The 91714-nt window shown below is 52.4% G+C and carries 86 protein-coding genes, 1 tRNA gene and 30 pseudogenes; 72 read left to right on the plus strand and 45 right to left on the minus strand.

Annotated features, from left to right (window positions below):
- Positions 1-2416: tetratricopeptide repeat protein (locus JCM10550_RS08715; RefSeq protein ID WP_062398520.1), on the plus strand; the 2416-nt coding region annotated here is incomplete at its 5' end.
- A 194-nt stretch (positions 2417-2610) separates the two neighbouring features.
- Here the strand turns inward: JCM10550_RS08715 and JCM10550_RS08720 are convergent.
- From JCM10550_RS08720 to JCM10550_RS08750, 6 genes and pseudogenes are all read right to left on the minus strand, one after another.
- The gene (locus JCM10550_RS08720) at positions 2611-3801 is read right to left on the minus strand and encodes an RNA-guided endonuclease TnpB family protein (RefSeq protein ID WP_062398643.1); all 1191 of its coding nucleotides are present in this window, start codon (positions 3799-3801) and stop codon (positions 2611-2613) included.
- Between the two features lie 354 nt (positions 3802-4155).
- The gene (locus JCM10550_RS08725; RefSeq protein ID WP_062398522.1) at positions 4156-4620 is read right to left on the minus strand and encodes a hypothetical protein; all 465 of its coding nucleotides are present in this window, start codon (positions 4618-4620) and stop codon (positions 4156-4158) included.
- 938 nt (positions 4621-5558) lie between these two features.
- Positions 5559-6745, minus strand: a pseudogene (locus tag JCM10550_RS08735) (aconitase X catalytic domain-containing protein).
- 6 nt (positions 6746-6751) lie between these two features.
- A pseudogene (locus JCM10550_RS08740) lies at positions 6752-8007 on the minus strand (UbiD family decarboxylase).
- Positions 8007-8562, minus strand: a pseudogene (locus JCM10550_RS08745) (UbiX family flavin prenyltransferase). The pseudogenes JCM10550_RS08740 and JCM10550_RS08745 overlap by 1 nt, the downstream one beginning before the upstream one ends.
- Before the next feature lie 16 nt (positions 8563-8578).
- A pseudogene (locus tag JCM10550_RS08750) lies at positions 8579-9804 on the minus strand (HD domain-containing protein).
- A 54-nt stretch (positions 9805-9858) separates the two neighbouring features.
- Here JCM10550_RS08750 and cofD point away from each other — a divergent pair.
- From cofD to JCM10550_RS08780, 6 genes are all read left to right on the plus strand, one after another.
- Positions 9859-10797, plus strand: coding sequence for a 2-phospho-L-lactate transferase (gene cofD / locus JCM10550_RS08755; protein WP_062398527.1), 939 nt, complete (start codon positions 9859-9861; stop codon positions 10795-10797).
- Entirely contained in the window at positions 10794-11000 is a 207-nt protein-coding gene (locus tag JCM10550_RS08760; RefSeq protein WP_062398529.1) for a hypothetical protein, read from the plus strand. The genes cofD and JCM10550_RS08760 overlap by 4 nt, the downstream gene beginning before the upstream one ends.
- Positions 10997-11236, plus strand: a complete 240-nt coding sequence (locus JCM10550_RS08765) for a hypothetical protein (protein ID WP_062398532.1) — start codon at positions 10997-10999, stop codon at positions 11234-11236. The genes JCM10550_RS08760 and JCM10550_RS08765 overlap by 4 nt, the downstream gene beginning before the upstream one ends.
- A gap of 29 nt (positions 11237-11265) precedes the next feature.
- Positions 11266-11400 (plus strand): hypothetical protein, encoded by a 135-nt coding sequence (locus JCM10550_RS24825; RefSeq protein WP_281175340.1) that lies wholly within the window; start codon positions 11266-11268, stop codon positions 11398-11400.
- A 28-nt stretch (positions 11401-11428) separates the two neighbouring features.
- The gene (locus tag JCM10550_RS08770; RefSeq protein WP_062398534.1) at positions 11429-11620 is read left to right on the plus strand and encodes a hypothetical protein; all 192 of its coding nucleotides are present in this window, start codon (positions 11429-11431) and stop codon (positions 11618-11620) included.
- 449 nt (positions 11621-12069) lie between these two features.
- Positions 12070-12705, plus strand: coding sequence for a 2-phospho-L-lactate transferase CofD family protein (locus tag JCM10550_RS08780; protein ID WP_062398539.1), 636 nt, complete (start codon positions 12070-12072; stop codon positions 12703-12705).
- A 34-nt stretch (positions 12706-12739) separates the two neighbouring features.
- Here JCM10550_RS08780 and JCM10550_RS08785 read toward each other — a convergent pair whose 3' ends face one another.
- From JCM10550_RS08785 to JCM10550_RS08810, 5 genes are all read right to left on the minus strand, one after another.
- A complete protein-coding gene (locus tag JCM10550_RS08785) occupies positions 12740-13942 on the minus strand; it encodes a hypothetical protein (RefSeq protein ID WP_062398541.1) in 1203 nt (400 codons plus the stop codon).
- Between the two features lie 21 nt (positions 13943-13963).
- The gene (locus JCM10550_RS08790) at positions 13964-16051 is read right to left on the minus strand and encodes a HEAT repeat domain-containing protein (RefSeq protein ID WP_157200111.1); all 2088 of its coding nucleotides are present in this window, start codon (positions 16049-16051) and stop codon (positions 13964-13966) included.
- Positions 16048-16365, minus strand: coding sequence for a HEAT repeat domain-containing protein (locus tag JCM10550_RS18685; RefSeq protein ID WP_062398547.1), 318 nt, complete (start codon positions 16363-16365; stop codon positions 16048-16050). The genes JCM10550_RS08790 and JCM10550_RS18685 overlap by 4 nt, the downstream gene beginning before the upstream one ends.
- Entirely contained in the window at positions 16329-16586 is a 258-nt protein-coding gene (locus JCM10550_RS08805; RefSeq protein WP_157200112.1) for a hypothetical protein, read from the minus strand. Before JCM10550_RS08805 ends, JCM10550_RS18685 begins: the two co-directional genes overlap by 37 nt.
- A gap of 90 nt (positions 16587-16676) precedes the next feature.
- Positions 16677-17153, minus strand: coding sequence for a universal stress protein (locus JCM10550_RS08810; RefSeq protein WP_062398551.1), 477 nt, complete (start codon positions 17151-17153; stop codon positions 16677-16679).
- 124 nt (positions 17154-17277) lie between these two features.
- On the opposite strand from JCM10550_RS08810, the pseudogene aspS reads away from it, so the two are divergent.
- Together aspS and JCM10550_RS08820 are read left to right on the plus strand one after the other, a co-directional pair.
- A pseudogene (aspS, locus tag JCM10550_RS08815) lies at positions 17278-18587 on the plus strand (aspartate--tRNA(Asn) ligase).
- On the plus strand, positions 18587-19483 hold the full coding sequence (locus JCM10550_RS08820; protein WP_083475411.1) for a methionine synthase: 897 nt from the start codon (positions 18587-18589) through the stop codon (positions 19481-19483). The pseudogene aspS and the gene JCM10550_RS08820 overlap by 1 nt, the downstream one beginning before the upstream one ends.
- Before the next feature lie 11 nt (positions 19484-19494).
- Here JCM10550_RS08820 and JCM10550_RS08825 read toward each other — a convergent pair whose 3' ends face one another.
- The 5 genes and pseudogenes from JCM10550_RS08825 to JCM10550_RS08845 form a co-directional block, all read right to left on the minus strand.
- Positions 19495-19875, minus strand: a complete 381-nt coding sequence (locus JCM10550_RS08825) for an ATPase domain-containing protein (RefSeq protein WP_172673825.1) — start codon at positions 19873-19875, stop codon at positions 19495-19497.
- A 338-nt stretch (positions 19876-20213) separates the two neighbouring features.
- A pseudogene (locus JCM10550_RS08830) lies at positions 20214-21754 on the minus strand (class I adenylate-forming enzyme family protein).
- A 73-nt stretch (positions 21755-21827) separates the two neighbouring features.
- Positions 21828-22445: a hypothetical protein gene (locus JCM10550_RS22665; RefSeq protein WP_062398557.1), complete on the minus strand. Its 618-nt coding sequence runs from the start codon at positions 22443-22445 to the stop codon at positions 21828-21830.
- Positions 22445-23275 carry an AAA family ATPase gene (locus JCM10550_RS22670; protein ID WP_062398559.1) on the minus strand — a complete coding sequence of 277 codons (831 nt, stop codon included), beginning with the start codon at positions 23273-23275 and terminating at the stop codon, positions 22445-22447. The genes JCM10550_RS22665 and JCM10550_RS22670 overlap by 1 nt, the downstream gene beginning before the upstream one ends.
- A 7-nt stretch (positions 23276-23282) precedes the next feature.
- A complete protein-coding gene (locus JCM10550_RS08845; protein ID WP_083475406.1) occupies positions 23283-24395 on the minus strand; it encodes an AAA family ATPase in 1113 nt (370 codons plus the stop codon).
- A 182-nt stretch (positions 24396-24577) separates the two neighbouring features.
- Here JCM10550_RS08845 and JCM10550_RS24830 point away from each other — a divergent pair, with 182 nt between their 5' ends.
- The 4 genes and pseudogenes from JCM10550_RS24830 (at position 24578) to radB (ending at position 26330) form a co-directional block, all read left to right on the plus strand.
- Complete coding sequence (locus tag JCM10550_RS24830) at positions 24578-24895, plus strand: nickel insertion protein (RefSeq protein WP_281175341.1); 318 nt, start codon at positions 24578-24580, stop codon at positions 24893-24895.
- On the plus strand, positions 24814-25257 hold the full coding sequence (locus tag JCM10550_RS24835) for a nickel insertion protein (protein ID WP_281175353.1): 444 nt from the start codon (positions 24814-24816) through the stop codon (positions 25255-25257). Before JCM10550_RS24830 ends, JCM10550_RS24835 begins: the two co-directional genes overlap by 82 nt.
- Positions 25140-25535 (plus strand): annotated as a pseudogene (locus JCM10550_RS24840) (DUF111 family protein); the annotation flags it as partial. The gene JCM10550_RS24835 and the pseudogene JCM10550_RS24840, both read left to right, overlap by 118 nt.
- 114 nt (positions 25536-25649) lie before the next feature.
- Positions 25650-26330 (plus strand): DNA repair and recombination protein RadB, encoded by a 681-nt coding sequence (gene radB, locus JCM10550_RS08855; RefSeq protein ID WP_157200124.1) that lies wholly within the window; start codon positions 25650-25652, stop codon positions 26328-26330.
- Here radB and dapF read toward each other — a convergent pair.
- The 3 genes and pseudogenes from dapF to JCM10550_RS08870 all read right to left on the minus strand — a co-directional run bounded on the left by dapF (position 26317) and on the right by JCM10550_RS08870 (position 29485).
- On the minus strand, positions 26317-27141 hold the full coding sequence (gene dapF, locus JCM10550_RS08860) for a diaminopimelate epimerase (protein WP_062398563.1): 825 nt from the start codon (positions 27139-27141) through the stop codon (positions 26317-26319). The two genes, radB and dapF, sit on opposite strands and share 14 nt — an antisense overlap.
- Positions 27142-27252: 111 nt before the next feature.
- Positions 27253-28509 (minus strand): RuBisCO large subunit C-terminal-like domain-containing protein, encoded by a 1257-nt coding sequence (locus JCM10550_RS08865; protein ID WP_062398647.1) that lies wholly within the window; start codon positions 28507-28509, stop codon positions 27253-27255.
- 5 nt (positions 28510-28514) lie between these two features.
- Positions 28515-29485: pseudogene (locus tag JCM10550_RS08870) on the minus strand (ribose 1,5-bisphosphate isomerase).
- A gap of 62 nt (positions 29486-29547) precedes the next feature.
- Here JCM10550_RS08870 and JCM10550_RS08875 point away from each other — a divergent pair.
- The 12 genes and pseudogenes from JCM10550_RS08875 (at position 29548) to JCM10550_RS08920 (ending at position 37868) form a co-directional block, all read left to right on the plus strand.
- The gene (locus JCM10550_RS08875) at positions 29548-30366 is read left to right on the plus strand and encodes an HAD family hydrolase (protein ID WP_062398565.1); all 819 of its coding nucleotides are present in this window, start codon (positions 29548-29550) and stop codon (positions 30364-30366) included.
- A gap of 74 nt (positions 30367-30440) precedes the next feature.
- A complete protein-coding gene (atwA, locus tag JCM10550_RS08880; RefSeq protein WP_062398567.1) occupies positions 30441-32057 on the plus strand; it encodes a methyl coenzyme M reductase system, component A2 in 1617 nt (538 codons plus the stop codon).
- Between the two features lie 16 nt (positions 32058-32073).
- A complete protein-coding gene (locus JCM10550_RS08885) occupies positions 32074-33144 on the plus strand; it encodes a hypothetical protein (RefSeq protein ID WP_062398569.1) in 1071 nt (356 codons plus the stop codon).
- Positions 33110-33547 carry a hypothetical protein gene (locus JCM10550_RS22675; protein ID WP_062398571.1) on the plus strand — a complete coding sequence of 146 codons (438 nt, stop codon included), beginning with the start codon at positions 33110-33112 and terminating at the stop codon, positions 33545-33547. The genes JCM10550_RS08885 and JCM10550_RS22675 overlap by 35 nt, the downstream gene beginning before the upstream one ends.
- A 90-nt stretch (positions 33548-33637) precedes the next feature.
- A complete protein-coding gene (locus JCM10550_RS08895) occupies positions 33638-34111 on the plus strand; it encodes a methanogenesis marker 6 protein (protein WP_062398573.1) in 474 nt (157 codons plus the stop codon).
- Between the two features lie 4 nt (positions 34112-34115).
- Positions 34116-34574 carry a methanogenesis marker 5 protein gene (locus tag JCM10550_RS08900; protein WP_062398575.1) on the plus strand — a complete coding sequence of 153 codons (459 nt, stop codon included), beginning with the start codon at positions 34116-34118 and terminating at the stop codon, positions 34572-34574.
- A pseudogene (locus tag JCM10550_RS08905) lies at positions 34567-35814 on the plus strand (methanogenesis marker 15 protein). Before JCM10550_RS08900 ends, JCM10550_RS08905 begins: the two are co-directional and overlap by 8 nt.
- A 7-nt stretch (positions 35815-35821) precedes the next feature.
- Positions 35822-35992, plus strand: coding sequence for a DUF2113 family protein (locus JCM10550_RS24845; RefSeq protein ID WP_281175342.1), 171 nt, complete (start codon positions 35822-35824; stop codon positions 35990-35992).
- A gap of 52 nt (positions 35993-36044) precedes the next feature.
- Positions 36045-36407: a methanogenesis marker 17 protein gene (locus JCM10550_RS24850; RefSeq protein ID WP_281175343.1), complete on the plus strand. Its 363-nt coding sequence runs from the start codon at positions 36045-36047 to the stop codon at positions 36405-36407.
- Complete coding sequence (locus tag JCM10550_RS24855) at positions 36404-36511, plus strand: methyl-coenzyme M reductase family protein (protein ID WP_281175344.1); 108 nt, start codon at positions 36404-36406, stop codon at positions 36509-36511. The genes JCM10550_RS24850 and JCM10550_RS24855 overlap by 4 nt, the downstream gene beginning before the upstream one ends.
- Positions 36508-37314 (plus strand): annotated as a pseudogene (locus JCM10550_RS08915) (methyl-coenzyme M reductase family protein). Before JCM10550_RS24855 ends, JCM10550_RS08915 begins: the two are co-directional and overlap by 4 nt.
- A gap of 89 nt (positions 37315-37403) precedes the next feature.
- The gene (locus JCM10550_RS08920; protein WP_245618952.1) at positions 37404-37868 is read left to right on the plus strand and encodes a carboxymuconolactone decarboxylase family protein; all 465 of its coding nucleotides are present in this window, start codon (positions 37404-37406) and stop codon (positions 37866-37868) included.
- Positions 37869-37884: 16 nt separating this feature from the next.
- On the opposite strand, the gene JCM10550_RS08925 is transcribed toward JCM10550_RS08920, so the two are convergent.
- A complete protein-coding gene (locus JCM10550_RS08925; RefSeq protein WP_157200113.1) occupies positions 37885-38307 on the minus strand; it encodes a hypothetical protein in 423 nt (140 codons plus the stop codon).
- Positions 38308-38690: 383 nt separating this feature from the next.
- On the opposite strand from JCM10550_RS08925, the gene JCM10550_RS08930 reads away from it, so the two are divergent.
- Both JCM10550_RS08930 and JCM10550_RS08935 read left to right on the plus strand, forming a co-directional pair.
- The gene (locus JCM10550_RS08930) at positions 38691-39260 is read left to right on the plus strand and encodes a flavodoxin domain-containing protein (RefSeq protein WP_062398580.1); all 570 of its coding nucleotides are present in this window, start codon (positions 38691-38693) and stop codon (positions 39258-39260) included.
- Between the two features lie 44 nt (positions 39261-39304).
- Positions 39305-39817 (plus strand): flavodoxin domain-containing protein, encoded by a 513-nt coding sequence (locus tag JCM10550_RS08935; protein ID WP_062398582.1) that lies wholly within the window; start codon positions 39305-39307, stop codon positions 39815-39817.
- Between the two features lie 527 nt (positions 39818-40344).
- Here the strand turns inward: JCM10550_RS08935 and JCM10550_RS08940 are convergent.
- Together JCM10550_RS08940 and JCM10550_RS08945 are read right to left on the minus strand one after the other, a co-directional pair.
- Positions 40345-42763, minus strand: a pseudogene (locus JCM10550_RS08940) (DNA-directed DNA polymerase).
- Positions 42756-43634: a malate dehydrogenase gene (locus JCM10550_RS08945; protein ID WP_062398584.1), complete on the minus strand. Its 879-nt coding sequence runs from the start codon at positions 43632-43634 to the stop codon at positions 42756-42758. Before JCM10550_RS08945 ends, JCM10550_RS08940 begins: the two are co-directional and overlap by 8 nt.
- 49 nt (positions 43635-43683) lie before the next feature.
- Between JCM10550_RS08945 and JCM10550_RS08950 the strand changes: the two are divergent.
- From JCM10550_RS08950 to JCM10550_RS08960, 3 genes and pseudogenes are all read left to right on the plus strand, one after another.
- Positions 43684-44594: pseudogene (locus JCM10550_RS08950) on the plus strand (dihydroorotate dehydrogenase).
- Positions 44587-45360, plus strand: a complete 774-nt coding sequence (locus JCM10550_RS08955; protein WP_245618954.1) for a dihydroorotate dehydrogenase electron transfer subunit — start codon at positions 44587-44589, stop codon at positions 45358-45360. The pseudogene JCM10550_RS08950 and the gene JCM10550_RS08955 overlap by 8 nt, the downstream one beginning before the upstream one ends.
- A 68-nt stretch (positions 45361-45428) precedes the next feature.
- Entirely contained in the window at positions 45429-45713 is a 285-nt protein-coding gene (locus tag JCM10550_RS08960; protein ID WP_062398586.1) for a 2TM domain-containing protein, read from the plus strand.
- 8 nt (positions 45714-45721) lie between these two features.
- Here the strand turns inward: JCM10550_RS08960 and JCM10550_RS08965 are convergent, their stop codons facing one another.
- The 5 genes and pseudogenes from JCM10550_RS08965 to JCM10550_RS08980 form a co-directional block, all read right to left on the minus strand.
- Positions 45722-46117, minus strand: a complete 396-nt coding sequence (locus JCM10550_RS08965; RefSeq protein ID WP_245618956.1) for a 23S rRNA (pseudouridine(1915)-N(3))-methyltransferase RlmH — start codon at positions 46115-46117, stop codon at positions 45722-45724.
- The gene (locus tag JCM10550_RS24860) at positions 46083-46208 is read right to left on the minus strand and encodes a hypothetical protein (protein ID WP_281175345.1); all 126 of its coding nucleotides are present in this window, start codon (positions 46206-46208) and stop codon (positions 46083-46085) included. The genes JCM10550_RS08965 and JCM10550_RS24860 overlap by 35 nt, the downstream gene beginning before the upstream one ends.
- Before the next feature lie 5 nt (positions 46209-46213).
- Positions 46214-46819, minus strand: a complete 606-nt coding sequence (locus JCM10550_RS08970) for a molybdenum cofactor guanylyltransferase (RefSeq protein WP_062398588.1) — start codon at positions 46817-46819, stop codon at positions 46214-46216.
- 39 nt (positions 46820-46858) lie between these two features.
- The gene (locus JCM10550_RS08975) at positions 46859-47755 is read right to left on the minus strand and encodes a ketopantoate reductase family protein (RefSeq protein WP_245618958.1); all 897 of its coding nucleotides are present in this window, start codon (positions 47753-47755) and stop codon (positions 46859-46861) included.
- Between the two features lie 363 nt (positions 47756-48118).
- Positions 48119-50137 (minus strand): annotated as a pseudogene (locus JCM10550_RS08980) (ATP-dependent DNA helicase).
- 114 nt (positions 50138-50251) lie between these two features.
- Here JCM10550_RS08980 and JCM10550_RS08985 point away from each other — a divergent pair.
- The 4 genes and pseudogenes from JCM10550_RS08985 to JCM10550_RS24865 all read left to right on the plus strand — a co-directional run.
- Positions 50252-50488, plus strand: coding sequence for a PspC domain-containing protein (locus JCM10550_RS08985; protein WP_062398590.1), 237 nt, complete (start codon positions 50252-50254; stop codon positions 50486-50488).
- Between the two features lie 68 nt (positions 50489-50556).
- A complete protein-coding gene (gene purB / locus JCM10550_RS08990) occupies positions 50557-51912 on the plus strand; it encodes an adenylosuccinate lyase (RefSeq protein ID WP_062398592.1) in 1356 nt (451 codons plus the stop codon).
- A gap of 119 nt (positions 51913-52031) precedes the next feature.
- Positions 52032-52277, plus strand: coding sequence for a hypothetical protein (locus JCM10550_RS22680; RefSeq protein WP_245618960.1), 246 nt, complete (start codon positions 52032-52034; stop codon positions 52275-52277).
- Positions 52274-52321, plus strand: a pseudogene (locus JCM10550_RS24865) (hypothetical protein); the annotation flags it as partial. The gene JCM10550_RS22680 and the pseudogene JCM10550_RS24865, both read left to right, overlap by 4 nt.
- Before the next feature lie 55 nt (positions 52322-52376).
- On the opposite strand, the gene JCM10550_RS24870 reads toward JCM10550_RS24865, so the two are convergent.
- Positions 52377-52502, minus strand: coding sequence for a hypothetical protein (locus JCM10550_RS24870; protein ID WP_281175356.1), 126 nt, complete (start codon positions 52500-52502; stop codon positions 52377-52379).
- Here JCM10550_RS24870 and JCM10550_RS24875 point away from each other — a divergent pair.
- The 10 genes and pseudogenes from JCM10550_RS24875 to JCM10550_RS09040 all read left to right on the plus strand — a co-directional run bounded on the left by JCM10550_RS24875 (position 52453) and on the right by JCM10550_RS09040 (position 63837).
- The gene (locus tag JCM10550_RS24875) at positions 52453-52773 is read left to right on the plus strand and encodes a VUT family protein (protein WP_281175354.1); all 321 of its coding nucleotides are present in this window, start codon (positions 52453-52455) and stop codon (positions 52771-52773) included. The genes JCM10550_RS24870 and JCM10550_RS24875 overlap by 50 nt on opposite strands.
- Before the next feature lie 90 nt (positions 52774-52863).
- Positions 52864-53867 (plus strand): annotated as a pseudogene (locus JCM10550_RS09000) (asparagine synthase C-terminal domain-containing protein).
- A 14-nt stretch (positions 53868-53881) separates the two neighbouring features.
- Positions 53882-54151, plus strand: coding sequence for an Asp-tRNA(Asn)/Glu-tRNA(Gln) amidotransferase subunit GatC (gene gatC, locus JCM10550_RS09005; RefSeq protein WP_062398594.1), 270 nt, complete (start codon positions 53882-53884; stop codon positions 54149-54151).
- Between the two features lie 71 nt (positions 54152-54222).
- A pseudogene (gene gatA / locus JCM10550_RS09010) lies at positions 54223-55471 on the plus strand (Asp-tRNA(Asn)/Glu-tRNA(Gln) amidotransferase subunit GatA).
- Positions 55472-56931: pseudogene (gene gatB, locus JCM10550_RS09015) on the plus strand (Asp-tRNA(Asn)/Glu-tRNA(Gln) amidotransferase subunit GatB). It abuts the pseudogene before it with no gap.
- Positions 56932-56937: 6 nt separating this feature from the next.
- Positions 56938-59809: pseudogene (locus JCM10550_RS09020) on the plus strand (DNA topoisomerase I).
- A 6-nt stretch (positions 59810-59815) separates the two neighbouring features.
- Positions 59816-60503: pseudogene (locus JCM10550_RS09025) on the plus strand (phosphoglycerol geranylgeranyltransferase).
- 21 nt (positions 60504-60524) lie between these two features.
- Positions 60525-61269: pseudogene (locus tag JCM10550_RS09030) on the plus strand (RNA methyltransferase).
- A gap of 85 nt (positions 61270-61354) precedes the next feature.
- Positions 61355-61913 (plus strand): annotated as a pseudogene (gene dcd, locus JCM10550_RS09035) (dCTP deaminase).
- An 84-nt stretch (positions 61914-61997) separates the two neighbouring features.
- Positions 61998-63837 (plus strand): annotated as a pseudogene (locus JCM10550_RS09040) (threonine--tRNA ligase).
- Positions 63838-64046: 209 nt separating this feature from the next.
- Here the strand turns inward: JCM10550_RS09040 and JCM10550_RS09045 are convergent.
- From JCM10550_RS09045 to JCM10550_RS09065, 5 genes and pseudogenes are all read right to left on the minus strand, one after another.
- Entirely contained in the window at positions 64047-64754 is a 708-nt protein-coding gene (locus tag JCM10550_RS09045) for a sensor histidine kinase KdpD (RefSeq protein WP_062398596.1), read from the minus strand.
- Positions 64738-65013, minus strand: coding sequence for a hypothetical protein (locus JCM10550_RS18690; protein ID WP_062398598.1), 276 nt, complete (start codon positions 65011-65013; stop codon positions 64738-64740). Before JCM10550_RS18690 ends, JCM10550_RS09045 begins: the two co-directional genes overlap by 17 nt.
- Before the next feature lie 19 nt (positions 65014-65032).
- Complete coding sequence (locus tag JCM10550_RS19670; RefSeq protein ID WP_062398600.1) at positions 65033-65284, minus strand: hypothetical protein; 252 nt, start codon at positions 65282-65284, stop codon at positions 65033-65035.
- Positions 65285-65315: 31 nt separating this feature from the next.
- Positions 65316-65990, minus strand: a complete 675-nt coding sequence (locus tag JCM10550_RS09060; protein ID WP_157200115.1) for a hypothetical protein — start codon at positions 65988-65990, stop codon at positions 65316-65318.
- 346 nt (positions 65991-66336) lie between these two features.
- Positions 66337-67255: pseudogene (locus JCM10550_RS09065) on the minus strand (radical SAM protein).
- A gap of 105 nt (positions 67256-67360) precedes the next feature.
- Between JCM10550_RS09065 and JCM10550_RS09070 the strand changes: the two are divergent.
- A complete protein-coding gene (locus JCM10550_RS09070) occupies positions 67361-67900 on the plus strand; it encodes a hypothetical protein (protein ID WP_062398604.1) in 540 nt (179 codons plus the stop codon).
- Here JCM10550_RS09070 and JCM10550_RS09075 read toward each other — a convergent pair.
- Positions 67864-68829: a hypothetical protein gene (locus JCM10550_RS09075; protein ID WP_157200116.1), complete on the minus strand. Its 966-nt coding sequence runs from the start codon at positions 68827-68829 to the stop codon at positions 67864-67866. The two genes, JCM10550_RS09070 and JCM10550_RS09075, sit on opposite strands and share 37 nt — an antisense overlap.
- Before the next feature lie 336 nt (positions 68830-69165).
- Entirely contained in the window at positions 69166-69339 is a 174-nt protein-coding gene (locus JCM10550_RS18695) for a hypothetical protein (protein WP_172673827.1), read from the minus strand.
- Between the two features lie 84 nt (positions 69340-69423).
- Here JCM10550_RS18695 and JCM10550_RS24880 point away from each other — a divergent pair, with 84 nt between their 5' ends.
- From JCM10550_RS24880 to JCM10550_RS09110, 9 genes and pseudogenes are all read left to right on the plus strand, one after another.
- Positions 69424-69549, plus strand: a complete 126-nt coding sequence (locus tag JCM10550_RS24880; protein ID WP_281175346.1) for a hypothetical protein — start codon at positions 69424-69426, stop codon at positions 69547-69549.
- A gap of 19 nt (positions 69550-69568) precedes the next feature.
- A complete protein-coding gene (locus tag JCM10550_RS09080) occupies positions 69569-69868 on the plus strand; it encodes a hypothetical protein (protein ID WP_062398608.1) in 300 nt (99 codons plus the stop codon).
- 8 nt (positions 69869-69876) lie between these two features.
- A complete protein-coding gene (locus JCM10550_RS09085; RefSeq protein WP_157200118.1) occupies positions 69877-70305 on the plus strand; it encodes a CARDB domain-containing protein in 429 nt (142 codons plus the stop codon).
- Positions 70306-70371: 66 nt separating this feature from the next.
- Positions 70372-70653, plus strand: coding sequence for a hypothetical protein (locus JCM10550_RS09090; protein ID WP_062398612.1), 282 nt, complete (start codon positions 70372-70374; stop codon positions 70651-70653).
- Positions 70654-70804: 151 nt separating this feature from the next.
- Positions 70805-71398 (plus strand): hypothetical protein, encoded by a 594-nt coding sequence (locus JCM10550_RS22690; protein WP_062398614.1) that lies wholly within the window; start codon positions 70805-70807, stop codon positions 71396-71398.
- Entirely contained in the window at positions 71301-71930 is a 630-nt protein-coding gene (locus JCM10550_RS22695; protein WP_245618962.1) for an ABC transporter permease, read from the plus strand. The genes JCM10550_RS22690 and JCM10550_RS22695 overlap by 98 nt, the downstream gene beginning before the upstream one ends.
- A gap of 59 nt (positions 71931-71989) precedes the next feature.
- Positions 71990-72172: pseudogene (locus tag JCM10550_RS24885) on the plus strand (ATP-binding cassette domain-containing protein); the annotation flags it as partial.
- A 284-nt stretch (positions 72173-72456) separates the two neighbouring features.
- Entirely contained in the window at positions 72457-72594 is a 138-nt protein-coding gene (locus JCM10550_RS22705) for a hypothetical protein (RefSeq protein ID WP_245618967.1), read from the plus strand.
- Between the two features lie 67 nt (positions 72595-72661).
- On the plus strand, positions 72662-73084 hold the full coding sequence (locus JCM10550_RS09110; protein WP_083475408.1) for an HNH endonuclease: 423 nt from the start codon (positions 72662-72664) through the stop codon (positions 73082-73084).
- On the opposite strand, the gene JCM10550_RS09115 is transcribed toward JCM10550_RS09110, so the two are convergent.
- Complete coding sequence (locus JCM10550_RS09115; protein WP_157200120.1) at positions 73063-73737, minus strand: hypothetical protein; 675 nt, start codon at positions 73735-73737, stop codon at positions 73063-73065. The two genes, JCM10550_RS09110 and JCM10550_RS09115, sit on opposite strands and share 22 nt — an antisense overlap.
- Positions 73738-73979: 242 nt before the next feature.
- Here JCM10550_RS09115 and JCM10550_RS24890 point away from each other — a divergent pair, with 242 nt between their 5' ends.
- The 5 genes from JCM10550_RS24890 to JCM10550_RS09130 all read left to right on the plus strand — a co-directional run bounded on the left by JCM10550_RS24890 (position 73980) and on the right by JCM10550_RS09130 (position 76384).
- A complete protein-coding gene (locus tag JCM10550_RS24890; RefSeq protein WP_281175347.1) occupies positions 73980-74111 on the plus strand; it encodes a hypothetical protein in 132 nt (43 codons plus the stop codon).
- Between the two features lie 112 nt (positions 74112-74223).
- Positions 74224-75012: a protease inhibitor I42 family protein gene (locus tag JCM10550_RS09120; protein ID WP_083475409.1), complete on the plus strand. Its 789-nt coding sequence runs from the start codon at positions 74224-74226 to the stop codon at positions 75010-75012.
- Between the two features lie 158 nt (positions 75013-75170).
- Complete coding sequence (locus tag JCM10550_RS18700; protein WP_157200121.1) at positions 75171-75329, plus strand: hypothetical protein; 159 nt, start codon at positions 75171-75173, stop codon at positions 75327-75329.
- On the plus strand, positions 75316-75858 hold the full coding sequence (locus JCM10550_RS09125) for a protease inhibitor I42 family protein (protein WP_062398622.1): 543 nt from the start codon (positions 75316-75318) through the stop codon (positions 75856-75858). The genes JCM10550_RS18700 and JCM10550_RS09125 overlap by 14 nt, the downstream gene beginning before the upstream one ends.
- Before the next feature lie 100 nt (positions 75859-75958).
- Positions 75959-76384: a GyrI-like domain-containing protein gene (locus tag JCM10550_RS09130; RefSeq protein ID WP_062398623.1), complete on the plus strand. Its 426-nt coding sequence runs from the start codon at positions 75959-75961 to the stop codon at positions 76382-76384.
- Positions 76385-76490: 106 nt separating this feature from the next.
- On the opposite strand, the gene JCM10550_RS09135 is transcribed toward JCM10550_RS09130, so the two are convergent.
- From JCM10550_RS09135 to JCM10550_RS09150, 4 genes are all read right to left on the minus strand, one after another.
- On the minus strand, positions 76491-77240 hold the full coding sequence (locus tag JCM10550_RS09135; protein WP_062398626.1) for an Ig-like domain-containing protein: 750 nt from the start codon (positions 77238-77240) through the stop codon (positions 76491-76493).
- A gap of 215 nt (positions 77241-77455) precedes the next feature.
- Entirely contained in the window at positions 77456-78223 is a 768-nt protein-coding gene (locus JCM10550_RS09140; RefSeq protein ID WP_062398627.1) for an Ig-like domain-containing protein, read from the minus strand.
- A gap of 770 nt (positions 78224-78993) precedes the next feature.
- Positions 78994-79067: transfer RNA gene (locus JCM10550_RS09145), tRNA-Val, on the minus strand.
- A 41-nt stretch (positions 79068-79108) separates the two neighbouring features.
- Positions 79109-79345, minus strand: coding sequence for a hypothetical protein (locus JCM10550_RS09150; RefSeq protein ID WP_062398629.1), 237 nt, complete (start codon positions 79343-79345; stop codon positions 79109-79111).
- On the opposite strand from JCM10550_RS09150, the gene JCM10550_RS09155 reads away from it, so the two are divergent.
- The gene (locus JCM10550_RS09155; RefSeq protein ID WP_062398631.1) at positions 79344-79622 is read left to right on the plus strand and encodes a DUF1294 domain-containing protein; all 279 of its coding nucleotides are present in this window, start codon (positions 79344-79346) and stop codon (positions 79620-79622) included. The genes JCM10550_RS09150 and JCM10550_RS09155 overlap by 2 nt on opposite strands.
- A 508-nt stretch (positions 79623-80130) precedes the next feature.
- On the opposite strand, the pseudogene mch reads toward JCM10550_RS09155, so the two are convergent.
- From mch to JCM10550_RS09190, 5 genes and pseudogenes are all read right to left on the minus strand, one after another.
- Positions 80131-81083, minus strand: a pseudogene (mch, locus tag JCM10550_RS09165) (methenyltetrahydromethanopterin cyclohydrolase).
- A gap of 64 nt (positions 81084-81147) precedes the next feature.
- Positions 81148-82290 (minus strand): annotated as a pseudogene (locus JCM10550_RS09170) (ORC1-type DNA replication protein).
- Positions 82291-82355: 65 nt separating this feature from the next.
- A complete protein-coding gene (locus JCM10550_RS09175; RefSeq protein WP_157200123.1) occupies positions 82356-82835 on the minus strand; it encodes a hypothetical protein in 480 nt (159 codons plus the stop codon).
- A 271-nt stretch (positions 82836-83106) separates the two neighbouring features.
- A pseudogene (locus JCM10550_RS09185) lies at positions 83107-84289 on the minus strand (cofactor-independent phosphoglycerate mutase).
- Positions 84290-84364: 75 nt separating this feature from the next.
- Positions 84365-85312, minus strand: a pseudogene (locus tag JCM10550_RS09190) (NAD-dependent epimerase/dehydratase family protein).
- 158 nt (positions 85313-85470) lie between these two features.
- Here JCM10550_RS09190 and JCM10550_RS24895 point away from each other — a divergent pair.
- The 12 genes and pseudogenes from JCM10550_RS24895 (at position 85471) to JCM10550_RS09225 (ending at position 91524) form a co-directional block, all read left to right on the plus strand.
- Positions 85471-85833, plus strand: coding sequence for an undecaprenyl phosphate translocase family protein (locus JCM10550_RS24895; protein ID WP_281175348.1), 363 nt, complete (start codon positions 85471-85473; stop codon positions 85831-85833).
- A gap of 11 nt (positions 85834-85844) precedes the next feature.
- Complete coding sequence (locus tag JCM10550_RS24900; RefSeq protein ID WP_281175349.1) at positions 85845-86264, plus strand: undecaprenyl phosphate translocase family protein; 420 nt, start codon at positions 85845-85847, stop codon at positions 86262-86264.
- A gap of 177 nt (positions 86265-86441) precedes the next feature.
- Positions 86442-86624: pseudogene (locus tag JCM10550_RS24905) on the plus strand (solute carrier family 23 protein); the annotation flags it as partial.
- A gap of 46 nt (positions 86625-86670) precedes the next feature.
- Positions 86671-87318 (plus strand): solute carrier family 23 protein, encoded by a 648-nt coding sequence (locus tag JCM10550_RS24910; protein WP_281175350.1) that lies wholly within the window; start codon positions 86671-86673, stop codon positions 87316-87318.
- A 14-nt stretch (positions 87319-87332) separates the two neighbouring features.
- Positions 87333-87713 carry a solute carrier family 23 protein gene (locus JCM10550_RS24915; RefSeq protein ID WP_281175355.1) on the plus strand — a complete coding sequence of 127 codons (381 nt, stop codon included), beginning with the start codon at positions 87333-87335 and terminating at the stop codon, positions 87711-87713.
- Between the two features lies 1 nt (position 87714).
- Positions 87715-87864: a uracil phosphoribosyltransferase gene (locus tag JCM10550_RS24920; RefSeq protein WP_281175351.1), complete on the plus strand. Its 150-nt coding sequence runs from the start codon at positions 87715-87717 to the stop codon at positions 87862-87864.
- An 11-nt stretch (positions 87865-87875) separates the two neighbouring features.
- On the plus strand, positions 87876-88352 hold the full coding sequence (gene upp / locus JCM10550_RS09205; protein WP_281175352.1) for a uracil phosphoribosyltransferase: 477 nt from the start codon (positions 87876-87878) through the stop codon (positions 88350-88352).
- A 529-nt stretch (positions 88353-88881) separates the two neighbouring features.
- Positions 88882-89454: a PAS domain-containing protein gene (locus JCM10550_RS24925; protein WP_172673829.1), complete on the plus strand. Its 573-nt coding sequence runs from the start codon at positions 88882-88884 to the stop codon at positions 89452-89454.
- On the plus strand, positions 89451-89894 hold the full coding sequence (locus tag JCM10550_RS24930) for a PAS domain S-box protein (RefSeq protein ID WP_062398641.1): 444 nt from the start codon (positions 89451-89453) through the stop codon (positions 89892-89894). The genes JCM10550_RS24925 and JCM10550_RS24930 overlap by 4 nt, the downstream gene beginning before the upstream one ends.
- Before the next feature lie 160 nt (positions 89895-90054).
- Positions 90055-90276, plus strand: a complete 222-nt coding sequence (locus JCM10550_RS22715; protein ID WP_245618964.1) for a hypothetical protein — start codon at positions 90055-90057, stop codon at positions 90274-90276.
- 4 nt (positions 90277-90280) lie between these two features.
- Positions 90281-90457 carry a hypothetical protein gene (locus JCM10550_RS22720; RefSeq protein WP_245618966.1) on the plus strand — a complete coding sequence of 59 codons (177 nt, stop codon included), beginning with the start codon at positions 90281-90283 and terminating at the stop codon, positions 90455-90457.
- A gap of 171 nt (positions 90458-90628) precedes the next feature.
- Positions 90629-91524, plus strand: a pseudogene (locus tag JCM10550_RS09225) (methanogenesis marker 12 protein).
- The last annotated feature ends 190 nt before the right edge of the window (positions 91525-91714 follow it).

Consider the following 91714-nt stretch of genomic DNA (forward strand, 5'->3'; position numbering starts at 1 on the left):
ATCTCTTTTCGATGACGAATTGGATGTATCGGAATCTGCTTTCAAAGATGCTGAATCTGTAGAATCCGGTGTTCTGAACTTTTCTGCCCTGGATTCTTCGCTTGAGGATGATCTCTCCCTTTTCGATGAAGAATTGGATGTATCGAAATCTGCTTTGGAGGATGCCGAATCTGTAGAATCCGGTGTCCCCGACTTTTCTGCCCTGGATTCTTCGCTTGAGGACGAGCTCTCTGTTTTCGATGACGAATTGGATGTATCGGAACCTGCTCTGGAGGATGCCGAATCTGTAGAATCCGGAGTCCCCCCCGACCTTTCTGTCCTGGATTCTTCGCTTGAGGATGAGCTATCTCTTTTCGATGAAGAATCATACCAATCTGAAATCGGGCCTGAAGGCAATATCTCCTCTGAAATTGTAACCGTTACCTCTCCAGAAACCGAAGTATCCGGTCTGGTTCCCGGTCCGGGAGAATTATATCCGGGTGAAGACGAAAAGGATTCCGGCAACGAATATCTGTTACTGAAAAAGGCCGAAGAACTCTATTCGGAAGGTAACTCTATCGAGGCTTTTGAGGTTTATGATCAGGTTCTTGAGATAAATCCCGGAAATAATGATGCATTATTAATGTGTGCAACTATTCTTTGCGACACAGGCAGATTTGGTGAGGCTCTGCCCGTATTTGAATATGCAGACAGCATGGTCGAACTAAAACCTGAGCATCTGTTCAGGCTTGCAGATGCACAGAAAGCTTCTGACAGAAACAGTGATGCCCTTGTAACCTATGAGAGAATACTTTCGCTTTCTCCGGATGATAGTAAAGCCCTTCTCCAGAAGTTCAGTCTCCAAAAAGATCTTGGAAGAACGGATGAGGCCTTATTAATCCTTGAAAGACTGATACATACAAATCCGTCCGAATACAGTTTGTGGTATGAAAAAGCCCTCTTTGATGAGGAGTCAGGCAAAACTGAAGAGGCGCTTTCTGATTATGACCGTCTTCTCTTATTAAACAATGATTTCGTCGAGGGCTGGGTCAGAAAAGCGATTCTTCTGGTAAAACTGGATCGTCATTCCGAGGCACTTGTATGTTATGAGCATCTTGTTGCTAAAAAACCCAAGAACGCAGGACTCTGGTATTCCAAAGGTCTTGTTCAGAGAGCTATCGGCCAATATAATGAAGCACTTCAGGCATTTGAGGTAGCTCTTGCCTTATCTCCCGATGATATGGAAACACTGCATGAAAAAGCCAGTGTTCTCGCCGATTTGAACAGAAATGATGAGGCCCTGGAGGAATACCGACGTATTCTTGAAACAGAAGCAGAGAATCCAATTCTTTACTGTGAAATGGCCACTATTCTGCAAAAAGAAGGTCGTTATGATGACGCAGTCCTGAATTATGAATTGGTTCTTTCATACAATCCCAAAGATTTAAAGCTCCTTTCAGAGAAGGCGAGATGTGAAAAGAGTGCCGGAAGAACAGATGAAGCGATAGCAGACTATAGAAGGCTGGTAAGAACTGAACCCAACAATGAAGATGCGTGGTGCTCTCTCGGAGACCTTTATGAGATGACGAACCGCCCAGATGATGCACTCTCTGCATATAATGCAGTTCTGGAAATCAATCCTGACTCAGAGGATGTAGTAAGGGGGGGAAAACTCAGAATACTGGTGGAAATGCGCCGTTACGGGGGGGAGGCGCTGCCGCTTTATGATCTGCTGATTGTCAGAAACCCGAATGACGCAGAGATCATTGCAGGCAAAGGTTTTGTCCTTGCAAAATTGGATCGTTTCGACGAGGCAGTTGTAGTATACCGTACTGCAGTCAGAATTGATCCTGAAAATGCCACGATCATTCAGGATCTGATTTCAGTATTATCCGATCTCGGTCTTTATTCTGAGACCATTCCCTATTATGACACACTTATTTCTCTTCTTCCCGGTGATTCTCATACATTCATAACGTTAAAGGGAATGGCACATTATCATGCGGGCCAGTATGGGGGGGCTGCCGTTTCGATATTTAAGGGACTTTCCGAGATGCGGCCTGATGATCCGGATCTGATACTAAAAACAGGTCTTTCATTAATTAAACTGGGAAAATCCAAAGATGCACTGATGTGCTATCTGAAATCCCTGGATATTGATCCGGAATACAGTAATGTATGGCTTAAAAATGGAATCAACGCAACATCGTTTGTTGAATGGGAGTCCGTTGTCCCTGCTGGAGTGAGGGCCCACACCAAACCAAATAATTCACCCATTAAAGAACCTGTACGGACATTTGATGCAGATTACCACATTCAAAAGTCGAATAAGAAGATGCCACGGCAGAGATCGAGAGATTATCAGCTGAACAGTCCGGAACATCTCTACAAAAAGGGATATCACTTACGAAGCACGGATATTATGATGCCGCAATAAAATGCTTTGAGAGGGCATGTATTCTCGACCCTGAAAATACTGCCTACCTATTCCCCCCCAGGGCGTTGTGTATGGAAAAGTCGGCAACTACTACAAGGCTATAGAGTGCTTCGACAAAGTCCTTGAGATTGAACCCGGACATGAGGGTGCAATAAAAGGGAAAAATATGGCTTTAAATAATCTATCTGAGTGAACTACCACGCCCTAAAGGGCGTAGCTTCCTGCTTCATTGACAACACTTGCATCACAGAAACGTGATGTAGGGGCATTGTCTCCACAGGCTCAAAGGGCTGTTCCATCCCGATGCGGTGAATATTCACCGCCGCATTGTAATCCCGATCAGCAACAAATCCGCAATCGGGGCATTCGTGGACTCTGACAGATAGTGTCTTTTTAACGATTTTTCCACAATTCGAGCACATTTGGGATGTATTTCGGGGGTTGACTGTAACAAGTTTCGTACCAGCACTTTCAGCCTTGTACGAGAGATAAGAAAAAAATTTTCCCCATGAAACACTGTGGATACTCCTGTGCAGTCCCTTGTGGTTGCCTTTCTCTTTCAGACCCTTGATATCCAGATGTTCAACACAAACCGCAGCGTATGTATTGACATACTGACGGGAAAGTTTGTGCAGAAAATCATTCTTCTGGTTAAAGATATGTTCATATGCCTTATTCAGCCTGCTCTTTGCTTTCTTCCAGTTTTTTGAGAATCGTTTTTTCCTTGACACACTTTGTTGTAATTTTTTGATCCTGTCCAGAGAATGTTCATAGAATCGGGGGGGATTCTCAATCACCCTGCCGTCGCTATCGGTGACAAACGAGTTCAGCCCGACATCAAGGCCAACAGACCTGCCACATATCTTCGGCTCAGAAACTTCATGTTCAGCCTGTATGGTCACATACCATTTGTCACCCAAACGGGTGATCAGGATACCTTTCACCTTTCCGATATATGGCCGGTGCATCCTGACCCGGACTGCACCAATCTTCGAGAACGAGATGGTGTTATGTTCTCTGTCGATTTTGAATCCTGACTGGTTGTAGTTAAGAGTCCGGTATCGGAATGCACTTTTGAACCGGAGTTTTCCGATCTTCAGTCCATTCTTCTTTGACTGTGACAGGGCAGTAATGTTGCTCCAGAGAGTATAGTTGACCATCTGGAGCACTTTAGAATAGACATCTTTCAGTGCAGGATTCTCATCCTTCAGAGAGACGATTCGTGCCTGTGTTTCCTGATTCTTCAGAGAGGTGCCACAGGCCCGGGCCTCATTGCATTCTTCCAGAAGTTTGTTGTAGAGCCACCTGCAAGTATCGAGTGCGGTATTCAGTCGCGTCTCTGCAACCGAACCTGGATATGCCCGATACTTGTAGGAAACGATCATCCATTTCTCCATTTGAGAATCAACGCAACCTTTCAGAACATCAGGACTAACCTGCCAGGATGTTGTAAGGAAATAGGAGGGAGACCATGACCCATCTCCCCCCCACAACAGCGTTTGGTTGCAGATACTCCTGACGCAATTTGCGTGACGACACACAATATAATTATCGCAGCGAGGAAGGGCCTCTGCTTTCATTCCCGGCCTGAAGACCGGGGGGGACTTCCCGCTCCACCCCCCCTTTACCCCCCCGCGAGTTAAAAATACGCACCATTATCTTTTTTGAAAGGAGTTGTCGACATAATTATTTCAAAATCAGGGCAATTGGTCGATTTAAACGAAAGGGGGGGAATATATTTACTTCCAGAACATCCATCTGGGCTTCCGGATCATATTAACATCATTATCATCGCCATCGGGTGTTGATTCCGTTTTGCCATTCTCACTCTCAAGTGCAGGATTCAATGACGACTGGAGTACCCTGCTGTGGGCTGCCGCCTGTGCCTGAAGGTGCTCTATCATATGACTCAGGTCATCTATTCTGTCATCCTTGGAAGAGGCGATCTGGTCTGTTGTGGTAATACTCATCGCTTCAATTCTTGAAATGCTTTCTTTCATATCGTCAATGCGCTGATCCTTTTCAGATATCAGTTTGCTGTATGCATCCTGAAGCCCTTTTTGCGCCTCAACCTCTTTTTTCAACTGTAATATTTCTTTATTCCGGGCTTCGATAATCTCGGTATTTTTGTTGTCAAAGGAATCCGTTTCGGTCTCTTTTGCACATCCCCCCCCGACTCCGATGTACTGAGATACTCTGTGCATGCTATCTTGACCCATTCTGACCTTTTAATATCAAGTTTTTCAGCAGCAGCTTCTATCCTTGCGCCGAATTCATCATCAACATAAACTGAAATTCTCATTTATCTCTCCTCGACTCTGTTGATTTCGGTTTGCTCCATTCCATATGAAATATTTCTGTTGATCTTAATTCCGGGATTACCGGGATTTAAATCAAGAGCTTTTTGGAAGCATTCTTCTGCATCACCAAACCGTCTCAAAACAGAAAGGCTACGCCCTTATTGTTTAAGGCTGCAGCATTATCCGGATTTATCCGAAGCGAATGGTCAAAGCTCGAGACCGCCTCATGCAGTCTATTTATATGAAAAAGGGTAATCCCCTGCCTGAACCAGATAAGGTCATTATCTTTTTCCATCGAAAGGGCCTTGTCAAAGCAGTACAGGGCTTTCTCATGCATATTGGCATTGCTGAGAGCAACCCCCTTTGTTGTACCAGTAACTGACACTCACTTTCATACTATTTCCACCCGCACGGTCTCATGACTCAGGATATATTATTTTATAATGTGTTAATCCTGATATAAACATCCATTCTTTAATACAGCCTCGGTTTGCCGGTTTGAGCCAATTCGCCTGAGGATCATGGCATTTATAGTGATCCGTGTTTTCTATGTTTTGTCAGAAAAATTTATAAATGGATTTGTACATTGCCATCCCCCCCAGACTCACAAGAATTCCCGGTTTAATCGAAACGTCCCCCCCCTGAGTATGGTAGCGAAATAAGAGTTGGTGTGGTTTTTGATCTTTCAATTTCATATTTCCCTATCAAATTCCTTCGGGATGATACTCTCCCTATTTTGCCGTCGCAGTATCTGCTGTTCATCACGCACATTCAGCCTCTCTGCAGCCTAATCTGATAAATCATCCCGAACAGGTCACAGAGTAAAAAATAGTGGAACTGGGTTATTCACCCAGAGCAGCGGCAATGCATTCCTCGGTAGAACCGAGAACTGCCTGCGCGCCACACATATTCGGTACATAGGCAAACGCCTTGCCTGAATTGACCATAATGGTGCCGAAGTGATCCATTCCGGGCGAGACAACAATACAGGTGTCCTCCCATACTCGTGCCCCCTGACTGCTCAATGGTCCCCACAAGATTGGGATGCGCCTGCGCCACACCCCGTGCAGCAAAGATGTAGAGTGGTTTTGTCACCTGTTTTCCTTTCAGGAGACCGGCAATCTCCTCCAGTTCCTCTTCTGAGCAGTGCGGACATCCGATTGCCACCGCATCGACGGTCCTTTCCTCAAAGATTGCCTCAATCTCCTCCCCGGTGATGGTAATTGTTTCAAGGGCGGAAATATCTGTTCCGCGTTCCTGCAACACACGGGAATCGGGAGTGATACCATCGACATGATACAGCGCCACCGCACCGCTGGCAGCCATTGCAGCGCCAAGTGCCTTCAGCTGGTCGCGGTTCGGCCGCAATCCATAAAAGAACGGTACACGGTTTCCTGCCTCCTTTCCGGCGAGATACCCAATGGCACCGTAATGACCGGCATGAAGGGTCTCATCCGCTTCAACCCGGAATGCCACCTGCGGCATCCGGTTCTCCCAGAGGTGCAGACCATAGTAGGGGGTCTTCCCGACAATCGCAGCGGCAAGGGCAGACGGCCCTCCCTCACGGTTTGTGCGGGCACCAATGACAGAGTTCGCATAACAGACGGCAGAGGACTCTGACCATGCGATGTGTTCTCCATAGGATGTCCGGTTGATGTAATACGGCGTGCAGGTGCACTCCAGTTTAACTCCCAGCCGGTGGTATGCCTCCAGGACAGCGTTCTGTTTCTCCGCAAAATCCGGGGGTGATGCCGCCCATCTCCTGCCAGCGTTCACGCGGCATCCCAATGGGGGGGTTGAGGACAGCGGGCACTGCCACCCGTGCATCAAGGCTCCTCAGCCATTCGAGTCCCCCCCATTTACCTATTGTCTTGTATGATGCACCGGCCACCTGTGCACTGGTGATCGGCACAAATTTCTCTGCCCCCCCGAATACCTTTCCAAGGGCAACGAGAATCTCCATCATCTTCCTGCGGGTTTCGCCGTATTCTCCCGCAAGAACCTTTTCATCATCTGAATCAAGGTACATTATATATCAGTCCCATTCTGCTCTGATAAACTTCTCTTCTTCGCCCATGACCATTGTTGCGTCAATCCCCCCCATCTTCACATTGGTACCGTCACCAATACGACAGGGGTCAAGGGAGGAGCCACGAACGCCTTCGATGATCATCACATCCCGGTCGGCACGCACACGGGTTGCAATGGCATACTCCACATCCTCCATCCGGAACGTTGATATCCTCATCAACCACGACCACATGCTTCAGGGACGTATGGGCAGCGAAGGCGGCCATAATCGCATTCTTGGCATCACCCTGCGTGCTCTTTTTGATCTGAACAATACCATGCAGATACCCGCATCCCCCGGTTGTCAAAACCACGTTTTTCACCCGGGTCACTCCTGCAACCGCCTGGAAGATCTTTGGTTCATAGGGCATGCCCATCAGAATTTTATGTTCATTACCGGCCGGAAGAATCCCGTGATAGATGGCATCCGGCTTCATCTGCATCCCGGTAATCTCAATCACCGGGCCCTGCCGTATCGGGTCATAGGTGCCGGTGATATCCACGAACGGGCCTTCTGCTGTGGTCTCACTGCCGATGTAGCTTCCAGCACAATCTCCGCGTCCGGCACACGCACCCCCCCGTTGGAACAGGTGTTCAGTTCAATCTCACCGCCCAGGAGTTCCGCAGCATACTGCATCTCTTTTCCCTGCGGCACGCGGTGCATGAAGCAAAGGTCACTGCCGGATGAGTCCCGATGGTGATTGCAACCGGCAGACGTTCCCCCCCATCGGCCAGGGCATCCTGAAGCAGGGAATGCGTATGCCTCCCTTCTACCAACCGGGCCGCGAGTCGTCTCTCATCCACGACCTGCATACGGTGAATGGATGCATTTTCAACACCGCCGTACTGTGAGAAGACAACCGCTGACGTCAGATATCTTCCTGCATCAAGGGGGGGAAAGTGTTTCATCACCGGAAGCAGACCGAGATCCGGCGCGCCCATACTCAGACGGGCCCCTTCCGTAGTCACACCGTTCTGTCCGGTTGCCGCCAGACGGGGGGGCACAATGTCATGTTCCGGAATTCCCAGTGCACAGGAAAGGGACGCACGCGATGCCGTCACGTTCATCACACCCTTCCTGTCACCATCCAGGTTATGGAAGAATATCAGATCATCGGTCTTACTGGCCAGTTTCGGGGGGGCTTCAAAGACAGTTGAACAGGGTGTTTCAATATCAATGACACGGCCTTCCTCCCGCATTTTTTCAATAAATGTTCGCATTAGTATTCACCACTCCATCGTGTACTGAGCGTATGGTCGACATGCATATGATCAAGGACGCGGGCCACCACCATATCGATTAGATCCTCAATGGTCTGCGGCCGCGTGTAAAATGCCGGGCTGATAACCATGATGGTAGCACCTGCCTCATCAAGGGAGAGCATATTCTTCAGGTGAATCCGGGAGAGGGGGGGCATCTCACGCGGCATCAGAATACATTTTCGTCCCTCTTTCAGGCAGACATCCGCGGTTCGGGTAATGAGATTATCCGAAAATCCGGATGCAATGGCGGCAAGCGTCTTCATGCTGCATGGAATGATCACCATCCCGTCATACCGGAATGACCCGCTTGCAAGATCGGCGAACATATTCCCGTTATCCGCATAGACCACGTCAAACCCGGAGAAATCCACCCCCTTCATACGCTGCAATTTCGTGTGCAATATCTGAGATGATAAGATGCACTTCTGCTTTGTCCTGGAGCACCTCCAGAAGGCGTCGTGCATACACCATCCCGCTTGCACCGGTCACTGCCACAACAAATCGTTTCTTCATATCGACAACTGCCTGCCTATAGTATTAGTTTGTCCTGCTTAGTTGGCTTTTTGATTGATAATACCCTGCCTGCTGCATCCGCAACGGCATCCTGCTGGCCGGGTGTGGTATATATTCCCAGACGCCACTGTCCTCTCCGGGCTTTATTCAGGGCGGTCAGGAGGGGGGGAGATATCTCTTCAAGGGATTTCAGGTCATAATGGTCCTCAACCCTGACACCCATCCGCATCTCGGAGGGAAAGGCAGGAATGTCCACAAGCACCGTGATTGAATCAACCCCCCCTGCCTCTGCAGCAATATCTTCTGCAATCTCCCGTGACCGGATCACTGTGATTCCCTCTCGATACCCCCCCTCTGCATTGACCTGATCCTGACCAACGTAGACGGCACGTTTGTAGAGGCGACGGTCAAGAATGCGCTGTGTCAGGCTGACCGCCTCCTCTGAAGGGGGGGATGAAAGAAGGGCGGCAATAAAGGCGAAATCATTCATCCGCACCATATCAGGGTACGGGTTCCCTCCCATTGCAGTGGCATGTGCCAGACTTGCCAACAGTATCATTGATTCTGCAATCCGTGACACATGATGGTAGTAGACAGAGGGACGCATGAGTGTTCGTGCAAGAAGCAGGGATTCTGCGGAATGGATCCCGTTCTCCCGAAGATACAGGCCGTATTCATCATGTATTGCACTGCTGTGAATCAGCCGGTCAGGATCCACTGTCCCGTAGGGCACTCCGGTGTAATGCGCATCACGCATCAGGTAGTCCATGCGGTCAACGTCAAGATCCCCCCCGTGAATGATTCCTGCATACCGGTGGCTGCCGTTCACCATCGCCGCAATCTCATCCGGGTCAACTCCCGCCCCGGAGAGGACAGGGGGGGCCATTTCCTCAATCAGCAGGGGGCGCAATGTCGTCATGCCCCCTGTTGCAGAATTCGGTAAGGAGCGGTTCTGTTGCATGCGAAAACGGCCCATGCCCGATATCATGCAGAAGACCTGCCGCTTCTGTAAGCAGACATGCATCCGCATCCAGACCCAGTTCGCGGGCCATGCTGCCCGCCAGATGCATCGTCCCGACAGAGTGTTCAAACCGGGAATGATTTGCACCGGGGTATACCAGATGGGAAAATCCAAGCTGGCGTACATACCGGAGGCGCTGCACATGGGGGAGCATCAAGAAGAGGGAGGAGGTCATCGGATACACGGACATGGCCATGTACAGGGTCTTTTATTGTCTTCATATCTGCCTTCAGTTAAGAATCAACATATATTTAGTGATAAAACTATTGTGTCACATGATAACGTTCCTTTCCGGCGGAACCGGTACCCCCCCGAAACTGATGCGGGGGGGATTCCGGACGCTCATGGAAGACCATGAGATGACGGTCATTGTAAACACCGCAGAAGATATGTGGTTCTCCGGCAGTCACCTCTCACCAGACCTTGATACCGTGATGTACCTCTTTGCAGACCTCCTTGACACAGAGAGATGGTGGGGGGGCATTGAGGATGACACCACCATCACCAGTACATTTCTGGAAAAGATTGGGTATCCTGAACCGCTTACTCTCGGGGGGGACAAAGACCGTGCCATCAACATTGCACGTGCAGAGCTGCTTCGCGCGGGAATGTCCCTCACCGAGGCAACGAAACATCTCTCATCCCGTCTCCAGTGTGATGCGACCATTCTCCCGATGTGTGACACGGAAGTTACCACCTGCATCCAGAGCAGTGGTAGTGAGATGCACTTTCAGGAATACTGGGTCAAACACCGGGGACAGGTGCCTGTCGACGCCATCATCCGGAGATGCAGTGAATCACCTGTGGCAACAGAACAGGTCTTAATAGCAATCCATGATGCCGATGCAGTGATCATCGGTCCGTCAAATCCGGTCACCAGTATATCCCCCCCAATTCTGGAATGCGAGGGGGTAAAAGAGGCGCTCAGAGATCAGTTTGTAATCGTGATCAGCCCGTTTATTGGTGATGCACCGGTGAGCGGACCTGCAGCAGAACTGATGATGGCCTGGGATATGGCACCCAACGGGCAGGCAACCTATGATCTCTACCGGGATTTCACCGATGTATTTGTACAGGATATCCGTGACCCTGTCGCAATAGAAGGGGCCGTTCGTCTGGACACCCTCATGACAGACAAAGAAGTGACACTGGCACTGGCAGAAAGCATTCAGCGAATCATTGACACTGCAGCAGACCCCCCCAGGAATGCATGACACAGGAACACTACGCATTTCGTGAAATTGACCGTGCGGTGGCGATGACGAAATCCATTCTGATTCCGTTTGATATTGGAATCTGGCTTCGTCTGGCACTCATCGCCCTCTTTGCAGGAGGTGCGGCAGGGGGGGCATGCAGTTTTCATCAGGCTCCCTCTCTTTCGATGATATCGGAGACGGGGAATTCCTCGGCTCGGTGATTCCCCCCCAGAACCCTGATGCTCTTGTTTCAGCCATGCTGCTCTTCGCAGGCATTCTGCTCTGCATCGGTCTTGTCTATCTCCTGTTAAACGGGATATTCCAGTTTATCTTTATCAAGCACTCGGAGCAGGGAATATCCGGATACGGACATACTTCCGCGAAAGTACCGGGCCCGGCATCCGATACTTTGCATTCCTCTTCCTGCTCTCGTCCCTCTTCTTTGGTATCTGCCTGATACTTGCGTATCTGCTGTTTGCTCCTCTTGTGGCTACCGCCCCCCCTGTCGGCCCGGAGGTTGCAGGAGGTATCCTGACATTTGTCATACTGATGTTCATCCTCCTTGTTCCCTATCTCATCATCCTGATGCTGACAACGGATTTTGTTGTCCCCCCATCATGAACATCGACCGGTGCGGTATCATTGCAGGATGGCGCCGGTGCTGCATCTGTTCAGCAGGGAAAAAACGGAAGCGGCCCTCTATACAATCATGAAACTCGTTCTCTCAGTCTGTGTCAGTATCATCCTCTCCCTTGTAGTGGTTGTTGCAGGGATTGGAGCCGGTATCCCCCCTGATGGGCATTTTGATTGCCGCAGGGGGGGCCGCAAAACGTATCTCTGACTTTTATGGGTCTTCTTTTTGCAGCATATTTTGCCGTGGTTACCTTCTGCGGACTGATCGCAAGTGTACCATTTATGACATTTTTACGCACGTATTCCCTCTATGTTGTCGGGGATTTCGATGACATATATGCGCTTCTGCCAGACCTGTCATCATCTGACGCAGGGGAGGCGTCGAAAGCAGTATGATCACCTTCATATCAGCCGGAAGAAAATCTGCCCGTCTCATTGCAGGATTTCGTTCGTTCATGGATGATTCGGCGATTACGGTCATCACATCAACTGCAGATGCGGAGGTATCACCATGTGGGTGTTCCCTTTCCGATCTTGATACTCTGACATTTCTCTTTGCAGGCGTCCTCAACAGCAAAACATGGCGGGGGGGTATCCAGGGAGACACCTGTACAACACACCGTGCCCTCAGGCGCTTGGCACAGAAGAACCCGGCCGGTGGGAGATCAGGAACGTGCCCTGCACATATCGCGGGCACAGAGACTGGAGGAAGAGTGCCTTACCGATGTGACCGTTGCTATCAACCGCACCTACGGAATCATGGCACACATTCTCCCGGCCACCGACACTATCGGAGGATGGTCTGTCACCACCCCCCCGGACGGACGGATGTCCCTTGCCCGTTACCGGACTGCCTATGGTGATGACACCCATGCCTGTGCGGTACATGCTCCGCCGGACGGTATCCCTCATGCAACCGCAGAGTCTGTTGAAGCAATCAAAAACAGTGACGTCGTGATCATCGGACCCGGGAGACCGGTCACCGGTGTCATGCCGGCACTGATGTGCACCGGCATCCCTGAAGCGCTCAGGGAGGTGCCCGTCATATCATTTGTTCCGTTTACCAGCGAGCGGGGTATGGCACCTGAGAAATGGGGGGGATATATTCCGGATACTACGGCTGAATGCCCGGCCTATGATCGGTTCACCGATCTCTATCTGATGGATATACGTGATCCTCTCGTTTTTGAAGGTGCCCTCCCCCCCGTTGACACGCGGATGGGTTCACGCAGCAGACGGGAGTCACTTGCATGGGACATTCTGGCACTCGCAGAGGGTCTGAAAAAAGAGTGAAATCATTGGTTTCCGATGTCAGAAAATGCAACGGTTACATGTTGGATGAAATCAGCCATACCCCCCCGGAACCCATCAATAATGACCTGAATAAATGTGAGGGTTCCTTCGAGATCAATCCCCCCCTCATTCCCCCCCTCGGCTCCGGAGTATGTGAAGTCCGGCAGTGATAATAACTGGGAGATGGGGTGACAGCATTCTCCGAAGAAGGCTGAGGGTGTCCGGTTGCCCCCTGGGTATAATCCCTCATTGCCAGTCCTGCCTTGGTATACATGCCTGCAAGATATTCCATTGCATCTGTGGCTTTTTCATATGCATCCTCTGCATACTGCCGGGCACCAGTATCATCTCCGGCAGAATTTCTGTCATGTGCCAGAACAAGAAGTGTATCCGCATTGTCCTGATATGAAAGGACAACAAGGATGCCTTGTTCATCAGCACCGTCGGCATCTCGGTATTCTGCTATCGCAGGGTCAATCGCCGCGACCATCTCCTCAGCGTTCTGAAAATGATCCCGTGTAACAGAGCTATTCAGGGATGTGAATGATGTATGAAGAATGGAGTCCGCTTCAGAAAGTGCCGTATGGGCATCCGATATGTTCATCCGGCGGGATGCTTCGATACGGTCACGCACATCAGCCGCAGCCCCCCCTTCTGCTGCGGATGTGTCGGTTCCGGTATGGTATGCAGTATTGATTCCTTCTTCAAAACGCATGAGGCCACTCACTGTTTCTGTCCGCATCGTATTCACTGCCGCAAGATCAATGATGGGAATCTTTGCAGATACCGAATCCAGAATCGTTGAACCATCTCCTGCAATGTGTTCGAGAGAGAGCACTTCTGCTTCACGGGAACCCGCAAGATATTCGGGCACAATTCCTTCAAGGTGAACCTGCAGTTTTGTAACTGACGCGCCGGGATTATACAGCTCAAAACCAGTCACCGTCAGATACCGGCCGCTCCTGCTGCCAAGAGGCATTTCACGACCATCAACAATGATGGTGGCATCCCACGACACAGACGCGAGATCCGTATAGGCCGTAATGAACTCGTTCATTGACGAAACATCGTATATCATTTCAGTATCGACCTTCACTGTCTCTCCCAGTACCGCCTGTTCATCCGGTACAAGAGAAGGACCTGCGGTCACCGTGAACCCGGCTGCAGGTAGCATGCACAGACAGACTGCAATCAGAAACAGACCTGCACGTGTAACTCCTGAGGAGGAGGCGTGCATTTCTCCCCCCTTTTTCTCATATTATCTCCCTTTTTCCATTTTCCGGATAATCTTTTTCAGAGACCACTTGCCGGTATCCTCGTGTGATACAGCATTTTCGGAAGTGAGGGAGGCGGCGGCATCATTATCCGGATCTGCAGATACATCCGAAAACAGATCCGATTCCCCCCCGGATTCAGTCTGATCCGGATCAGAAGTTCCCTTCCTGCCGCCGCTGCCAGAAAACACATCCACAATCAGATTCTGCACAGGAGATGGCATCGTGTGTACCATTGCAGAAATTACCCGTGTTCTGCTGTCTTCTTCCGTTTTCAGGTCTGTTGAATTCTTTGTTGCAAGCAGATACAGTTTTTCTTCCACTGTATTCTCAGGCGACCAGCCAATCTTTGAAAGGAGTGTGCCGGCATGCATCGCAAATTCCCGATCTTTACCCCCCCGCATTGCAGACATGAGATCAGCTTTCAGACTGCTTTGATCGTTATATAAGTCATCACGAAGAGCGGAGGAGAGAGACTCATCTCCTTCCTCAATACGAAGCACCAGTTCTTCACAGGTGCGGGAATCCAGACGGGTAGTCCCCAGAGAGACTTTATCAGATATTCCATCGGATACCGGAGTCTGTTCCGGAATTCTGCTATCTGCCGATTCTGACGTATCCTTCACAGACGACGGAGAACTGTTTGCGGTAATATCGGAATTTTTTCGTAAAACAGCTTCGTCGATGTCTCCTGCAGTCTCCGGACTGATCTCGTGTAACGCAAGAAGTGCAGCACTCTTTGCAACACCTTCAGTCTGTGCAATGAACACCTGCAGTGGTTCAATGGCCCGGTAATCATGCTGCACAATTGCTGCCCGTATTGCCTCCCTCACCCCCCCGCAATCGGGAGCCTCAAGATGAGGCAGAAGGTACGGCAGTGACCGGACATCGCAGATCTCCCCCCCCAGTGCCATTGCCGCAGCAATCCGGATATCCGGATTCTGCACATGCAGCGACCGGATAAGAACAGGAAGTGCGGATTGCCCATACGTTGCAGATGCATGTGCGGCAGCATCACGAACCATTGCATCTTCGTCAGAGAAGAAGTGTATGATGTGGGGGAATGCCCGCTTGTTATCCATCATCTGAAAGCTCCTGACTACGGCAAGACGCACATCAACGGATGAATCCTTTGAAAGAAGCGAGAGCACCTTCATCATCGATGGCTGTCCGATAGACCCGATGGCATCTGCAACCGCTGTCCGTACAATCTGACTGGTATCGTAGGCAGCTTTTACGATATATGGATAGGCACGTTCACCTTTCATGGAGAGCACATCAATTGCAGCAGCCCGAATTGCTTCGTCCTTCGATGAAAGGGCTGCAACCGACATCTCAAAGGAGATATTGTGTGCCTCCACTCCCTCGTTTATGGCTGCATAGATCTGCTCAGTTGACATCTTCTGCAGTCTCAGACACTTTAACCCTTCAAGCACCTGTTTCTGGTTTTCCCGGATGTCAGAATCGGATGGCCCGTTGATCTCTTCTGCCTCTGAAATTTTCTTTTTCTTATCTTCCTGCTTCTTTGCCTCTATTTTATGCCCGTTTTGAATATTTTCCTGTCTTATTTGATGTTTTACTACTGATTTCCTGAAGAAACCGGAAATTTCTTTTTGCTGTGGCTCCGGAAGTGACGGCAAAATCGTCTCCAGTTCCTGTGCTGCATCAGGACCCAGACCCGCCAGAGCATATACTGCGCCGGACCATCCATTATCACCGGAACGGACAATTTGGATAAGATCCGGAATGACCTTTTTACCAAGCCGCATAACTGCATCCCAGTTTCCGCAGGCGATGGTATAACGAACTTGTTCATCCTGTGTCCCAGGGGTCCATCCTTTTCGTTTCAGTGCATGTGCTGCATCAATACGGATCTGTGAATCAGCATGGCCCAGAGCATGCACCAGACACCGCTCGGTTTCAGGGGGTATCGTAGCGCATGAGTGCAGAGACTGCTGCAATACGGACTTCGGGGTCATCGTCATCCACATGCGGCAGAATGACAGACACGAACCGGCTATCGCCGATATCTCCCAGCGCCTGGATGGCATGCCTTCTGAGATCCGGATCATCTCCTTTCACCAGGGTGAAGAGAAGGGGGGAATGCACGTTCTTTGATCCGGACAAGTTCTTTCCAGTCGTCACATAAAAAGAAAAAATATGGTTTTTCCTCGGGATCTTCCGGCACCCATTCAAGACGCTGCAGGCAAATGGCCGCACTACGCTGTTCCTCCCCCCCTTCTGCGCGATATAAGATATCTTTCAGTGCCGGGATGCCTGATTTTCCGATAAAACCGAGCAGACGGATGGCCCCCTGTCGTACATCCGGGTCTTCATCGCCGGTACTTGCTACAAGAGCATCGAATGCCTCCTCATCAGCATGCATGACGGCATGACCAAGAGCGCAGCCCAGTTTGGTTCCGGCATATCCGGCCAGTGTGAGAACAGCCGGATGGTCTGATCCCCCCCAGACTGAACAATACCCTGTGCCACATCCCTCATATCCTGGACATCCAGACTGCCAAGTACATCAGCAACGGGTTGTGGATCATCTTTGCCAAAGATCAGAAGAGCACCAACGGCCGTTGTAGCATCATCACCACCCACATCTTCCAGATAAAAACGAATAACACACGGGTAATCATGTCTCTCAATGCATTGTTCCAGCGTGGGCCCGGACCGCCTGAAAAAACCCATTTATATTATTCCATCCTGTTTGCCCGTATAATCATCGTATTTGTGCGGGCGTGGGTCACGACTGCAGAACTGACACTGCCCAGCAGGAGTGCTTCGATACCGGTCTTCCCGGTTGATCCCATGACAATACAGTCTGCACCAATCTCTTCTGCACAGCGGAGTATCTCGTCTCTGGGGGTCTCCCCCCCACGCGGGGGGGTGTGGCGTTACAGAAACCCCCCCTATCCGTTCGGCCTCTTTTTCTGCATTTTCAAGTGCTTTCTTTGCCTCTTCTGCCAGAAATTCGGTGATCAGTTCATAATTTATATCAATGACATCTGCCTGCTGACCTGCAAACATCGACTGCACTGCTCCCGGGTTTGTGACACAGATCGTATGGAGATCCGCATGATGTCGAAGTGCCTCCTCTGCTGCGGCACGCACGGCTTCTAACGATTCGGGTGAACCATCTGTTGCAACGAGAATTGTGGAAAACATCTCTTTAATCAATGATTTTCTTTCATAGAGGGCTGATTAATCTTTGTATTGTTGAATATCATAGGCTCCCGCCGGGAGAAAAATAACTTACCCTTTAAGCACAGATAGTACACCAGATTTTCCCATGAGAATACCTATAAAGGACGTAACACCGGAAACTGAACAAGCAGTTGTTATCGGATGGATTAATGAAGTCCGTGACCTCGGAGGACTTGCATTCTATATCCTTCGTGACAGAACAGGATTCCTTCAGGTCACTATCGTCAAGAAGAAGGCTCCGGAAGCAGTTCTTGCTGCTGCCAAAGGGGGGGCATCACGTGAGTCGGTTGTCCGCGTAACCGGTAGCGTAAAAGCAACGGAAAAAGCACCGGGCGGTCGTGAACTGATTCCCGAAACCTTTGAGGTCATCTCACACGCAGAGAGTCCTCTGCCACTGGATGTTTCAGAAAAGGTTCCGGCAGAAATCGACACGCGTCTCGACAACCGTTACTTGGACGCACGGCGCCCTCGTGTTGCTGCAATATTCCAGATCAGGAGCACCGTCACCCATGCAATCAATAACCTTCTCTATGAAGAAGAGTTCACAAACATTACCACTTCCAAGATCGTTGCAGCGGCAACAGAAGGGGGGGGTACAGAACTCTTCCCGCTTGCATACTTCGAGAAAGAGGCATTTTTTAAACCAGAGTCCACAGCTCTATAAGCAGATGATGATGGCCGCAGGGTTTGAAAAAGTATATGAAATTGCCCCCGATATTCCGGGCTGAGGAACACAACACAACCAGGCATCTCAATGAGGCTACATCCATTGATGTGGAAGTCTCCTTTGCAGACCACAATGACATGATGGACCTGCTGGAACGGGTCGTTGTGCGGGCATATACGTCGGTCACCGAGTCATGCGGTCCCGCGCTGGAGGCTTTAGGTATTGAGCTTGTCGTCCCGAACACTCCCTTCCCCCCCCGCATCACCTATGCTGAGGCCATTGACATTGCTTCACTTGCCATTGAAGAGGATATCAGCTACGGCGATGATCTCTCAACCGCTGCCGAACGGGCTATCGGAGAAGAGATGGGAGAACACTACTTCATCACCGACTGGCCCACAGAAATAAAGCCGTACTATGCCATGCCCTATGAGGACAATCCCAGTGTCTGCAAGGCATTTGATCTGATGCACCCGAGAATGGAACTCTCCAGCGGGGGGGCACAGCGTATCCATGAACATGACCTGCTGACCACCCAGATTGCAGCAAAAGGTCTTTCTCCAGATAGCTTTTCATTCTATCTCCAGCCATTCAGATATGGCATGCCTCCGCATGCAGGCTGGGGGGGTCTTGGCATGGACCGGCTCATCATGACCATGCTTGGTCTGCAAAACATCCGGGAAGCTGTCCTCTTCCCCCCCCGTGACCGTCATCGCGTAACTCCATGATGCCCGAACAGATACTCCCGACCACGGTTGTCGGGAGTTATCCTGCGGTCGGGTCAGGCGGCCTCGGGGGGGCCCTGCTTGACCCGCTCAAACCTGCCCGTAAGACTGCAGTATCCGATCAGATTACCGCAGGGATTGATATCATCTCTGACGGTCAGGTCGGCAGGGATATGATTGCGCTGATTGCCGATTTTCTGCCGGGGGTAAAGGGGCAGGATGTCACCGGACAGATTCATCCGGCAGGAAAACCGATCACTCTTCCCGGCGTGAAATATGCCCTTTCCCGGCATCCGGCGGTGAAGGGGATCCTCACCGGACCCACAACCCTTGCCCACGGACTTGCTCTGAAGACACCGGTATATCGGGACAGGAACGAACTGATTCCCGACCTGGCACGTGCACTGGCGCAGGAAGCACGATATCTGGCAGATGCGGGGGGGGTTACCATTCTCCAGCTGGACGAACCGATTCTTTCCACCGGAGCTGCGGACCTGTCCGTTGCACGCGAAGCGGTGAGTATCATCACCAAAAATGTGAACGTTCCGTCCTGTATGCATGTCTGCGGAAATATCAGAGGGTGTATCGATGAAATTCTTCAGTTCCCTGTTGATATCCTTGACTTTGAATTCGCGAACAACCCGGACAACTTAGACGTTCTGTCCCGTTCTGACCTGAAAGGAAAGAAGATTGGATTTGGATGTGTGGATTCAGCGGACCGGGAAGTTGAGAGTGTAACAGAGATCAAAGACCGCATCACAAAAGGAATTGATATCTTTGGTGCCGAAACGATGCTTCTGGACCCGGACTGTGGTCTGCGGATGCATTCCCGCGAAGGCGCATATAATAAACTGGAACATCTGGTTCTTGCTGCACACCAGTGCAGAAAAGAACTCTGATATTTTTTCATTCAGACAACACGCGCCGTTGTTGAAAGGTCGATTCCCTCATCAGTAATGTTATAGGGAAAAAGCCGACTTGGCACATTGGCATTTTTTATTTTTGCAATCTCCATTTTTCGTTCAATCTCATTTCCGTGACGCTCGTCAATGAGGTGGATATAGACATCCGCATACCGGATAACTGCAATCTCATCTTCCGGTGGATGCACATTATCATACATCAAAAACAGGATGGCCCCCCCGTCCTGTGTGATCATCCCACCATGATTTTTAATCAGTGAAATTGCCGCATCAACACCTTCCTTGCGTATAACACTGGAGAGCGAGTCAATCACGTAGCGTTTCCCGGGCATCTCCGAGAGGGCATCACCCATTTCATCCGGTGTCACCGGCGTCATGCCGACAGACGGACTGCTGTCTGAAATCAGATACCAGCTGTCATCACTCCCGTCCCTCTCAACATCTGCTTTCCAGAACTGTTCGGCAATTTTTTCAATTCCCGAAACCGGGGGGGATCCCTGAATAAGGATAATGGAACCCTCAGGAAACCCGCCCCCCCCAATTGATAATCCAGACCAATGATACCTGTTGATATCTTTTTATGATCAATGATTTCAACCTCTTCAATATCCACAGGCATTTGCAAAAATGTTGAGGGGGGCAGCATTATTTAAACTATGCCATATCCCCCCCGCATATTATTTATTTCACGATAAAATGATGGCTGTCATTGTGGGCCGTATCTCTCACGAAGTTCCCGGCGCAGCAGTTTCCATCCTCCAACCCGGGGAAGTTCATCGACAATAATCATCTTTCGCGGCACTTTGTAGCCCGCCAGACGCTCACGGGCATATTCCTGCAGACCGGACAGAGAGAGCGATGCACCGGGTAACAGTGTCACTGCTGCATAGGGAATTTCCCCCCCCGGTGAATGTCCGGCACTCCAAAGACGGCCACATCCTCAACCGAGGGATGCTCAATCAGCACCTTCTCGACTTCCGTCGGATATATTTTCCAGCCCGACATCACGATCATGTCCTTTTTCCGATCTGTTATCGCGAGCATACCGTCTTCTGAGAGATACCCGATATCACCCGTTAAGAACCATCCTTCCGGAAGGAAGACTGCTCGTGTCTCTTCTTCCATCCCCCAGTATCCGGATGCAACCGCAGGCCCTCTCAGGGCAATCTCACCAATCTCTCCGGTGTTGCACTCGGTAGCCGAATCCTCGGTGTCAACGATCTTTACTTCGGTAAACCCAATCGGCATACCCACACTTCTGAACTCATCTGCATATTCATAGTCTTCCGGGCGGATGGCAGTCCCTGTGCCCACTACGATCGTCTCAGAAAGACCATATGCATTGACAACCGGAATTTCAAACCGTGAGAAAAATTCTTTCCATATACTGGGGGGGTGGAGGGGGGGCCGCCACCACTGATCATTTCTCGCGCTGACTGCATCCGCTGTTCTGTTCCCGGCGGAGTTCGCAGAAGGGAATGGATGACCGGCGGCATGCCTGCAATAACCGTGGCCTGATATGTTTCCGTGAGACGGATATATTCATCAAGGGAGAAACGACCCATAATCACCCAGGTGGCACCGGCACGCAGTGCTGAAATACCCCAGGAGACACCGACATGAGCCATGGGATAAATACCCAGGTATACATCATCTTCACGATACCCAAGTACTTCCCGTTCATTATCCATCGCTGCCATCCAGTTTCCGTGGGTGAGCATGGCCCCCCTTCTGTTTTCCCGTGGTGCCGGATGTATACTGAAGCTGACAGAGATCATCAGGTCTGCAGTTACGGGCACGGGAAATAAACGGAACCGAGCGACATTCCTCCTCAAATGACGGGGGGGTGTCCGTTATTACCACATCAGCGGTAATCCGACCGGTAGAGACATATGTTTCAATCTCTGCATTTCCTGATGAATCGGTTACAATGCAGGCAGCGCCGGAATCTTCCAGCAGCATGGCAACTTCGTCTGCCCGGAGGACATTATTGAATGGAACTGCTACAGCGCCCATCCGCCAGATTGCAAAGTACCATATAAGATACTCGGGTGAAGGGGGGGACAGGTAAATTCCTACCCGGTCACCAGCAGCAATTCCATGGGCGATAAGACATGATGAGAGTCTGCATACCCGTTTCAGGAGAGCACAAAAGCTGTATTCAGTCCCTGATTCGGGGGGGTGAATAAGGGCAGGTTTGTCTCCCAGACGGGCATTGACGTCAAGAAATGTGGTACAGTTCGGCATTCACAAAAACCTCGGATGATCTACAGTGTATTATTGTATACATCAGAGGATAATTATTCTGTTTTGAAAAAAATTACTGGTATTCAGGCAGATGTACCTGCATCTGCTGGGGGGGAAGCCCGCCCTTGAAATAGTTCTGGATACGCTCGTACTGTTCACGCACGCGCTCATTCATCATCGGACGAACCTTCAAAAGTGCCTTCTCAAAGTGTTGCATACCTACTGTTGTGGTACCATCCCGCATCGCAAACATCGCAGCCTCACGGCAGAGCAGGTCCAGGTCAGAACCCACATAGTTTTCTGCCTTATTGGCAATTTCCCGGAGTAGTGAGTCCCGTTCCGGATCCTCAAGCTGAATATTGTACTCCTCTGTCAGGCGGGCCACTGCACGCCGTCTTCTTCCGGGTGAAAGGATTTCGTTACTGACATTGACATCAGTAATTTCGGTTTCCAGGATCTCGTCTGCAGTCATTACCACCATTTCGTCCTTCTCCTTCCGGTACGCTTCAGCGGCGGTGCCAAAGAGCACCTCAATGCCTCCTTCATCATAGGCTGCGGTTCCGGTGATCAGGGTCTCCAGTGCGGAGTTTTCAATCGGGATGCCACGGGAATGTATGGAAAGAATCTGGAGACGGCCTTTTGCATCCGGTTCATGCACTGCAACAAGACGATCAAACCTGCCGGCACGCATCAGGCCGGATCGATGATATCAGGCCGGTTCGTCGCCCCCCCCATCACCACAACTCCTGTCATATCCTCCAGACCATCAAATTCTGTCAGGATCTGGTTGACGACACTCTCAATCACATGGTTGTCCTGACCAGACCGTGCAGGTGCAATGGCATCCAGTTCATCAAAAAAGATGATGGAAGGCGCCACCTGACGTGCCCTTCGGAAGATCTCGCGAACCGCACGCTCACTCTCACCGACCCACTTTGAAAGCAGCTGTGGACCGCGAACCGGAATGAAATTCGCTCCGCTTTCATGTGCCACTGCCTTTGCAATAAGGGTCTTTCCCGTGCCCGGCGGGCCATACAGAAGCACCCCGTTTGGAGGGTCAATGCCCAGGTTCAGGAACCTGTTGGGATTCGTGAGTGGATATTCAACTGCTTCACGCACCTCTTCAATCTCCCGTTTTGCTCCCCCCCCGATGTCATGCCAGGTTACATGGGGGGGTACTTCTACAAGCACCTCACGCATTGCGCTGGGACTCACTTCCCGGAGTGCATTGGCAAAGTCACGTGACGTCACTTCCATCTTCTTCAGAAGTTCCGGAGATATTTCATCATTTTCCAGGTCGATTTCAGGCAGATAACGCCTGAGTGCACGCATTGCCGCCTCTCTTGCAAGCGACTGCACATCAGCACCGACAAATCCGTGGGTCCGGGAAGCGAGATCCTGCATCAGGCGTTCCCGCTGATTTTCAATCTCTTCAACCGCAAGTTTATACCGGTTTTCCGCTTCTTCACGGGATTCATCTGAAACGGTAGCGAGGACCTCCTCCATATCGATTCTGCGCACTTCTCCTTCAAGGGGGCATGCCGCATGTGTGAATCTTCAGGATCTCAAGGCGCCCGGTCTCATCGGGAACGCCAATCTCAATCTCCCGGTCAAATCTTCCCGGTCGCCGGAGTGCCGGGTCAATGGCATCAAGACGGTTTGTTGCTCCGATCACAAGCACCTGTCCCCCCCGTTCCTCCAGACCGTCCATCATGGTGAGAAGCTGAGCCACCATACGGCGTTCGACTTCACCGGTCACATCCTCACGGCGCGGAGCGATGGAATCCAGTTCATCGATGAAGATGACGGACGGTGCATTGGAATCCGCCTCTTCAAAGATCTCCCGGAGACGCTGTTCGGTCTCACCATAATATTTGGAGAGCACTTCAGGACCGGCAATTGATATGAAATGAGCACCACTTTCATTTGCCACCGCCTTTGCAATGAGTGTCTTGCCTGTGCCGGGAGGCCCGTAGAGGAGCACCCCCCCCTTCGGCGGTTCAATGCCCAGTTTTCGGAAGAGTTCCGGGTGACGCATGGGCAGTTCAATGGTCTCCCGAACATTCTTCAGCTCATTTTTCAGACCTCCGACATCCTCATAACTGATATCGCCGAATCCATCGATTCCCGAAGCAGGTTTCTCTGAGAACTCAATGATGGTATCCTTGGTGATGATAACGGCATCTTCCGGTTCAACTGTCACCAGTTTGAAGGGGATGAGCTGCTGCTGCATAAAGGGAAGACCGGCAAGTACAGGGATCGTATCCCCTTTTGTCACCGGATAGCCAAGCAGACGCAGCATCGCCTGGTTAAAATTAATGGGAGGCTGATTTGACAGGTCTTCCGGCGGTGCAAGAATGACACGGGACGCATCGGTTTCGGTCTCCACCTTCACCACCTCAATTTTATCTCCGCTGCTTACACCGGCATTTGCACGGGTGAAATTATCTATTTTTACATTACCCTGATCCCAGTCATCAGCAAGCATCCGCCAGACTTTTGCCACTGTCATGCGTGACCCGGTGAGCCATACAAGATCTCCCGGAACAAGTCTCAGGGTGTTCATCGTTGCAGGATCCAGTCTGCATCTCCCAAGGCCCCCCCGGTCCTCAGGATATGCACTCTCAACATTCAGTAACATGGCCAATGGTCACCTACCTTCATATACCCTCTCGGGGTATAAGTACTGTATCTATGAAAGTGCTCTGTTTTGACCCATTTTCCGGCGCAGCGGTGATATGGTGACAGGTGCGCTGCTTGAATGCGGCGCCGACAAGGATGCAGTCACCCATGCAATGGCATCGGTCGTCGCCCCCCCCTTCATTGACATCGGTTGACAGATGCGGCATCCGGGCACTGAAAATTGAGACCCATGCCGGACCTGCATCACGTTCATTCCATGAAGTCTGTGACATTGTTTCAGGTGCCGATGCCTCCTGCACAGCAAAGGATATGGCTGTGAGGGTGTTTACCCGCATCAAAGATGCGGAAGAAGGGATACACGGTGCTCATACCCATTTCCACGAAGTGGGGGGGCTGACGACGCCATCGCGGATGTCATCGGTGCGTGCACGGCATTTCTCTCTCTTTCCGTCGACGCGGTCAGGACTACCGCGGTCGCCCTTGGGACAGGAACAATAAAGAGTGCCCATGGTATCTACCCGCTCCCGGCCCCCCCGGCCACTCTTGCCATCCTCAGAAACGGACAAATCCCTGTCCGGTATACGAATGAAGAACGCGAACTCTGCACCCCCCCGACCGGGGCGGCACTTCTTGCTGAATTCATGGCAACCGGCAGGGATGAAATACCCCCCCTGACATGGGGTATGTCACCGCCGTGGGGTATGGGGCGGGCACCCGCAACCCGTCACACATGCCCAATGTATTCCGGGCATCTGTCTGTGAATCCGGAACCAAAAAAGAAGCGGACACCATTGATATTCTTGAGACAAATGTGGATGACACGACCGGAGAGGTCATTGCCTACACCATCGGGCGTCTGATGGATGCCGGTGCACGGGACGCATCTGCGATACCTTTGATCATGAAGAAAGGACGCCCCCGGCATTTTGATCCGGGTCATCTGCACTCATGCACTGTCAGGAGATCTCATCCGTATTCTGGCAGAGGAACTGGGTACCCTTGCGTCCGGTGCATCCCGTCTGTCCACCGGAGTGTTATCACCCGGTCCGTGGAACCGGTTGAAATTACTCTTGGATCAAAAACCATTTCTATACCCGTAAAGACCGGCTGGATGGGAACAGAACCCATTTCATGCAAGGCCGAGTATGAAGTGGCCAGACAGGCAGCAGAAGCCGCGGATGTGCCACTGTGCGAAGTGACGCGCCGTGCTGAAGAGATCCGCTGGAGAGAACTCAGGGTGAGGACTGACAACATGGTGAAACTGATACAGAAGAGTACTGGCATCCCCCCCTGTCTGGACGGTCTGATCGGAGGTGGTCTTGAGACCCGGATTATTATTCAGTTTTATGGCGAACCTGCCTCAGGAAAGAGCACGGCTGCAATGGCGTCGGCCATTGCTACTCTGCGCAGGGGAGAGGATGTCATCTACATCGATACCGAGGGGTTCTCCATCGACCGGTTCTGCCAGCTTGCCGGAGTTGATGAGGCCGAGTCACTTGCCGAACGCCTCATCCTGTATGAACCCGCAGACTTTACCGGACAGGACCATGCGGTTGCAGAATGCGCACGTCTGCTTGCTGACAGGCCGGGGATTGGCCTTATTGTTCTGGATTCTGCGACTGCACTCTACCGAACCGAGCATGGTGCCTCAGGAGAACCGCAGAAACGACTGGCACGTGAACTCATCATGCTCCTTGGGTATGCGAGACGATATGATATCCCGGTAATTGTCACCAATCAGGTATTCACCGATATAAACTCTGACAATCTCCGCGGTCTCGGTGGTACCAGCATGCATCACATGTCCAAGGTGATTGTACGCTTTGAACGCAACGATACGACTCGGTGCGCAGTACTTGAAAAACACCGGTCACGGCCCGAAGGAACAAAAATAACATTCAAAATTGAAGAAAAAGGATTCAGAGAGGAATAACTCCCCCGAATACGGTGACTGCTGGCCCTTCCATCGTCACCGTTTCATTTATTTTAATTGTCAGTGGTCCACCCCGTGTCTGCACGTGAACGGTGGAAGGCATCTTACCGATATGGTGTGCCACGGCTGCGGCCGCCGTTGAACCGGTGCCGCACGAATATGTCTCATCCTCCACGCCCCGTTCAAACGTGCGTATAGTGATACTGTCCAAACTGTCACACTGGACAAAGTTTACATTCGCGCCCTCCGGAAATACCGGGTGCGAACGGATGCCGGGTGCCACTGCATTGATATCGACTGCTGCCACATCATCAACAAAGACAACCGCGTGCGGAACACCGGTATTTGCGGCATAGACGGTGAACCCATTGTAGTCCATGCTGAATTCACCCTCTCCTGTCGCAGGTATTTCGGCTGAAATAAATTTTGCAGGACCCATGTCAATTGTTGCCGTACATTCACCCATGTCACGGTAGGCCACCGTCACTGCCATTTCCCCCCCTGCCTGCGTCTCGACCGTGCCCTCTTCTGTTGTGTAATCAGAATCGTATGCATATTTTGCAAGGCAGCGGATACCGTTCCCGCACATCTCCGCTTCACTCTCATCTGGCTGGAAGAGGCGCATCCGTACGTCACAGGAATCAGAGGGCGACAGAAAAAGAACTCCGTCCGCACCGATACCAAAGCGCCTGTCACAATATAATCGGGCAAATTCTCCCTTCATTTCATCGGGAATTACCGGCCCGTTCATCTCATCGATAAGCACAAAATCATTACCATTACCCTGTAATTTGACAAACGGAATTTCCATACTATTTTTCTCCTGATATTCTCATCTCTGTCCCGGTAGCGCAGAACCCCCCCTATCGGAGGAGTTCGGCCCTATCATGGCCAAAGAGAGACGTACATATCATTCTGTATGTCACCGGGGGGGGTAAAATTCCCATCGATCAAAAAAGATAAAAAAAGGATTACGATGTGCCCAGAGTTTCAGGGCACGCTCAAGTTCGACGTGATCGGTTGCATATTCTGTGGCCGAGACCCCTTCAAGGAAGGCATCCACTGCCTGGCGCATTGCGCGGGCGCCCGCGGCGGTACCGTCCGGGTGGCCGTGAATACCTCCGCCTGCCTGTAACACAATCTCTGTGCCAAGGGTCTCCAGTTCTGCATGCACTTTTCCGGGATGCAGCCCTCCGCTTGCCACTGGGAAGACCGGCCGGAACCCGAACCACGGGTCGGTCAGTACACGGTTGTCCAGCACAAGTTCTTCCGCGTTATGTCCCATCTTTCCGCTCACGGTTCCGGTGTGCAGCTGATCTCCACCCATCATTCTCACCAGTCGTGCGATCGGACGCATCGCGATGCCATGTTCAGGATTTCGTGTCATCGCCGCGTGCATGGTCCGGTGCACGTGAATGGGAACGGAAATTCCCGGTTCCTCTGCAAGAACTTCCAGTGCTGCATAGCCACAGGTGATGACATCAACCATGAGGGTGTTTGCCCCCCCTCTCTCCAGTGCTTCCTCTGCCCGTTCAACGATACGGTCTGCACGATCGGAGATGTTGACTGCATAGAGAACCTGCCGCCCGGTCTCATCCTTTGCCTCATCAAGGCGTGCCATCACTGCCTCAACGCGTTCTGTCATTGGACAGAATGCCTGATTGGTGAGTGTCTCGTCGTCCTTGATAAAATCAACCCCCCCGCCGGATGCCGCTTCATAGGCAACAAGGGCGGTATCAGCAGGGGGGGTAAGGCCCACCTTTGGCTTGATGATGGTGCCCACATGCGGCCGGTTACGGGTTCCCAGCAGGTGCCTGACACCCTCAATCCCAAACTTCGGACCATGAAATTGGACAAGGGATTCCGGAAATTCAATGTCCGTCAGGCGTACGGCCTCAAGTCTTCCCAGTCCAAAGAGATTGCCCGCCACAACAGACAGATACTGGGGCACATTGCCGGGTTCAAATATTTCGGCCGGATACCGGATGGCAGTGAGATACCCGCGGCCTGACTCTTCCACGCTCTCCACAATACCGTCAAGCCGTCTCACATATTCCTGCCGGGTGGTAATGGCAGTCCAGGTACCGGTGGTCTCTTCCTCCGCAATTGCCTGTGCAGCCTCCTGCGGAGTCGTCCTTGTGTCAGGACGGAAATAATAATGCGCAATGACGTCTTCCATCTCTTTCATTCTCCATAATGGTGAGTAAATGCATAGTCCTTTTGGAATTCAATGATATCCCACCCCCCCAGATGATCACGGATGACAACCGGGGCATACGATGGGGGGGCAAATGCACCAATCTCTGTTACGATGAGATCCACATAAGCTGGTGGGGGGGTTACATCAAATGCGGGATTTTTCACCGTGACTGTGGGGGGGGAGCTGCTTCTCACTTCCAATCACCTCTTCAGGCGGACGCCATTCAATGGGTATACGTTCGCCAAGAATCGTGCGTGGCGCAAATTTGTAGGTCTCGGCAGCAACGATAAACGGTTTTCTTGCTTCATGCGCACAGAGTGCAATCTGTGCCGTCCCGATCTTATTCACCACCGCACCGTTTGCCGTGACGGCATCGGTGCCGGTTATCACCAGATCAACCTTTGGCATAAACATCCGCGCGGCAGAATCAACGATAAAGTTCACCGGAATGCCTGCATCAGAGAGCATCTGTATGGTAATATATCCCTGATTGCGCGGGCGCACTTCCGTTGCATATACCTCACGCACCTTGCCCTGTTCATGCGCACGGATAATGCAGGCAATGGCCGCTTCAGAGTTACAGTGCGTCATAATAACCGCGTCGTTTGGAATCTGCCGTGCAGCGATCTCCGCAATCTTTTCCACGGCAGCCAAAGAATCATGGATAAATGCTGTAGCACGGTCATGGAGTGCATGCTGTGCCTCTTCCAGTGTGGCTGCTTTTTGCACGCCCTGCATTACGTAGCGGACGGCATTCGGCAGAGAGACCGCGGTTGGACGTGTCCCGCAGAGCAGATCTGCTGCTTCTTCCATTTCATGGGTAAATGCTGCAAGTGTTTCAGAATCAAGTGATGCCCCGTGCTCCTGAAGGGCAGCGGCAGCCGTGCGGGCAATGCGCCCGGCTCCCCCGTATCCGCATGGAGGAGATATCTTCAGCAGTCTTTGTGAGAACCATCGTATTCATTTACTTCAATTACACCAATCAGTATTAATGCGACTGGTTGCTGGTGAACAGAGATGACAACAGCGGTTGTCTTTGACAGTGCAGGCACTCTCCTGCGTACGTATCGTGTGCTGAAAGATGTCATCAATGACACGGTCCAGAATAACGTGGAGACGATTACGCTTACCGCCTCCTGTAAGGAACGTGCCCTCATTCTGCTCTATGTTCATTCCCGTGACATTATCGATGAAGACCCTTCACGCCTGCTTTCCGGCTACCTGCAGGAGAACAACATCGATTTTGGCATATCATGCACCTGCAAGGCAGTCACTGCCGATTATATCCGTGATCTCCTCTACAATGATTCCCGTGCAACAATTGGTGATCTGCAGGGATGTATCCGGACTGTCTGGGGGGGTGCATGCAAAAAAGAGACTGTGGTCGCACTGAACTCAGGGGGGGTGATGCTCAATGGCAATCACGGCGGCATAGAGTTTGTTGTAACCGCGGGAGGTCGGCCCTTTTCCCGTGCGCGTGAGACTATCCAGAACCTGCAGACGATGGGTGTCGGGACATACATCGCTTCCGGGGGGGACCGGACGAAAAAACTGATGAAGATGGCAGATTATCTCGGCGTGCCGCAGGACAATACCCATGGTGTTGCCACGCCTGCCATCAAAGAACAGGTGGTCGAGGATTTGAAACGCCAGTATGACATGGTTGTGATGGTTGGTGACGGTATTAATGATTTACGAGCCATGAAAAAGGCAGATTTTGCCATTCTTTCCCTTCAGCAGAACACGGATAAACCGGAACCACTGCTGAAGGCTGCAGATTTTACCATCAATTCTGTGCACGAAGTGGTGGATATTGTTGACCGGCTCCGTAATTAATTACTCCTATGCGCAATATTATGATAGAATAATAACGTTTAAACCACCAAAAAATGATACTGTGAACGGAAATTATGGTGCCTCTACTAACAGTTGAAGACCTTTCCATGAAATTCGATGGGAATGTCGTCCTCAACAATATCAATTTTCAATTAGCAGAGGGTGAGATACTCGGCATCATCGGGCGAAGCGGTGCCGGGAAGACGGTGCTGATGCATCTCATCCGTGGCGTGGATACGCCACCAACAACGGGCAGAATTATCTACCATATATCAACCTGCAGCACATGTGGATATGTTGACCTCAGAAGTAAAGAGGGCAGCGCATGCGCAAAGTGCGGTGGAAAGATGGTCGCCGAGGATGTCGATTTATGGGCAGATGAAAACGAGCAGAAGAAACGCAGCGTTATGGTCAGGACTGCTATCATGTTCCAGCGGACGTTTGCTCTGTATGGTGATGACCGCGTCATTGAGAACGTTCTTCATGCACTCGCAGATATTGGATATCCGGGTGAAAAGGCAGTCAACCGTGCTGCGGATCTGTTGGATGAAGTGCGTTTGTCCCACCGGATGATGCACATCGCGCGTGATCTCTCCGGTGGAGAGAAGCAGCGTGTTGTACTTGCCCGTCAGCTGGCCAAGAATCCCTTTCTCCTCTGTGCCGATGAACCGACAGGAACCCTTGACCCCCGTATTGCATCCATTGTCCATGACATGCTGCACAATTCCGCCATAAACAATAATATGGCAATGATTGTTTCCTCTCACTTCCCTGAAGTCATTGTTGATACCTGCAACCGGGCAATGCTTTTGGAAGAAGGAGAGATCAAAGTCATTGGCGAACCCGCCCATGTTATCGATACCTTCATGGAAAATGCTCATGAAGATGGTGGATACCGGGCAACGGAACTGGGAGAACAGGTGCTCCGGGCACGGGATGTATCCAAACGATATATCTCTGTTGACAGGGGGGGTATGATCCGGGCTGTTGACGGGGGGGTCTCGTTTGGTGTCTCTGAACGGGAAATTTTTGGCATTATCGGAACATCCGGTGCCGGGAAGACAACCCTTTCAAAGATGATTGCAGGCATTATTGAGCCGACAGGCGGCGAGATGGCCATCCGTATCGGTGATGAATACGTCGACATGACCAAGCCCGGCATTCATCAGCGTGGCCGGGCAAAAAAATACATCGGCCTTCTCCACCAGGAATACGATCTCTATCCCCCCCACCGGAATATTCTGGACAACCTGACCGATTCCATCGGTCTCGAATTCCCCCCCAAGGAACTTGCTATGCGCAAGGCAATCATCACTCTGAAGATGGCCGGGTTCACCGAAGAAAAGGCAAAAGGGATTCTTAACCGCCGTCCGGATCAGCTTTCCGAAGGAGAAAAACACCGTGTTGCCCTTGCCCAGGTACTCATCAAGGAACCAAGAATCGTCATTCTGGATGAGCCGACCGGAACCATGGACCCGATCACGAAGATTGATGTCAAGCACTCGATTGTGACGGCCCGTGAAGAAACAGATGAAACATTTATTGTAGTATCCCACGACATGGATTTTGTACGCGACATCTGTGACAGATGCATTCTCATGAGAGGCGGGAAGATCGTAAAGATCGGACCGACCGCTGAGGTGCTTCAGGAACTCTCAGATAAGGAGCGGCAAATTATGACAACCGTCTAAGTGGAGTAGTATACAAATGACAGAGATCCGCCTCGATGGCGAGAGGCTGGAGGTAGCAAAAGGAGCGGTGCTCGGGGGGGATATTATTCCCGGACATCCTCTGGAATGCAGTGTGGCAGTGATCCGTCCGGCGGACACAAAAACTGCGGCCACACGCAATATTCGTGTCACAACAACCGCAGGAGAGGTGATCATCGAACTGAACGATGTGCTGCCTTCTGTTTTACAGGACAAAATTTCCTCCGGTGCCTCTGATACCGTTACCCATCCAGATATACTAGTATTAAAATGGGCTGACCGACAGGCAGCATCATTTGGCCTGTTTCTCACCGATATTGTTCCGGAACGATCCCCCCCCTATCGCTATGCCCGTGGTGATGTGATCCTCGGTTGTGGCGGATATGATCCGGGACAGTCATTCCTCATCTTCTCAAAGGCACCCCCCCACATCGCCGATCACGGTGCGGCAACAGGGGGGGGCATTATTGGCAGAGTTGTTTCGGGCATGTCGGTTCTGGAGGACTGGAAAGCAACAGATGCGATCACGGTAATGGAACGCATCGTCCAGAGTGCGGATGCATCAAGTGCCTTTGCCACCACAGGTCGGGATCTCTTGCTTGAAGAAGGGATGAGTATCATCACCTATGTCCGGGCACGTGCTGCAGGATACCGGGAAGAAGACATAGACACCACACGGGCACAGAGTGTTGAACACCTGCTCCTGACCTACCGAAGCGGACGATACCATGTTTCACTGGACGCAAGTACCCACATTCGCGATGATCGTATGCGCGAAAGTGAAGTCTTCTACGAGGGTGAACCGCACTCCCGGTTTGAAGGCACGGTAACCGTCCGGGTCAGTGGAAGAAACCGGGGTTCGGCATATATCTATACCGATGATATTCCCGGAAGCCCGAACCATACCGCGGTAGGCAGTGTGGAACATGGCATTGAACTGGCACATATTGCAGGCGCCGGTGAGACATTTCTTTTCCGTGTGGAACCGGCACAGTTTGATATCCGTGGGATGGCGCTCTCTGATGCGAAAGTCTTTGCAGAAAACCGGGGGTATCATTCTGAATGTTGATGATGATACCGGGGATCGGGTTATTATTTCGCAGACACCGGAAACCACTCTGGAAATCTTAGCGGAAAAGCAGGTTTCTGTTACGACAATACCGGTCACACAGGTCATCTCTGTTGAACTCTTTGATGCCGAGGCACCACGGAGCACATACATATTCCGTTCCATAACCGGTCTCAGGTGGCATGAGATTGGTGAGATGCCGCTGCTTATCCATTTTGAGGGTGTGTCATTATTCCAGCCGGAAATAAAAAAAGGCACGAATATCAATAAAGAAAATACTCCGGAGGGAAGGGTGCCTGCGAATATGCTGGCCATCACCAATGACTCCCGAAAGAGTGCGGGCCTCATTGGATGCAGAACCACGGAAAATACGGAATTCGGCCCCCACATCAGAACCCTTTGAAGGCACGAATATCATCGGGCGTGTCTGTGAACCGGAGAAACTGCCTGCCCTGAAAGAAGGAAGTATTGTCTATATCCGGGAGATGACACGATGAAAGAGCGTGAGTATGTCCCCCCCACGTATGTGGGCACGGTAACCAAATATGTCTTCATTGACTCACCCAACACCACACCGCAGACCCTGTTGATACGGGCGTATGAGATATCAGATGGACTGATGATCAAAGAGACCTGTTTCGGACTGCAGGTGACCGGTGCTCCGGAGAAAGTTAAACAACTCATCAAAGAACTGCGCACGGTTGACCCGGCCCATATTTTTGTCAAAGACCGCGGGTTTCCTCCCGGAGATCCACGCCGGTGCCGGGCAAATCTGGGTGGTGCACGACCCGGCTATTATGGCCATGAATTTGAGAGCGGGCTTTTTCGCTACATCTCTCACGGTCTTGAAGAACTGGAACGGAACACCGCACCAGCGGTCACGCGGTTGGGGGGGAAGAAAAGACTGGATGAAGGGAAATTACCCCTGAACAGATTACTTGAAATCATCAAAAACGAGGAGGCATAACAGAATGGCAAAAGTGTTTATTTTCCCTGCCACAAGTCTCATTCTCTCAGATATGGTGGAGAGATGGGGCCATGAGGCACTGGGGGCAGCGACCGGTATCCGGGAACGAATCCAGACCGCAAGTCTTGACTCACCGCCTCTCCAGATGACGCCGGAAGATCCGAAGAAGGGTCTGAAATATGCCGCTGTTGAGGTACCCTGCGGGGTCAGGGGACGAATGGCCCTCTACGGGCCAATGATTGAAGAAGCCGATGCGGCGATTATCATCAATGATGCTGACCTCTCCTTTGGGTGTATGGGATGTGCCCGCACGAATGAACTGGTGATGTTCATGATACGCCAGCAGCAGGGGGGGCTGCCGGTACTCGATATTAAATATCCGGAAACGGATGATGAAGGGTTCGCATTTGTAAGCCAGATAAAAGAGTTCCTTACCGGACTTGAAGGTGATAGCGATGACTGATCAGCCGGTCCGTATTGCCCAGCTTTCCTGTGGTCCTGAGCACAGTGGTGTTCAAAAGGAGATCTATGATGCCGCTGCAGCAGTCAATGCCGAGATGTTCTTTCCGGATGTGACGCTCACCGATATCCGCCGTTCATATGACAAATTCGGTCTTGAAGCACGTTCGGGCGATCTGAAACTTGCCATTGCCCGTGCGATGGCCCTGGTTGAAGGAAAAGTCGAGGCTGACGCGGTCTTTATTGCCACTTGCTTTCGCTGTGCGGAGGCGGCCATTGTCCGCAATGAGCTGCGTCGCTATATCCACGATCACTCTGACCTCCCGGTGGTGAGCTACTCCTTTACGGAACGCACCACCTCGGGAACGCTCCTCACCCGGATGGAGGCCCTCACCACCATCGCCCGGAGACGGGCGCTTCTCGCCCGTGAGGAACAGAAAGGCACGACGATGGCATTGACTCCGGGTCTGCAACAACAAAAGCCGTCATTATGCGGGATAATGAGATCATCGGCACCGGCTGGCTGCCCACCACTGAAGTGATGGATAGTGCCCATGGGGTCATTGACGCCGCTCTGAAGGAAGCAGGTCTTGAAATGGCAGACATTGAGGCGGTTGGCACCACAGGATATGCAGGTACCTGATTGGTGAACAGCTGGGAGCGGATCTGATTCAGGAAGAACTGACGGTCAATTCCAAAGGTGCGGTATATCTGGCTGACCGGCAGCACGGGGAAGCAACGGTAATTGACATCGGCGGAATGGATAATAAGGCGATTTCCGTTCAGGACGGTATCCCCGGCACGTTCACCATGGGGGGGGCATCTGTGCCGGTGCGTCCGGGAGGTTCCTTGAGATGACGGCCAAACGAATCGGGGGGGTGGACATCACTGAACTCGGTCCGATTGCGATGAAAGGGATATCAAAGACTGTGCCCATGAACAGTTACTGCATCGTCTTTGGTACCCAGAGTCTTGTCAATGCACTGGCAGAAGGGAGTTCGAAAGAAGACGTGGCCGCAGCGGCGTGTCGGAGTGTGGCAGAACAGGTATTTGAGCAGCAACTGCAGGAAGTTGATATTAAAGAACCGGTGATCATGGTTGGGGGGGGTACATCCCTCATCGAAGGACTGGTTCATGAGATGGGGGCACTGCTCCAGACCGAGATTCTTGTACCGCACCACTCACAGTATATCGGAGCTGTCGGCTCTGCTCTTCTTGCATCCGGATTTATTGAGGAGAAGTGAGGCTGCCATGAAAGGCATGGAGTATTTTGAGGTGGAATGTGCGGAACCGGTGGGCGCAGAGACATACACCCAGATTGCGGATGATATCCTCTCGGATCTCAACCTGAACCAGTCCATCGGGAGGCTGCACATCTACATTGATCCGGAAACCCCCCCCTCTTTCTCGCAGTCGGTGTGATCAAAAAGATGCCGGGACTGGTGTATATCCGTGACTTTGCGAGTGCCTCGGGATGGAGGAAGGAGTGGTGCTGGACATTGGAACGGAGACCTATCTTTCACCGATGCTCTCCATTCTCTGGGATACCTACGGCAGGGATCTGATCACCCAGCCTGACCGGTTTACCGTAAAGATTCTGGTGCCCGGCCTGGACCCGCGGGAGATTGAGGATGTGATGGTGGTTGACCCGAGTGAAGGGATGTTCCATGATATCATCTATGCACTGCAGTGGATTGCGCCGGAAGGGTTCAAAGTCCGGCGTGAAACAATCGGTGAAGGGTTTTTCAGTTATGTGGCGAGTGAAAACACCCTTGATGAAAAAGAAATTGACTCCCTTCTGAAAGAAAAGTTTGCCTGCGTCGGGGTGACCGTATGACCGTTCTTGTCCCTATTACCTACAAAGGAGGAGTCTACCGCCATGATATCATCATCGACCTGATCGATGATCTCGGGGGGGATATATTGTCCAGAAACATATGATCGCCCAGGAAGTGGTGCTTCAGTCCTTAGTTCCGAAGGATGATATCGAACTGATACGAAAGATAAGTCGCCCTCTTGCAGGTGTTGTCTATGAAGCCCCGCTTGTTGGGACAGAGATTGCCGTTGTCAGTCCCAGTCTTGAAATTCACCACCTGCCCCCCCATACCTCATGTGATGTGGCAGAGTATCTCAGAAGTGCCGGGGCGAAGACCAATATGATCGGCCTTGCACGTGGATTTGGCAAGCGCATTGCCAACCTCAGTATCGAGGAACGGGACATCATCAATGAACACGACTGTGCGGTGTTTATGCTTGGCAACTTTGAATCCTGTATCGAGTATAAATTGCCCGCTCTGCGCAGGGGGGATTACGGTGCCCATCATTCTCACCGGACGGCCCTCCACAGAAGCCCTGCAGCGCATCATTGATCCCCCCCTGTTGACGGATATGTCGGAGGTATCGGGAGAATCGGTCACCGGATGAAACGGCAGGAAGGCGAAATTGACCATCTGGATTCCCTGGTTGAGGAGGTTTCAGCAGTACTTTCCCGGAAACGGGAAGAAGTGGCAAAAGATACTCTTTCGGTAAATCCTGCACGTCTGATGGCAGTTCTAGATGATGCAATGGATATCACCAAACGTTCGACCCATCCCACACCAATTGTTGTTCAGGTACGCGCACTTCGTGTCAAACTGCCGTATGATACCTATGCAGATGCAATTGCAGCAATTGAGATTGAAAACGGAGTCAAAATCGGTGATATAACGCACATCCTCCCTTCCCGTATGCGGATTATATCCTGATTCGTATCAGACCGTTTTCAGAAACAAAAATCATGGTCTGAATACGAAATTATATCCCTTTTTTCTGACAAATCTCTGTTGATTCATTAATGGCGCATACCGTGGATTTTGAGGACACGCTTCAGGAAATTCTGAAACGCGGAACAGAGACAGCATCAAAAGACTGGCTTGAGGGAATTGAGGAGGAATATGGGAGTGTTCCCCCCCTGATTTACCAGAAGATGTCCAAAAAACCCGAAGTGCTTCTCTCGCACCTGATGTTTAAGGATGCCATTTTTGAGACATCATCTATTGATCCAAAGATGATAGAGCTTATTAGTATCGCTGTTGGTGCGGCACTGAAATGCAACCACTGCGTAAAATACCATATGAGTGCTGCCCTCAGAAAGGGTGCAACAAAGGATGAAATCCTAGAAGTGGTCCTCATTGCGGGTTCCATTGCACAGGCGGCCGTTCTCGCAGATGCCTACCGGGTCATTGATGTGGGAACAAACGGATGCGGCGCTTCCTGTGAAGTCAATGCTGTCAAACTGAAAAAGAACGGGGGGGACTAAAAAGATCCCGATAGTATCATTTATTTTTCTTCCCGCCTACACAAAGCAGGAAACATGCTGCAATACCTGCGGCGTATACCCACGGATATGTGAACAGCCCCCCCGCAGTCGTGGGCAGAGGCGGTGCATCCTCTGATACATCCTGTGTCACTTCGGGTTCATCAGAGGTAGTGTTCAATCCGTTCTTATCTCCGAAAGGTTTCTCTCCTGAAATCGGAGTGCTCGTTCCGGTTGTCTCTGCAGCGTTCTCTTCGGTGCCGCCCGTCCCGTCCGTCCCGAAAATTTCTGCTACCAGCACCGGGTTTGTCAACAGGACACTTTTCGTTGCGTATGATGTATCGCCCAGATCATAACGATTCAGGGGGGGCTGAGGCACTACCCAGATGAGATAGTGCCGGGTCCAGTGTTCCCCCCCCGGTTCTGCCAGTGTCCCATTCATATTCCCACTCCCCCCCGCTCCTGACAGGAACACGGGTGAAAGAAGCGGCGTTGCCAGATACAACCGGGCTTGTGATACTATCCAGTCTGACACCACCGGATGCGAGATTGGGGGGGCCAGTTAAAAAGAGATACATCTCATCATATCCTCCCCCTTTCCAGAGAGATGAACGGTTTCTCCAATCACGGTAGATGACACCGCAGATACTGGCATTACTGACCAACAGAGAAGACAGGTGCAGATGAAAGCAACAGAGATACAGCCATTTACTGTCATGGTATTTCCTCACGATTCTGACACTTCTTTCAATCGTTTTCCTTTAAGAAGTTTCTCCGGTTCTTTTCAATAATGATTAATGCACGAGAATTCATACATGGAAGAATATGACAGGGCCACGTGTACTCATTGCATATGCGACAAAATACGGGACAACAAAGAATATAGCAGAAGAAATTCAGGACGTTCTGACAGAGAATGGCATTGAGAGCGACCTCATTAATGTGATGGAGAGAGAATCCATTGATTCTTATGATGCAGTGATTCTCGGAAGTCCGGTATATATGGGTAAAATGCTTGCTGAAGCACGGGAATTTTGCGGACATTACCGGCCGGATCTCGCAGGCAAATGGCTGGCCATATTTGTTGACGGCGTTTCATGCTGCTCCGGGGGGAACAGGGATACATCCTCGTTGATTGCCGCAATCGATGAAATGTATGAATATGTACGGCCAGTGATGAAAATTGGATTTGCAGGTGCATTTAATCCTGCCGGTCTCTCGGATACCGATGCCCAGATTGCCAACATGGTACACCCCCCCCTGCTGGAGACTTCCGGGATCACGAGGCAATCCGGGGGGGCTGGGCACGAGAAGTTGCATCAGCGATTCACGAACATAAAGAAAGCATATTATAAACCATGTATCTTAAAAAGAAATGATATACTTTTTATTTAACACATAAGAGAACAATCGAGACAGCCACCGGAAGAGAAAATATCATGAATAATCGGATACTTGTCATATACGCCACCAGATACGGTGCAACAGAGGGGGGGATTGCCACGGCAATCGCGGAAGGTCTTCAGAAGCAGAATCATGACGTTGATGTACGAAACGTGAAGGACGTTTTTGACATTGCAGGATATAGCGCTGTTATCATCGGGAGCCCGATCTATTATGGCAAAGTACTTCCTGAACTGGTGGCATTTGTCAGCCTTCACAAGAATATGCTGCATGAAATACCTGTGGTAGGTTTTCTCTCAGGGTATTCTCTGCTCGACATTTCGCCGGAAAAAAAGCAGGCTGCATCTGCTGCCTTTGATCAGGTAAGAGAACATATTGAAATCAGGGATATTGGATATTTTGCGGGTAAGATATCAGAAGAACAGCTTTCATTCAAAGACAAGGCGGTAATGAAGCTCACTGGTACAAAACCGGGGGATTACCGCAACAGGGAAGCAGCCATTATCTGGGCACAGGGTCTCATTGATCTCTGCCTGCTTCAACTCTGAATCTGTTTTCCGGGATACTGGCACTCCGTATCTTTTATGATGGTCAAACTATTTTGAAAAAGAGATCTGCCACTACCTGAATTGTTATATGGTTTCTCTGGGACTGTAATGTATCGTACAGGAGGTGAGATCCGAATTAAAGCAGATAGAAAAGACATCCTTCATGCAGTCATGCCAGATACCTTCACTCTCAGCAGGTCACAGCACAAACACATCTGTCATAAACACGGCACCTTGAACATATTTGTCTGGCATACATACAGAGACTAACTGATAACGGACCTGTTGCATATACATTATCTTAAAAAAATAGTAAAATCAAAAAAACACAATAATCCATTTATTTTGCTCATACTCTTTCCTTTCCTGCATTCCTGGAGAGATTTTAATAATTTTAGCCGGGAATAATTTCCGGAAACAGATCCATTATGCACGGGAATAAAAGAGCAGGTTCCGGCCGGAGATTACCGTGACCTGGATCAAATCAGGGGGTGGACAGAAGAGTTGATTTCACAAAACTCCGGAACTCAGAAGAAGTCCGCGAGAGTCGTGTGTGACGGGTCCATCTCCTGCCATGTCCAGCCCACTGCTTCAATGATACGTGATATCGGTTGTTCAACCGAGCGGTTCAGCATTTTTTCCAGATCGATTTCAAATTCCGGGGGGATCTGGTCTGCGTATTCAAAGCATATGACATCCGTCTTTGGATATTTTCCGGTCACATTTCTGATGTAGACACGTTTGGGTTTACTCCCGGAGAGAAAATTCGTTCCCAGATATTTGTTGGAATATTCCGCCCCCCCTCTGATGTGTGCATCCTTGTTCTTGTAGCTGTCCAGCGATTTGTTAATCCCGCCGGGAGTCCCGATTTCATCAAGAGAATAGGTGCCTTTCCGGTATTTTCGGATCACATCCCCCCCAAGATATGCTTTAACCGCAGCTTTGCCCGCGCCCCGGAGGATCTGCTCCATCACATGCTGCTGGACCTCTTTTGTCACCTGGGATGAATCCGACCGTTTCATCTCAAAGCCGACGATATCGATCTTATCTACCTCTTTTCCCTCTTTCCAGACCAGGTGTCCTGCATACCGTTTCTTCTTCCCTGCCTGGAAGAACCGCCGGTAAATCTTCTCGAATTTAATGGAAAAGTAATGCGTTTCGGCCCCCCCAAGCACGTCACGGGCAAAGTCCCCCCCGTAGCTCGTGTTGAGGCGTGCCTCAATCGCCCGTGCCATTGCAATGGTCTCTTCGGTCTCTGCGACAGGGAGCTCTATCATACAGGAATCCGTGTCCCCGTAGAGAACGGTGTATCCCATGCCGGTGATCACGTCACGTGTGTGGGCAATGATCGCCCGTCCCACCGAGGTGACCGCTGATCCAATCTCCCGGTCATACAACCGGAACCGGGCATAGCCGGAGACACCATAATAGGTGTTCATGATCACCTTGAGCACGTTCTGCTGTATGTCATACAGCAGGTAATCGGGTGAGCCGTATTCAAAGGTGTCCCTGAGTGCTTTCTTCTCGTCACGTTCGCTGAGGAGGTCTGAAATGATACTCCGCGTCAGCCCGTCCGGTGATTTTCTGAACCGGATGCCATTGGGTGCATGGAGTTCTCCTTCCGGATCCTTTGTCTCCATTGATGCATTGATGGTCATCATGCACATCGGGTACAGGGACTTCAGGTCAAGCACCACCACATTCTCCTTTATGCCCCGTGAAGTCAAAGACCGTTGCCCCCCTCAAATTCATCGCCTGCCGCAAATCCCTTTGAAGGGAGTACATATCTGCCAAATGCCTTGCGGAGCACGAAGATGTCGATCACGTTCGAGGAGTTGAGCGTCCGGTCCAGCGGACAGCCTACATACCGGGCAATTTCCCGGTAAAACCCGATGATGCTGTTTTTCGCATCAATGCCCACGCAGAGTTCCACATCGCGGAGATTGTAGGCCACCAGATCCTGCGGATTATCCCGCCAGAGTGCGCACAGGGTACCGGTGTAGCGGATCTTGCCTTCCCCCCCCAGTTCCTCTTCCCCCCCGATGGCGTCCAGACGGTATGACTCCTTGCGTGAACTCTGCATCTTCCGGTATCCCATCAGAAGGTCAAAGAGGGCCCTTCCCCCCCGAAGGGGGGGGTTTCTGGCACCGGCACCGGGAATCCGGGAGAGTGAATCGGGTTCAAGACCGATGGCATCCATGCGCTTTGTGATATAGCTGATATCAAAATCGACAAAGTTCCACCCGGAAAGGATATCGGGATCTTTCTCACGGATATATGCGGCAAGACCCTTCAGGAGGTCACGTTCCGAGGTATAGGTGAAGATTTCATGGTTCGTACGGACCGGGACGGGCACCGCACTCTCCGCACGTCCCGGGGGGGGATGCCGGTAGAGGGTCACATAGGCATCATCGAATGAATCATGGCAGGTGATGCAGACGATCGCGTCACGGTTTGGTTCCGGGAATCCACGTTCATCCTCGCACTCAATATCCATCATACAGACGCGGGCCGGTGCATCCACCTCTGCAGGCGTGATGTCGCGGTAGTCTGCCGGTGTGCCGGGGGGGACGATGGCTCCGCCGGTCAGGCCCCGGTCAATCAGGTAGCGGGTGGCAAAGGGGGGGATGTCGGCTTCATAATGCGGTTCGTAATAATCACGTACTTCGCGGACATCACCCGGTGAACGGGTGTAGACTCTGCGGAGCGTCTCCCCGCGTATGGAGGTATAGGTCGCCGTAGTATCAACCTCGGTCCTTGGATGGGGAGGGAGTGTATCCGCCTTTTCAAGAGGCGCGTAGAAGTATGGCTGAAACCCGGTCACGTCTATCCGGTGGGCGGTGCCGGTGGGGGTCGCGTCCGAAGATATAGACCACCGGCCCGTCAGGGGGTGTTTGCATACTCAACCTGGTTAATGGCAAGGCTGAGTTCACCGTTGTTACTCATCTGCCCTCCTGCAGAGTGCAGAGGATGCAACCGCTGCCTCCCTGAACCGCGCCTCTTCCCAGGTGTCAAGGTTCCATTCAATGATCTCTTCAATACCGCTCCGCCCGATGCGTGCGGGCACCCCCCCGAGAGAACAGCCGGTAACACCGTATTCACCGTTCAGGACACAGGAAACCGGCAGTACGGCATGGGAATCTTCAGCCACATTACGGATCAGGTTTACGATATGCCATGCCGGTCCGAATACAGTTCCTCCCTTTCCCCCCCGGATAACTTCCATACTCGACCGGCGCATCTTTCCCAGAATCTCATTGCGTACACTTTCCGGCACATCCTCTGGCAGGGATGAGAAGAGGGGCACTTGGTGTTCCCCATGCTCACCCAGCACCCATGCGTCACCCGGTATGCCCGATTCTTTCAGGTACCCGCCAAAGCGGGCCGCGTCAAGCTGACCCCCCCCGAATCCGACACACCGCTCACGGGGAATGTGGCAGCGGCGATGCAGGAAATAATTATTTGCATCCATCGGATTTGTTATGGTGATCAGCACACCGGCATACCCTTCCAGAAAGCCGGCACACTCATCGACTGCAGGAAGGTTTACTGAAAGCAGGTCTGCACGGGTTTTGATATCAGGCGTCCGTGCTCTGCCTGCTGAAAATACTGCAATATCAGCTCTGCTGATATCGCCCGGGTCGGTTGAGACGGAGAGGTCAATACCGGTATGGAGAATGTCAAGCGCCTGCGCACGGGAGAGTGTAGCATCGATGTCATAGAGACAGATGTCATCTGCGATCCCCCCCAGCACCGAAGCGAGGTACGCCACCTCACCACCAATCTTTCCGACACCCATCACCGAGAGGCTGGTCATGGATCAGTTATGGGTATGCTAATAATAAATAACTACAATTTCTAACCAGATGGTCACGTTAATTCCGGGAGATATAACCGTAGGCGGCGTCAGGCTGCATAATCACTGCATGCTTGCAGCAGGCGTGCTGGGAACAACCGGTGCATCCCTTGCACGGATGCTCAAATCCGGAGCAGGTGGCGTTGTAACCAAGTCAATCGGACCTGAACCGAAAGAAGGGCATAAAGGCCCCCCCTGTGTCGCCGTCTATGACGGTGCCGTGATGAACGCGATGGGTCTCCCCAATCCTTCCCGCGAGTTTATCAGGGAACTGGACGGGCTCGTGGGAGCACCGGTCATCGCCTCCATCTTCGGCGGTACCCCCCCTGAAGAGTTCGGGGAAGTGGCGGACTGGTTTGCAGGCAAGGTGCAGGCACTTGAACTCAACCTCTCCTGTCCTCATGCGGAAGGCTACGGCGCGGCAGTGGGGGGGGCAGACCCGGACAGGGTCGAACAGTGCACACGCATGGCAAAAGAGTCCGGACTTCCGGTATGGGTGAAACTCACCCGAATGTGACCGATATAACGGAGATCGGCCTTGCCGCAGAACGCGGCGGGGGGGCAGATGCCATTGTGGCGGTGAATACTGTGAAGGCGATGCGGATATCGACAGATTTCAGGCGCCCGGCGCTGGGGGGGAACGGCATGGGCGGTCTCTCCGGCCCTGCCATCTTCCCGGTGGCGGTCCGGTGTGTATGGGAACTCTATGAATCCTGTGAAATCCCTATCATCGGGTGCGGCGGCATCTCGAGCGCAGACAATGTGGTGGAGATGATGATGGCCGGTGCCTCAGCGGTGGAAATCGGCAGTGCTGTTATTGAAGATGCCAGTATATTCCGGCAGATCACCGAGAACCTGTATCGCCGTGACGGCGGGGGGGAATGCCCCGAAGACATTGTGGGGGGGTGTGCCCATGCATAAGATTCCCTCTGTCCCGGTGGTAATCACCGAGATCATTGAAGAGTCCCCGTCCCTCAGGACATTTGTCTTCTCCCGCCGGTTTCCGGCAGAACCGGGCCAGTTCTGTATGGTCTGGGTGCCCGGCACCGATGAGATACCGATGGCGTTTTCCGCACAGAATGCGATCACCGTCCAGAAGGTGGGAGAGGCGACAGAAGCACTCTTTGCACTCAGTCCAGGGGGACGAGATAGGTATCAAAGGACCGCTCGGAAACGGATTTACCCCCCCTCCGGCAGAACCCTTGCCGTTGCAGGCGGTGTCGGGGCAGCACCCCCCCTGCGCCTTCTTGCCACATCCGGTGCGGCAGATGACTTCATACTGGGTGCACGCACGGCAGACGAACTGCTCTTCCCCCCCGGAGAACTCTCCGGCTGCACCAATCTCCAGTGCGCCACGGACGACGGGACGTCCGGGCACCACGGGTTTGTCACCGACCTGTTGCGTGCAGCAGATCCCTCATCCTATGACACCATCTGTGTATGTGGCCCTGAGGTAATGATGAATGCGGTCCTTTCCATTCTCTGCGAGGCAGGATGTCCGGAAAAAGGGCAGTTCAGTCTGCACCGCTACATGAAATGCGGTGTTGGCATCTGCGGCTCATGCTGTATCGACCCCACGGGACTCAGAGTCTGCCGTGATGGTCCGGTATTTACCGGAGATGTCATTATAGACAGTGAATTCGGGTCCTACGCACGGGATGCGTCAGGACGCCGGAAATCTGTCTGACCACATTTTTCTCCGGCAGTGGAACAGAGACCCAATCTTTTTACCCTCCGCCTGCCATTCTGGACAGCATGGAAGATGAAGCATACCGCAGGGCAAAGGCGCATGTACAGGAAGTCAGGGGGGGATTTTATACTCATTTTGCCACGTATATATTTATCAATCTCCTCCTCTTCGCGGTCAATGCCGTCACCTCCTGGGGGGGCAACTGGTGGTTTTACTGGGTCACACTCTTCTGGGGGGGAATTGGCATTGTGATACATGCGGCATCGGTCTGGGGGGGCAGCAGACATTTCCTGGGAAAAGAATGGGAAGAGAAAAAAATACAGACAATACTTGAAAAAGAGAATAGGTAACCGATCTTTTAGCGGTGATACTGCCGGCCGGCATTGATCATCGCAGCACGGTATATCTGCTCGGCAAGAATCAGCCGGGCCATCTGGTGTGGAAAGGTCATCGGTCCAAACGAGAGCCGTAGGTCAGCCCGTGACCGTACCTCCGGGGGGGCAATGCCCAGACTCCCGCCGATGACGAGGGTGATTCTGTTTTTCCCTTCCAGTATCGCATCATTCAGGTAGCGGGCGAATGCCTCGGAGGCCATCGTCCGTCCTCCGACATCAAGGACAATACACAGGTCCTGTGAACGAACATGGGAGAGGATGCGGGATCCTTCTTTTGCAAGAATGCGTGTTTTTTCCGCAGTACCGGCATTGTCTGGCAGGCGCTCATCCGCCACCTCTGTTACGGTAAATTCCGCCATACCGGTCAGTCGCCGGGAGTACTCTGCAACCCCCGTCCCGGTAGAACGGCTCCTTTGCCTTTCCCACGGCAATGACCTGAAATCTGACCATCCGTCTCAGACCTCCGGAAAGACCGCACGAAGATGGGCATAATCTTCTTCATTATTGATATTGGTGAAGGTCAGAAGATCGGGATCATACCTGCGGAGGAGGTTGCAGTCCACATAGTTTACGGAAAGGCCGCCCATGAGATCCCGCATCGAGCGGGCCTCATCAGCACCCTCAAACCGTTCAACCAGTGCCTGCCGCCGGTATACGGCATGAAGGGGGGGTTCTGTCATCCCGTTCTCCCAGCGTGGAATCGCAGCGTCAAAGCCCTCTGTGACATGGAAAAGATATTCAATGACGGATCCGCTGACACAGGGCATATCACAGGCAACAGCAAAGAGGAGATCTCCTTCTGCTTCACATACACCGGCATGAATGCCACCGACAGGACCGCGGCCCTGACGACGGTCCGGGACAACCCTGACACCGGTGAACCCGGAAAAACGCCGGCACTGGTCATTGTCACGGGCAACAATGATGACTTCATCAACAATTTCGTTCAGGGTGGAGATCAGACGTGAGATGAAGGTCTCGCCGCAATGATTAAAGAAATATTTTTCCTTTCCTCCCGCTCTGCGAGCTTCTCCACCTGCAAGAATGATGCCCGAACGCATGAAATGATCACGAATCTCCCAGAGTTTCCCGGAACCGGATCAGACGGGTGATAAACATATTTGCCGGGGGGTCGGAATCCCGTGTGATGCCCCCTTTGTCACCAATGCACCGTTCATAACGTCAATTTCGGTTCGTTTCCCGGCTGAAAGTGCCTGATACATGGACGAATGATGCTGGTATGTTGCAGGAATCTGTTTGTCGTGCAGGTAGTTGAGATACGCATCCGCAGTCGGATATTTTAGGGTGATTCCTTCCGCATCTGCAACGGCATAGGCTTCTTCTACAATGTCGGTGATCACCTCCCAGGCATATGGGTTCAGAAGAGCACCGTAGGCTACACCCATCACTGCACCAAGCGGATTTAACGCTGCATTGTAGATGGTTTTCCCCCCCCATATCGCAGAACGTATTGCATCCGTTGCGGTGGCGACAATCCCTGCCTTTTCAAACAGTCTGACAAGAGTTGCAACCCGTTCGTCACAACCGTCCGGAAAGAGACCAAACTGTGCCTCCCCTCCGATAACCGAGATATGGATGTCAGCATCTCCCCCCCGCCATTCAAATCCGGTGATGATCATGCCGCCAATAATATTGTCGGTATATTCGCTGATGATCTCCTCGTTTCCAATCCCGTTCTGAATGGATACCACGGCAGCATCCCCCCCGAATCGGTCATGAAATTGCTCACAGATCTCCCGTGTCTGTGTCGCCTTGGACGTAATGAGGATATAATCATATTCAGCGTCCGGAAGGTCTGTGGTGCAGGGAAAGAAATAGGTCCCGTCACCCCCCCAGAGACCGGTAAGGCGCAGGCCAAGACGTGTGACGGCATCTGCATGCCGTGGTCGTGATACTGCATGGATATCCGCCAGTGATGAGAGGCGGGCGGCTATGGAAAGTCCGACCGCACCTGCCCCGAGTACTGCTATCTTCATGGTCTCCCTGTAGGTGATAGATATGCCCTCCGTACATTTAAATGATCATCATTCAGATCCAGAGGGATAATGAATCATAGTAGCTCCGATCTGAAATTTACTTATCAAAAACCAGAATTCAGATCTTTTTATTTTTTTGTTTCGGAGGGAATCCCCGAATAAAAACGGTAGCTCTTCTGTTTGGAACAGGTCAGGGCATTCTCTGGACTCATCCATTCTGTTCCATTGTAAGAAGGGCGGATTTTATTGATACATCCTGATTAAACCCGCTGGGCCCGATCTTTGCAAACGATATGCGATGGATGTTGGTTTTTGATCCGTTTACATGCACCCATCAGAGGCCAAACCGGCAGGCGACGGACGTCAGCGCCAGCCTTTTGCCTCATCGGCAAACGAGGCGAGCGTACAGGGTATCATCTCTTCCTGCATCCAGGGGGGGGCAGACCTCCATGTACTTCTGTCTCAAGAAACCGACTCTCTCCGATCAAAAGAACACCGTGGTCCTCAGGCGTGCGCAGCACACGGCCCAGTGCCTGCAGGACACGATTGATGGCAGGCATGGTGTATGAAATGAATTCACCCTCTTTCCCGAACTTGTTTTTGAAATACTGATTCGTCATCCGCCGCACTTCGGTGAACGGCGCAAGTGGCAAACCGAATACCAATGCCCCGGATAGGAGTTCTCCCCCCCGGTAATCCAGTCCTTCACTCCATTTGCCGCCGCAGACACCAAAGAGAATGCCGTATTCCCCCCCCGTGACGGAGGGACATAAACTCCCGGAGGTCGTTTGCCGCATCCGAGGACGACGACGATTCAACAAAGACCTGCTTGCGGTTCAGGCGTGACGGGAGCCCTGCCGTGAACCGCTCCAGCAGTTCATAGGACGGGAAGTACACCGCAAGGCTTCCGTGGAGTGTTGCAAAACTGCGGATATATCCTTCAATTCGCTCGGTGTTTCCGGCGTCCCGCCGCATCCGGTAGATGGATGTGACGTCCTGTGCGCAGAAGAGGGCACGGTTTTCCTCCGGAAATGCATTCGGAAGACTGAGGGTATGTACCGGGAGATCTTCAAAGTAGAGGCGCCGATAACTTTCCACCGGAGAGAGTGTGCCGCTGATAAATACCGCGCAGGCATGATAGGAGGCGATGTCCTTCATGGTCGCTGACGGGTCGATATTGCGTACCTGAAGGGAGATTTCATCTCCTTTCTTCCGGTAGAGGGTGAGAAAGGCAGGGTCGTCAAGCGCCCGCATAATCCGGTAAAAAAAGGCAGTCAGGCGTTCCACCGCACTCTCTTTAAAGTCGCCCGCCTGTTTCTGTGCCTCACGATAGGTCTCTTCTGCCCGGAGGAGGTCGTCAACGATTTCATCGATACGCTGGTAGAGACTGCGACGAGCACAAACCGGACAAACGTCGCGGGGTCAAACCAGTCCTCTTCCTTGAATGACCGTTTCAGGGAGTCCATGAACTGCCCGACGCGGGGGGGCAGCATATTCAGCAGGGCATCGGCTCCTGCGACACGGCCCCGCATTCTCCCAAGCTCGATCATCCCCCCCTGATCAAGGGAGGTCTGAAGAAGGGTGACCGACTGGATACTCTCAACCGTATCCCCCCCGCAGTTATGCGCTTCGTCAACAAGCAGGAGTGCGTTCTCGGCTTCAATGCCCAGGGACTGATAGAGCTGGTCACGGATGTCTGTGTTAAAGAGATGGTGGAAATTCAGGAGAATGACATCCGCATCCCGTGCGGCCTGCAGGGTCACCTCATATGGACAGAGACCTTTGCAGAATTCATGGAGACGGTCCGGTGCGACGCGAGTTCGTGCCACCTGATCGCCGCGGGTCTTGAGGGTGCCCGAGGGTACCATCCGCAGGCCGTCCGCCCCCTCGACAAAGACCCGGCTCCGGATAAAATACGGGCAGAGAAGAGGATGTTCTGCATCCTGAAGCCGAACCTGATCTGCAATCACTTTGTCATTGGCCGGTACATGCGCACCTTTCCGCGCACGTTCACGCATCAATGATGAGGAGAATGCCTTTAGTCCCTCACATATACGGTAGGTGTCTCCTCCCCCCCCTCCCATCGCACATCTGGCGTTTCCCGACAAGGTACGAGTATCGCAGATTCGGATGCTTTTTTCGTACGAGTTCCAGTTCCCGCACAAATGTATTGAGCTGGCTGACCGTCCGGACTGCGACAATGACCTTTCTGCCATTCGCCTCATCAAGGAGGGCTGAAACGACACTTGATTTCCCACTGCCTGTCGGGGCATCAATCATCCCGATGCCGCCTTCCCGCGCACAGGCCGCCGCCATATCCAGCATATCTTCCTGGTGGGGGCGGTATGACCCGTACGGAAAATACTCTCCTCTGACACCCATTATCACCCATGTTTGTCTGTGGGGGGGTATCATCTACTCTTGGGTATGCGCTGGCGGAGGTCATCACCAAACACCGACTAAAAAATATATCCGGAAGGCAGAGATACATACCATATGGAATCATCACGCCGTTTCGGCCGGTCTGCTGACAACCGGATGCTGGGAGGTGTCTGCGGGGGTATTGCCGGATACCTGCATATCAGTCCCACGCTGGTAAGGATTATCTGGGTGGTGATTGCGATATTCACGTATATTCTGCCCATGATACTTCTCTACATCGTCCTCTGGGCGCTGCTGCCGGAAGAGAGTGATCCGATGATCATCGATGCGGATTACCGCATCAGGGAATAATATCTGCCCGTGCCCCCCCTATTTTCTGCAAACTATTTTTGCGCATCCTGCCGCATGTATAGACTACTATGGCAATCCACCCCCCCATCGACTTCCGTTATGGCACTCCGGAGATGCGAGCTGTCTGGGATGAAGAGAATCGGTTTCGCTGCGTTGTATCAGCTGAAGTAGGTCTCGCGGTCGCAGAAGCAAAGGCAGGAGTTATTCCGCAGGCTGCTGCTGATGAAATCGAGGCACACGCACCTGAGGCATCCCTTGCACGCGCAAAGGTAATTGAAGAAGAGATTAACCACGACATGATGGCCATCGTGAAGGCCCTCTCTGAAGTCAGCGGCGAATCTGCACGGTGGGTTCACTACGGGGGGGCCACATCAAACGATATTCTCGACACGGCAACCGGTCTGCAGGTAAAGGATAGTCTTGATATCATCGAGCAGAAACTCCGGACACTTCTCGGCGTGCTCTTACAACGCAGTCTTGAGACAAAGACGCTGGTATGCGCCGGACGTACCCACGGGCAGATCGGTGTCCCCCCCACCACCTACGGTCTGCGGTTTGCCATCTGGGCATCCGAGGTGTCCCGCCACATTGAACGGCTGGAACAGCTTCGCCCGCGGGCGGCGGTCGGGCAGATGACAGGCGCAGTGGGCACACAGGCATCACTCGGGAGTGCCGGCACTGCGGTTATGGCACATATGATGGAGTATCTCGGACTGACCCCCCCGGTGGACGTATCCAGTCAGGTCATTCAGCGTGACCGGTTTGCAGAGTATATCATGTTCCTTGCAAATGTGGCCACCACGCTGGACAAAATTGCTCTTGAAGTTCGGATGATGCAGCGCTCTGAAATCGGGGGGGAGCTGGAAGAAGCATTTGGGAAAAATCAGGTGGGTTCTTCCACGATGCCGCACAAGCGCAACCCGATCAAGTCAGAACAGGTTTCAGGCCTGTCGCGTATCGTCCGCGCCATGATTGAACCGGCTCTTGCAAACAATGTCCTCTGGGATGAACGTGACCTCACAAACTCTTCCTGCGAACGGGTAACCTTCCCGGAAGCCAGCATTCTCTGTGACCACATCCTCACTGTCATGACAAAGGTGCTCACCGGACTGCGCATCCGTGAGGATAATATCCGGAGAAACCTCGACCTGCTCCATGGCGTGAACATGGCGGAATCCGTGATGATTGAACTGACGAAGCGCGGGATGGACAGGCAGGACGCCCATGAACATGTGCGTGTCGCATGCATGGTTGCCCTGGAGGAGAAGCGTCCGGTTGCAACGGTATTTTCAGAGGAAGAGAGCGTTGCCGCTCTGATCACCTATGATGAGATCGTCGCGCTCCTGAACCCGGACAATTACATCGGAACCGCGGTGTCCCAGGTTGAGGGCCTTGCCGAAAAACTGGGGCCGCTTTCCCTATAACCGGGAATAATTTTGATCTGTACCATCCATTTTTTTGGAAAATATGCGTTCTCAGATTGATAACAGCGTATACTACGTATGGCCACGATACGGCTGAAAATACCAAGTAAAGTGAAATAATGACATTTCCCGTTGTCTGGATATACTGGGCAGTAAGCCTCACCATCGTTACGTATGCGGCTGCGTGGATGCTGAACAATAAACGCGAATACGGGTATGCCGCACTTGTCGCTATCTATGCAGTCTATCTCGCCGATCCCAGATCCTCGCTGCACGGGTGGTGGAGTTTGATATCGGCATTTATGTATTTCTCGCACCGGCGGCGGTGTTCATCTACCCGTTCATATCTCAGGCCATTGATATGATTAATGAGGTCTATGGGATAAGGCGGGCCCAGATTGCCATATTCATTGCATTCGTAACCCAGGTGCTGCTGGTCATCTTCTTTGTCATGACAAATTCCCTCACCCCCCCGGCCCCCCCTTCTTTGCCCATGAAGAGGCATGGCAGGAGATCTTCACCTTTGGCATCCGTCTGACCATCGCGTCATGGGTCTCGTTTCTCATCACCCAGACCATTGATACCCGCATATTCGCCAGCCTCAAGAAGCGCTATGAGAACCGGATTGTCCTGCGGTCTGTGGCAAGTGATGCCGTCGGCCTGACCCTTGATTCCGTCATCTTTGTCACCATCGCCTTTGCCGGAGTGGCCCCCCCCTGTTGCCGCTCATCATCGGACAAATTGTCGCCAAAAATATCATTGGGTTTCTTGACACCCCCCCGTGGTTTGTCTGGTACAAGAAGATGCTCGAACATAAACCGGCAGCACCAGAAGGACAGGCTGAATAAGACCATCCCGTAGCGGCATCCCCATGCTGCATAATTCACATTCTTTTTTAGTCAGTGAAGAGATGGTACCTGAATAGCCGGATATACCGGAAACGGAACTGAGATGGCAGCAGAGATAAGCCTGAAAGGCTGGATAGAAACGGACGGCATTGTACTGACTCCTGAAGAGATCGCCGGCCGCCTCTCCCATGGGACAGAATGGCTCACTTCATGCGGAGGGGGGGAGTTCTTCCTTGCCTGGGAGGGTGGCTGTGCCCGTGATCAGATGGGGGGGATTGTTCCTGGCAGATGCGATGCAGGAGTTGTGATGGAAAAGGGAGTGGTGACTGGTTATGTGAAACCAGATCCCCCCCTCTTCTGCCGCTTGCAGATGCAATTGAGACTGCAGTACAACTCAGAAATGCTGAAGGGGGTCGTGTCATTCTCCGGCGGTGTTGATTCCGCTCTTATTGCAGCAGTTGCAGGACTGCCCTGCGTGAGCGTGGGAACAGAAGGCTCGCACGATCTGTGCCATGCAACAGAGGTGGCGGGTGAAATTGGTCTGGACCTGATCTGTGTCACCGTCACTCCCGATGAGATTGAAGATGCCCTGAAGGCGGTGATGCAGGTCATCCCCCCCCGTGTCACCCCCCGGTCGATGCATCGATTGCGGCAACCCTCTATTTTGTCGCACGATGGGCAGGCGAGCATGGATATTCCCGTATTCTTGCAGGCCAGGGAGCAGACGAACTCTTTGGAGGATATGCACGGTATTGTGATACTACAGATATCGAGCGTCTCTTCCAGGAGGACTTTGCGGGCCTTGCCCTGCAGAGTGCACGCGACCAGGCGGTGGCAAACCTTTTTGGATGCCTGTTTTCCTGTCCGTTTCTCGATGTACGTGTTGTGCGCGCTGCAGAAGCAATTCCTGCGCATGAAAAGGTATTCGGGGGGGGAGTACGGAAATATCCCCTCAGAAAGGTCGCATGCAGGTATATGCCGCGGGAAACCGCCTGTTATGATAAGAAGGCGATGCAGTATGGCAGCGGTATCTGGAAGGTCATCCAGCGGGCCGCACGCAAAAACGGTTATAAAAACTCAGTACAAGGGTACATGAATCAACTCTGAAGGGCGCGATACGTATGGTTTTGGAAAACGATGTTGAAGGAATTGCAAAACTTGCAGATATCCATATACAAAAAGAAGAACTGGCAGAATTCACCTCCCGGTTCAATCATATACTTGAATATTTTGATATCCTGGATACTGTCAGTGAAGGTGAAGAAGGCGAGGCTGATCTGGTAAATGTACTGCGTGAAGATGAGGTTACTCCCTCACTAACACAGGAAGCAGCATGTGCCAACGCCCATGAGACAGAAGACGGACATATCAGGGCACCACGGGTGATGTGAGAATGGTAAAAGAGTACTTCTTTGAAGAAACAGACCGGACAAATGCATTCATCACCCGTCTGGACCTGGCGATGTACGAGGAGACCGGCGGCCCGCTTGAAGGGAAAGGGATTGCTGTTAAAGACAATATATCGACAGCAGGTATTCCCACCACCTGTGCCTCCCGTATCCTTGCCGGATATGTCCCGCCCTATGACGCACATGTAGTAACTTGCCTCAGGGAAGCAGGTGCTGCTATCGTGGGCAAGACCAATATGGATGAATTCGGGATGGGGGGGTCTACCACGGAAAACAGTGCGTACGGCCCTACCACCAATCCACACGACGCATCACGCGTCCCCGGAGGCTCATCCGGTGGCAGTGCCGCAGCGGTCGGTGCAGGCATGGTTGACATGGCACTCGGCAGTGATACCGGCGGGTCAATCCGCTGTCCTGCCGCATTCTGTGGCATTGTCGGCCTCAAACCGACCTACGGCCGTGTCTCACGCTATGGTCTCATTGCCTTCTCCAACTCTCTGGAGCAGATCGGTCCTCTGGGCAAAACCGTTGCCGATGTCAATACGCTGATGTCTGTTATCGCAGGCCCTGACCCCCGTGACACCACGGCCTATGACCGTCCCTATACTCACACCCCGTCCAACGATATCGCGGGCATGAAAATTGCTGTCCCCCGACGAATTCTTCGGAGAAGGTGTGGACCCTGCTGTTGCAGAGCGTGTGCGCACTGCTATCGGAAGACTGGAAGATGCCGGTGCCGAGACGCTGACCTGTTCCATTCCCTCCATGGCCTATGCCCTTGCTGCATACTATGTGACCTGTATGAGTGAAGCATCCTCAAACCTCTCCCGCTTTGACGGGGGGGTACGCTTCGGACCTTCCGTTGAGACAAAACGTTCCTGGCACGATGAATTCCGTGACCACCGGGGGGGCGCACTCTTTGGAAAAGAAGTGCAGAGCCGTATCATGCTGGGGGGGACGTTTGCCCTTTCCGCCGGATACTACGGGAAATACTATGCAAAGGCACAGGTCGCACGAGAGAATGTCCGCAAAGACTTCCTGAGAATATTCAGGGATGCTGATATCATTGCAGGCCCGACCATGCCGCAGATTGCATTCAAACTCGGCGAGAAGAGCGATCCGCTCTCCATGTATCTTGCCGATATCCTGACGGTGCCCGCAAACCTCGCGGGTGTGCCCGCCATATCGGTTCCCTGCGGAACCGTCGAGAAGATGCCTGTCGGCCTGCAGTTAATCGGCCGTCACTTTGAGGATGAACGTGTCGTGGATGCGGCATTTGCCTACGAGACGGAGGTGGCCTGAATGACTGACAAAACCGTCATCATCGGTCTGGAAATTCACTGCCAGCTCAATACGAAGACCAAACTCTTCTGCGGCTGTTCCACGGATTTCCAGGGAGAGGAACCAAACACCCATGTCTGCCCCATCTGTCTCGGACTCCCGGGTGCGATGCCCCCGCCTGAACAAACAGGCAGTGCTCTATGCCCTGAAGGTCGCAAAGGCCCTGAACCTGACCGTCCCGGAAGTCTCAGAGTTTTCCCGTAAGAATTACTTCTACCCTGATCTCCCCAAGGGTTACCAGATCTCCCAGTATGACAAGCCCATCGCAGAGAAGGGGGGGATCATGGAGGTGGATGACGACGAAGGGCACCCCAAAAATATTCGTATCACCCGTATTCATCTGGAAGAAGACCCCCCCGGGCGTCTGGTTCACAAGACCTCACGGGATCGTGCAGGCTACTCCCTTGTGGACTACAACCGGAGCTCCATACCCCCCCTGATTGAAATCGTGACCGAACCGGATCTCCGGTCCCCCCCGAAGGAGGCACGCCGCTTCCTGAACAAACTCCGCTCGACACTGGAATATCTAGAGGTCTTTGACGGTGAACGTGAGGGTTCAATCCGGGTGGATGCCAATATCTCCATCAAGGGGGGCACAACCGGGTAGAGTGCAAGAACATCTCCTCATATAAGGGAGTAGAGAAGGCACTCAACTTTGAGATCACCCGCCAGCGCAACCTCATCCGGAAGGGGGGGCAGAGGATTGAGCAGGAGACACGTCATTTTCAGGAAGGACGGGGGGGCATCACCACCTCTTCACGCAGTAAAGAGGACGAAAACGACTACCGGTATTTCCCGGAGCCGGATCTCCGTCCCCCCCTTAGGGTATCAGGATGGGTGGACGACATTGTCCTTCCAGAACTTCCGGATGCACGGCGTGAACGGTTTATGGCACAGTATGGCATCTCAGAAAATCATGCCCGCACCCTCACCGGCGACCTGAAGGTTGCCAATTTCTATGAATCCGTTGCGGATGCGGACCCTGCTATTGCAGCCACATGGGTGGCAGACATTCTCCTTGGTGAACTCAACTACCGTTCCATGCGCATTGATGATGTGCCCGTAATGAACATCGCAGACCTTATTGCCCTCATCCGCGATGGCACCATCACCGACAAATCCGGTGTCGAGGTGCTCAGGACAATGCTTGACCAGTGTGTTGGAGAGGATGAGGAAGCCTGCGAGATGCCTGCTGACATTGTGACCCGTCTGGGCCTGACCAAGCTGCCGGAGATGATTTCACTGCGGTAATAGGAGAAGTCATTGCCACAAACCCCGATGCCGTTGCGGATTACCAGGCCGGGAAGAAGGGAGCAATAAACTTCCTGGTAGGTCAGGTCATGAAAGCAACACGCGGACGGGCCGACCCCAAAGAACTCAATATTGCGATGGCCGCTGCTCTGAAAGATGTAGAGGAGTGAGCTCCGATGCGTCTCATCATTGCGGAAAAGAATATTGCAGCCCGGCGTATCGCTGATATTCTTTCCGGTTCAGAGAAACCGGGCAAAGGAACACCGGTTCGCACGGGAAAGGAGAACGGTGTCAATACCTACCGGTTTGAGGACACGGTCACCCTTGGGCTGCGGGGGGGCCATGTGGTGGAGATTGATTTTGAACCGGGATACAGCAACTGGCGTTCGGAGGTAAACACCCCCCCGAACTTATCGATGCGGGAACCATTAAAAAACCGACCGAGAAAAATATCGTTTCCCTGATAAAAAAACTCTCCAAAAAGGCGACGCTCGTCACCATTGCCACAGATTTTGACCGGGAAGGAGAACTCATCGGTAAGGAGGCCTTTGAGATCGTACGTGCCGCAAATAAAGACGTGCCGGTCCAGCGGGCACGCTTCTCCGCCATCACTCCCCATGAGATCTCCACCGCCTTTCAGGACCCCCCCGCTGAGATTGATTTTGATCTCGCCGCAGCAGGTGAGGCACGTCAAATAATTGACCTCATATGGGGGTGCATCCCTCACCCGGTTCATATCAATTGCCGCAAAACGCGGCGGGAAGAGTATTCTTTCCGTCGGCAGGGTACAGAGCCCGACCCTCGCGATGATTGTCGACCGGGAGAAGGAGATAGAGGCGTTTGTGCCGAAACCCTACTGGATGCTCTCGGTGGATACCGAGAAAGACGGTACGCCGGTCACCGCACGCCATACCACCGACCGGTTCCATACCAAAAGTGAGGCGGTGAAGGCGGAGCAGAACACCTCTGCACCGCTCGTTGTCACCAGCGTCAAAGAAGGGACACGGGTCGACCGGGCACCGGCACCCTTCGACACCACATCGTTCATTGTTGCCGCAGGCCGTCTGCATTTCTCCGCGGCAAACGCGATGCGCATCGCAGAAGATCTCTATATGAACGGATACGTCTCTTATCCCCCCCGTACGGACAATACGATATACCCGAAATCACTGGATGTCGAGGATATTTTACAGCAACTGAGGAAGAGTCCTCTCTCTCGTGCGGTGGAATGGACACAGGCGCACCGCAGGAAGGAACCGACCCGCGGAAAAAAATCCAGCACGGACCATCCACCGATTCATCCGGCGGGGGGGCTGCGAAAAAAGAGACCCTCACCGATGACCAGTGGAAAATATATGAACTCATTGTCCGGCGGTTTCTTGCCACACTCTCCCCCCCGGACGCACGCTGGACAACCCTGAAATACCTCTTTGACGCGGGGGGGCCGAGACCTATACTGCCACGGGGGGGTCACGCCTTGCAGAGGCGGGCTACCGGGAGGTTTATACCTACAGTGAGGCGAAAGAGACCATCCTTCCGGTGATGAACGAGGGGGGGACCGTCTCCCGATCCTCGCGGTGAACAATGAAGAGAAATTCACCACCCCCGCCGCCCCCGCTATTCCCAGTCCAAACTGATTCAGCGGATGGAGGAACTGGGTCTGGGCACCAAGTCCACCCGGCACGAAGTGATCGGCAAACTGATCTCGCGCCGGTATGTGGAGGGCACCCCCCCGGTCCGCCCCCCCACCCTTGTCGGGAGGGGCGTGGTGGAGGCGATGGAGAACCACGGTGTGCCTATCACAAACCCGGAGATGACGAGCACCATTGAACAGCACATGGAGGAGATCAAGGAGGCAAATCTCTCCCGTGATGAGGTGATCTCCGAATCAAAGACAATGCTGCGCCGCGTCTTTGATGCACTGGAGGCAAACGAGGAACAGATCGGCCGGGAGATCATGGACCGGAACGATGAGGAAAGGATCATCGGGAAGTGTCCGGTCTGTGAGCATGACCTCATGATACGCCAGACGAGGGGGGTATGTCTCAGTTCATCGGATGCACGGGCTACCCCGAGTGTACATTTAACATCGGCCTTCCCAGTGCCGCATGGGGTACGGCCATTCGTGAAGATAAGACCTGTGAATCACACGGTCTGAACTTCGTCCGTCTGATCCGAAAAGGGGGGGCACGGCCATGGGAGATCGGATGTCCCCCCCTCTGTAACCACATCAACTCCAACAGTGAGGCGTTCAGGATGATGCCCTCTGCAGACGAGAAGATGGTGGCACGCCTGCATGCCGCCCATATCTACAGCGTGTATGAAGTGGCAAACGTTGAACCGGAACGGCTGACAACGGCGCTCGCCACCGATGTGGCAACCGTGTCCCGTCTCCGCGAAGAAGCCAATGCTGTCCTCGAAATTCTCCGGAAACGCTCCGAACTGAAAAAATTCGTCCGCAAACATGTGGTGCCCCGCCGGGGGGGCCGGTCCCCCGCCAAAGTGGCTGCAGCCCTGGTGGAGGCAGGTGTCAGTGACCTCGAAGGGCTCGCCGCGATGACACCGGATGCACTCACAAAGATGCACCTCTCCGCAGCAGAGGCAGAGACGCTGCTGAATGAGACACGGGCGGTATACAACCGTGCGAAACTCCGTGAATACGGGGGGGTGCCTGCGGTGAGCCTGAAGAAATACTTTGAGGCAGGCATTACGACACCGGCAGACTTCTGTAGTCTTCACCCGGCATATCTCAGCGTTGTCACCGGCATAAAACCGGAGACTGTCTGGAAACATGCCACATCGGTCTGCACCGGTATGGGCGTTGCACCACCGGAAAAGGTGACTGCAAGGATGGTGGAGGCAGGGCGCAACGACCTTCTGCAGATCCCCGGTCTGGGTGAGATGATGCTGGAACGGCTCTACCGGGCAGGGGGGGTTATTGACATGGCAGGGCTGAAGGACGCAGATGCCGGACACCTTGCAGAAGTGACCGGAGTAACGTTAGAGAAGATTCGTGCATTTCAGGATGCATGCAGAGAAAACAAATAGATAGCAATGGATGACAGCTGGAAAGACTGGGTTCATATCACAAAACTGGACCCGGACAAAGTAATCGGCAACGATGCCGTCGCAGATATTGCGACAAGTGGAACGGACGCTGATGCTCTCGGGGGGGACACTGAATGTAACTCAGGAGAATATGCGTGAGCTGATCGCACAGGTAAAGGAGTATGATCTCCCCATCGTTGTTGAACCCGCAGGGCCGGAAGCAGTGGTTCTGGATGAAGTGGACGGCCTCTTTGTGCCCAGTGTCCTCAATACCCCGGACATGCGCTGGATGGTCGGGAAACACCAGTACTGGGCAAAACATAACTGCGTTGACTGGACGAACGTTGTTCCCGAGGCCTATATCGTCCTGAATCCGGCATCATCGGTGGCAAGGGTCACGGGTGCAGTCTGCGACATATCTGCAACGGATGTCGCGGCCTATGCTGAGGTGGCAGACCAGTATTTCTCATTCCCCGTGGTATATATCGAGTATTCCGGTACCTATGGCGATCCTGCCGTAGTGGCAGCGGCAGCAGACGCGGTCTCTGACGCCCGTCTCTTCTATGGCGGCGGTATCAATAATGCACAGAAGGCTGCGGAAATGGGCAGGTATGCCGACGCCATTGTCGTCGGCAATGCCGTCTACGACGACGGTGTCTCTGCACTCAAAGAGACCGTGAAGGCAGTCCACTGAGAAGACGAGGAGATATACCACATGCCAGAGGTTGAAATTGTCCTTGTTGAACCCCCCCTGTATGAAGGGAATATCGGATTTGCCGCACGGGTGATGAAGAACTTCGGGTTTACCCGGCTTGTACTCATCAACCACCTGAGATGGGAATTGAGGCAATATCCCGTTCATCCCATGCAAAGGACGTGCTGGAATCAGCCGTCATTGCAGAGTCGCTGGACGAGGTGATTGCCGGGTCCAACATGCTTGTTGCGACAACCGGGGAACTCTCAAAGACGATATCCCATGCGATGCGCATGCCCTATTATACCCCCCCGGTGAGCTGCGAGATATTGTTGCGCCTGTTGACGGCAGAATCTCCATTCTTTTCGGTAGGGAAAACTGGGGGGGTCTGTCCAATGAAGAGGTGCGGCAGTGTGATGTCATATGCACCATCCCGACATCACCGGAGTATCCGATCGTCAATATCTCCCATGCGGTTGGAATCGTCTGCTATGAGCTTGCCCACCTCCCGCGTGGGGATTACATCACCGCTTCCCGGCGCGAGATGGATGCCCTCTACGATCATATTGACGAGTTTCTGGACCTTGTCGATCACCATGAATACAAGCGGGCAAATACTCTGACCATGATGCGGCGGATCTTCGGGCGCACTCTTCTTACCGGCCGGGAGGTGTCCACCCTCCATGGGCTCATACGGCGTGCCGAGTGGCACATCAATGAGGGGAAAGAGAGCGAACGTGATGATTCAGCCACCGGTCTGGAGTGAGGTGAGTCCCGGTTGGCCGTGCCACTGGGAACATTCCGGCAAGATAAATAAATAACCGCTCACAACCCATTTTCTATCAGATATTATGATTCTCGTTGACTGGCAGATACAGGACCGCATTGAGCGGGGGGGTTTTATAAAAATCGACCCGTTCGATCCGAAGTTTATTCAGCCAATTCGATTGACATCCGGCTGGGTGACCATTTTGTGTGGTATGAAGAGTCTGATGATGTTATTGACCCCCTACGAACAGGATTCCGTTGTGTCCCACGTGAACGAAGAGCATGCAGAGTATATCGATATTCCCCCCCCGGCATGTTCCTTTTGGCAGAGACCCATGAGTGTATCACACTGCCGGACAACATCGTTGCGACCATCGAAGGAAAATCCAGCATTGCGCGTCTGGGCATTGCCCTGCACCAGACGGGAGGATGGATTGATGCAGGATTTTGCGGAACCATCACCCTTGAGATATCAAATGCAAATCGCCGTCCGGTCCGCCTCTATGCAGGAATGCCAATCGGTCAGCTGGTTTTTTATACAACCGAACGTGCAGAGAAACCATATGGTTCAAAGGGGGGGATGCAAAATATCTCAACCAGCGGCAGGCAACCCTCTCACGCTACCATAAAAATATCCGGTAAACCGGTTTGTACCGGGAATCCATACCCTAATTATGGAACAGATCAAAACGATATCTGCGATAAATATACCGAGGAGTATCCACCATGCGAATTTTGCTGATTCATTCCGACCAGATAACATATGAGGCCCAGAAGAAGACACCGGTAGCAGAAGAGAACATTGTGCCGGCCGACGGACTTGAAGAGGCACTGACAGCATTCTGTGCTGTGGAAGCGCCGGACGAAGAGAATATCGCGGGTGTTGCGGCAAAGACCGCAGCAGAGATCCTTGAGGCGGCTGAGAAACTGGGGACAACAAATATCATGGTCTACCCGTATGCTCATCTCTCCAGTGACCTCTCCAACCCGAGGCGGCGGTTGAGGCACTGACCGCAATCGAGGAGATCTGTTCCCGAAAAGAAGGGATGACGGTCAAGCGTGCACCGTTTGGATGGTACAAGTCCTTCACCCTCTCCTGTAAGGGCCACCCCCTCTCCGAACTCTCCCGGACAATTACTCCGGAAGACACGAAAGAGAAGGCAGAGAAAAAGCAGGTCACCCACACCTTCTTTGTTCTCACCCCCGGAAGGTGCACGGGAAGATGCCACGAAGTATGCGGATGACACTCCGTTCGGGCAACTGGTCAAAAAAGAGACCGGAATCGCTGCAGAAGCAACCGGTGACTCGGTGCACTGCGAACTGATGCGGGCAAAGGAACTCGTTGATTACGAACCTCTCTCTGATGTCGGGAACCACCGCTGGATGCCCCCCCGTGGCAAGATCGTACGCGATCTGCTTTCGGATTATGTCCTCGGGCTGGTGCTCGACTATGGCGGTATGCCGGTTGAGACACCGGTCATGTATGACCTTGACAACCCGGCCATCAATGAACACGCCGGTAAATTCGGTGAACGCCAGTACCGGTTCAAGTCAGGCAACCGGAACATGATGCTCCGGTTTGCCGCCTGCTTCGGGATGTTCTCTATCATGCACGATATGCACATCTCACCCAACACGCTCCCGATGAAGATGTACGAACTCTCCACCTACTCCTTCCGTCACGAGCAGAAGGGTGAGTGCATCGGCCTGAAGCGTCTGCGTGCCTTTACGATGCCGGACATGCACTCCCTCTGCCTTGACATGGACCAGACGCTCTCCTGCTTTGAAGAGCAGATGATGATCGGCTGGCAGACCGGCCGGGATCTTGAGACCCCCCCGCTTGCCGGTATCTTCCGGTGCACAGAGGCGTTCTATGAAGAGCACGAAGAATGGGTCAAAGGTCTCGTAAAGACATCCGGTGTACCAATGCTCATTGAAGTGCTCTCCGACCGGGTGCATTACTGGGTGGCAAAAGTGGATCTTGCGGCAATCGACGGGCAGGGTCGCCCGATTGAGAACCCGACCGTCCAGATCGATGTGGAATCATCAGAGCGCTTCGATATCAAATATTTCACCGACGAGGGAGAAGTCCATCCCCCCAATTATTCACTGTTCCCCAACCGGGTCCATTGAGCGGGTCATCTGCGCCCTCTTAGAGAAGACCGCAACGCAGGATGTCCCGATGCTCCCGGTATGGCTCTCTCCGACACAGGCACGGGTTGTGCCGGTGGCCGAGCGTCACATTGCCTACGCAAAAGAGGTCTGTGACCTCCTGACAAAGGCAGGCATCCGCTGTGACGTTGATGATCGTGAAGAGTCGGTTGGCAAGAAGGTCCGGGAAGCAGGCATGGACTGGGTGCCATACGTGGCAGTCGTCGGTGACTCTGAGGCTGAGTCCGGAAAACTCACCGTGACCATCCGCAAGGATTCACAGCCAAAGAAACCCTGCAAGGAAGAGATGACACCGGAAGCACTGGCAGAGAAAATTTCCGCCGTGACCGCAGGCATGCCTGCACGGAAACTCTACACCCCAAAGATGCTCTCCATGAAACCGCGTTTTATCTGAATTTTTCCGACATTATTTTCCTTTTTTTGACAGAATCCTGCTGGGGGGGATGCAGCAGAGAATCGTCTATCAGGCAGTTCGTGTACACCGTCAATTGGAATCCCGCACCCGTTCACTGGCGGATGACTGCTGTGCGATATTACGACATGGAGGAGAGATATCCCAGCACAACCCTAGACATATGAATGGACGGGGGGGAGAAGTGTGCGTCACTTGGGAGAAGAGGAGTTCCGGCAGGCACCCGGGGGGGGAATCGTGAGCGAGAAGGTCGCTCCCCTGCCCGCCGTGCCGGTCTCTTCAATGGTGATACCGGTAAGTCCCAGCATTTCTCGAATGAGATAGAGGCCATACCCCGTGTTTGACCCAAAACCTTTCTCAAATATCCGTTTTTTTATCTTATCCGGCACCCCGACACCGTCATCCGCAAACGTGAGCATGCCGCCGCCATCTGTGTCCGGTACCCAGGAGATCTCCACGGAAGATGCATTAAATCCGTGCCTGAGAGTATTTTCCATCAGATTGAAGACGACTTTCTCAAAGAGATGGTCTGCATAGATTTCAAGGTCACCCGTATCGCACGAAACATGAATTGCAGAAAGTTCGGTGTATTGCGACACCTTTGTAACGACAGAATGGATATGCTGCCATGTGGGCTTTTCCATCCCGATAGATTCATAATCCCGGGTGAAGAGGAGCTGCCGTTCAATGGTTTCTACACTCTCTAATATGGCTGATACGTACTTTGCATCGACAGGTTCTCCCGCTGCAATGGTATCTGCGAGCAGCTCTTTGAAGAGCAGCATCTTCGTCACCTGGTTCAGGATATCATGCCGGGTGACAGAGGAGAGGAGGGAGAGTTTCAGGTTCGTTTTCCGCAGGGCCTCTTCTGCCATCGCCTGTTCACTGATATCGATCACTGCGCCATGTACCCAAAAACTCCCCCCCCTCACGGCTGATGGGACTGCTGTAGACCAGTGCAGGGAATGTGGTTCCGTCCATGCAGCGAATGGAAAACTGCTGGCCCTGTATCCGGCCACCTGACGCAACCTCAGCAATAGCTGATTCAACACGGCTGACATCTTCAGGGACAACTAAATGTGTGAGAGAAATGCCCGAATCCAGTATTTTGGGATTGCCTTTCATGACGGCATATGCAGTCTGGTTTGCAAATGTCACTTCTCCTGTTTCATCACATTCATAAAGAATAATGGGGGATGAAATCAGCCAGTTCCCTAAACCGCCGTTCACTGTTTCGCAGCTGTTCAAGCATCTCTTTTTTCTGATCGGTAATGTCGACGGCAAAGAATGCGACAGCGTTCGCCTCACCGGTGCTGCTAATTACCGGGGTCAGGCGTATCTCAAATACCTGACTAAACATTTCCATTTCAATGATCTCAGGCTCTCTCTCTTCAAGAACACGGGTGAATCCCTCACTCAGACCCTTCATTACAGCTGAGCGCAAACCATGAGTACCTAGGCTATATGTCCCGCCCCCGGAGAAAGGCATGTACCCGGAAGAAGGCGGCGTTGGCAACAATATAAGACAAGTTCCTTCCAATTAGTCCCGCAGGTTCTGAAATACTGTCAATAAATGACTGCAGTGCGTTTTTTGAATCCTGCAGGTGTTTTTCTGCAAGGGTCCGTTCACGCACTTCATCGATCAGCGCCTGATGGGAAAGACAGCCCCGGACAGATATCGCAAATTTTTGTATCACATCGTGTAGCTGTGCCAGTTCTTCTGAACTGAACGCTTCATCCCTGTTCCGGACATAAATCTTCAGGACACCAAAATCTCCCAGAGGATACAGTGCATACGCCCCTCCCAAAATTTGTTTTTCCGCTATAAGCAACTGAAATTCGGCATCATGTGCAGAGTATGAGACCGGCTTCCCGTCGGTAAGCGACGTGAAGAGTGGGTGGTCAACAGGCAGAATTGTATGGTCTGCCATCTCCAGAGGGCAGGCGTAGACACATGTTGCATCTCCTGTGTCCTCTCCTTTTTTCAGCACATCATTCCTGAGCCAGAGCGACACAAATGAATAGTTTTTCCGGGTCAGTAAACGTGTGCAGAATGCGTCACAGTTCTCCTGCAGATCAAGGGAATTGCCGATGGAAAAGACCAGCTCATTGATGATTGACAGATCTTTTGACATATCGGGCACCTGATTCATCATCATAAAATCGCCTGTGTATGTCCCCTGCGCAACTCTTCAGTATCCGGAACATCCGTATCTCCAAAGAACGGAGTACCAATATCATCCGGACCTCTGGAGAGACCCGGTGCAGAAGCGAGAACGTCACTGATAGCTGATGATTTGATAACCATGTAACCGGATCCTCCACATAATGCCCAATATTTTCCCGCATTTATGCGGGTATGGATATTTGCTCCGAATCGCGTTCAAATTGAAATGATACGGGTAGTATAATATTCAGATATTATCCCGGATGTCCGGAAACAAAACACGGGATAGAATCAGAAAAAGTATGGGAGAGCTATTACTGTGACCCGCAGTTCCGGTATATCTCATCCTGCACATCTTTTCCGAGCTTTCCGATGGCGTCAGAGCGGCAGCGTGCACAGTGCCTCATCTGGCGGACAAACGGGGGGGCACATGCATCATGCATTTCCTTCTTGTCCGCGAGCGTGGGCGGAGTTATATGGGCAAACTTATACTGGGGGGGGATGACCGGGATGATATTGAAGGTATAGACACCCATCTCCCCCCCCATTTTCTTTGCGATATCAACGACATGGTGGTCATTGACACCCGGGATGAGCACCGTGTTCACCTTGACAAGCATCTTACGTTCTACGGCCATTTCAATACCTTTCAACTGCTGTGCAAGAAGGCGCTCTGCTGCCTCGCGTCCATGCAGTTTCTTCCCTTCCCACTCGACAAAGGAGTATATTTTCTCGCCGATTTCCGGGTCAATCGCATTGCAGGTCACCGTAATGTTTCCTACATCATACTCATCAAGGAGATCAACATACTCAGGAAGCATCAGTCCATTTGTGGACAGACACTTGATGGGAACGGGAAATTCTTCCTTTAACATACGTAGTGCTTCGAAGGTCTCGTCGTTTGCAAGGGGGGGGTCGCCCGGCCCTGCAATGCCTATGACCTTGATGTAGGAGAACTTCGCCATCACTTCACGGACCAGCACGAGTGCTTCTTCCGGGGGAGAGCACCTTACTGCATACGCCGGGGCGGCTTTCGTTAACGCAGTCAAAGTCCCGGATACAGTAGTTACACTGGATATTGCATTTGGGTGCAATCGGGAGGTGCATTCTCCCAAACTTGTGACATGCGTTTTCGCTATAGCACGGATGTTCCTGTATCTTCCTGAGGACGTCTGGGTCGTACGGGATCTCTTCTCCGTTAACCGTTGCAGTAGGATATTCGCCTGATGCCATTCAATAGCCAATTTTGTAACAGACCAATAATAAACGTATGGAAACAACGCAACGAATCCCGGGAAGACCAACATGGTTTATATCAGGGGGGGGAAATCTTTTAGTATGAAGCGGAATGGACCAATCACCCTTGTCATCATCACACTGTTTCTCGCGGTAATGGCCTGTGGATGTGCTACGACGGACGAATCTGCTGAATCCACACCGGTAATCACCCCCCCCGTCCCGACTGAAGAAGAGGCGTGGGCCGTTACTGATCCTATCTTTATCAAATCAGCAAATGTGCCGGATTACAAAACAACCATCCGGGCAGAACCGATTGAACATGTCTTTGGCGTATATGTCAGCGTTGATATTGATGCCACCGTAACGGGGGGCAATATGGCAAGTGAGGGGGACAATCTCTTCATCGTCGGATTTGCCTACAATTACGCAGAAGTATCAAAAGATTTCACGATTACATCCTATACCGATGTCATCTCCTCAGGTATCCCCCCCTACCGATCAAAAACGGATCGCATCTTCCCCCCCATGAACACGAAGACTCATACTCTCAACGTTGTGGGATTAAAAGACGGGATGCAGATCAATCCCTCTGAACCCTATAATTACGGTGTCATCATCATGCTCAGGGATGAAGTGTAAAAAGAATCCTCAGGGATTCTCTTTTTTGGTGCCCGTGTTATCATCACGTCAAGGTTGGGGGGGACGATCATCCACACCGGGAAATATCCGGCAAACGCCTGATCATCTACCTTGAACATATGTAGCCGTTTATACGCTTTATTGATGCTTTCGAGTTCTGTTTCTGTGTCTTCATCAGGAATCTCCGGAAGTGCCTGGAGAGAACCGAGCATGGTATCCTGCAGAAGCCCGTGATTGTATTCAGAGAGGTCAAGAACCAGTTTTCTGCTGTATATTCCCTGAAAATACCGCACAACCAGAAGTTGTGAAAGAAATACCAGGAGAAGGGGGGGAATGGCATTCGGGCCGAGGGCAACAAAGCCTTCAATTCTCATTACACTGGAGAGTGTCTGCCCAGGAAGGAGCATGACACCCAGTATCAGCACTCCTGAGATGGCTGCGAGGAAGGCCAGGACAAGGATGAATTTCATCCCGTTTGCAATTCCCTGATTCATGCGGCGTGAGATGTCGGTGCGGATTCCCATAACTCCTGAGAAAAAACCGGGGGGGGAATACGGTTTGATTTTCATTATACCTAAGTAAAAACCAATAATCGCAAGAGACTGGACAAGGAGTATTACCGCTGACCGAAGTTCAAAGAACCCGGTGACAAGTCCGACAACAGCCAGGATGATGCTTATGGAAAAGAGCAGAATAAAGCCCGGTGCTATTGGCTGGCAGTTAATAAAGAAGAGATTCCAGAGTGACTCTGCATAGAGCTTGCGTTCACGCATAACCGCCGTGCCAGCACTCGCTGCCGCATCACGCAGGAGACCGGTAAAGCTTCCCATCTCTTCTCCTTTGCCTGAGGGAAATGCAAGGTCTGCTTTTTCGGTGGGGGGGAGCATCAGAATAATCGGATTAAACATTAAGAGAAGGAAGGATGACACCACCCAGAATAAGCTGTAATTTGGCAGTTCTATAAAAAAATGACATTCATAATGAATGCAACAAATATCAGAACATGTGCATATTTTCCCGCCCCCCCGTGGGTTTTTTTGTATTCCAGGATTTTCTGATCCGTATCGATAATCTCTGCCTGCATCTCATCAATGAGATGCCGGCGCTTTGCTGAATAACTGTCATTCATTCCTTAAACTCCCTGATATACCCACCAGACTTTATGTCCGGCTATTTCCACATGTTGGTATGTCCTCCCCCGTATTGAAATTATTTCGGGAACGGGTATGCAGAAGAGATTTCTGAAGAAAAATTATGATCTTCTTTTAAATCTGTATCGATTCATCCTGTCCTGTGGCTGCATCCCATTTCAGTTCCATATTGTGTGCATAAAATGCGGTTGTATCCGCAGTGATGCCCTGATGATCTTTGTGCCGGTAATGTTTGCCTGGCACTACTCCGGGCTTGTTCAGAAGGGAGGACGTCACATCCGTGATCATCGTTCTTTTTAATTGCCCAAGGTCACATTAGCTATATTACCCGGCGGGGGGGCGAGGCTATGCATACCAAAAGGAGACTCGCAGATGATACGATATGTGTGTGTGCTCTGTATCTGTGCAGCAGCACTGACAGGAATTGCGGCAGGGGGGGGACTGTATGAACCGACCGTCACGGCAACAGAGAGTACGGTTACCCCCCCGCGGTACTGATGCCGGGGGGGATACGGGCATGATCACCGTGACCCTGAAGAATACGGCACAGAGTTCGACGGCGACGATGTCTGATACGCAGATCACCACGCAGACGGATGTAAACCCGACGATTACGAGTGTCTTTCTGGACGGCAGAAATGAGATCGATGTCCTCGGCGGGAATTCTCAGTTCACCGGCGACCTTGGGCCGGGACAGGAGGTCACCCTCTCCTTTCTGATCCGGGCCCCCCCGGAAAAGGCGGGCATCTACTTCCCGGTGCTGCGTGTGAGGGTCCGGGGGGGTGCAGAGGGGGGCTCACCTATCCGGTGCCGGTGAATGTGAATATGCCTATTGCCACCCTCAGCACTGCCACGCTCGTTCTGACACAGGAGGAAAACGGATACGTGGTTCCGGGTGAGACTGTCCGCCGCAATGTCACCGTCACCAACAGTGGCAGGAGTGCCGCTGACGACATCCGCATCCGGATTGCAGACGACAATCCCTTTTTTGGCCCTCTTGAGACCGGAACCTTCTACCTGAAGTCGCTGGCACCCGGACAGTCGGAGGTGATCCTGGTCAGTCTGGTGACCAGCCGGTCGCTGGAGAACAGCGTACAGGAAATTCCGCTGGACATATCCTACGCCGTCGTGGACGGTGTGCCGGTGACGCAGAGAGACTCCCTCACTCTTGACGTCCATGGGCACGCGGAACTCTCCATCGCATCGGTGCGCACGATCCTGCCAGAATTGCCGGGGGAGAATCCTTTGAGATGACTATCCGGCTGGAGAACACCGGCACCGATGAGGCCATATCAACCACAGCAAATATTGACCTGCCCTTTGAGGGGGACAAAGGAGGCGTTTATCGGCAAGATTAAACCGAACAATGATGCTCCCGCAGTATTCTCTCTTGACGGCGGAACTGGCGGAGATTATCCCTATACCCTGACGGTCATCTGGGAGGATGACTGGGGCGTGCATACGGAATCATTTGACCTCACCCTTTCGGTGAAAACGAATGACTCAACCGTAGCAATCGCTGGATTTCTGATCATCCTGATTCTTGCAGCCGGTGGTGCCTATTACTTCCTGGTATACCGGAAGAAGGCAGGGCAGGCATAGGCGATGTTTAATGATCTGAGAGTCTCTGCCTTTCTTGCGGCCCGGTCCATCCAGCGGGGGGGCGGCAAAGGCAGGAATGCGATGAATATCATCATCATGCTCTTGTCCTCACCAATATGATCTTTCTCCCGTCGGTGATTATGGGGGGGCAATGAATGTCTACTATGAGCAGACCGTCGATTACATCTCATCGGATGTGATCATTAAACCGCCTGAGGATATCCGCTACATTGATGATGTAGAGACACTGCTTGCAACGGTCAACCGGGTGCCGGGTGTGGTGCGGGCCTCCGCACGCTACCCCATGGCGGGGGGGTCAATCGACTTTGAGGATAAGACGGTTGCAATGGAGATCGATGCCTTTGACCCGCGGGATGAGACCGAAGTCACCCTCTTTCACAAACACATGAAAGAGGGGGATTTTCTGGGCAGCGGAGACCGGGACCAGATCATCGTCGGAAGCCTTGTGGCAGGCTCAAAGGATGATACCGGAGAATTCTATGCCTCCCTCGGGGGTGCCACGGTCGGGGACTCGGTCATCGTCCGGTATGCAAACGGTGTCGTGAGGGAATACCGTATCAAGGGCATATTCAACACCAAGTCCTATCAGGCGGATTACATGGCCTTTGTGACAAAAGACGAGATGGATGTGGTCACCGGGCTCGGCGGGGGCACAGGCAACAGAAGTGCTGGTGAAGACCATCTCAGCCGAAGATGCACAGCTCGTCAAGAAACGGATTCTTGAATTTGGTGTCGGAGAGGATGTCGAGACATGGGAAGAGGCACTGCCGGATGTCGTGAGTGAATCGGTTGAGTCCTTTGCCATCATCAACATGATCAGTGTCCTCGGCAGTCTCGTCATCGCCGTGGTGCTCATCTTTATCATGACCACGATTAAGACCTTCAACAACCGCAAACAGATCGGCATCCTCAAGGCAATCGGCCTGAAAAAAAGCATCATCATCAACTCCTATGTGATGCAGGTGATCTTCATCTGCCTGATCGGTGCCATCCTCGGATCCCTGCTCATCGGGACGATGGTGCTCACCTTCACCACCTATCCGATTGAGTTTCCGGACGGGGATGTGACCCCCCATTGTGACGTGGGCGATGATCATCGAGAATACGACACTCCTCTTCATCTCGTCTGCCGTTGCGGGGGGGTTCATCCCGGCCTGGCGGGTGGTAAACGAAGGGATTCTGGAGGCGATACGGGGGGGTGGATGAATATATCCGGGCGGAGGATCTCAGGAAAGTCTATGTCATGGGCACCGTAGAGGTTCGGGCAATTGACGGTGTCTCCTTCTCGGTCGGAAAGGGTCAGTTCATGGGCATCATGGGTTCATCCGGGTCGGGAAAATCCACTCTCCTCCATATGCTCGGTCTGCTGGACCCCCCGACTGAAGGGACACTCATTATCGCCGGCAGTGATATCAGCTCTCTTTCCGAGGCGGAGATGGGGGGGATGTTCCGTCTCTCCCGGTTCGGTTTTATCTTTCAGGATTATGCACTGGTGCCCGAACTGACGGCAGAGGAGAATGTCTCCCTTGTCGCGATGGCGCAGGGGGGGGAAGAAACAGAGGCATATACGCCGCAGCAGGCACCTTCTCAGTCAGGTCGGCCTGGGGGACCGGACGGCGCATCTCCCGTCCGAACTCTCCGGGGGGGGAACAGCAGCGGGTGGCAATCGCACGGGCACTCATCAACACCCCGGAGATCCTTTTTGCAGACGAACCCTGTGCCAATCTGGACAGCACCAATTCGCGGGCGGTGCTCGATCTCTTCCGGGAGATTAACCAGCGGATGAACCTGACCATCATCATGGTCTCGCATGAAAACTGGCATCGGGAATACTTTGACCGGGTGATTTGTCTCCGTGACGGGAAAATCGAGGAGGATTACCGGCCGGAGAGACCGGATGCCCCCCCATCCTCTCCATAGGTTTTTACTTTCACCCTGCACGGATCGTGTTTTAATGGATTCTCTCGCTACCCGATCCCTACCAGATATGGCCCGGACAAAACAGGCAATTGAGTTGCAGCGCAGTCTTTCCTCATTTCAGCACGGAGGTATCCCGCCCTGCAGGGACATGCCCGGACTGAACGCCTACCGGCGTCTCTGCTACTCCTGTCCGTATGCAAAGCGCAACGACGACGCCCTCTTCTGCCGTCGCCACGATATCGTGGTCACGGTGCGGGACAAATACGGCCTGAAGGAATGGAAAGAGCTCAGAAAAGACATTCTGGCACGGGACGAACACCGGTGCAGGCTCTGCGGCGCTGAGGAGTATCTCCACGTCCACCACCGGGACAGTGACCGGACGAACGATGCGCCCCCCCAAAATCTCATCACCCTCTGCGAGCGCTGCCATTCCCGTGTCCATGCACACCGGAGCAGCCAGGGGGAATCTCAGGAGAGACGGACTGTATAGGATGGAGATTCGGTCACCATCTGCTCCCCACTCGCTGCAGTGACACGGACGTTAACAGAAACCGTGGAGATGCCCAGTGCCTTCGCCTGCCGGGCAACGCCAGTGACCCACTCATACCCCTCCGGTGGATTCTCCGGGTCAAGTGGCAGGGACCAGACAACCGGGGGGGGATACGGAGGGGGGGAGATTGTGCCCAGATCATATGAACCACTCCATAGGGTGACAACCGGCAGGACCGGAGATGGCACGACAATATCCAGTCGCAGGGAAACAGATGCGGAAAAACCATCTTCCGGAATCACCCGGACCTGCATCGCAAGGATCTCATCCTCTTCTGCTACATATCCATCAGGAGGTGTGTAGGTAAGAGAAAACGAGCCGGGAGAGCTATAATTCATTGGGTTGCCGGTAGCTGTGGCATCCTGATTATCTGCATTTTCTGGCATCATTTCCCGGGTGTAAATAGTCTCCGGAGGTACAGTATCGACAGGGGGGGACGGGGGGGATGGCCTGGAAGGAGTTTCAACTGACACAACAGAGTCATCATCCTCTGAATCCGGTGTCATGTTCCAAAATAGATCGAGCATCCACCGGACACCACAGACAGCACCAACAGTAGCAGCAGCCAACCGGAACTGCAGGGATGAGTGCATCTCTCCGGATTTTACGCCATACGGAATAAACCTGAAATTTTCTCACCTCTACTCACTTTATCCTTCCCTGATGTTCCTGATACCAGTAAAACCCATCGGCCAGCATATGGGTGGCAGTACCTGTGTTCCACACAAACCAAAAAAAATACCAGATAAATCAATGTCCCGTCATTCACAGATCCCTTCCCTGTGGTGGTTCCGGACGTCTTGGACGGAGACATCTCCAGACGCTCCGTATGAACGTGACGGAACCCAGCCAATTTGCCCTGATGGCCGGGGGGGCAGAAGAAGAAACACCATACTATTACATATTCCTCGGAGAGATTGTCGCCCTCGGCGTGCTACTGCTTCTGATGCTGTGGCGGAAGCGGTAACAGCAGAAAGAGGAAAATACCTCTTTTTTGCAGAGGCTGTACATGAGTGCAAAGGAGTTCGTAATTATCGCTTGGTTTATCAATCTGCCCGCCCATATTCCACTGAGCGCCTATGAAACCAGTATATGGAATTTTGATGGCAGTCGCCCTTGTCGGCATTCTCTGTGTGGCAGGGTGCACCACGACTGATACGGCAGGGACACCGACACCTACTCAGACCCACGCACCCACCCCCCCGGAGATGGTCAGCCTTGTCTCTGTTGGCGAGGAAAACAACCGCGACATCGTCCCGGTGAGTATGGAGACCGTGACCCAGGTGATTCTGCCGGAAAACCCCCCCACCACCGGTTACTCCTGGAATGTGACTACAGTTGACGGTCTGACCGTCACGGATGACACATTCGTTCCGCCCGAAAAGCAGATCCCCCCCGGAGCAGGTGGCGTGCATGTCTGGACACTTGCGCCAAACGCGACCGGCATCGCAACGTTCAGCGCTGTATACGTCCGTCCGTGGGAAGAGATTCAGCCGGATGACGAGAGATACACCGTTACCTTCTACGTGACACCCAAGGGCACGCCCGTGGTGGACGTGACCAGTGCTGACAACGGAACTACCGTTTCGGTACCAAACGGCGGTGCTGTGCTTGTTGCACTGAACGAAAACCCGACGACCGGATACCTGTGGAATGCATCGGTTGCGGGCAGTGCAAAGATTGCCACTGACTCGTTTGTCCCCCCCCATTTAGAGAAGCCCCCCCTTGTCGGTGCAGGCGGTGTTCACAAGTGGCTGGTGACCTTCACCGGTGCACCGTCCGGCAGCTTTGACGCGGCATACGCCCGTCCGTGGGAAGAGACGACCGTGGATGCAGAGTCCTTCACCGTCAGCTTTACCGGGGTTTAATTTTCCCGTTTCATTTCCATTTTTACATTGTCCCTCCGGGACAGAACCATTTGAAACAATTGGAATATGGGGGGGTGGCCTTTGCAACCCCTTCTCGGTTCTATAGTGCCTAGCCTATAATTAAATAAGTAATCCTGCCATTACCCGAGCGAACAGCCATGGTAAATATTATCGTTACGAAATGTGCGCCACAGAATATTTCTGTTGGTGAGGAAAACAACCAGGACATTGTCCCGGTGGCTATGCAGGAAGAAATTAAGATAAGCCTCCCTGAAAACCCCCTCGACAGGATATGCCTGGAACGTGACTGCGGTTGACGGGATGACTATCGCCGGTGATGCATTTGTCCCGTCTGAACAGACCATTGTTGGGGGGGTGGGTGGTATGCGTGTCTGGAGTCTCAAACCAAACGCGGCGGGTATTGCGATATTCAGTGCCGAGTATGTCCGCCCACAGCAGGGGGGGATCAGGAAAGAGGAGCAGACCTACTCTATTCAGTTCTACGTGGCACCGGTGGGTACCTCGGTGGCGGACGTGAGCATTGCTGACAACGGGACCACCATCCCGGTGTCAAAAGGGGGGGATGCGGTGCTTGTCGCACTGGATGAAAATCCGACGACCGGATTCCGGTGGGCTGCCGCTGTTTTGGGCAGTGCAAATATTGCAGCAGATTCGTTCGTCCCGCCCACAGAACAGATGCCTGGCAAAGGGGGGGGCGTTCGTAAGTGGCTGGTGGATTTTTCCGGCAACCCGTTCGGCAGCTTTGACGCAGGATATAGCCGTCCGATGGAAGAGATAGTATCGGATGAAAATTCATTCTCCATCAGCTTTGCCGGGGGGGTTTAATCTTCCTGGTTTATTCTTTTTTGTTCGTCTCCCGTATCACTTTCACCCTGCCGGGCCAACTAATAAATAGGCAATTCCGCCAACCTTCGCGTGAACGATTATGACAGATGTTACCCTCACCGATATCGCACCGCAGACAGTCCTTGGCATGCGCCGCCGCGGTTTCTATCAGGAAGAGATTCCTGCGATGCTCCGGGAACTTTTTACCTACATGGAAGAGAAGAAGATTGGATTCGGCGGGATGCCGGTCTTTGTCTGCCACGAGACTTCCTCTGAAGAAGCAATGCGGGCAGCGGAGACAGGCAACGCGGATATTGAGGTTGCCGTCCCGGTGGCGGCACCGGTTTCCCTCACGACAGCAGGTCCGGCGGGCATCACCTGCTACAAACTGCCCGGCGGGACGATGGTGAAGGCCATCCACAAGGGGGGGCCGTATGGGGCGGTGGAGCAACCTATGCCGATATCTTCACATGGATGGCCGAGAACGGCAGGGAGGTCACCGGCCCGATTCGGGAGGTGTACGTAAACGACCCCCCCCGGGAAGTGGTTGAGGAGGATATTCTGACCGAGATTTACGTGCCGGTGGGGTGAAAGGAACTTATTTTTTGGTGAAAAAGAGTGATGAGAGAATTCTATCGATGAATTCTTATCCTCGTTGCAATGAACGCTGTTCCAAGTATGATGCCACCAATCACCACAAACATGCCGGGAAATTCCGGTACCGGTGTTCCGGGTTTATGCACGGTGATTGTTACCGGGGTGTAGTCGCTGAAATGGATATATTCAGCTACATACAGAAACCCATCTGTGCCAACAAATCCGGCATCAGGAATATACGTGAATGAACCGTCTATGTTGAGACTCAGATACCCATGTTCCGGGCCTTGGATAAGAAATGCACATATGTCTTCATATGGATACCAATCGTTACCGAGAATTCCCGGGGCAGGCACGTCCAGTGTGGTATCAGCAGAAATAGTATATGCATCCTCTCTTGTGTCTGGTGCCCCCCCTTGATTACGGCTAATTATTATTGTCACGCAAGCTGGTTCTGAATATTCATATCCATTGTAAGCCCGGTATGTGAAGGTGTCCTCGCCAAGGAAGTGCGGATGTGGATGATACCAAAATCCGCCATCTGGCAGAAAGTTCATTCCCCCCCCATGGGTTGGGCCACTCACCAGTTCAGCCGTCAAGGGAAGGCCATTGGGATCATAGTCGTTTTGTAAAACACCTATGTCTGAGTTAATCATGGGTTCAGCCATGTCCCAACATCGACCATAGCGATCATCCACCGCCACCGGTGCTTCACCATTGGCACTCACCACCTGAATGCCGCCAAACACTGCAATCAGCAGCAGTGCAAAGACAATTTTTTTCATTTTTCGCTCCTTTTCTTTTTTTCCTGTATCACCGGTTTCGGGACCGGTACCGAAGCGGTGGTCCGATCATCGTTTTAAGAGATAATTCTGTGCCAAGCACTCACGAGAACAATGAACCGTTCACACCGTTTGTGAGAGGAAAAAATGCTGTGATTAAGGCTGTAGTCCTGGTGGAGTGATGGAGATTATTTTTTGAAAAATCGTGATAGGTGGTGTCACCGGTGGATTCGCATTCTTGCAGCGATGAACGCCGTTCCAAGTATGATGCCACCAATCACCACAAACATGCCGGGAAATTCCGGTACCGGTGTTACGGGTTCATGCACGGTGATTGTAACCGGGGGGGTGTAGTAGCTAAACCAGAAAGAGTACCATTCATTTTCAGCTACATACAGGAAATTGTCTGTACCAACGAACCCTGCATCAGGAGTGTAGCTGAATGAACCATCTGAATTGAGACAAAGAATTCCATGTTCAGGACTTTGAATGAGAACTGCCGACATGCCTGCATCCTGAAAATCATAATAATCATTTCCGAGAATTCCGGGAGCAGATACGGCAAGTGTCGTATCAGCAGAGATCATGTATGCATCCTCTGTGGTATCTGGAATATAGCCACCGGCTGGACCCATGATTATTTTCACGCATGCTGGTTCTGAATATTCATATCCATTGTAAACCCGGTATGTGAAGGTGTCCTCGCCAAGAAAGTACCAGTCCGGAAGATACCAGAATCCACCATATGGATTGAAATATCTAAGCCGTCCGTGCTTTGGACCACTCACTAGTTCGGCCGTCAGGGGGGGAAGATCATTGGGATCATAGTCGTTTTGTAAAACGGGAGGATGAACCTCTGGTCCAGCCATGTCCCACCATAAACTGTAGCAATCATCCACCGCCACCGGTGCTTCCCCATTGGCACTCACCACCTGAATACCACCAAACACTGCAATAAGCAGCAGTACAAAAACAATTTTTTTCATTGTAACCTCCGTTCCTTTCTTTGTTCCTGTATCACCGGTTTCGGGAACGGTATCTGGTAGCCGTCCGTTGACCGGTACCGAAGCGGTGGTCCGATCATCGTTTCAAAAGATAATTCTGTGCCAAGCATTCACGGAGACAAGGAACCGTTCACACTGATTGTGAGAGAAAATAACAGTACCATTCCCATGAAAAACAGACTCTGTGGAAATGCTGCGAATCGAAAGAAGACGTGCGTAGATGTGCAAACCTGTGGGGGGGTGCATGACGGTACCGGGGGGGCCCAATCCCCTCCTCTTTTTTGTCACCCCTTGTCACCCCCCCTTTTTGCCCCCCCCATATGGGGGGGAATTGGGAGGTGAAACGGACGTATTTTTTGCATGTTGTTACTGTCAAAAAATACGGATATTGTGCTTTTTATTCGCTCAAATGATAGTTTATTGCAGACTATTGTGGGGTCGCTATTGCCGGTGATTTAGGGAGGATATATGGATTGTCTCCGGTTGAGAACAGCCCTCTCCAAGCTTCTGTGTGGATGCGATTTTATCGCTTTTGGTCCATTTTATGGGTTATTTATGCGTTTCTTAACCCGATGCCTTGATATTGTCCTTGGTAATGTGAGTCGTATCACAGCAGACAAAAAGCGGAATCACTGTTCTGTTGGGTAGAGAAGGTGACGTCCTGTATCGTTCATGGGTTTTCCTTTTGCGGTTGCCGCGATCTCAGAACATTTCTCGATGACCGATTTATCAGAATGGATACAAAAATCGAATGGGCCTGCCCGGATTCGAACCGGGGATCTTCGCCGTGTAAAGGCGATGTCATAACCAACTAGACCACAAGCCCTGTGTGCATGTTGTGCCTTAAATTCATTTTTTTCAAAGTTATTAAGCCTTGCCATTCATCCGGCCGGTGATGACAAACAGGCATCGGGATGTTTCTTTTGCCCTTTTTTTCTCTCCCCCCCGTTTCCCCCCTTCATCCTCCACGATTCTTCTGCGAGACTCCTTTCTGCGGGATATATATGAGACGCCGTCGTACATCTTCCAAAAGAGAAGATCCCGGAACGGTGCCTCGTCCGCTTCCCCTTCCTCCTTCTCCCGACACAACGGAATACCCCCCATGCAGAATATCATCATCGCTGCGGCTCTCTACGCCGTGGTAAATATCATCGCATTTCTTGCCTACGGACGGGACAAGCGCAAGGCGGAAAACGGTGCGTGGCGCACATCCGAAAAGCTCCTTATCCTCATGGCATTCTTCGGGCCGTTTGGGGCATATGCAGGCATGCGCCAATTCCGGCACAAGACACAGAAACTGAAGTTCAAACTGGTCCCGTTCTTTCTCGTTCTGCACTGCGGTGCGATCATCTGGTTTGGCTATCTCATCTTCATCATGTGAGACGGGGGTGAGACTACGAACCGAATCTGAAACAAAGAGAACAGTACCCCCCCTCTGCAAAACATACATTCGCACAATCAGACCGTTTCAAAAAAAGATGCGGGGGTAAAATCACCAGAAGTACCAGGAAAAAGAGGGACCCACGATCATGACAATGAACAGAATTGCCACGATCTTATACCAGCAGGATGTGCAGACACCAAGAGAACCCATACATTCATCGCAGCAGCCGGTTTTACAGATTGCACAGGAAGCGGTTGCCGGGACATCCGGGTGTTTTTTACAGGGGGGGTGTGTGCCATTATTCCTGAATTCGGGCGCACACTAAAAAAGATAACGAAATCGTTTTCATAATTCTCTCTTTTCAGCAGTATCTCTCACGTCAGGGCACATACCGAACGGACAGCACCTCACCTCCCGTATGCAGAAATGCGGAGGGCGTGCACAGCCGGTCCTAAGAACGAAGGAAAAAACCCGAGACGCCGGAACCTAAAAAAAGAGAAAATATTCAGAGGTAGCCGAAGGACTGGAGCGTCACTTCGGGGGGGTTTACCGCACCGCAGCGGTAGACCTTGCCTTCCGATATCTCGTTGATGGTAACTTCGGCCGGTGCAAAGAGGCCCTGGTCGATCTTAAAGAAGTCAAAGTTTGCCTCCTTGAACGTGTCGTAGAACGGCTTGCCATAGGAAGAGGAGGTGCTGGACGGAATCTTATCGACATAGTCTGCGATATCCGCACCGTCGATGGTCAGGTTAATCTTTCCGCAGTAGATGGTGGCGTCATTGGTGCAGCCCATTGCCTTGGTGGAGTCTGCCTTCACCGGAGCAATCGGGGGGGCTGAACCGCATGCACAGATGACCTTCTTCGGGTCGTAGTGGAGCTGTTCGAGGCGGTAGATAGCGGTTTCGACACAGCGACCGGCGACTGAATGGAACCGACCACGGATGCGGTCGGTGCGACAACCGCACAGACGTTTGCGACATCGACATTGCATGCATCTGCGATCTTCTGCATCACTGCCTCGTTGGGAAGGGTATCGGACTCCAGACAGATGACGGCGTAGTCGCACTCGTCCTCGTATCCAATGAGCTCGTAGCACTCCTTTGGGTTGAGCGAGAGGGCACGGGCCGGGCCGCTGCCCATTGCGAAGTACTTCTCGTGGGTGATTCTCCAGCCTGCTTCCTGTGCGCCGAGGCATGCCAGTGCCGGGAAGTCGGTGTTGACCTCGATGAAGGGCATCGGGACGTGGTTAATCTGGCCTATCCGGAAAGAGACCTCCGCAAGACCGCCCATGCAAATCTCGGTGAAGCGTTTTCCTGCTGCGTAGCCGCCTTTTGCCTGAACACCGCAGTCAACGACGCGTGCTCCGTTGTCGAGCTGGTGGAAGACTGCGTTGAAGTCTTCAGGATATTCTGCTAGCTCTTCAAAGAGCTCAAGTGCAAGTTCATTAATGCTGATCATGAGAGTAATCTCCTACCGCATACATTGTTTAAACAAAATAGATAAGGATTGTTAATTGGTGGAGTCAGCACTGATCGATCTCTTCGATAACCCGGTCCGGATCATACCTGAGTGTGATGAGACGGGACCTCCCCCCCTCCCTTCCCGGTAGTGCAGGTTAATCAACCGCATCGCATCGAACTTTCGGATCATCTCATAATACCGGGTATAGCCCAGTTTCATTGAAGTGGCCTTCACCGCCTCATGCACCTTTCCTGCGGCCATCTCTGTGTCTTCCCGCGAACGTTCGGCAATCAGGCGCAGAAGGGCACGTTCCTCAGGCCGGAGGGCACGGATGGTCGCCGTGAGATGCAGGTATTTCGACACCTCATAGGCAAGGCAGACATCATCACGTTCCACACTCCGGCGGGCGTTCTTCTCCGCATTGAGCCCGGCCCGTTTCAGCAGATCGATACCCACCCTGAGATCCCCCCCGCTCTTCAGCGTATGTTCGGTGATGAGTGCCAGCATTGCATCACTTATCACCCCGGGTAGAATCCCTCCTTCACACGCTGGCGGAGGATCTCGGTGATCTCATCCTCGTCGTAGGGGGGGGAAGTAGATGTCCGTCGGCTGAAAAATGGAGGTAACCCGTGCGTCCAGCGTCTGCATCAGGTCAACCGACATATCGGAGATCACCGTGATCACCCGATTTTTGTGCCGGGATAGGATTCATGGGCCGCAGCAGGGTGTAGAGTACTTTGTTGATCTCGTCTCCATACATAAGGTAGTTTGCATCGTCAAGACATACCAGAAGGATAATGTCCTCCTTGGTCAGCAGGCGGCATACCCCGTCAAAGACCTGTTTAAACGATGTCCCCCCCGAACCCGGAGGGAGATGCCCGGAGAGGCACCGGAATATCTGGGAGAATATGGCAAATTTGGTATTGTCGATCTGGCAGTTGATATGCACCGGCACAATCTTTTGGGTGTGCTCTTCAATCTCGGTGAAAAGTTTCCGGATACTGGTTGTCTTCCCGGTGCCCGGCAGACCACGGCAGATGGTATTCAGGGGGCGCCCACCGCGGAGAGCCGGCTGTACCTGGAAGGCAAGCTCCTGCTCCTGGGTGTCACGAAAATCGAACTGCCCGGGGGGGACAAAGTCAAACTCAAAGACTTCCATGTCCTGAAAGATTGACTCATCCCACATCAGCAGGCTCTTCTTCATACCAGAGAATCTTACGGCGGGATATATAAGAATAAGTGTTTGTTATTTTCCGTCTACGCACACGGTCAGTGCTGTGCCTTCTGTATGGCATCCAGACAGTGCTTGCAGAGGGGGGGCCGGTCCATAAAGATATGGCCCAGTTTGTCTTCCTGTTTGGAGATTAAAGCACCACAGTCTGCACAGTGAATACTGGTTTCAGCCTGTGCAAAAACCCCGGATTCCGTCACCCCATTGGTCTGGGCGGCTGACTGCACATTCCCCTGCACATCTGGTTCTGCATCGCTCTGTTCCTGTTCAGAGTGAGCCGCGTCATCCGCCGCATCGCCCCTCCCCGGCAGAACCCGGAACCGGTAGTTTGCAATCTGTTTCTCGGTCTCCTGATCATTTTTGCCGAACCCCCCCGCCAGGACATCGTCAAGATACCGGGCAAGCATCTCTGCGTCCTCCAGGGTATCGACATCCCCCCCCTCCACTGCCACACGGAGATTTTCGTACCGCTCAAGGTTCACGGTCACACCAATTGTCAGTCGTTTTCCCGGTGTCATACTGCTGTCGGGTATAGGATATGTCTGCCCCCCCGTAGTTATCTCTTCCCCGCGGAGGGTGCGAGTATTTATCGCCTGATGGACAGAAGTAATACTGCAAACGCAGGTGCCGTGCCGGGCAGATGATGACAGTTACCCCCACTGACAACCGGATGATGAAGCTGGGGGGGTCTGATGCCCATATTCCATGGCACCCGCCGTATGATGCGAACGGTTTTTCCAAAAATGATTTGGGATATTTTTATTCTGTTTTCGATGACGTTATTTCGGATTATTCGTGCTTTTTTGTCAGCATCAGGATAAAGTCCAGCGCATCCATCAGTCCGAATGAACTTCTCTGCCGCAGTTTCTGAGTAAGAGTCCACCTCATCCGTACCGAGTCCCATTACCGCAAACGGCACGGGATCGCTCGTATGCGTCTTCAGGCAACCGGTGTCGGGTGGTCGGGCAGGAGGGCAATGACCCCCCCTTCCACATGCTCAAGAATATACCCCCCCACCGCCTCGTCCAGCCGTTCGATGGCCCGCACCTTCTCCTCCACACTGCCGAGATGGCCCGCTTCGTCGGGCGCTTCCACATGCATATAGACAAAATCAGTTGTCTCCAGGGCTGCAACTGCATAGCGTGCCTTTGCCATATAATCCGTGTCCAGATAGCCTGTTGCACCGGGGGGGACGGTGACAACATCCATGCCCGCACACCGGGCGATGCCGTTCAACAGGTCCACCGCAGAGATCATCGCACCACGAACGCCATACCGCTCTTCAAACGACGGAAGTTGGGGGGGTTTTTTCCCGCCTGACCACGGCCAGATCTGGGTCGCGGGCACCTTCCCGTCTGCAATGCGCTGCCGGTTCACCGGGTGGTCGGCAAAGATATCTCTGCTCACCCGCACACACTCTGCAAGCAGGGCGGCATCTCCACCGGTGGGCAGGTGTCCGGCAATCTCTCCGTCCACAATATCATGCGGGGGGTGTCGTCTCCGCCCCCCCCGCCCCCCCGTCGGGCACCACCAGCAGGTGGCGGTAGGAGACACCGGAAAAGAGTGATACGTCCGGCAGTGCGGCATCAAGGGATGTCAGCAGCGCAGCTCCCTCCGCCGATGAAATATGTCCCGCCGAGAAGTCATGCATCATTCCGTCTGTCACCGTCACCAGATTGCAGCGGTAGGCGATGTCGTCCGGTGCGAGGTCAACACCCATTGATACCGCCTCAAGGGCTCCCCCCCTTCCGGTATAGTAGAGGGCGGGGTCATAGCCCAGCACAGAGAGATTTGCAATATCACTGCCCGGTTCAAACCCGTCTTTTACCGTTTTCAGCATGCCGGACCGGCCCGTGCGGGCGATACGGTCCATGTGGGGGGGGATATCTGCGTATGCGAGTGGCGTCTGATTGTCCAGCACCTCACAGGGCCAGTCCGCCATCCCGTCGCCGAGAATTATCAAGTATTTCATATCGGTATTCCTCTGGTAGTTCTGTTATGGTTTTTCTCAAAAATCTCTTTTACTACCGGCAAAAGAAATGGCGGACTATGCCATCTCCTGTAACAGGGCACGCACCGCAATGCGCACGGACTCCGCAGATGTGATCGGCGGCACCCAGCCGAGTGCCTGCATTTTTGCAACGCCCAATTGCATCTTCGGGACGTCCCCCCCGACCCAGCCACGGTCGCCGCCGGTAAACCGGTAGGTGACATCTTCAAGGCCCATCTCCTCAACGATGATATCTGCGATATCGGTCACACTGATCCAGTCCTCTGATCCGACATTATAGAAATTGAAGGTATCATCCGAGTGTTCTGTCGCATACAGGATACCCTCCACACAGGCAGTGACCTCAAGGTATGACTTGGTCTGTTTGCCGTCTCCGAGGATCTCAAGTTCACGGGGATTGTCCTTCAGCTTGTGCATGAAGTCCCAGATTACTCCGTGATTGCTCCGTTCGCCGATGATGTTTGCGAACCGGAATACCCATGCCTTCATGTTGTATGTGGCGGCGTAGGCAGAGATCATCGCCTCGTCAGCCAGTTTGGTGGCGGCATAGATGGAGATGGGGGATCATCGGTGCATACTCCTCCGGTGTCGGGATGACCGTTGCCTCCCCCCCATACACGGTCGAGGTCGAGGTAAAGACCAGTTCCGGCACCTCATGCACCCGCATCGCCTCCAGGACCCGCATCGTAGCTTCGGTATTCTGCCGGTATACCTCATACGCCGCTCCTGCGCTGGCCCGCACATCCGGGTCTGCTGCGACATGATACACCCGCTGTGCACCGGCAAATGCATCCTGCCAGCCATCCTCCAGGAGGTCATCGGTCAGAAGCAGCAGGGAATCCGATGCAATGTGTCCGGCAAGATGGGCAGCAGTTCCGGTTGCAAGGTTGTCGATGACAATGACCTCGTCCCCCCCCGGGCGACCAGTGCATCTGCCAGATGGGACCCGATAAATCCGGCACCGCCGGTGATGATCGATTTCATAGCTGACGAAATATCGTCTGCTATACCATTAAAAACTCTCTTTTCACATAGAATAGTGTGACACCAGACCGCATCAGCCGCGAATATATCCTTGTATTCCTCAAAGGAATGGTTATGGGTGCCTCAGACATTATTCCCGGCGTCTCCGGGGGGGAACGATGGCACTGATCACTGGCATCTACGAACGGCTCATCAATGCCATTGGCAATATCCATCTGCATACTCTGCAGCACCTTGTCCAAAGAGACAAGAAGGCGCTGCGGGACGATCTGCTTGCGGTTGACCCCCTCTTTATGGGCGCACTTATTGCAGGCATCGGTGTGGCAGCGCTCATCATGTCCCAGATCATCCTCTTTCTTCTGAACGGCTACGCGGTCGAGACCTATGCGCTCTTCTTCGGTATCATCCTTGCGTCATCGGTGCTCATATTTGCAGAGATCAATCGCCGGGGGGGAGCAGACATCATAGCGTTTCTCATCGGGGGGGGTTGTTCATTGGATATGTCATTGCGGGGGGGTTAAACCCTGTTTCCATGGGCCATTCCCTCCCTGTGCTCTTTTTCACCGGTGCCGTCGCGCTCTGCGCCATGATCCTCCCCGGCATCTCAGGGGCCTACATCACGCTCCTCTTCAACCAGTATGAATACCTTTTGAATGCCATTCACACCCTTGCCCTCCCGGAGATCATCACCTATATGACAGGCGGGGTCATCGGACTTTTGCTCTTCTCCCGGACACTGCAGTATCTCCTCCGCACCCATCACGCAGTGATGCTGGCGTTTCTCACCGGACTGATGCTCGGGTCTACGCGAATGCTTATGGGAATCATCACAGAAGAAGGCGGATTCGGAGTATCTGCCATCGTCTTCACCATTGCAGGTATCACCCTTATTGTACTCATGGAGTATGCAAAACGCCGGGTGGCGGGTTCTGTTAATTCTGTTAACCAATAAAGATGATTGGCAGTCAAATTATTCCCCCCCTATCTCAATTATTTTCTGTATAAATGGTTCAAATGCATTTGCCCTGACATATCAGGCATACCAGAACAGATCAGCTCTAATATTATTGGCATCAAATTTCTTACGACATCATAGTTCATTGATGATTGATTTTCAGGGATTGAAATAATGGATATTGGAATAGGTGAATTTGGAATTAAGGAGGTCTTTGGCGGCCTCCAGATTATTTTTGTGGCATTCGGCTCACTGGTGCTGGTGCCACTTTTAACCGGGCTTGACCCCCCCGGTGTTGCGCTCTTCACCGCTGGTGTGGGCACACTTATCTTCCAGGTGATAACGCGGTTTAAAGTGCCAATCTTTCTGGCATCGTCCTTTGCCTTTATACCGGCGATCACATTTGGAATTGCAACATGGGGGTATTCCCTCAACGCTCTGTGGTCTTGCCTGTGCAGGTCTTTTTTATGTCCTTCTCAGTTTCTGTGTGCGTTACTTCGGTGTGGGAATCATCACACGGGTTTTCCCGCCCATTGTGGTCGGCCCCCCCGTCATCGCGGTCATCGGTCTCTCTCTTGCACCGGTCGCCGTCTCCATGGCAGTCGGCCTTGCCGGTGACACTCAGGTCGTCCCGGTGAATACCGCACTCATCATATCAGGCATCTCGCTTCTGACCACGATGGTCATCTTCCTCTTTGCAAAGGGATGGCTCAAACTTATTCCGATCCTCTGTGGAATTGCCGTCGGGTATGTGGTCTCGGTTGCTCTTGGTGTGGTCAACTTCGCACCCATCGCAAAAGCCACATGGCTGGCAGTCCCGCAGTTTGTCTTCCCCCCCGAGTGGAACCTCGCAGCAGTTCTCTTCATCCTCCCGGTTGCCATTGCACCGGCAATCGAGCACTTCGGTGATATCCTCACCATCAGTTCGGTGACCGGCAAAGACTACCTCAAGGACCCGGGCGTTCACCGCACTCTTCTGGGAGACGGTGTCGCAACCTTTGTAGCAGCACTTGCAGGCGGTCCCCCCCCAACACGACCTACTCTGAAGTAACGGGTGCGGTCAAACTGACCGGCCACTTCAACCCGCTCCTGATGACCTTTGGTGCAATCTTTGCGATATGCTTTGCTTTTATCGGCAAGGTCGGCGCATTCCTCAGCACCATCCCCCCCGGCCCGGTGATGGGCGGTGTGCTGATTCTGCTCTTCGGTCTGATTGCAAGTCTGGGTATTGAACAGATGGTGAAAAACCAGGTTGACCTTACGGTTCCGAAGAACCTCGCCATTCTTGCAGTGGTGCTCGTCTCCGGAATCGGCGGGCTCTTCATTCCAATCGGTGATTTCCAGCTTGCCGGCATCGGTCTTGCTGCCATCATCGGTGTGGTCCTGAACCTGATCATCCCTGAACCAAAGAAGGGAGAAGAACCAGTTGTCGAGGTGGATTTCTGATATGGCAGTCTATCCGGTAACCCACCCCCCCTTAATCCGTCACAAGGTGACGATGCTCCGGGATCCTGCAACCAACTCCAAGGATTTCCGGGCGATTGTAACGGAACTCTCCACCTTCCTTGCATATGAAGCAACGAAGGATCTGCCCTGACAACCACCACCATGACCGGCTGGCAGGGCACCCCGATTGAAGTTCAGATTGTAAAAGAGAAAGATCCCTCTATTGTCCCCCCCGTCTTCCGTGCGGGAATTGGCATGCAGGAGGGTTTCCTGACCGTTATCCCGACCGCACGTATCAGCTACATCGGATACTACCGGGACGAAACCACCCTTCAGCCAAAGAAATATTATGCCAAACTGGCAGAGGATGTGCAGGAACGGCGCAACTACATTCTTGACCCGATGCTCGCAACAGGTGGTACGACATCTGCTGTCTGCACGCTCTTAAAGGAAGCTGGCGTGAAGGACATCAAGGTGCTCTGCATTCTTGCAGCTCCCGAGGGTATCCGCCGGGTGGCAGAGGATCACCCGGACGTCGACATCATTCCTGCGGTGATTGACAGTCACCTGAACGAACAGGGATATATCATCCCCCCCGGTCTCGGTGATGCAGGTGACCGACTCTTTGGCACCCGGTAATCACCAGACATTATATTCTTTTTTTGCCATCCTCTTTGAACCCCCCCTGTGCAGGGGAATTAAAGGGCAGAACAGACGTATTTTCTGATAATTTTCACGATCGGAAAAATACGGCATTTTTGCGGTTTATTTGTTCAGAATACGATGAATTGCAGACTATTGAGCGGCCGTTATTGGGAGATTTTTTTGGAGGATGTATCGGTTGTCTCCGATTGAGATCGGGCCACTCCGGCCGTCTGTGTGGACGCGTTTTTCCGGGTGGTGGGCCATTTCAGGGACTATTTATGCATTGCTTAACCGGATGCCAGGATTTTTTACCTCAAATAATGTGAATTGTAGGCGGCGATACCGGAGCAGGGAAACAGCAGATGCAGTGGTATTTTATTGAGATCCATGATCCGACCTGCATATTGTCATACAATAAGTATATATGTTGGCCACGCTGTTTTCCCATGAGGCCAATCTGATGCAAAAACGAGATCAGCATTCAAATGATAATCCCGGTGAATTTTCTATTGAAAAAGTATCATTGACCACAGGATTTTTTGAAACCCTGCTGATGAATGCAAATGTATGGATTACGTTTCTTGACCCGAAAGGCAACATCGTTGTCTGGAATACCGCGGCTGAAGAGATCAGCGGGTATACCGCGGGGGGGGAAGTCAGAGGAAGCAATGACATATGGAAAAAGCTGTATCCTGATCGGGAATATCGGAAAGGGGGGGTTACCGAAAAGATCAATGATGCCATTCTCAACCGGCAAAAACTGGAACACTTTGAAACCATCATCCTCTCAAAAGAAAAGGTTCAGAAACAGATCTCATGGAATACGAGAGAAGTTCTTGATCAAAACAATGAAACTCTGGGGGGGTATATCGCAATGGGGGGGCGGGATATTACCGAAATCGTATCCCTTGGTGCAAAATTCCGAACCCTGCTGATGAACGCAAACGTATGGATCACATTTCTTGACCCGCAGTCCCGTATTGAGGTGTGGAACAATGCGGCGGAGGAGATCAGCGGCTACTCGGCAGATGAGGTGAAAGGGGGAATGCCGTCTGGAAAAAGCTCTATCCCGACCCGGAATATCGGAAATCCGTGACCGAGAATATACTCGGTATCATTGCCAACAAAAAAGATATCGATAATTTTGAGAGCAAAATCATCAGTAAAGATGGATCCCAAAAGATCATATCCTGGAATACCCGGGAGCTTACAAACGGCGATGGAATCACGCTGGGATATATCATGATCGGGCGCGATATTACGACAGAAAAGAAACTGCATGCCGAGATAATTGAGTACATCGGCGAATCCGCGATGCGGCTGAAAAACCCTGTCGAAGTGATAAAAAACAATATGGATGAACTGATCCTACGGCTGGAGAAAGGCGAATGCACGACAGAGGATCTGATCCTGCAGATAAAAATCCAGACGAAAAATGCTGAACAAATTGTTGAAAACCTTCATGAACTGAACAAAGCGGTGAGTCTGGCTTTTGATGATATGCCTGCCGAACTAAAGAGATTTTTATCAGAGTAGATGATCGTATGGATTTGCCGTTTAATGAGGAAAATGAGGGGGATGATATATCTGGTCCTCTCGGAACCACAGGATATCAGGAAAAAAAATATTGAGATAATAAAGGAGATTACGGATAAAGGTTTTACCGCGATTGTCATCAGCACGAACGATCCGTATAATGTGCTCCGGAAGGATTACCGGAAGGGGGGGCATAAACCTCGATCACGTCTATTTCATCGATGCCATAACGAAGTATGCAATCGGAAAAGAGTCGAAAGGCGCGGAAAACTGTACATTTGTTAACAATCCCTCCAACCTGACAGACATGGGTATCGCCGTCACCGAGTTGCTGAAACATATTGAGGGGGGAAAACGTGTGGGTGATTCTGGATTCGGTTAACAGTATGCTCATATATGTCTCATCGGTAAATCTGACGAAATTCATCCATTTTATCACCAGCAAACTCCGGATACTCGATATGTCCGGAGTACTTCTCGCCGTGGAAAACGGCATCGACCCCCCCTCCACTCTGTCACAGCTTGAGGGCTTTGTGGACGGGATTATTAAAAGTGAGGGATGATGACCATTGTCCCATTAATTTTCATTGATAGCTGACACCTGATCTGACGCTTCCATGCGATTTCTCTCATGCAGGCGACGCAGGAGAGATCAAATTCCCGCACAGAGTCCCTTGTGACAAGTAATAAACCGTATAATGCCCCCCCACTGCCGATACTAATACAGATTTGATATGTATATTGGCATCGACCACGGCACAACAGCACTGCGGTTTGCATCGGATACCGCAGAATTCAGGATACCCCGTGAGAAGGCGACCGAATTCACAACTGCAGCACTCGAACGTATCTGCCCGGTAGAGGAGATTGAAGGCATCGCGGTCTGTTATTCAATGGGAGATGCCCTCACTGCCATCACCGACATCCGGAAGGTGAAAAACCGCGGCATCATCACCCGCGAGGGTGCGGGCAAACACACCGGCGGCGGGACACGGTCTATGACGAGATTGCCGCGTCCGGCATTCCCACGGTGGTCATCCCCGGCATCCACCGCGGGTCCCCCCCCACGGATCCCCCCCGGTTCAAGGCATATTCGCACCAGACCAGCCCGGAGAAACTGGGTATCGCCTATGAAGTGCGGCAGACACTGGGGGGGGAGACGTTCATCGTTGCAGACGTGAGTTCCAACACGGTGAGCCTGCTGGTCAAAGACGGGGGGGCCGTCACGGGTGCCTTCGATGCCTGCGTCTTTGCACCGGGCACCACCCACGGTGCCTTGATGTGGATGCGATCCGCCGGATTGACCGGGGGGGAGAGGAGACGGCAAACGAGGCCTTCCTTCACGCAGCGTCCGCCACACCACCCTGACGATCTGCAGGCAGCAACGCTCGCCCTCTGGGCGGCAATGGAGATTGCATCCCTGCGCCTGCTCGCACCGGAGGCACCGGTCGCTCTCGCCGGGTCACAGGCACCCGGCATTGCTGCGGAAGTCTCCCGCCTGATCACAACGCCGGTCATCGTCTGTGATGACTGGGTCGCGGCCCGTGGCTGTGCACGGATTGCACGGGATGTATTTGTTGGCGGGGGGGTGACGTCGGTGCTGGGGGGGCTTGGGGGGGTTGACCGGTGAGGGTGAGATATTTCCCGAATACTCTTAGGACCCATTCCTCCTATTTTTGATTTAGGACTTACGCGGTAGCATTTCAACCGCAAAGGCAATGTACATTCACGTTGTACTTTTTGTGGAATTCGTAATGCTGAAAAATGACTCCTGCAAAATGTTCTGATCTGGATTATATTCATTTTCTGATGTCTGCACA

Source organism: Methanogenium cariaci JCM 10550 (assembly GCF_001315945.1).
In the GTDB taxonomy this organism is placed as follows: Archaea; Halobacteriota; Methanomicrobia; order Methanomicrobiales; family Methanomicrobiaceae; genus Methanogenium; species Methanogenium cariaci.

Excerpts from the sequence above, each read along its gene's own strand:
- JCM10550_RS08720 (WP_062398643.1), bottom strand. The coding sequence starts at position 3,801 with ATGATCGTTTCCTACAAGTATCGGGCATATCCAGGTTCGGTTGCAGAG.
- JCM10550_RS08725 (WP_062398522.1), bottom strand. The coding sequence starts at position 4,620 with ATGCACAGAGTATCTCAGTACATCGGAGTCGGGGGGGGATGTGCAAAA.
- cofD (WP_062398527.1), top strand. The coding sequence starts at position 9,859 with ATGATAACGTTCCTTTCCGGCGGAACCGGTACCCCCCCGAAACTGATG.
- JCM10550_RS08760 (WP_062398529.1), top strand. The coding sequence starts at position 10,794 with ATGACACAGGAACACTACGCATTTCGTGAAATTGACCGTGCGGTGGCG.
- JCM10550_RS08770 (WP_062398534.1), top strand. The coding sequence starts at position 11,429 with ATGGCGCCGGTGCTGCATCTGTTCAGCAGGGAAAAAACGGAAGCGGCC.
- JCM10550_RS08785 (WP_062398541.1), bottom strand. The coding sequence starts at position 13,942 with ATGCACGCCTCCTCCTCAGGAGTTACACGTGCAGGTCTGTTTCTGATT.
- JCM10550_RS08790 (WP_157200111.1), bottom strand. The coding sequence starts at position 16,051 with ATGATCCGGATCTCAGAAGGCATGCCATCCAGGCGCTGGGAGATATCG.
- JCM10550_RS18685 (WP_062398547.1), bottom strand. The coding sequence starts at position 16,365 with ATGCATGCTGATGAGGAGGCATTCGATGCTCTTGTAGCAAGTACCGGC.
- JCM10550_RS08810 (WP_062398551.1), bottom strand. The coding sequence starts at position 17,153 with ATGTTTTCCACAATTCTCGTTGCAACAGATGGTTCACCCGAATCGTTA.
- JCM10550_RS08820 (WP_083475411.1), top strand. The coding sequence starts at position 18,587 with ATGCCCGAACAGATACTCCCGACCACGGTTGTCGGGAGTTATCCTGCG.
- JCM10550_RS22665 (WP_062398557.1), bottom strand. The coding sequence starts at position 22,445 with ATGCGTGCCGGCAGGTTTGATCGTCTTGTTGCAGTGCATGAACCGGAT.
- JCM10550_RS08845 (WP_083475406.1), bottom strand. The coding sequence starts at position 24,395 with ATGTTACTGAATGTTGAGAGTGCATATCCTGAGGACCGGGGGGGCCTT.
- radB (WP_157200124.1), top strand. The coding sequence starts at position 25,650 with ATGGTGAAACTGATACAGAAGAGTACTGGCATCCCCCCCTGTCTGGAC.
- dapF (WP_062398563.1), bottom strand. The coding sequence starts at position 27,141 with ATGGAAATTCCGTTTGTCAAATTACAGGGTAATGGTAATGATTTTGTG.
- JCM10550_RS08865 (WP_062398647.1), bottom strand. The coding sequence starts at position 28,509 with ATGGAAGACGTCATTGCGCATTATTATTTCCGTCCTGACACAAGGACG.
- JCM10550_RS08875 (WP_062398565.1), top strand. The coding sequence starts at position 29,548 with ATGACAACAGCGGTTGTCTTTGACAGTGCAGGCACTCTCCTGCGTACG.
- atwA (WP_062398567.1), top strand. The coding sequence starts at position 30,441 with ATGGTGCCTCTACTAACAGTTGAAGACCTTTCCATGAAATTCGATGGG.
- JCM10550_RS08885 (WP_062398569.1), top strand. The coding sequence starts at position 32,074 with ATGACAGAGATCCGCCTCGATGGCGAGAGGCTGGAGGTAGCAAAAGGA.
- JCM10550_RS08895 (WP_062398573.1), top strand. The coding sequence starts at position 33,638 with ATGAAAGAGCGTGAGTATGTCCCCCCCACGTATGTGGGCACGGTAACC.
- JCM10550_RS08900 (WP_062398575.1), top strand. The coding sequence starts at position 34,116 with ATGGCAAAAGTGTTTATTTTCCCTGCCACAAGTCTCATTCTCTCAGAT.
- JCM10550_RS24845 (WP_281175342.1), top strand. The coding sequence starts at position 35,822 with ATGAAAGGCATGGAGTATTTTGAGGTGGAATGTGCGGAACCGGTGGGC.
- JCM10550_RS24850 (WP_281175343.1), top strand. The coding sequence starts at position 36,045 with ATGGAGGAAGGAGTGGTGCTGGACATTGGAACGGAGACCTATCTTTCA.
- JCM10550_RS24855 (WP_281175344.1), top strand. The coding sequence starts at position 36,404 with ATGACCGTTCTTGTCCCTATTACCTACAAAGGAGGAGTCTACCGCCAT.
- JCM10550_RS08920 (WP_245618952.1), top strand. The coding sequence starts at position 37,404 with ATGGCGCATACCGTGGATTTTGAGGACACGCTTCAGGAAATTCTGAAA.
- JCM10550_RS08925 (WP_157200113.1), bottom strand. The coding sequence starts at position 38,307 with ATGAATGGGACACTGGCAGAACCGGGGGGGGAACACTGGACCCGGCAC.
- JCM10550_RS08930 (WP_062398580.1), top strand. The coding sequence starts at position 38,691 with ATGACAGGGCCACGTGTACTCATTGCATATGCGACAAAATACGGGACA.
- JCM10550_RS08935 (WP_062398582.1), top strand. The coding sequence starts at position 39,305 with ATGAATAATCGGATACTTGTCATATACGCCACCAGATACGGTGCAACA.
- JCM10550_RS08945 (WP_062398584.1), bottom strand. The coding sequence starts at position 43,634 with ATGACCAGCCTCTCGGTGATGGGTGTCGGAAAGATTGGTGGTGAGGTG.
- JCM10550_RS08955 (WP_245618954.1), top strand. The coding sequence starts at position 44,587 with ATGCATAAGATTCCCTCTGTCCCGGTGGTAATCACCGAGATCATTGAA.
- JCM10550_RS08960 (WP_062398586.1), top strand. The coding sequence starts at position 45,429 with ATGGAAGATGAAGCATACCGCAGGGCAAAGGCGCATGTACAGGAAGTC.
- JCM10550_RS08965 (WP_245618956.1), bottom strand. The coding sequence starts at position 46,117 with ATGGCGGAATTTACCGTAACAGAGGTGGCGGATGAGCGCCTGCCAGAC.
- JCM10550_RS24860 (WP_281175345.1), bottom strand. The coding sequence starts at position 46,208 with ATGGTCAGATTTCAGGTCATTGCCGTGGGAAAGGCAAAGGAGCCGTTC.
- JCM10550_RS08970 (WP_062398588.1), bottom strand. The coding sequence starts at position 46,819 with ATGCGTTCGGGCATCATTCTTGCAGGTGGAGAAGCTCGCAGAGCGGGA.
- JCM10550_RS08975 (WP_245618958.1), bottom strand. The coding sequence starts at position 47,755 with ATGAAGATAGCAGTACTCGGGGCAGGTGCGGTCGGACTTTCCATAGCC.
- JCM10550_RS08985 (WP_062398590.1), top strand. The coding sequence starts at position 50,252 with ATGGAATCATCACGCCGTTTCGGCCGGTCTGCTGACAACCGGATGCTG.
- purB (WP_062398592.1), top strand. The coding sequence starts at position 50,557 with ATGGCAATCCACCCCCCCATCGACTTCCGTTATGGCACTCCGGAGATG.
- JCM10550_RS22680 (WP_245618960.1), top strand. The coding sequence starts at position 52,032 with ATGACATTTCCCGTTGTCTGGATATACTGGGCAGTAAGCCTCACCATC.
- JCM10550_RS24870 (WP_281175356.1), bottom strand. The coding sequence starts at position 52,502 with ATGCGGGTATCAATGGTCTGGGTGATGAGAAACGAGACCCATGACGCG.
- gatC (WP_062398594.1), top strand. The coding sequence starts at position 53,882 with ATGGTTTTGGAAAACGATGTTGAAGGAATTGCAAAACTTGCAGATATC.
- JCM10550_RS19670 (WP_062398600.1), bottom strand. The coding sequence starts at position 65,284 with ATGAAGGGTCTGAGTGAGGGATTCACCCGTGTTCTTGAAGAGAGAGAG.
- JCM10550_RS09060 (WP_157200115.1), bottom strand. The coding sequence starts at position 65,990 with ATGTCAAAAGATCTGTCAATCATCAATGAGCTGGTCTTTTCCATCGGC.
- JCM10550_RS09070 (WP_062398604.1), top strand. The coding sequence starts at position 67,361 with ATGAAGCGGAATGGACCAATCACCCTTGTCATCATCACACTGTTTCTC.
- JCM10550_RS18695 (WP_172673827.1), bottom strand. The coding sequence starts at position 69,339 with ATGATCACGGATGTGACGTCCTCCCTTCTGAACAAGCCCGGAGTAGTG.
- JCM10550_RS24880 (WP_281175346.1), top strand. The coding sequence starts at position 69,424 with ATGATACGATATGTGTGTGTGCTCTGTATCTGTGCAGCAGCACTGACA.
- JCM10550_RS09080 (WP_062398608.1), top strand. The coding sequence starts at position 69,569 with ATGATCACCGTGACCCTGAAGAATACGGCACAGAGTTCGACGGCGACG.
- JCM10550_RS09085 (WP_157200118.1), top strand. The coding sequence starts at position 69,877 with ATGCCTATTGCCACCCTCAGCACTGCCACGCTCGTTCTGACACAGGAG.
- JCM10550_RS22690 (WP_062398614.1), top strand. The coding sequence starts at position 70,805 with ATGAATGTCTACTATGAGCAGACCGTCGATTACATCTCATCGGATGTG.
- JCM10550_RS22695 (WP_245618962.1), top strand. The coding sequence starts at position 71,301 with ATGTGGTCACCGGGCTCGGCGGGGGCACAGGCAACAGAAGTGCTGGTG.
- JCM10550_RS22705 (WP_245618967.1), top strand. The coding sequence starts at position 72,457 with ATGAACCTGACCATCATCATGGTCTCGCATGAAAACTGGCATCGGGAA.
- JCM10550_RS09110 (WP_083475408.1), top strand. The coding sequence starts at position 72,662 with ATGGCCCGGACAAAACAGGCAATTGAGTTGCAGCGCAGTCTTTCCTCA.
- JCM10550_RS09115 (WP_157200120.1), bottom strand. The coding sequence starts at position 73,737 with ATGCACTCATCCCTGCAGTTCCGGTTGGCTGCTGCTACTGTTGGTGCT.
- JCM10550_RS09120 (WP_083475409.1), top strand. The coding sequence starts at position 74,224 with ATGAAACCAGTATATGGAATTTTGATGGCAGTCGCCCTTGTCGGCATT.
- JCM10550_RS18700 (WP_157200121.1), top strand. The coding sequence starts at position 75,171 with ATGGTAAATATTATCGTTACGAAATGTGCGCCACAGAATATTTCTGTT.
- JCM10550_RS09130 (WP_062398623.1), top strand. The coding sequence starts at position 75,959 with ATGACAGATGTTACCCTCACCGATATCGCACCGCAGACAGTCCTTGGC.
- JCM10550_RS09135 (WP_062398626.1), bottom strand. The coding sequence starts at position 77,240 with ATGAAAAAAATTGTCTTTGCACTGCTGCTGATTGCAGTGTTTGGCGGC.
- JCM10550_RS09140 (WP_062398627.1), bottom strand. The coding sequence starts at position 78,223 with ATGAAAAAAATTGTTTTTGTACTGCTGCTTATTGCAGTGTTTGGTGGT.
- JCM10550_RS09155 (WP_062398631.1), top strand. The coding sequence starts at position 79,344 with ATGCAGAATATCATCATCGCTGCGGCTCTCTACGCCGTGGTAAATATC.
- JCM10550_RS09150 (WP_062398629.1), bottom strand. The coding sequence starts at position 79,345 with ATGGGGGGTATTCCGTTGTGTCGGGAGAAGGAGGAAGGGGAAGCGGAC.
- JCM10550_RS09175 (WP_157200123.1), bottom strand. The coding sequence starts at position 82,835 with ATGACACCGGGAAAACGACTGACAATTGGTGTGACCGTGAACCTTGAG.
- JCM10550_RS24895 (WP_281175348.1), top strand. The coding sequence starts at position 85,471 with ATGGCACTGATCACTGGCATCTACGAACGGCTCATCAATGCCATTGGC.
- JCM10550_RS24900 (WP_281175349.1), top strand. The coding sequence starts at position 85,845 with ATGGGCCATTCCCTCCCTGTGCTCTTTTTCACCGGTGCCGTCGCGCTC.
- JCM10550_RS24920 (WP_281175351.1), top strand. The coding sequence starts at position 87,715 with ATGGCAGTCTATCCGGTAACCCACCCCCCCTTAATCCGTCACAAGGTG.
- upp (WP_281175352.1), top strand. The coding sequence starts at position 87,876 with ATGACCGGCTGGCAGGGCACCCCGATTGAAGTTCAGATTGTAAAAGAG.
- JCM10550_RS22715 (WP_245618964.1), top strand. The coding sequence starts at position 90,055 with ATGTGCTCCGGAAGGATTACCGGAAGGGGGGGCATAAACCTCGATCAC.
- JCM10550_RS22720 (WP_245618966.1), top strand. The coding sequence starts at position 90,281 with ATGCTCATATATGTCTCATCGGTAAATCTGACGAAATTCATCCATTTT.